A 115,343-nucleotide genomic window follows, 5' to 3' on the forward strand; every position below is an offset into this window, starting at 1 on the left:
GCGCCTGCCGCTGACGGCCAATGGCAAGATTGATCGTGACGGATTGCTGGCCCAAGGGTTGAGTCCGTGGCATCCAGCGATGGATGTCGTTGACGATGGCGCTCTTTCGCCTGCGTTGAGCTGGCTACTGAACGAAGCCCGCTCGCTGCTCGGCCAACCGGCCCTGAGTGCGCAGGATGACTGGCTCGGCAGCGGCGGCGATTCGCTCAAGGCCATGCGCCTGCGCTCGGCGATTCGTGTTCGTTGGCAGCGCGAGATCGCGCTCGACACGTTGCTCAACGAGCCTTTCTCGTCACTGGCCGAACAACTGACCGGTGAAACGAACGGCGATTCGATCTACCCACCTGCGCCCCCGATCAGCAGCGCCAAACGCCTGCCGGCCACCGCAGAGCAGCGCCGTTTGTGGCTGTTGCAACAACGCTCGCCGACCTCAACGGCTTATAGCGTGCCGCTGATTCTGCAACTGGCGGCGGGTGTCGAAGTCGCCGCACTTTCCGAAGCCGTCGGGCGACTGGTACAGCGTCATCCTGGATTGCGCACGGCTTTTGCACCCGGTAGCGACGGACTCGATCAAGTAATTGCCGAGCAGGGGCCGACCTGTCGAACCTTCGCGGTCGGGCATTTCACCGAGGACAACTGGCAGGCCTTCGCAGAACTGGTGTTCGCCGCGCCGTTCGACCTGACCACGCCCAACCTGTTTCAGGCCTGGCTGTTGCCGTTCGCCGATGGCAGCTGCCGGTTGTTGCTGAACTTGCATCACATCATCGTCGATGGCTGGTCGGTGAACCTGCTGTTCGACGACCTGGCGCAGCTTTACGCCGATGTCCTGCAAGGCCGCGACAGCCCGCAACCGGCCGCCCGGTTGACAACGCTGGAGTTTGGCCAGTGGCAGCGCCAGTGGAGCGTCGATCCGCATTATCGCGACCAGCGCCGCGCCCTCGCCGAATTGCACCGCCGTCAGGAAGAACCATCGTCTGCATTGATGCCAATGCGCGAAATCAGCCCGGACGCCCGGTTGCACCGCGAACCCTTGGGCACTCTCCGTAGCGCTGCCCTCGAACGCTTTTGCACCCAACAACGGTTGACCCGTTTCGAAGTGCTGTTCAGTGTTTTCGCCTGGAGCCTGTACGCCCTGACCGGGTGCGAGCGGCCACGGATCGCCAGCCCGGTGTCCAACCGGCCGCTGGCGGAGTTCGAAGACACCGTCGGCATGTTTGCCAACACCGTGCTGATCCCCACCGCCGTTGAAAATGCATTGCCCCTGAGCGAGCAGTTGCGCAAACAGACTGCCACCGTGCGTGAAGTGCTGGCGTTGCAGGACGTGGCGCTGGCGGATCTGGTGGAAGACCTGCGGTTGTCGTCGAGCCCGTTGCTGTTCGATTTCATGTTCGTGCTGGAAAACACCGATTACGCCGCACTGGCTGACTCGAACCTGCACGCCACGCTGGAATTCAACGAGCAGTTGCACGCCAAGTGCCCGCTGACGTTGTTGATGGTGGGCAGCGGGTCGCAGCTGGAATGCTGGTGGGAATATCAGTGCAGCTATTTCGATGCCGAACAGATGCGGGCGGTGAACGCGTTGTTCCGCCGTGGTCTGGATTTGTTGCTGGAAACTCCGGCGGCCAATCTCAACGATTTGCTCAGTCCGTATCGACGCAACCTGCCACCGGCCAGCGAGGGCCCGCAGATTGAGCTGCCGTTCAACACATTGGCGGACGGATTCGAGCATCAAGTGCATTTCACACCGGAGGCGGTTGCGCTGGTTCAAGGCCAGCACCGTCTCACCTACAGCGAGCTGAATGCGCTGGCTGATGCTCTGGCGGCCACCCTGATCGAGCGCCATCCGTTGCCGGCCGGGAACGCGCCGTTGCATGTCGTGCTGTTTCTCGATGCCTCGGTGGAGCACATCGTCGCCTTGCTGGCGCTGGCCAAACTCAACCTGACGGCCGTGCCGCTGGACCCTGCTTACCCGGTGGCGATCCAGCGTCAGGTGGTGGAGCAGGCGCAGCCGCTTTGTGTGCTGTTCAGCGACGCGACCAAGGCTGCACTGGATGACCTGAACGCCGGACGATTCGCCACCCATCGGGTTGATCTGCGCGCCGATGCCGGAACATTCGAGCGTCCACGCCACGCTGGCGAACGGCCGTTGTACACGCTGTTCACTTCCGGATCGACCGGCACACCGAAAGGCGTGCAAGTGTCGGAACGCACCCTGTGCAACCTGCTGCAATGGCAGCGCACCGAAGGGCAGTTGCCGGCGAAAGCGATAACGCTGCAGTTCTCGATGCTGTCGTTCGATGTGTCGTTCCAGGAGATTTTCAGCACCCTGTGCGGCGGCGGTTGTTATCACCTGATCACGCCGCGATGGCGGCAGGATGCCGAGGCGTTGCTGGATTACATGGTCGAGGCGCGGATCGAGCGGCTGTTCCTGCCTTACGTGGCCTTGCAGCATCTGGCGCAAACCGCCGTGGCCAGGGGCGTTTACCCGTCGGCGTTGCGTGAGGTGATCACGGCCGGGGAGCAATTGCTCTGCACCGACGCGCTGCGCAACTGGTTCGGCGGCATGCCGCAGGCCTCGCTGTTCAACCACTACGGCCCGACTGAAACCCACGTGGTCAGCGCCATGCGCCTGCCGCCCGTGGCGCGGGACTGGCCGTTGCGCGCGCCGATCGGTCATGCCGTTGGTAATGCGCGGCTGTTGCTGGTCGATGAGCACGATCGCCCGGTGCCTGCGGGCAGTCGCGGTTATCTGCTGGTGGCCGGGCCGATGGTTGCCCGTTGCTATCTGGCTGATCCTGCGCTGAACACCGCGCGGTTTGTCGAGCTGGCAGACGGCTGTTTGTACTATCGCACCGGCGATCTGGCGTGGGCCGATGCCCAGGGCTGCCTGCTTTACCTGGGACGTGACGATCAACAGATCAAACTCAGCGGCCATCGTCTGGAACTGGGGCAGATCGAGGCGGCGCTGATGCAGGTGCCGGAAGTGGTCAACGCGGTGGTGGCGGTGCAGGCCGATCCACCACGGCTGATCGCCTGGTTGCAACTCGATGGCCAACCTGCGACCTCGCAACAATTGGATCGTCAGGTCGCGCGGCTGCTGCCGGCCCATGTACGGATCGATGAATACCGACGGATCGACCGCTGGCCACGCACCCCCAGCGGCAAGATCGACCGCAAGGCCTTGCCGGATTTGGGCGAGGCTTTGGAGCGGCGCAGCACGCCAGCACCGGCTGTTCAATTGACCGCGCTGGAACGGCAACTGAGCGAGTTGTTCCAGGCCGTGATCGGCCGGGACATCGAGCCGGAGCAGACCTTCTTCGAGGCCGGCGCCACCAGCCTCGGCTTGATGCGTTTGCATGGCCGTTATGCCGAAGAGCTGCCGCACAAGGTGACGATGGCCGATCTGTTCGAACACGTCACGGTGCGGCGGCTGGCGGCGCATCTGTCGACCGCGCCTGTGGACGTGGCGGAGCGTGTACGGCAGACCGATGATGGTCATCAGCCGATGGCGATCATCGGCATGTCGGTCAATGTGGCCGGGGCGCAGAACCTGTCCGAGTTCTGGGCGATGGTGCAAGGCAATGGGCTGGGCATCGAGCACTTTGCTGCCGATGACGGGCTGGTCGGCGCCCGCAGTCAGCTGGCGGGCATGCTCGATTTCGATCCCGAGTACTTCGGCATCAGCCGCCAGGAAGCTCGGCTGATGGACCCGCAACAGCGGCATCTGCTGATGGCGTGCGTGCAGGCCCTGCAACACGCGGCCATCGTTCCTTCGACCGGCGGCCCGCGCATCGGCCTGATCGCCAGTTGCGGCGAAACCACCTACTTCCAGCAGATGCTGCGCGAAACCGCCGAAGACGATCTGCCGGACGGTTTTCAACTGGCGCTGCATCACGACAAGGATTTTCTGGCGACCAAAGCCGCGTATCACCTGGACCTCAACGGCCCGGCCCTCAGCGTGCAGGCCGCTTGCGGCAGTTCGCTGATCGCCGTGCACCTGGCCAGTTCGATGCTGCGTCAGGGCGACAGTGACGTGATGCTCGCGGCCGGGGTGCTGATCGACCCGACCCTGACCGAGGGCTACCGGCATCGCTCGCAGCACATCTTTTCCGCCGACGGTCTGTGCCGTCCGTTCAGCGACGATGCCAGCGGCACCCTCGGCGCCAGTGGTTACGGCGTGGTGGTGCTCAAACCGTTGGCCAAGGCGCGGGCCGATGGTGACCGGATCTATGCGTTGGTCGAGGGCTCGGCGTTGAACAACGATGGCCGGGCCAAGATGAGTTACACCGCACCGTCGGTGGCCGGGCAGAGCGCGGTCATCCGCGATGCCCTGAGTCGGGCCGGGTTGACCGGTGCCGACATCGGCTACATCGAGGCCCATGGCACCGGCACCTTGCTGGGCGATCCGATCGAGGTTGCGGCGTTGACCAAGGCTTTCGGCGATGCGCCGGTCGGTCATTGCGCGCTGGCTTCGGTGAAAAGCCAGATCGGTCATTTGGGCGCGGCGGCGGGGGTGGTCGGGCTGATTCGCGCCAGCCTTGCGGTGTTCCATGGCGTGCTGCCGCCGAACCTCGGTTTTGGCCGGATCAACCCGCAGATCGATCTGGAACATTCGCCGTTCTACGTGCCGACCACGTCCCGGCCATGGCCGCAAGGGCGGCGGCGACTGGCCGGTGTCAGCAGTTTCGGGATTGGCGGGACCAATGCGCATGTCATCGTCGGTGCTGCGCCCACGGCGCAGGAAAGTGTCGAGGAAACGTTGCCGCTGCTGATGATTTCGGCTCACAGCCGGGCGGAGTTGCTGCGCGATATCGCGGTGATTCGCGAATATCTGCATGCGAACCCGGAACAGCAGACTGCGTTGCTGCGGCACTTGCAGTCAGGTCGCCGGCAGTTGCGCTGGCGCTTCGCAATGGTTTGTGGGACGGGTGAGGCCATTCCATTGCAGCCGACAGCGATCAAGGAAGTCACGGTCTCAAGCGCGCAGGTGATCGCCCGAGATCAATCGCCGCAGGAACTGCTGGACGCTTGGTACGAAGGCGCGAATATCCAGTGGTCGCAGCGCTCGGCACCGCCGCCCTGGGATTTGCCGCCGTCGTCGTTCGATCTTCAGCCGTATCGTTTCCAGACGCCTGTAGCTGCTGAACCTGAAGCGCCAGCCCTTGCGCGGCAACCGCTGGCGGACTGGTTCCACCAGCGGCAGTGGGTGCGCACCCGACGCCTGAGCGCGACAGCGACGGCCGGATCCCGTGAGGTGCTGATTCTGTGCAGCCATGAGGCGCCGGAATCGACCTTGCTGGCGAGCCTGAACACTGTCTATCGACGCGTGATTCAAGTGCGCGCCGGCAACGGCTTCAAACGCTTGAGCCCGGACCGTTTCGAGCTTGATCCGCTGGACACCGAAGCCCTGAACCGGTTGCTCGCCGAGATCGCAGAACCTGACCTTGGCGAACTCGAATGGCTGCATGCCTTACCGCTGGCGGTGTCGGGCGCGGTCAACGAGCAATCGCTGGATCTGGCGCAGTGGGCCTGTCTGGACACGGTCAGTGCGCTGATGCAGGCCTGGGGGCAAACCCCGCGCACGACACGTCTGCGCTTGTGGTTGATGTCATGGCAGGCGTGTCCGGTGGACGGCGAGGTTCAGCGTCCCGAATTGGCAGCGCTGGCCGGCATCACCGAAGTGGTGCCGCAGGAATACCCGGTGCGTTGCCACTGGCTGGACTGGCCGTCGCCACGTCTCGAAGCGCAGGCCGGCGAGTTGGCAGCGTTGCTTGCCGATCCGGTTTCGTTGCCTCGGCGAATGGCGGTGCGCGACGGTTACCTCTGGCAGCCACGCTTGATGCCTCAGCCATTGACCGGCCCGGCAACGACGTCACTTTTACCGGAAGATGGAACATTCCTCGTGCTGGGCGGCAGCGGTGGCATCGGCCGGACCTTGTGCGAACACCTGCTACGGGCACCCGCGCGCCGTGTGGTGCTGATCTCGCGCCAAGGGCAATTGCCTGAGTCGCTGGCGGCGTACGCTTCGCGGATCGACTGCATCAAAGCGGACATCGCCGACCTGCCACGCTGGCCGCAGATCCTCGATCAACTGGCCGTTCGTTACGGTCGCCTGAGCGGGGTGATTCACGCGGCGGGCGTCGGTGCGGGCAGTCTGATTCGCCACCGCGATGCCCGGCAAATGGCCGAGGCCATGGCCGCCAAGACTCGCGGCATGCTGGCGGTCGAGGCGTTGATCGAGCACCTGAAGCCGGGTTTTGTCCTGTACTGCTCGTCGATGTCGGCGCTGTTCGGCGGCGCGGGGCATCTGGATTACGCGTCGGCCAGCGGGGTGCTCGACGGCTTCACTCACTATCGCCCGAACCCGGCCGACGCTTGCCTGCGTCTGGGGATCAACTGGGACATCTGGCGCGACATCGGCATGGCCACCACCAGCAACGGTGGAGACGCCGTGCATCTGGAGCATCTGACGGTCGGTTTGTCGGCCGAAGAAGGCTGTCGGGTGTTCGATCTGGCGATGGCGACGCAGTTGCCGCAGCTGCTGATCTCCACCACCGGCATCGACACGGCACGGCGGTTTTATCCGGTTCGTCACGGTGCTGTGGCCACCCCGGTTGAGGCGCCGAAGGGCGTGGATCTTTCGACGCGCTTGCGTGAGTGCCTGTGCAAGTGGCTCGGTGTGGCCGAGCTGGAAGATGACGATTCGCTGTACGACCTGGGCGCGGATTCGCTGACGCTGCTCGACCTGATCGACGAACTGCAAGCAGCCACCGGCGAGGTTTTCCAGCTGTCGCAATTCAGCCACAAGGTCAGCCTGAGCGAGGTGCTGGGGCTGGTCTCGACCGCTACGGTTGAAGAGGCTCCCGGCGTAACACTGCAGGGCTGGCACGACGCAGTGCGGATCGATCAATGGCATGCCGGTGCCGGCCGCGACTGGCTGTACCTGATCCACCCGGTGGGCGGCGATGTTCAGGCTTATCGGGAACTGGTGTCGGCGCTGCCGGCGGAACTGGGCGTGTGCGTGATCGCCGACCCGGCGCTGCGCCTGCCGCAGTTGCCGAACATCAGCGTGGAGGAGCGTGCACGCTGGTATCTGGAGGCGATCAAAATCCACCTTCCGCACGGCTGCACTTGGCGTCTTGCAGGCTGGTCGTTTGGTGCATGGGTGGCGCAGGCGCTGTGTCATCAGGCCCGGGCTGACGGGTTCAGGCAGCCGTTGTTGTACCTGATCGACCCACCCGCGCCCGATGCCGGTGTGGAACTGGCCGGCATCGACGAGCAGACCATCGAGCAGGTGTTCCAGCGCGAATTTGCCCAGCGCTGGCCGGCGGTCGAAGGGCAGGGCATGGTCGAGGAACGTCAGGCCTATCTGCAACGGTTGACGGTGTGCTGCCGCAACAACATGACCAGCATGATCGACTTCCAGCCACCGGCGCTGGCGACCACGGCGGTGCGGCTGTTCATCGCCGGGCACGCCAATCCTTACGGGCTGGGTAACGACTGGAACCCGGACGACCTGCAACGCAACTGGCAGGCCTTGCTGCCGCAGTTGCGCAGCTGGCAAACCCTGGACACTGATCATTACGGCATCGTGGCGGGCCGCTGGGCGCGGTTGCTGGCCGAGGTGATCGGTACGGATGAGCCGGCGCCATGAATGAACCGATCTCGATGCCGCGATGGCTACTGAATTTAGTGCAAGTACTGTGCGAGACCGGACAGGCCGACGACCTGCGCAAGCGGATAGACAATGGCGAGGGTGCCGTGCCGTTGCGGCTGTTTCATTTCTGGCAGGCCGACGTGGTCATGCCGATGCTCGGCGAAGCCGTGCCGGAACATCAGCAGGCGCTGCTCGCGTTGCAAAGCCTGCATCAGCGGGCGGCGCTCGGCGTGATCGGGCGTCAGGGCGAATGGCGAGCCACGCTCAAACCGGTGTTGCTGGCGCTGTATCGCAAGGCCTACGCCTACGACGCTGCTTACGCCAAGGCCCACGCCAGTGCGCTGACCTACGGCCTCGCGCCGGCCAACAGCGCCATGATTGCCGAGCACTTCGGCGATGCCGAGGCGTTCGCCGAGTACTACGCGCAACTGAATACCGAGGCCGCCGCCACCGCGTTTGCCCACGCGCATGCCAGCGCCAACGCCGAAGTGTCGGCCCGGGCCTTCGCGGACGACGACGCAGACACCTGCGCGCAGATTTGCGCGGCATCCGTACGGGTTTACGTCGGGGCCTGCACGCAGAACGACGAACAGCGACATGCCGTATTCAACCATCTCGCCACCGGGCTCGAGCGAAGTCTGGCCACACTGCAATCCCGTTCAACAGGAGAACGACATGAATGACGCACACCTGCAATTCGATGTGGTGATCAACGCTCAGGGCCAGTATTCCCTGTGGCCGGCGGGCAAGCCGATGGCCAGCGGCTGGAGCGAGGCGGGGATGCGCGGCGAACGCCAGGTCTGTCTGGATTACATCAACGAGCACTGGATCGACATGCGCCCGCGTTCGCTGCGCGAGCAGTCATCGGTGTCGTTCCAATAAAAAAGGTGAGGGAACATGGATCAGTTGGCACTCAAGGCAATCGAGCGCATCGCCGCAGAACGGCGCGCGCCGTATCAGCACATCACGGTCGAGCGGATCACGCCGATCATCGGGGCCGAGATCGGCGGCGTCGATCTTTCGCAGCCGCTGAGCGACGAGCAGCTCGCGGAAATCCGCCAGGCCTTTCTGGAGAATCACGTGGTGGTGTTCCGCGATCAACATCTGACGGTGGACGAGCACAAGGCGTTTGGCCGGTTGTTCGGTGAGCTGCGGGCGCTGCCGGTGGAAGACATCGACGGCGATGACCCGGAACTGGTGGTGATCCGCGCCAACGCGCAATCGCGCTACGTGGCCGGCGAAACCTGGCACACCGACGGCACCGCCGACCTGGCGCCGTCCATGGGCTCGATGCTGTACGTCAAGGAAACCCCGGCCATCGGCACGGGCGGCGATACGCTGTTCGCCAACATGCACCTGGCGCTGGAAATGCTGTCGCCGACGATGCAGCAGTTTCTCGGAGAACTGACAGCGATCCACGACGGCGCGATTCCGTGGAAGGGCTATGAGGCGCCGGCCAACCTGCCGAAAACCGAGCACCCGGTGGTGGTTCGCCACCCGGAAACCGGTCGCAAAACGCTGTTCGTCAATTCCGGGTTTACGTCGCACATCGTCCAGTTATCCGGCGGGGAAAGCCAGGTGCTGTTGAACATGCTGTTCGATCTGGTGGCTCGCGAACCAGTTCTGAGTTGTCGCGTGCGCTGGGCGCCGAATACCTTGGTGTTCTGGGACAACCGTTGCACCCAGCACCATGCGGTCTGGGATTATTTTCCGCACTCGCGGTATGGCGAGCGGGTGACGATTCTGGGGACGCAGCCGAAAGCTTGAATCTAAAAAAACGGCGGGAGCGGCGGTGCCGTTCCCACCGGTCATTCACAGGCCTTGTTTGAGCAGTTGCTCGACGATCAACTCGCCGAACGCCAGATTCCCGTGCAGCGGGTCATCCACTTCGCAGTACGCCGAACGCTGAAAGCCCTGCTCATCATTCGCCGCCGTGCGCACGTCGATCAGCTCGATGCCAAGTCCTTGCAGACGCTCGATCAGCAGCGCCTGCGCGGCCATGAACACTCGTGAGTCGGACAACTCCGGAACCCGCTGCGGCGGCAATACGGCGAACACCTTGAGGTTCATCGCCCGGGCCTGTTCATAGAACGCCAGCGCAGGCCGGGACAGGGTGTCGACAATGGATTCGAACAGCGGCCCGGCGAGAAAACCTTCATCGAACTCGGCGTCCGGCGTCTGGTAGCACGTCCAGTTCGGCGCGGTGGCGAGATAGTGCAGGCTCAAGCCGATCGTACTCACCAGCGGCACCCCGACCTTCGCCAGTTGCGGCACTTCGAACGGCTCAAGGGCCTGGCGATACAGGCGCTCCATCTCGGCTTCCCGAAACACCACGTCATGGCGGGTCAGGCTGAAAAAGTCGACCGCAAAATCCCGGCCGGTGCCCAGCGGGCCGCCGCTGAACGGCAAGCCGCGGGCCTGCGCCGCCTTGCCGATGACCCCGGCATGGGAGTCGCCCAGCAGCAGAAACCTAGGCGTAGTAATCGAGCACGGCGTCTTCACAGACAAGCTCCTCGCTGGACACGCAGGTGGAAGGAACGCTGGCCGGCTTCTGCACCGGTTGAACCGCATCGAGCCCGGCGAAAAACTGCTGCATGACGAACGCCACGCCGTCGGGCGTAACTTCCCGCTGGTTGGGCTGATAGAACGCGCCCTTGAACGGTGTGCCGGTGATGATTTCGTAAGAAGGGAAATAGTCGACGTCGTGCAGGTCTTCACACAGCTGCCCGGCGACGGCGCGCAGGACCGATTTGGAATAGGTGGTGGCGCTCAGCACATGCTCGCCCGTGGCGGTCGCCGTCAGGGGCACCGGTGACACGGTGAGCAGCAGGCGCAGTTGCGGGTTGATCGAACGCATCAACTCCAGCGCCCGGACCATATCGCCATAGGTGTCCATGAAGCCGAAATTGCAGAACTTGTGAAGCAGCGGATCGAAGGTGCCGCGCACGGTGCCAGGGCACACGGGGTACACCAGTCCGGTCTGGCGGTTTTGCCAGGCTTCGGTCAGGCCGAGGGTAAACACGAACACTTTGGCCTGGCGCAGGGCGGTGCGGATGGCGTCGAGGGTGGCTTCGCGCGATGCGAACAGCGCGTCCTCGCTGGCAAAACCGTCGGGCTCCACGGCGGGGCGGAACGGGTCGAAGAAACGCCCGTCATGGGCCCAGGTTTCGTCGGGGGGCAGGCTCACGCCCAAGGCCCATTCGAGCCATTGGCACAGCATCGCCGGGGTGTACAGGTTGCCGGTGCGGAACGAGAACACCCCGTAGTTGTGGGATTTCCAGTCGGCTGCGGGCAGTTCGGCCGGGGCCGGTTCCGCGTCCAGCCAGTTCATGCCGCGCTCCACCAGCGCGCGGCCGATGTGCTGGGCGAAACAGGAGCCAGCGGTGACGATGGCGTCCTTGTTGCCGATCTCGAACTGCGGCGTCCACAGTTGATCGATGGTCAGCGCGGGCTTGTCAGCCACGGCGGTGCGCCAGAAAGCGCGGGGTGGCAGGCATTGATAAGGATTCACGACGAGGGCCTCCTTGGCGGTCGCTGATAAAACGGGGTCAGCTGATTTGATAGCGGTAGATCAGGTCGTCAAACCACCGATCTCCAATCTGATAGGCCTGTGGCACGCGGCGCTCGAATACAAAACCGCATTTCTCCAACACCTTGCAGGAGGCGATATTACCGTCGGTCACGGTCGACTCCAACGAGTCCAGGCCGATGACGGCGGCATAGTCGATGATCGCCTGCCGCGACTCGGTGCCAAAGCCTTTGCCCTGATGCTCGGGCAACAGCAGGCAACCCACCTCGGCATGCCCCGGCGACAGGATACGAAATCCGGTCACGCCCAGTTCCTGTCCGCTGGCCCTGTCGGTCACCACCAGACACAACCAGTGATCCGACTGCGGCCCCCAGGCCGGAAGCCGATGCTCGAAGCCTTTGCGCACCTGATCCTCGGCGATTTCACCGAACACGTACTGCATGGTTTGCGGCTCGGAGTGCAGCCTGAGGAACAGCGGCCAGTCGGATTCGACCATCGTGCGCAGGTCAAGGCGTTGCGTGGCGAGTTCGAGCATCCGCTGCTCCTTGCAAGGGCGGAAAGGGAAGACGGTTTTTTACTGGGTGTGGGGCGAAAGATCAATGCTTTGATCGGGCATGTTTTGCAACGCCGACCTTGATCGCGCCCCGTAGCGGTACTCTCCGGCAGCCACGCTGCCGGAGGTGGATTGGCGTAAGGATCGGTTACGGCTTGACGGGTTTGACCAGGTCGGTCTCGCTGCTGTCGAGCACGAACACCGCCAGCAGACGGGACGGCTCAGTGGTGCTGGCATTGGCGCTCACCGCGTGGAAGTCACCCGGTAGCTCGACGAAGTTTTCCCCGGCCTTGTAGACCTTCTCCGGCCCGTCACCGACCTTGCTGCGCACGGCGCCCTCAAGCACCGTGGCGTAGATGAACGCGGACTTCGGATGAAAGTGCGCCGGCGAAGATCCACCGGGCGCGTATTCCACCAGCACGCCCCGCATGGATTTGCCCGGAACGTTGGGCAGGGCGCGGTCGAACACCACGGTGACCTTGCCCGCCTGCGGTTCGGCGGCCGAGGCAGATGAAATCGAAACGGCCGCAAACGTGGCGGCCAGCAGGATTCGGCTGAACATGGCGATACTCCTTCAAATCAGGTGGGGTGTTTCAGCGCTGGGTCGATTTCGCCAGCCAGTCTTCAAAGCGCGTCGGGCCCAGGCGCGGGTTGCTGCTGCCGGGGGTGAGCGACTGGTCGTCGAGCTCGCCGCCGAAGTAGCGGGCGTGCACGTCCGGGATCACTTTGCGGGTGTCGTGAGTGGCGCGGAAAAAACGCCGCACCAGCTCGTCGAGGGGCATGGCTTCGGGGCCGGCGATTTCCTGCGTGCCGTTGATCGGCGCTGCCAAGGCAACGTCGGTGAGGGCAGCGGCGACATCGTCGGAGGCCATGGGCTGGATCAGTGCCGGCGACAGGCGCACTTCCTCGCCGACGGTGGCGGATTGGGCGATGCCGCCGACAAATTCGAAGAATTGCGTGGCCCGCACTAGGGTGTACGGAATGCTCGAGGCCTTGATCAGGTTCTCCTGGGCGACCTTGGCGCGGAAGTAGCCGTTGGCAGGCGAGCGCTCACTGGCGACGATCGACAGCGCCACGTGATGGCGAACCCCAGCGGCGGCTTCGGCGGCGAGGAGGTTGCGAGTGGAGGTCTCGAAGAAGTCGAGTACGGCCTGGTCTTCCCACGAAGGGGCGTTGGAAACGTCGACCACCACCTGGGCGCCGTCCATCGCTTCGGCAAGGCCTTCGCGGGTGATGCTGTTGACGCCGGTGTTAGGGGAGGCGGCGCGGGCGTCGTGGCCGCGTTCGCGCAGATTGTTCACAAGTTTCGATCCGATGAGGCCGGTGCCTCCGATAACGACGATCTTCATGGCAACTCTCCACTTGCCGACGGCAACCATTGCTGTCGATGTGGGTTGAGCATGCTTGCGGCGCTCGGGCAAATCCTTGTGGTGACCTTGGATTTGTCTTGGTTTTTTGTCCAGACAGGCCAATCCGTCGGCAGATGCGTAGACCAGTGTGCAGACCGGTGCGGCGGCCCGAGGTCTGCCGTATGATCGAGCGCAAAACAATCGCCTGCCCGGACACGGCGTCGCGGGCGCCAGACCAGAGAACAGCCACCGTGCAATTTGTGTTTGAAGACTACCTGCTCGACCAGCAGCGCCGGGAACTGACCTGTCACGGGCAAGTCGTGACGGTCGGGCCGCAGGTCTTCGATCTGCTGTTGCTGCTGGTCAGCAACCGCGAGCGGGTGGTGAGCAAGGACGAACTGTTGAGCGCCGTATGGAGCGGCCGGATCGTTTCCGAATCGACCATCACCAGCCACATCAACGCCGTGCGCAAGGCCATCGGCGACACCGGCGAGCAGCAGCGCCTGGTGCGCACGGTGCCGCGCAAGGGCTATCGCTTTGTCGGTGAAATCACCTCGAGCGACAGCCCCGTCAATGCGCCCGAAGCGCCTGCGATACCCGAAGTGGCCACGACACTTGTCCTGCCGGAAAAACCTTCGATCACCGTCCTGCCCTTCCAGAATCTCAGTGGAGACGCCGAGCAGGACTATTTCGCCGACGGCATCGTCGAAGACATCATCACCGCGTTGTCGCGCCTGCGCTGGCTGTTCGTCATCGCCCGCAACTCCAGTTTCACCTACAAGGGCAGGGCGGTGGATGCGCGAGGCGTCGGTCAGGAACTGGGTGTGCGTTACGTGCTGGAAGGCAGCGTGCGCAAGAGCGGCAACAAGATCCGCATCACCGGCCAGTTGATTGATGCGTGCAGCGGCACGCACCTGTGGGCCGAGCGCTTCGAAGGCCTGCTCGACGATATTTTCGAACTCCAGGATCAAGTGGCCGAGAGCGTAGTGGGCGCCATTGCGCCGCAGCTTGAACGCGCGGAAATCGAGCGGGCCAAACGCAAGCCCACCGACAGCCTCGATGCCTATGATTACTACCTGCGGGGCACGGCCAAACTGCACATCGGCACCCAAGAGGCGATCGAGCAGGCACTGGCGTTGTTCTCCCGGGCGATTGAACTGGATCCGGAATTCGCCTCGGCGTATGGCATGGCCGCGTGGTGCCACTTCTGGCGCAAGCTCAACGGCTGGATGACCGACCGGCCCCGGGAAATCGCCGAAGGTGCGCGGCTGGCGCGCATGGGCGTGGAGCTGGGGCGTGACGACGCGGTGGCGCTGACCCGTTGCGGTCATGCCCTGGCCCATCTGACCGGGGATGTCGATTGTGGCATTGCTTTGCTGGATCGGGCTCGAGTGCTCAACCCCAATCTGGCCCCAGCGTGGTTTCTCGGCGGTATCCTGCGCGCCTTGGGTGGCGAAACCGAAGCCGCCATTGCCAACCTCGAGCATGCCGTGCGCCTGAGCCCTGTGGACCCGGAAATGTTCCGCATGCAGGTCGGGATGGCGCTGGCGCACTTCTTCGCCGGTCGCTTCGAATGTTCGGTTTCCTGGGCCGAGAAAGCGCAGGGAAATCTGCCCAGTCTGCTGGTAGCGGCGGCCCTGATCGCCGCCAGCCACGCGCTCAATGGGCGAGCCGACAAAGCCGGGCAGGCCATGGAACGGGTGCGTCAGCTGGACCCGACGTTGCGGGTGTCCAGCCTCTGCGCGTGGCTGCCCATTCAACGGCCTGAAGACGTCGCCCGGTTTGCCGAAGGTTTGCGGTTGGCAGGGTTGCCGGAGTAACGGCTCAGCCGGCCAGCGTCGCGTTATCGATCACAAAACGATATTTCACATCACCCTGCAGCATCCGCTCGTAGGACGCGTTGATTTGGTCCGCGCGAATCAGCTCGATGTCGGAAACGATGCCGTGTTCGGCACAGAAATCCAGCATCTCCTGGGTCTCGGCAATGCCACCGATCATTGAACCGGCAATGGTCCGGCGCTTCATGATCAGGTTGAACACGTTCGGTGACGTATGCGGTGAGGCGGGCGCACCGACCAGCGTCAGGGCGCCGTCACGCTTGAGCAGCACCAGAAACGCGTCGAGATCGTGAGGCGCGGCGACGGTGTTGAGGATCAAGTCGAAGCTCTTGGTGTGCGCGGCCATTTCTTCGGCATTGCGCGATACCACGACCTCATCGGCGCCCAGTGCTTTTGCGGCTTCGCGCTTGGACTCGGAGGTGGTGAACGCCACGACGTGCGCGCCCATCGCATGGGCCAGTTTGATGCCCATGTGGCCCAGGCCACCGATACCGACCACACCGACCTTTTTGCCCGGCCCGGCGTTCCAGTGACGCAGCGGCGAGTACGTAGTGATGCCCGCACACAGCAGCGGCGCGACGGCGGCCAACTGCGCCTCAGGGTGACGGATACGCAGGACATAACGCTCATGCACCACGATGTTTTGCGAGTAGCCGCCGAGGGTCCAGCCCGGTGCGTCCGGGGTCGGGAAGTTGTAGGTGCCGATCATGCCGTCGCAGTAGTTTTCCAGACCGGTCTCGCAATCCTCGCAGTGTTTGCAGCTGTCGACGATGCAGCCGACACCCACCAGATCACCGACTTTGTAGTCGGACACATGGGCGCCGACCGCCGAAACGCGGCCGACAATCTCGTGCCCCGGCACGCAGGGGAATTGCGTCCCGGCCCATTCGGCGCGCACCTGGTGCAGGTCGGAGTGGCAGATGCCGCAGAAGGCGATGTCGATCTGCACATCATGGGCCGCCGGCGCGCGGCGATTGATCTGCATCGGCTCAAGGGGTTTATCGCCGGCGTGGGCACCGTAGGCGTGTACAAGCATGGGAACGTCCTCGAAGGATCAGTCGGACAGCCATCTTCACGTTCCGTGTCCCCATTCTGTTAGCGCATTTCTCCGGATTGCTTGCCTGATTCTGTTCGCAGTCGTGCGCATTTGCCCGACCTGCTGCACGAGCAGATCGGGCATGAGCAGGCTAGCGCAGCGGCACGTAGATATCCGTTTGCCACTGATCTTTCGGGGTCTCGGGGCTGATGCTCAAGTATTCGAAAAACAGTGGGTGATCACGCAATTCTTCGCCGCTGGCCGGTAACCAGTCACGGTAGATCGGGTAGATGGTTTCGCCGATGTGATCGGTGGAGCCCACATGACGGACGACGGCGCAGCGACCGGCGGGAATGATCAGTTCGCCGACATTGAATGCATTGGGCGCCACGGTGTCGTGAATCTCACCGCAAATCGCGAAATGAAAGTCTTGCGCTGGTGTCGTGTCGGGATTGCCATAGGGAATCCCGAACGTGCGGCTCAACGCCACGGGTGACTGGCCACTCTGCTGGCGCCACCGGATGAACGTTTGCACGCTTTGATTGAGAAGCCCTGGCGGGCCGCGGTGTTCGAGTGCGGCGACGCGAACTTCGGGGAAGTCGACAATTCGTACCTGCATGGCAATGCTCCTTGAGAAATGCGGAATGGCAAAGACCGAATGCCAGACCTTCCAGTCCGGTGCCTTGCGAAAGGCCCCGGGCGAGAGGCCGAGGGCTCGCTTGAATGCCCTCGAAAACGCCTCGGGACTCTCGAAGCCCGTATCCAGCGCGGCGTCCATCACCGAGAGGTGAGGCAGGGCGATCAAGCGGTGCGCCGCACGACGCAGGCGCATCAACTGCACATAACGAGAAACGGGCACGCCGACGAATACCGTAAATTGCCTGTGAAAGTGGAACTCGGAAAAGTTCGCAACCTGACTTAACGCCTTCACCGACAGGTCGCCTTCAAGGTTGGCGTCGATGTAGGCGAGTACCGCCGTGAAGCGTCTCGCGTAGGCCATTTGAGTCGGAGTGTCGGGCACGGTGTGGAAGTCCTGGAAATTCGGTCGGCCTTAGCATCGACGATCGCGGCCTAAATGCGCCTAGCCGTATTTGCTCAAGGCAGAAAGTCGGTGCTGACACACTGCACCGACTGGCCGAATCATTACACTCGCACGGTGCGTTGTGAATCAGTCGCGCGCCCGCGCAACAATCGCAAAATTCCCCGGCGCCTTTTCCAGCAGCCCCAGGAATCTCACGAGATCGACATTGCTGCCATCCACCTTCAGATCATCGGAGGTGAGCGTTTCCTTCAGCCCGGCGGTGCCGCTCAGCAGTTGGACGAACAGGTCCTTGGTGACGGTCAGCGTTGCGTTGGCGTTCGCCGCGGTCGGGCCTTTTCGATAGTGCAGCACGGCGTTCTCGATCCACAGCACGAACGATTCATTCGTATCGGTCAGCACCAGATTGAACGTCCAGTTCTTGCCATCCGCCGCCGGCCCGTCGAGGCTTGCGGCCATGGCTTCGAGGAAGCGCTCAGTGGGCGTCTGCTTCATCAGTTCGATCAGGTCGGAGCGTTTGACGCCCTTGGCTGGCGGGCCGTTGCGCAGCTCCATGGCCGCGGTCAGGTAGCTGTTGCGCCAGGTCGCCGATTCCGCCTGATAGCCCATCTGTTCGTACGCGCGGGCCAGCAGTTCTTTGGCGGCCGTGTCGTCGGGGTTGGCGAGCACGGCCTGATCCAGCAGCTCGGCGACCCAGCGATATTCGCCCTTGTCATAGGCCTCGCGCGCGGCCTCGACCACCTTGGCATTGCCTCCCATCAATTCGACGTAGCGCTTTGCCGATTCCTTGGGCACCAGCGGATTCAAGTGCGCGGGGTTGCCATCGTAGGCGCCCAGGTACAGCTGGTAGATCGCCTTGACGTTGTGGCGCAGGTCGCCGTAATAACCACGGGTGCCGAAGTACGACGCCAGCGAATCCGGCAGCTGGATCTTGTCGGCGATCTCGTTGGGGGTGTAGCCGGCGTTCATCAGGCGCACGGTCTGGTCGTGCAGGTATTTGTAGACGTCGCGGTGCTTGGTGATGAATTCGCGGATCCGCTCGTTGCCCCAGATCGGCCAGTTGTGCTGACCGAAATAGACCTCGGTGTCGCCCAACTCGTCGAGGGCGATTTGCGTGTAGTCAGACCAGCGCAGCGCATCGCGCACCTTGGCGCCACGGATCGGCAAGAGGTTGTGCATGGTCTGCGCCAGCAGCTCCGCACCGCCATACGCCTTCAGCGCGGGGATCGAAAAGGTCAGCTCGGCCGGGGCTTCCGCGCCGGGCATGTTGTGGAACACGAAGCTGACGCCGTCGAGCACCAGCGGCTGGATCGGCTGGTCGATGATCTGCGTCGGCGGCAGGATGCCCATGCTGCCGTAGGCGACGTTTTTGCCCAGACCGGTGTCGACGATGCCGGTGGCGCCCGGCGTCAGGTTCTTGCCGAACTGATACATCGAACGCCGCGCCATCGCCGGGCCCGCCAGGATGTTTTCGCTGGTGGCTTCCTCCATGAACCCGGCAGGCGCGACGATGGGAATATTGCGCTGGGCGACTTCGCTGCTTGAGGTGATGCCCAGCACACCGCCGAAATGGTCGGCATGGTCGTGGGTGAAAATGATCGCGGTGACGGGCTTGTTGCCCAGATGCTCGCGGGCGAATGCCAGCGCTGCGGCGGCGGATTCCCGGGAGGTCAGCGGGTCGACCACGATCCAGCCGGTTTGCCCGTCGATCAGCGTCATGTTGGCGATGTCGAATCCGCGCAACTGGTAAATCCCATCGCGAACCTTGAACAGACCGATCTGCGCGTTGAGCATCGCGTGCCGCCACAGGCTAGGGTTGACGGTGGCTGGCGCCTGGCCTTCGACGAAGCGGTACGCATCGAAATCGATCAGCACATTGCCGTCGGAGCCAAGGATCTTGCCGGTGGGGCGGGCGATGAAACCGCGCTGGGCATCTTCCATGTCCCGGTTGTCGCTGAGATCCAGGCCCTTGATCGACGCCTGGATCACCGCTGCCGTGGCGGGCGTGGCGTCGCCGGCTGCGACGCCGGGCTTGTTGTCACAGCCGCCGAGTGACACCAGCGTCAGGGCGAGGATCGTGTAGAGGGTCGGTTTCATTCTTGTTGTTCTCCGAGGGTCGAATTCGCTCCAGCCTAGGGGCAGGGCGGCGATGTATCCAATGCATTGTTTACATCCGGATAATGCGTCGCTAGCATCGGGTGAATGGACCTCAAACGACTGTCACACCTTCTCGCGCTGGCCGATGAACGCCATTTCGGCCGCGCCGCCGAACGCGTTCACCTCAGCCAGCCGGCCCTGAGCCGCAGCATTCAGGCGCTGGAGAGCGAAACCGGGCAGCGCCTGTTCGATCGCGACACCGGCGACGTCCGCCCGACGCCGGCGGGGGCGTTTCTGATCGAGCGGGCGCGGCGGTTGCTGTTCGATGCCCGTTCGCTGGAGCGGGACATGGCGCTCTACAGCGATCGCCAACTGGGTAGCCTCGCTTTTGGCGTCGGGCCGTTCCCGGCGGCCATGTTGATGCATCAAGTCGTGCCGCGACTGCGCCTGGATCACCCGGCAGTCACCCTGCGTGTCGAGGTGAACAACTGGCAGATTCTCGAAGCGCGGCTGCGCGCCGAAGCGATCGAATTCTTCGTTGCCGATATCCGTAACTTCACCGCGGAATCCGATCTTTTGATCCGCTCGCTGGGCCAGGTTTCGGCAGGCTTCTTCGTGCGTCCGGAGCATCCGCTGGCCGGGCGTAAAGTGGCGATGGGCGAGCTGGAAGGCTATGGCATCGCCACGACGCGCTTGCCCGAAGTCGTGAAACTCGAGACCGCCCGAACCCTCGGCATCTCCACCCGCCAGACGCTGCCCATCGTGTTGGAGTGCGATGATGTGGCGTTGCTCAAAACCGTCGCTGGTTCGACTGACACCATCCTCGGCGTCATCCATGGCGCCGTGGCTGAAGATATTCGGGTGGGGCGTTTGATCGAGCTTCATGTTGTCGACCGGCCGGGATTTCATTCTGAAATCGGTGTGGTGAGTTTGCAGGGCAGGAGCCTGTCGCCGACGGCTTTGTGTGTGATTGAGGCGGTCGTTGCCGAGATGCAATCCGTTCACGTCGAACAATCCCCACGTCTTTAGAGATACGTCCTACAGCCATGATTTTCCTGGTTCGTTAACGTCGTGCGGCCTCTTGGAGGGGTTGCCGATGCATGAACGAAAGGACAATCAGTGGCTGGTCAAAAGGACATTCCCCGGGTTCCCAACCCACCGGCAGGCGACGGGCATCACGTCACTTACCGCTACATGACGGCCACCGAACTGGCCGATCAGCAAGACCGACAAGACAAGTACGACGCCATGCTGGCGAGACAGGACGCCTTTGAGCGCAGCCGTGAGGTGGCGGCGAACAAGTCTGAGCCGGTGCGTGCGGGTTGCGTGTTTGCCAAGTCGTGCAAGCTGCCGGACGCGATCATCGATTACTCGAATCCTTCGGGGATGGTGCCGACTGATAGCCTGAAGGATTACGGCGAGCTGATTTTGCTCGGTGGCCGGGAAGCCGATAGCAGCGGCGGGGTTGAGCTCAAGAAAATCAGCGGCACTGCCATTCCTGCGGGGCTGGGCACTTTTAGGCGAGCCGACATCTACAAAAAAGAATAAAAAATCTAAAAAAGGCAAGAAAAGGAGCATTGAACCTTGAGATTTTTAGTAGAAGCTTTTGACATTGAGACAGACTTCCAGGCCTTCGTTATCGAGTTGCCACAGGGATGTGATGAGCAAATCAAAGCCATCATGGTTTGGAAAGAAGAACCGCAGGGGTGGGAGGGCTATGATTTGAGCCAGCCACAAATGCAAGCAATCGAAGAGCTTGCCGGTAGGTCGATTGAGGATCGAAATTTCTATTTCCAACTGACATGCAATGTATAGACAGAAAAACTAAAGGGGGCGGATCTATTCACGAGAATATATCCGGCCCTTTTTTCATGAAGGAACAAGCGATGCTCTTCCTTTCAATAACCGGCTTTTACCCCGATGACGTCCAAGACGACACGCTGCAGTTCGAGCTGGATATCGACGGTAGCGAAATGAATGAAAAAGTTGCACAGCTCATTGAATCCAAGCCCCTGAGCGAACTGAATCCTGGTGAGTTGTTACTGAGTGAGGATCAGGTAGCGGCACTGGGAGCCCTGCTGAATGTCAGCTTCCCGAGCGGACTGGAGTATTTCATGGGTACCTGTGCGAAATCCTGATACTGCGGAGAGCAAAGGGCACGGGGCCACCGTCCCTTTTTTCGTCAAAAAAATATCTGTGAGGAATAGATGGGACTGGAGCTGAGGCTGGAGTGGTACGACACAGCAAACCTGGAATTCCAAGGCGAGGAGACGTCAAAAAATCTGGGGGATGATGAATCAGTATTGAATGCCTTAAGCATTCCAGTAGAGGGCAACATCAATAATGGCAGCTTCAACGTCGTCGAAAAGTGGGTCGCGACTATTCAGCCGTATTTTCAGCACCAGATTGCTCTGAGTACCAACGACTATCAAATTTCGTTTGACTACAGCCAGCACCGACAGACGGCTGATTGACAGTAAATGGGACGCCCATTAGCTCGCTTCCCGCATTTTTGCCTAGGCGCGGCTTTCAGCGGATTGTTTTCCATCGCCTGATCCGCTTCACTGTGGCTCTTTTGCCTGAGCGGAAATCAATCATGGAACGATGCGAAGCACTGGTCATCGGCCTCGGCGCCATGGGCGCGGCCACGGTGTATCAACTGGCGAAGGCCGGGGTCAACGTGGTCGGCATCGACCGCCACCATCCGCCGCACACATTCGGCTCCAGCCATGGCGACACCCGCATCACCCGGCTGTCCGTGGGCGAGGGCGCGCAATACGTGCCCATCGTGCGCAACTCCCACCGCATCTGGCGCGAACTGGAAGCGCTGTCGGGCGAGGCCCTGTTCGAACAGACCGGCCTGCTGGTGCTGACCTCCAGCCCCGACTTCGATCCCGCCGACGAAACCGACTTCACCCTGCGCACCATCGCCCTGGCACAGACCTACGGCATCGAACACGAAGTCCTCGACGCTGCCCAGATCCGCCAGCGCTTCCCGCAGTTTGCCCAGGTGCGCGACGACGCCATTGGCTACTTTGAACCCGAAGGTGGTTTCGTAAGGCCCGAACGCTGCATTGACGTGCAACTCAGACTGGCCGAACAACACGGCGCCAAGCTGTACAAGGGCGAGACCGTGACCCACATCAGCTCGGACGAACAGGGCGTCACCGTCACCACCGACCAGCGCACCGTGCGGGCGAACAAACTGGTGGTCACCGCCGGCAACTGGGCGGGCGGCTTGCTCGGCGCGCCGTTCGACAGGCTGCTAAGCGTCTATCGGCAAAAACTGTTCTGGTTCGAAACCGAGCCTGACGCGGAACTGGTCGGCAATTCAACCACGTTCATCTTCACTCACGGCCAGGACGACGATTTCTACGGCTTTCCCGCGTTGCCGGGGGAGGGCAGTTTGAAGGTGGCGACGGCGCAGTATCACAGCACGTCCACGCCTGAAACTCTGGATCGCACAGTCTCGGCCGAGGAAGAACGCGAGATGTACGAGCAGCAGGTGCAGGGGCGGATCGCCGGGCTGACGGATCGGGTGGTGAAGTCAGCGGTCTGCGCCTACACCGTCACGCCGGATCGACATTTCATCATTGATGAGCATCCACGGTTGCAGCACACGTTGGTGGTGTCGGCATGCTCCGGGCATGGGTTCAAACACTCGGCGGCGCTGGGGGAGGCGTTTGCGCAGTGGTGTTTGCGGGGGGAGAGTGAGCTGGATCTTTCGTTGTTTGCGGTGGGGCGGTTTTAGCGGGAGTGCCAATCTCTATGAATCATGAGCTTTGGCAGGAATCCGATGGCTGTCAGACTTTTTGTCTGGCCGGTGCTCGTGGAGATGGTGCACGTGCACTAATGGATCCGGGAGCAACACTGGCGTGGGAGGTCGAGGCGCAAAGTCATTTTGAAGCGATGACAAAATACTATGCGCACATGCAGTGGGTGAGTATGTGACGGACTTTCCCGAACAGGACAAGATGTCCTACAGAGAGTTGGGGTGGGAATGATCCGCCAATCAAAGGTATCGAGCACGCCCTTCGGACGTCACATGTTTATGAATGCACGGATTGTGGACGTCTTTGGATGCAAAAGGCCGCATGTTCCCGAAGAGGGCGGATATCAGGCGATTCCGGGAGCCTTGATTGCGAATAAATAGGGAACTGCCCAATGCTTAACCGCTATACCGTCTCCCGAGAGAGGATGGCGAATGACTTGAAAAATGCGCAGCTGCTGCAGGGGCAGCGACTTGCTGAGTTATTGCATGACCAATATTACTTCAACGAGGAAAAATGCCTGTCTGACGTAGGGTCGTTGCTCTGGCGGTGTGGCGAACGTCAGAAAGTTGCGATGTACCTGCTGAGCGATGGGGAAAGTGTGGGAGCTGATGAGTCCGATCTGGAACCTCCCACATCCTTTGCGCTTGATGCCGCGAGCTTCTGCTCGTGGCGCAGGGAAAATCTGCTTCGCAACAGGTCAGCTCTCTTCCTCGAAGGAAAAATCATCACAGCAGTTCAAGGCGTTGTCGATAAAGTGGCGGGCGGAGATGTTTGGCTTGTCGGCTTTCAAGTTTCCTTCGAGACAGGCGACTACCTGTTCTACCTGAATCAGGGTGACGATGCAGTCGTTCTGGTTAATGAATGGCTCAAGAGGTTGGAGGGCATCGAAACCTGCTTGGTGACCTCGCTGGAATGAGCATTTAGTTCAATAGCGGCTTGGACGAAAATAAATGCGTCCCCATTCTTTCCCCCATTCTTTCTCCAGTTTTCCTGATCTATGAATGAGGGGCGCTCCTGGACACCGATCCACTCATTGGTCAATCGCGCTCTCCAATACACCACAACTGAGCTTCGACTAAGTCTCAGCTCCCACGGATCACAAATTGGGTTTCTCTAACAGAAGGGCGCAAATCGATAAACGGTGTGAGTCGACTCCCACGTACGATGGCCGTACCGAGCTGATAGCCAAAGCCCTGATTGACATCGAGGTATCTGTGGTGGCAAAACAGAACTATAGCTAACTGGCGAGAGTCGACCATTCCGACTTCGAAAAAAATGACCTACCGAGACGTCACCATGCAAGCGCAGGCAGCGAAACCAATTCTATATCAAGGACATCCAATTCCTTTTCAGGCCCTTACTTCAGATGCATTTGAAGACTTCACCTATCAAGCCTTGACTCTTTTGGGGAAAAAACAAGGCTTCGAAATGAAGAGCGGCCGACAGCCTTCAGGTGACCAAGGCTATGACTGCACTGCCCGCACCGAAAGAGATCAGCACTTAGTATGTATTCAATGTAAAAGATATGAATCAGCCTTGAGTGTTAACAAGGTCGCAGAAGAAATAATCAAAGTTTCTTTTGATAAGGCTCTTAACGGATCCAATCCTAGGAAGCATTACATAATTACCTGTGGCGATGTTTCTGGCTCTTTACGTAAAGCAGAGCGCCAAAGTAACTACGACGTGCTAAAGCAAGAATGTAATAAAATCATAGTCAAGGGGAAATTTCAGCCCGCGCTGCTAGAAAAAGCTAAGAAGCAAAATCTTGATCCCGTAAAGATAGTTGAAGACTATTTTGATACTTTGGATAATCTTACGATATGGTCTGGCACTGATTTTAGAAATGAACTAATCACAATATGGAGTGAGCTGTCAGATATCATAGATTCCCATTTCACGATTGAAAAAATCTTGAGAGACTGCCCCACGCCAGACTTCAACCTCAGTGCATACCTTAAAAAGACCACCCTGACCGAAGAAAACCTAACATCTCTCAGCTACACTTCAGCGCGCCTACCTTCAAAGTTAACAAGCAGTAGTGATCTGATAGATTTTGGCAATGGAATTTTAAGTTCGGGCGCCGTGGCAGAACTTCTAAAGCAGGGGAGGAATATAGCAATATCATCCCCTGGGGGGAGCGGCAAGTCCTCTACGCTTTCGTTAATTAAAAACAAATTAAATCCTTCTGAGTCCGATGCAGAATACTTGCCTATCAAGATAAAGTTGAGAGGTTATTCTAGGAATTCGCTAAATCATATGATTGAAAGTGAGCTTGATATAAAATTCGGCTCATGGAAAAGTCTGCCATTTAAAATTGTCTTTCTCCTCGATGGGCTTGATGAAATGCTGCAATGCGACACGCAAGCATTTTTCGATGATCTTGAAAGTACATTAAGTGGTTATAATTATATTATAACCCTGAGAGACAAAGGTTTAAGTGTAGACACAAAATCCACATCAATTGATTGCTGTCTATCAATTCAGCCCCTCTCCTATAGAGCGGTTCTGAATATTGCCAGATCAACTTTTGAGGAAAATGAGCTTGATATGTTCTATGAACAATATAGAAGCAGATTGGGTTCCGTAAATTTTGACTTCTTCTCTTCACCATTTGTGCTGTCACGCTCAATTGATTATTACAAGAAAAATAAAAAGCTACCAACAAGCACCGAGGAGATACTAGAAGATTGGATTTCAGGAAAGCTAGATAACGACCAGACCCGGGTAACAGCTAGCGACCTAAAATCTAATCAACTACCAAAAGCGAAAGTAATCGATGCCTTTTCAATGGTTCTATACAATGCAAACTTCGAGCATGGAGTTTCCTCCATTCCTGAAGATAGCTATGTTGATTTAATGTTGAAATGTCATGAAGAGTTGGCCGCAATAAATCCTTACATATTCAAGGCTCTCAGCTTTACAGAGTTTCTCGGGCTAATTTCAGAGTGTGAGGTTTTATACAAGGGTACAGACAATCATTATTCAACGCCTCATCTAATTATTTCTGATTACTTGGCCTCCAAAACGCTAGCTAAAAAGTGGCGCAATCATCAAGTATCTGAATTTAATAACGCTCATTACGATATATGGCTTTACAGCAGCAATTTTATCTTGGACTCTGAAAAGAATGAATTCTTGGAGACGATTTTTAAATTTGACATCAACCTAGCTGCGAAAGTCGCGAGAAAATTTCAAGGTGTTTATTTAAGTAGCGTAGAGCAAGACATTCTCGATCTTGAAAAAAGTGACAAGGTGCTCACCCGCAGCAGCGCGATATACGCACTTGGCATATTGGGGACAGAGAACAGCTTAAAAAGGCTCAGATCTCGGCAAGGATATGTTGATTCGGAGCACCCTCACCAGCGGAAAAGGGCCTTAGCACTGAGCGGTGATGAAACAACCCTCTTAAACATTCTTGCTGAAAATGAAATGTATGCTCAGGGACTTGGTAGAGTTTCAGGGGGAAGTTATGAACTATGGTTTCGCTCCCCACCAACCGTGATTACAAATATAGCGAGAGAATGCATAAATAAATGGAAGGATAGCGGCCAACCAGGAATATGCATGAGCTTAAGAACTTTAGCTCTGTTTGGTGATACTTCTGATCGAGAAGCACTATCATTCGTATTGGAACGCACAGATCATAGCAATGAGTTCTATGACGCTGCGCATGCACTATTCGAAATTGATAGAGAACTTGCTGGAAAACTTCTTATTAAAATTAGCGAGGAAGACGCAAGGCACTCCTATAATTCAAAAAAAATCCTGGCGAGTTACGGGATTGAGTTTAATGCTGATAGAGAGTTCAATCATTTTATTGATGCCAGTAACGAATCAGAAGAGTATCTCGCACAAGACAATGTAGCGTACAGTCTAGACAAACTAGTTAGCCTTTTAAGAAATGTGCACCTTGATACCAGTAAGATTGACGCTCTAATTGCAGTTTATAATCGGCAGAGCTTCAAAAGAGATTTTTACTTTTATCGCTTGATCTGGAGTTTAGGTCGAAGTGGCAATCCTGGCGCTTTGATGCCGCTGGTAGAGCTAGCATATTCACGTAAAGATCCTGAGGAGATCAACCTTGCCATCGGATACGTTTCGAATTTTCCAGATATGGATGTAAGCGAAGAATTAATGCTGGAGATAGACCAGTATTTCGAGAATCTGAATGGTGAGTCTGATGGGATTTTTCTCCAGTATGTTGAGTTTTACTACAAGACTAGACCAAGGAGCATGGTCATAGATCTTGTCAAGGAAAAGCTGTCACAACTTCTGAGGGATTTGGCACCTGAAACCATCTCAATTGAAGATTACAACTATGGCAGCTTCTTAAAATACAATCTTCTATTCCAGCTTCTGAGCATTTGTTCCAGCGATGACATCTGCTTGGGGGAGGACGACTCCTATAAGTTTCTCCTTGTCAACACTGACCATTTAGAGGTGAAGAGTAAAAATGCGAAGCTGATAGTGCTTGGTCGCCTGAAAAAGAATAGCCTTGATCAGTATCTTAATAGGGTTTCTGACAGTGAAGTGCGAGCGCGCATAGTTAGCTACATGCTTTCAAATGACTTGGCAAGTGATCCGATTTCATTAATTGAAGAATATTTCTCCGCCTACTTATCGCACCATTTTTTCTACACGACAATAGCTTCTGTCTGCTCTAGGCATTGGAATGATAGGCTTGCGAGGATCTTCCTTAGCCATTTCTGTCACTTCAACTGGCAACCTTTTCTTGCAGGGATTTTTACTCAGAATACTGACCTGTATTTGGAGTTGTTCACCAAAGAACAACTGGAAAGCTTTGAGGATGCGCGTGCAGCGCCAATCAATGATTTCGTTGAGAGAACCTATAGGATTTTCCTTGAAAGTAAAGGGCTAGATATGAAGTAGGCATATATTTAGTTGGGGGCTCTGTTGCAGATCTTAAAAGTCTGCAACATCGTCTAGCTCGATGCAAAAAGGGGGCTGCAAAAAAGGGAACTGATTTATTTTCGTGATGCAGAGCAGTCTCCTTTTCTGGATCAAGCCATTGATCAAGCACGCTCCCCAATACACCACCACTGAACTTCGACTTCATCATCGTCCTGAGTTACATCATGTCCATGCTCAATGAATTGTTCGGGCAAATCCAAGGCGAGCCTGTCACTCAAGTGTATCGGAGCAAGCGAATTATGCTGCCCCAGAAAGCTCAAGTAGTACTCACGGTCATAGAACACTGTCACTTCACTATGGTGTAACCAGGGCCAAGTCAATAAGCAGGCGACGCGGTAGTAGCCTTGGCTGCGATCCGCTGCGCGGGAAAGGTGGGCCGCTGCTTCGAGCAACTGCTGGACACAGAAGGCCTGCACTTCGATACGTGCTTGCGGACCTTCAACGAGGGTATTGATTACCGGGATTTTCCAGTTTGAGTAGCGCTCGTGCTCATCGAAGCGAGGATGGAACTCGCCGCTGAAACTCGCGGCCCAGTATTCCAATGCACGGAGATGTCGGGGTATGTTTCGGAGCTTTTTGTTACTGAGGCGCAATCTTCGCAAGGGCATGTCCTTATGGGGTTGATGAAGCTAACGGCTCGGGCACTCATCGTAGGAAGCGAAATGGTCAGCGTTATAGCTGGTTTTGCAAGAGCGGGTTGGAGATTTCCTGAAATCCATCAATCCTCGATTTTTACGAGTGTTGCCAGCTTCTTAGTCAGGACCGATTGCAATCTGGATATTTTCCCCACGTGCACACGTACTCCCAGAGCAGCTTTCGCTCTAAGTGTTTGATGTAGGCAGTGGTGTAAGGCTGGCCCATGTCGACAGGGCAGGCTGAAACCCAAAGATGCTCAAGTGGCGTGGTTTCGAGAAGTGTCAACCTAAAGGTGTTGCCTCCAGAATGTCCGGGGCGTTCGCTGAATGCTGACGTGTTGAATTGACGCAACCGGTCTGCCAATGTCTGGCCTGTTGTCTCGCCAATGTAGATGATGAAATCGTTGTTTACCCGATAGTTGTCAGGTTTCTTTTTACTGCGCGCGATGAAGTACACACCCGGGAGATTCTTTCCTTCGAGTTCTGTCCGTTCAGACCAAGGACGCCAATCACAAAACCCAACCTCGCCCACCATAATTTGGCCCTATCCGAAAAAAGTGTCTTTTTAACATCATCTGTGCAGCCAACGGCGATCGTTTTTTGCGCAAATGTTTGCTTTTTGGCCGTAGCTGCCATTCATCGTGGCAGCTACGGCCAACGCTCATGCCTTCTTTAGCCGCGTACTATCGGGTCGCAGACGGCTAGCGTTTAGCTCTTAACCTCAACATGATCCAACGCCTGATTCACCGCCAACTCACTCAACATCACCAACTGCGCAATCCCGATCGCAGTCTTGCGGTGGGCAGGCTCCAGCGTGGCAGCGAAGTTGTTGAGCATCTCGCTGGCCGAGCCCAATGATTCGCTGGCATTGGCCAAGAGTGATTCGGTGTCGTACGCCGGATTGGCCAGGTACATGGGGTCGTGTTTGTGATGGCTACCCATGATCCGTTGCTGCGGAGTGAGGTAGTGATCGAGCGCGCGTTCGGCCGCTTCGTTGAGGGTTCGGGAATCGGGGAATTTGTAGGGAGAAACTGGATCGGTTTCCGGTGGGTTCGGTGTTGGCTTGAACATAGATGTAACTCCAGGGTGAGAAAGTGGAGCCATCAGCCTCGCTACCAAACGAGGGTGGTGGCCATACGGAGGTTGGTAGACCGGTCACCTGGATACCCGGCGCGTCCGAAGACGCCCTACGCATGGCCACCATAAAACAGAGGGCGAAAGAGTCCCTGCAATCTGGTGTTGCGATGCGACAGGTAATCCGGGCTACCAAACCCGATCACTGTTTTTCAGTGACCCGGAAACGATAAAACCCGCACCCCAGACGCACAAGCCGGCGGATTCTGGCGTAGTCGTAGGCAATGACGCAAGACGCTGTAGCCGTGGGGAAGTAATGCCGGGCGTTTCTAAACACAAATCAAAAAAGGCTTTAAACACGGCGGCTTTCTGCCCGGTTTACTCGTTTCTGGAAACCAGCCGTAATCTGTTGTGTGAAGCATCGGCTGCGCTGCAGAGGTCTGATCGCGGCTCGCGATGTCGAAATCCGACACACCTCTGAGCGCTGAGGCAGGCAAAAAAGGCGCCGAATTGGCGCCTTGAGGTTATCAAGCGATTTTGATCACAACCTTCCCAAATGCTCCCCTTGCGAGATGCTCATAAGCCTCACGTGCTTTCTCGAACGGATACACCTGATCGATCACGGGGCGGATCTTGTGTTGGTTGAGGAATGTGTTCATTCGATCGAATGATGAGCGCGGCGCCACGGCGATTCCGCGAATGGTCGTCTGGCGGAAAATGAGTGGCATCAGATTGAGTTCCACGGTTTGCCCCGTTAAAAATCCGATCTGCGCAATGCGCCCGGATGCCTTGGTTGCTGCGACCGATTGATTGATACCACTGCCGCCGGCTACGTCGAGTAGTAAATCCACGCCTTTGCCTTCGGTCAGCTTCAGCACTTCGTCCGCCCAGTTCGGCGTCGTTCTGTAGTTGATGCCTGCCACGGCCCCCAGCCCCTTGACGGTATGCAGATTCTTATCGCTACTCGACGTTGCGATGACCTTCGCGCCAAGCGCAGTTGCGATCTGCACGGCAAATATCGACACACCTCCCGTGCCTTGAACCAATACGGTCTGGCCTGGTTGGATCTGCCCAAAGTCCACCAGCGAATACCAGGCTGTGAGCGCAGCAATCGGAAGTGTGGCCGCCTCTTCGTCGCTCATGTTGTCCGGGGCACCGACGGCGCTGTCTTCATGGATGATCATGTATTCGGCCAAGCCGCCGGGTAGCGGTGAACCGAAGCAGTAATCGGGTTCGTTCGGGCCTGGCTCGCCATCCAGCCACCGTGAGTAAAGATGTGAGTTGACCCGATCACCGACTTTGAAGCGCGTGACGTTGTCACCGATCGCTACCACCGTGCCGGCGGCATCGCTCACCGGGATCAGTGGTTTGGGCACCATGTGCGGTTCATAAATGCCGTCGACGATTGCCTTGTCGCGAAAGTTGAGCGAGACAGCACCGACCTTGACCAGCAATTCGCCCGCCTTGGGTTGCGGCGTCGCGACCTCTTCCAATTGCAGGTTGTCGAGTCCGAAATCTTTCAATAACCACGCTTTCATCGTGAATCTCCAAATACACGTTAATGGCCTTGAACCAGAGCAGGTTCTGCCTTGGATGCATTTTTCGCTTTTGACGATGCGCAATAAATGCGTGGCAAAAGACATGATTGTTCTATCCTTGAGCAACAATCATGTTCAACTCGCGGTCAAGCGGGGTTCATAGGGTAGCGACATGGAACTGCTTCAATCGATGCGACTGTTTGCCAGGCTTACGGAACTCGGCAGTTTTACCAAAGCCGCCGAATCGCTGGACATCGGGCGGCCCCAGGTCACCCGATATATTCAGGAGCTGGAAACGTCATTGGGCGTGCGCCTGTTTCAGCGCACCACGAGAAAGGTGGCCCTTACCGCCGAGGGCGAGAGGTTCTATGAGCGGGTACAGGAGATTTTGGCGGATATTTCTGCTGCGACCTCAATGTTCGACCGATCCGGAGCAACGCTCACGGGCCGACTTCGTGTCGATATCCCGACCGCTTTCGCGCAGTTGGAATTCATCAAAAGCCTTAAAGAATTCACCGCCTCCTACCCAGGTATCAACATGGTTCTGGGCGTGACTGACCGGGCTGTCGACCTGATCGGTGAGGGCGTCGACTGTGCGTTGCGTATTGGCGATCTACCGGATTCGACCTTGATCGCTCGCCCAATCGCAATGGCGACCATGGTGACCTGTGCCGCGCCCGAGTATCTGCACCAGTACGGGGAACCCGCGACACTCGACGATCTGGCCTCCCATCGAGGCGTCAACTTCTTGTCCGGTCAGAACAACAGGACATTGCCTTGGCATTTCACGTTAAAAGGTCAGGATCGATCCTTTGTGAGTAACGCCGGCATCACCGTCACCGAGTCGAATGCGTATGTCCAGTGTGGTGTGTCGGGTTTCGGAATAATCCAGGCGCCTGGGATTACCGTGGCCGAGCATTTGGCCAGTCGCGGTTTGGTGGAAGTTCTAAAGCCCTATCGGCCAGCCCCTCGCCCTGTTTCGTTGCTCTACCCGAGTCGGACGCATTTGGCACCTCAGGTTCAGGTTTTTATCGAGTGGCTGCAAAAGCGTTTTCCGCAGCTTCATTCTGACTGGCTGGAAACATAGCTTGATGAAACGTTTCAGCAGGTTTATAAAAACCGCACAACTCCAAGAAAAGGCTGCTTCCATGACCCCGCTCAAACTCGTTGTTGCCCTCAGCGCACTGTCCGCTGCCTCTCACGCCATGGCCTGGGATTACGTTCTTCTCGACACCGACAAAGCCGCTCAGAACTGGCAGATCACCAGCCAGCAATTCGGCGTGAAAACCGACAAACCCTTCAGCGTCAGCCTGCGCACCTTGCATGGTGGTCGGCAGGAAGGCGTCAGCATTGTCGACATCGATAACGGCACGATGAAACTCTCGGTGGTGCCGACGCGGGGAATGAACGTCTTGCAGGCCTCGGTCGGCAATGTGCGTATGGGCTGGGATTCGCCGGTCAAGGAAGTGGTCAATCCGTCCTTCATCGAACTCAATGGCCGTGGTGGTCTGGGCTGGCTCGAAGGTTTCAATGAGCTGGTGACCCGCTGCGGATACGAATGGGTCGGCCACCCCGGCGTCGACAACGGCGAACTGCTGACCCTGCACGGCCGGGCCGCCAACATTCCGGCGAACAAAGTCACCCTGCACATCGATGAAACGCCACCGTACGCCATCACCCTGCGCGGTGAGCTGAAAGAGCAGGCGTTCAAGAAAGTCGACTTCTCCGTCGCCACCGAACTGGTCACGGAACCCGGCAGCGTAGTGTTCGCCCTCAACGACACCCTGACCAACAACGGTGACTATCCGAAGGAATACCAGGCGCTGTACCACAGTAATTTCAGCACCCCGTTCCTGGAGCAGGGCGCTCGTTTCGCCGCGCCGGTGAAACAAGTGTCGCCGTTCAACGACAAGGCCAAGGGCGATTTGGCTGAATGGCAAACCTACCGCGCACCGACCAAGGACTACGACGAAACGGTTTACAACGTGGTGCCGTATGCCGATGCCAAGGGCGATACGTTGACCGTGTTGCATAACAAGGCCGGCAGCCTGGGCGTTTCGGTTGGCTTCAATACGCAGACATTGCCGGTGTTTTCCCTGTGGAAGAACACCGATACCCAAGGCCAGGGTTATGTCACCGGGCTGGAGCCGGGGACGAGTTTTTCCTACAACCGCCGTTATCAGCGACCACTGAACCTGGTACCCACCATCGGGCCGAAGGAACACAAACAGTTCCGCATCAGTTACAGCTTGTTGGCGGATAAGGCGGCAGTGGACAAGGCCTTGAAGCAGGTGAGCGACATTCAGGGCGGGCGGGAGACTGAGGTGCGGCAGACACCGTTGGTTGATCTGACCAAGGGCTGACACCGGCCAGAAAAAGGGGGACTGATCTATTTTTCCTGAATAAATCAGCGCCCCTTTTTTATTCTGTGATGGCGCTCTCGAACGGGCCCGAATGCCATTCACCATGTCGAAATCAGACACCGTCGTGCCGCTCCCAGGCTATTTGCGATCAACTCCAGGCACGTAAGGTGACGCATCATTTCATCGCCCTGCGTCGTCGTCCGACCGATTTGTAACGCTGCAGCGCTTGAGGTGCGCCGCTCTGGAGCAGGGCAACAGGAAGAAATGATGATCGCCTGACATGTCGTCAGTACGCCCAAACGTCGATCACCAGAGAACAACAAAAACAATGAATAGTCTGAACTCGAAGGACTCGAACGGTCAGTTGGCGCAGGGCTTCAAGCCGCGTCATGTCACCATGCTTTCCATTGCCGGCATCATCGGTGCGGGGCTGTTTGTCGGCTCCGGCCACGCCATTGCCGCCGCCGGCCCGGCAGTCTTGCTTGCTTATCTCTTCTCCGGTCTGCTGGTCGTGCTGGTCATGCGCATGCTCGGTGAAATGGCCGTGGCCCATCCGGACACGGGATCGTTTTCCACCTATGCCGATCAGGCCATCGGCCGTTGGGCGGGGTTCACCATTGGTTGGTTGTATTGGTGGTTCTGGGTGCTGGTCATTCCGATCGAAGCGCTGGCCGCCGGGCATGTCTTGAATCAGTGGTTTCCGCAGATCGATGCGTGGTTGTTCGCGTTGCTGTCGATCATTTTGCTGGTGGTGACCAACCTGTTCAGCGTGTCCAAGTACGGCGAGTTCGAGTTCTGGTTTGCGATGGCCAAAGTGGTGGCGATCATCGGGTTCATCGGGCTGGGTTTTGCGGTGTTGATGGGCTGGATTCCGGAGCGTGAGGCCAGCGGTTTGAGCCGCTTGATGGAGGAACACGGCGGGTTTGCGCCCAATGGTTTGTCGGCGGTGGTCGGGGCTTTCATCACCATCATGTTCAGTTTTATCGGGACGGAAGCGGTGACCATCGCGGCCGCCGAATCGAGCAACCCGGCGCAGAACATCGCCAAGGCCACGCGCTCGGTGATCTGGCGCATCGGCGTGTTTTATCTGCTGTCGATTTTCGTGGTGATTTCCGTGGTGCCCTGGAACGATCCGCTGCTGGCGTCGGTCGGCTCTTACCAGCGCGCGCTGGAGCTGATGAACGTTCCCAATGCCAAATTCCTGGTCGATGTGGTCGTGCTGATCGCGGTGGCCAGTTGCATGAATTCCTCGATCTACATTTCCTCGCGGATGCTGTTCTCGCTGGGTCGTCGCGGCGATGCTCCGCAACCGTTAAAGGTTACCTCTGCAGCGGGCGTGCCGAGGGCAGCGGTGATTGCCAGCACCGTGATCGGCGCCGGGGTGACGCTGTTCAGCTATTTCATGCCGGCGGGGCTGTTCCAGTTTCTGCTCGCCAGCTCCGGCGCGATTGCGTTGCTGGTGTATCTGGTGATCGCGGTTTCGCAATTGCGCATGCGCCGGATGTTGCGTCGGCAAAACGTCGAGCTGACGTTTCGCATGTGGCTGTTTCCATGGCTGACGTGGCTGGTGATCGCGTTCATCTGCGCTGCGCTGGCGGTGATGATGGTGACGCCCGAGCATCGTCTGGAAGTGACGTCGACCATTGGGCTGGCGCTGGCGATTTCGTTTATCGGGCTGGTGACCACGCGGCAACATGGGCAGGCGAGGGCGGCGGTTTCGGCGGGCGAGGCCTAGGGTTTTTCTGGTGCTTGAACGGTGGGGTTGGCCCCGGCATGGACGCAGGGGATGTCCGATCATCGGGCTTCGGCTCGCAGCCAACGTCTGACCTCGCTCTGTATCGCATACGCCGGAGCCTCGACCGCATTGAAATCCTGCGAATACCGCTGCGCAAACCCTTCGACTCCCCATTCCTGAAACTGCTGCACATGCTTCAGTTCGTGCGCCCAGAGAGTGACGTTGTGTTCTGCGGTTTCAGCGTCGCGGAACAGGATGATGTCGATCAGCGTCACTGCACCGACATCCGGATTTTGCAGGATGGCCGTGGCGGCGTTGTATTGGCCGTCGTTGGTGACTTTGTAGTGCACGGCATCGAGGACGCCGGGTTCATACCAGCGCAGCAGTTGCTCCCGGATGTGCGGGGGAATCGGTTTGATGTCGGTACTGGCGGCTTCGGCGCGGGCCTGAGTCAAGCCCTGCGCCAGGACCGGTGCCGCCATCCGGAAAAGGTCTTCAGACAGACGTTCCGGGTCCGGCAGGCAAATGCAGCTGTCGAGGCATACTTGTTTTTCGCCGGCAGGGCAGGTGTCAGCCTGGGCTGGTGCTGCAAGCGTCAAGCAAAGGACCAAGGACAAAAAGGAGGACGCGCCAAAGGCCCCTCGGTGTACGACCCTTTCATTTTGCGTTGCCCCATACATAGTCATTCCATCTACGGGTTGTCAGCGCGAGTGGCTCGGGGAGGGGCATGCTGGTTTTCTCCCGCGTGGTTTCACCTAAGGCTAGATCAAGCCCGGCAGTTTCACCGACCTGTTTCGCCCCAAGGCCTTGGCACTGTACAGCGCCTGATCGGCGGCTTCGATCAAACCTTGCACGGGGGTGAGTCGGGAACCGGCGGCAGTGGCAATCCCGATGCTGACACTCACTCGTCCCAACGGGCTGGATTCGTGGGAAATGTTCGCTTGCTGCAACCGGTCAAGGATCAGTTGCGCCACGATCTGCGCACCTTCGCTGTCGGTATTGGGCATGATGACGCCCATCTCTTCACCGCCATACCGCGCCACAAGATCCGAGGGACGGCGCACGCACGTCTCCACGACGTTGCCAACGCGTTGCAGACAATCGTCGCCGGCAACATGCCCGTAGGAATCGTTGAACAGTTTGAAGTAGTCGATATCAATCATCAGCAGTGCCAAGGACGTGCCGTCGCGCTGCGCTCGTCGCGCCTCCAGGTCCAGTGTGACATCGAAGCAGCGTCGATTGGCCAGACCGGTCAAGGCGTCCTTCATCGCCAACAACTCGAGTTGCCTGTTTGACGAAAGCAACTGCTGCTGAGTGCCCATCAACTCTGCTTCTACTTGGGTTCTGCGTCGGATATCCAGTATCAAAAACCAACCGATGAGACCGGTAAGCGCAAGCAGGCCCGTCACCACCACGGCCGATAGCAGCGCCTCCGTTCGCCACGCGGCGAGGGCTTCGCGTTTCCCGAGTGCGACGGTCGTGATCAGCGGCAGCCGGTCACTTTTGCGAAAGGCGTAGAGCCTTTCCACACCGTCCAGGCTGGAGGTGAACGAGGCGGTGCCGACAGAGCGATCCACCAGATACTTGGCGTAGATCGGTGATTTTGAAAAATTGCGCCCCATGTCCTGCTCGCGGAAGGGGTAGCGAACCAACAACGTACCATCGGTATAAGACAACCCGATGGCACCCTCCTGGCCGACATCGATCTTTCCAAACAGCCGCAGAAAGTTTTCGATGCCCAAGGTCACCGCGACCACTCCGGCAAACTCACCGCGAGCATCATTGAAGCGTCGACTGACGGTGATGACCCATTCCTGATTGGAGCGGCTCTGAATGGGCGGACCGATAAAGGTCTCGGGGGAGGGATCATCGCGGTGATGAATGAAATAGGCCCGATCACTGCTATTTGCCCCGGCCGGAATCGGCCGGTTGGACGACATCAGCCAGCGTCCCTGACTGTCGTAGATGGTGATGCCGCTGAGCTGTGGCATCAGCGGTTCCTGCCGGTCGATCAGCGATCTGATCCGCTGGATCTGAACGGGGCCACTGCCTTCGGTTTCCAGGCGTTCGACGAGCCCGAGCAAAAGCGCCGAACTTTGGCGGACAATGCCTTCGGAATAGGTGACAAGCGCCTGGGTCAGGTTCAACCCGTGAACGTCTACTTCCTCCAGCGCTCGCTCTCGAGAGGCCAGCACCTTCCAGACAGTCAGTGAGGCCAGGGAACAGCCGATAACCAACAGCAAAAGCACAACCAGGTGCGTATCTCGCTTCACGTCACTACCTTATGGAAAGTCCGTTTTTCCGTTCCAGAGGCTATTGGATCAAGGCAATAACGGCAGCCGTTCGTCCTCATCGCGCGCAAGGATACAAGCAGTCAGGTGTCGCTGCAGCAATAGATGTACGGGTTACTGCACCGACCCCCTCTAGACCTCAACCGCGTTTCGGCAGCTTCCAGTTCGGGCGAATGAAGTGGCAGGTGTAGCCATTCGGAATGCGCTCGAGGTAATCCTGATGCTCCGGCTCCGCTTCCCAGAACGGCCCCGCCGGTTCGATTTCGGTAACCACCCGGCCTGGCCACAGACCTGATGCGTCGACATCAGCCGCAGTGTCTTCGGCGATATCGCGTTGCTGCTCGTTCAGGTAATAGATCGCCGAACGATAGCTCGGACCGAGGTCGTTGCCCTGACGGTTGGGTGTGCTCGGGTCGTGGATCTGAAAGAAAAACTCAAGGATCTGCCGATAGCTGATCACGGCGGGGTCGAAGACGATTTCGATGGCTTCGGCGTGGTTACCATGATTGCGGTAGGTGGCGTTCGGCACATCGCCGCCGGTGTAACCGACCCGCGTCTGCAGCACGCCGGGGTAGCGGCGCAACAGATCCTGCATGCCCCAGAAGCAGCCGCCGGCAAGAATGGCAGTTTCGGTTTGAGTGGTCATGGCATGTCCTTCCTCTCGAGTGGGTCGCAGATGTTTCTTGATATGAGGGAGTGTGGGCTGATTCCAAGGTTGAGTCGGTAAATAAACCATGAAGTGCGGGCTTTCGGAATTCTCCTGCTTTTGCTTCACGTCACTGTCTTTGGAGCGCCCGGCGCGGGGCACGCCAATATTGAAGCGAAAAAAAACCGCCAATCAGGCGGTTTTTTCAAAGCGGGATTCAGGTTCTGCCACCGGCGAGCCAACCATCAGGCTCCATTTCTTTGCCACAGGCTGCGGCTACTTTCAAAAAATGCCGCTGACTGGCGGAGACCCTGTTGGGCAAACAGGGTTCTTCGGCACGAAGTCTGGAAGCAGGCGCTGATTGGGCTTTTGGCTTCTTGTGTTTCATGGACACCTCTCGTGCCGGGTTGCTTGAGTCGATCTTATGGGTGGACCAGTGGAAAGACAAGGCGGTCAGTCGTGTCAAAATAAAATCCAAGCGTTTGGTAGTAGGAGATAGCACCTGAGTCAGGTTCTTGTACTTCAATTTCGGTACATCCCAGCTTTCGGGCATAGAACTCTGTTGTCAGTAGTGCCATTGGTGCGATCCAGCCTCGCAGGGTATGGGCCTTGTAGGTGTGACCCTGCAAAAGAACGATTTTTATGCAGATTGTGCTTTTTCGTGGCGTTGCATAGCACAAACCGCACAGCTCATCTTCGTACCAGAAAGCCAAGTCCAGACCTTTTGCATCTTTTGTTTTCCACTCAAGTACATCATCCCATGGGTATCCAATGGGCCCGCTCCACTGATGGTATGCGTTGATTGCCAAGGGCGTGATCGGGTCGATCCTGAGCAACTGAGCATCAATCCCGGCTGCCAGAGCTCCTGGATCCATGGAAAGCGTTTCGTGCGCAAGTTTGCGGGCTTCTGATTTGAGCGTTTGGTTTCGGAGTTCGGTACCTTTGCCTTTTCTTCGCATCGTCTGTGTTCTGTCCGGTTCAGGCAGAAGACGGTATCGAAGGCGAGGGTGCCCACGTAATCAGGCGTGAGGGACGGCTGCCGTAGGACGCTGCTTATGTGCGTGAAGGACGCAGGAATTGTCTGGTTTTAGTCACATTCAGCGATCCGTCCGCGGCATCGCCGCAATCGGCTGGATTTGCCGGGATGCCTGCGCCGAACACCAGCGATTCCGCCCTTGCTGCTTGGCCTGATACAGACAGGTATCGGCGGACTTGAGCAAAGTGGCCGGGGTCACCGCATCGTCAACCGGATAGCGCGTGGTAATCCCCGCACTCGCAGTGACATACCCCAGCGGATGCCCGGCATGTTCGAGCTCCAGCGAGCGAATGGTCTGCAAAATATCTTCAGCCACCTGAATTGCCCCGGCGCTGTCGGTGTTGGGCAATAGCACGGTGAATTCCTCGCCGCCGTAGCGTACGGCGAGGTCCGAAGGCCGCTTGACTGCTTTGCGGATGCCGTCGCCGACCGCGATCAGGCAGTCATCGCCGGCGGCGTGGCCGTACTGGTCGTTGTAGCGCTTGAAGTAGTCGACATCGAGCATGATCAATGACAGCGGCGAACCCTGACGTCGGGCCAGGCGAATCTCATCCGTCAGCGCCGCGTCCAGGCGCCGACGGTTGCCGAGGCCGGTGAGGCTGTCAGTCAGCGCCATGTCGCGCATCGTTTTGTGCGCCGAGCGAATCTCCCGTTCCATCGCCATCCGCTGGCGCAACTGGCTCAGGACGATGAGCCCGAAACAGGCCAGCACCAGAATCAGGAACACCAGCACGAAGCCGTTTTTCAGCAGGTCCTGGCGCCACGGCGCAACGATGGAATCCCGGGACAAACCAGCCTCGACCACCAGTGGGTAGGTGGTCAGGGCGCGATAGCCGTAAAGGCGTTCGGTGTCGTCGACCACCGCCCGGATCTGGACAATGCCCTGATTGGCGTTGGGCAGGTAGGTCTTGAAGATCTCGCTGTTCGCCAGGCTTTTGCCAACCACGGAGGCAATGAACGGCCGGCGCACGAGGATCGTGCCGTCGCGCATCGCCAGCACCAGTGCGCCTTTGTCATCGATGCGGAAGTCACCGTAATAATCGACGAAATAACTGACCTTGACCGTCCCCAGCAGCACGCCGGCGAACGATCCGTCGGGGTTATTCAAACGCCGCGAGATCGGAATGATCAGGTCATGGGTGGAACGGCTTTCCACCACTTGGCCGATACGCACGCGCCGGTCTTCATGGGTGCGGTGATACTGGAAATAATCGCGGTCGGCATTGTTGGCCGTCTCAGGCGTGACCTCCTTGTCGGTCACGATCCACTGGCCGTCCGGGCCGTAGATGAACAGGCCATGCAGCTGCGGCATGATTTTCGATTGCTGGATGAGCAGCTTGTGAATCCGCGCCACATCCAGGTTCTGCAAACCATCGCCTTCGACCCGCTCGGCCAGCCCCGCAGTCAGCACATCGACCTGACGGATGGTGTCCTCGGCGTGTTGCGCCGTGGCGCGGGCGAGGTTGGTCACCGAATCGCGTGCGGAAGCAAACACCGAACGGTAATCGCGCCACGTCCTCCAGCTCTCGACGGTCAGAAAAGCCACGACCACCATCAGCATGAAACTGACGGTCAGGCGAAAGGTCGAGCCGGCCTTCACGCCTTGGCGAGGCGCGCGCGGTGTTTCATCTGGGGTGGGCGCTTGCGTCTTGCGTCCGGGCATCAACATTCCCTGGCTGTCGTTGTGAGCGAGTGAACAGTATGACAAGGATCGGAGGGAAGGTCGGGCTGGCTGTGTGATCTGCTCGGCAGTTAGAGCGAATTGTCCGTTTTGAGTTGACGGTGAAACGCTTTTCAGACGATTTATCGCTTTCAGGCGAGTCAGTAATCTGTGCCCATCTTGAACGCAAACGCACTTCCACAACTAAAAAGGGATTCACACATGAGCACTCCAACCTACAACCGCCTGAACAAAGACGACGCCGTGGTTCTGCTGGTCGACCACCAGACCGGTCTGATTTCTCTGGTTCAGGACTTCTCGCCAAACGAGTTCAAGAACAACGTGCTGGCGCTGGCCGATCTGGCCAAATTCTTCGAATTGCCGACCATCCTCACCACCAGCTTCGAACAAGGCCCGAACGGCCCGCTGGTGCCGGAACTCAAGGAAATGTTCCCGGACGCGCCGTACATCGCTCGCCCAGGCCAGATCAACGCCTGGGACAACGAAGACTTCGTCAAGGCGATCAAGGCCACCGGCCGCAAGCAGATCATCATTGCCGGGGTCGTGACCGATGTGTGTGTAGCGTTCCCGACCCTGTCGGCGCTGGCGGAAGGGTTTGACGTGTTCGTGGTGACCGACGCTTCCGGCACCTTCAACACCACCGTGCAGCAAGCCGCATGGAACCGCATGACCCAGGCCGGCGCACAGATGATGAACTGGTTCTCGGTAGCCTGCGAACTGCACCGCGACTGGCGCAACGACATCGAAGGCCTGGGCAACCTGCTGTCCCAGCGCATCCCGAACTACCGCAACTTGATGAACGGCTATGCCGCGCTGACGGCGCATCAGAAATAACCGGATGCCGGATAGACGAAAGCCTGCTTTGAAAAAAGCAGGCTTTCGTCGTTTCTACCGCAAACAGCAGAGCAGGGGACTCGTCACCTCAAACCGTGACGACAATCTTCCCGACCTGCTGATTGGCCTCAAGAAAACGATGCGCTTCCTGAATGTCATCCAGGGCAAATGTCCTGGCAATGATCGGTTGCAGCGCACCCGAAGCCAGCCCGTCGCCGATGAAAGTTTTGGCGCGTGCCAGGATGGCCGGGTCGGAGACGATCTCCGTGTAGAGGTAACCCTTGAGCGTCAGGCATTTGCCGAGCACGGTGAACAGCGGGAACGGCGTTGGCTCCGGGCTCAGGGCACCGTACTCCAGCAGGATGCCGCCGCGCGCCATGCTTTGGGTCAGCGGTTCGAACGACGGGCCGCCCACCGGATCGAACACCACCCGCGCGCCTTTGCCGTCGGTCAGCGCCATGACGGCTGCAACCATGTCTTCTTCGTCGCTGACGATCACGTGTGCGGCGCCAGCGTCGAGCAAAGCTTGTTTCTTGGCGCGGGTGCGGGTGACGGCAATCGAGGTGGCGCCGACCATTTTCGCGATCTGGAAGGCTGCCAGGCCGACGCTGCTGGAGGCGGCGGTGACGATCACGAAATCGTCCTTTTGCAGTTTGGCCTGTTCGACCAGCGCACCCCACGCGGTGACGTATTGCATCCAGGACGCCGCCGCTTGTTCAAACGACAGGTTCTGCGGGTGTTTGACGGTGAGGTGGGCGGGTACGTTGGCCAGTTCGCCGTAAGTGCCCCAGCGCGCGATGTCCAGCGGCGGAATCAGGCTGACGGCATCACCGATCTTGAACTCGCTGACGTTGGCGCCGACCGCCACCACCACACCGGCCGCTTCGTAGCCGAGACGGCTGGGAAACTCCGCTTCCTGCAGATAGGCGTGATTACGGAACATCACTTCGGCGCGATTCAGGCCAAAGGCTTTGACCTCGATCTGCACTTCGTCCGCAGCGGGCGCCGGGACGTCGACGTTTTCCAGTTTGAGGACGCTCGCGTCACCGTATTCATGAATCCTGACAATGCGTGCCATCTGTACTTCCTCGGTTATCGATGAAATTGCACCGACGTGAGCCGGTGCCATGGACGCCAATTTAGGCTTTGGCCTGCTCCGGATAAAGGCCTAGGATGGCGCAACACTAGAAACAACGAGTTTCCAATGGATCGCCTCACACTCATGGCCACCTTCGTCAAAGCGGTGGAGCTGGGCTCCTTCAGCGCGGTGGCGGACGAACTCAACCTGTCCCCGCAAATGGTCGGCAAGCAAGTGAAGATGCTCGAGCAGCATCTGGGCGTTTCGCTGCTCAACCGCACCACCCGCAAGCAAAGCCTCACGGATTTCGGCCGCACGTTCTATCAGCGGGCCAAGCTGATTCTGGCCGACATGGACGCCGCTGAAGAAATGGCCGCCGTGACCCGTGGCGTGCCCAGCGGCCGGTTGCGGATCAATGCGCCCGTCACGTTCGGCGTCAGTTCGCTGTCGCCGAAGCTGCTGGAGTACATGGTTCGTTATCCGCAAGTGTCGGTGGACCTGACGCTGTCGAACGAACTGGTCGACCTGGTGGACGGCGGATACGACGCTGTATTTCGCATCGGCGAACTCGCCGACAGCGGCCTGAAGGCACTGCCGCTGATGCCCTATCAAATGGTGCTGTGCGCGGCACCGTCCTACCTCGCACGCCGCCCAACCATCACCACGCCTTGGGACCTTCAGGAGCATGAATGTCTGGCGTTCGCCTATTCGGACGGCCGCTCACACCTGCGATTCGAAGGCCCGGAAGGCTGTATCGATGTACCGATTAAAAGCCGATTGACGATTAATCAGGGCGATCCGTTACTGTCCGGGGCCGTCGCGGGGCTGGGGGTGGTGATGCTGCCGCTGGAGCTGGTCAAGGATTCGCTGAGAAGCGGGACGCTGGTAAGTCTGCTGCCGCAGTACAAGGTGCCGGTTTCGCCGATGAATCTTCTGTATGCGCCGGATCCGAGGCTGACGCCGAAGTTGAGGAGTTTTATTGATTTTGTGCGCGTAGCGTTTGGATAAGCGCTGCATTGAGTGATGAAGGCTTAACGATCAGAGATTTGTCGCAACAAAATCCCTGAATCCGAGCTTCACATACTTTCGCGACTCATCGACAATGCGCGCTCTGTTCCGGGGTAGTTCAGCGGTAGAACACTCGGCTCTTAACCGGGTGGGCGCTGGTTCGAATCCAGCCCCCGGACCCACTACATAGTAGGTCACAAGGAAGTATGTCCAGGCCTGAGGGTGAATCGGGTGCGTTCGGCGAAATAAACGCCGGTTATGCGCACTTTCAACTGTCTCGCGCGCTTACTGCACGCGACAATGACGCCAGTCCGAAAGCACTTGCCAGGATCGAACGCTGGCAAAAGGTTCTCGAAAACCTGATGCATGGCCGTACACTGTATGGCTCGCGGACGCCGTTTGCCGACCTGCCAGAATGGATCACGCTGGAAGTGGCCACTGGCGGCTTTGCAACGGGCAACCTTCTGGCCGGTGGCGAGTTGACCGCTCATGAGCGCCTGTTGGCGTCATCGATTCCCGGCATTCGAGCGGGTTACGAACGGCTCGATTTGAATAGGTGGCATCTTTCAGACGAAGGCGTAAGAACGCTGCAAGAGCGATTGACGAACGAAGACTATCGGATCGATGTACCGGAAGAGGCCGCGTTGCTGACAGTGGCCTGGTTTCTGGGGCAACAACGCGTCGAAGAAGCCAGGACGTTGATCGAGCAGATCGCGCCTTTCTTCGAACGAGTGCGTTTCTTTCCCGCGGCAGCCAACGAGCGCCCACTCTCGATGACTGAAGTTGAAGTTTTCAATGCTGGTCAAATCAGCCTGCGGCTGTCCGACCTCTTACCCCAGCCTCGTCTTACCGTCCAAAAGCATGTTGTTGAACGCAGGTTGCCCCTCTACGACACGGCGGTCTCGCTGTTCCTGCTGACGTACAACGATGGTTGGCCTTGCAGGCATTACCCTGAAGGCTGGTTCGAGCGCGCTTCGGTGCTCGGTAAAGAATTTGATATCGCCACTGAGGCTGATCCCCGCCGCGCGGGTAACTCCAGTGATCGGGCGGCGGAGTTGCTGGCATTGCTCAAGCAATGCTCTATCGATCCTGCATCGCTAACGGGGCGCCAGGTTGGGCGCATTCGCAGAATCGTCGACGACTTTGTAGCCAAGCATGGACACCCTGAGTCCGAAGAACATTCCAGCAAGCGCGCACAGCAGCGCCATCACGTATCAGCCTCGGCACACCATCTGATTGCCAAGGCTGCTTCCGCGCGACTGGCGAGATATCCAGTCTCGGAAGGCATCTCTGATTTCGCGCCGTTACTGACGCCCATCACCAACGAAGAGGCGAAGGCTTATTCATTGAAGGAGGGGGAGACCATTCCTCCTTCGATTCGTCGACGCCTCGAACGCTGCCGAAAGGGAACGGTTGCAGAGTTGATTGAACATGGGGTCATTACATCCGCAGATACCGTGGCGAAAGTGCTGCCAGCGATGACGGCGCAAATCTGTAGCGCCGGATATCGAGACGTAGCGCTGCGGGCACTGTCTGTCGCTACCTATCGTGCTTTCAGGCGTCGACGCTCTCTATTGCTGCTGAACATGCAGCGTCAGGTGAGAGTCGATGATTTACCTTGGGTGAAAGCCCTGGAGACCGAGTACGAGGCTGGCGCTCTCGCGATTGAAGGTGCCAGACAGGCTTTGGTCGAGGCGTCCGCATTGACCCTTGTTGCATTTCCTCAGGCCATTCTGCCAAACAAGTTGCTTCAGGAATTTTCCTCGCTTGCCGAATCGGCCAAGCTGGATCTTCCCTTCGTAGAGGAGATCGCGGCTGACATTTTCATGGGCGCTTTCTCCGGCAAGTTCGTGAAGGCTGCCAAGCGTTCAGTCCGGCTGATGGCCGGATCTCTTTACGCACGCTATTACGATATCGATATGGATCAGTTGGCTGCACTACCCAAGCAGCGGAATTCACGAAGCAACAGTGGTGTGCTGGCAGGTTTGTGCGCGCGGCGAGCGAATGCCGATATCGGTAGATGGAGTCCAGCGAACAACGGCACGATCATCGAACAGCAACAGATATTGACCACGCAAAATCTGGCAATCCTGTTTGATGATCTGGACCTGAAGACGCTGTTACATGATCGCTTGGGTTCAATGGCCGAGGCATGTTTCAAATGGATATGCAGTCGGCAGCAGATGCAGATCAAGTTCTACCATGCACGTCTGGTCATGTTGAAAAACACCGCGTATGCGTGGCGCCAGATGATGTTTTATCTGTCGATGCTGGATCAGTCTCGATTGGAGAGCGTGCTTGGAAACATTGAAGTGCACTTCGCCGCTCAATCCGGCGCATTTCAGGGACGATTTCTTCCCGCCATGATCGGGTTGCGCATGGCGGTATCTGGATGTCGGTTGACTTCGGCTCACCAAGAGCGGGAGGGTTGTAAGGTTTTTCTCGGGTGGACCACTGAGCGGCACTGGCTGATGCCTTCCTAGATATCGAAAAGCTCCAGGCGTAACGAAAAGCCTGCCTTCAAAAGCAGGCTTTTCGCATTTTCAGAGATGCCTTCATTTCAACGCCGCCCGGTCCGCGTACTCACATCCACCCAAACCGCCAACACCAGAATGCTGCCCTTGACGATCATCTGCCAGTAACTGTCGACGTCGAGCATGGACATGCCGTTGTCCAGGCTGGTGATGACCAACGCGCCGAGGAGGGCGCCGTAGACCGTGCCGGAACCGCCGCGCATCGAGGTGCCACCGATGAAGCAGGCGGCGATGGCGTCGAGTTCGCCCATGCTGCCGGCCGAGGGGGAGCCGGCGGCCAGGCGCGCAGTGTTGACCACGCCGGCGAGGGCGCACATCACGCCCATGATCCCGAAAATCCAGAGTTTCACGGCCTGCACATTGATACCGGACAGGCGCGTCGCTTCCATGTTGCTGCCCACGGAATAGACGCGTCGGCCGAACACGGTCTGGCTGGTCACGTAGCTGAATCCGCCCAATAGAATCAACAGAAGCAGGACCGGCACGGGAATGCCGTCATAGCTGTTGAGGGTCTGGACAAACCCGGCCAGCACCGCGCCGATCAACAACACGCGTGCCACGTCACGCACCAGTGAGTGTGCCGCGAGGCCGTGAAGGGCGCGATTGCGCCGTTGTTTCCAGGTCAGGAACAACGTCAGTGCGAACAGCAGGACGCCCAGGCCGGCGCCGATTGCATGTGGCAAATAACCTTGGCCAATGTAAACAAGCTCCGGAGACACCGGCGCAATGGTAGTGCCTCCGGTGATTCCCAGCAAAATCCCCCGGAACGCCAGCATCCCGCCCAGCCCCACGATAAATGACGGAATGCGCAGGTACGCCGCCATGTAACCGTTGGCGAGGCCGATCAGCAATCCGCACACCACCACAAGGCTCAGGTTCGCCAGCAGCGGTATGTGATAGACAACGTCGAGAATGGCTGCCACGCCACCGAGCAGGCCCAGCAATGAGCCGACCGACAGATCGATCTCGCCGCTGATGATGACCAGCACCATGCCGCAGGCGAGGATCCCGGTGATGGACATCTGGCGCAGCAGGTTGGAGAGGTTGCGCGGTGTCAGGAATCCGCCCTCGGTCTGCCAGCTGAAGAACAGCCAGATCAGCGCCACGGCAAACACCAGTGCGAGCATCTTGTAGCGGGTGAAAAGTTGTTTGACCTGATTCATTTACGCGGATTTCCGATCTTTATTGTTATGGCTGTCAGGCTGGCTGAGTGCTGCGGCGAGCACCTGTTCCTGAGTGAGTTCGCGGTTGATGAAATCGCCCTGCAACCGGCCTTCGCCGATCACCAGTACGCGGTCGGAAACGCCGAGCACCTCGGCCAGTTCCGAAGACACCATGATGATCGACACGCCTTCGGCGGCCAGCATCCCCATCAACTTGTAGATCTCGTACTTCGCGCCGACATCCACCCCTCGGGTCGGCTCGTCGAGGATCAGCACCCGGGGCCTGGTCAGCAGCATCTTCGCCAACACGGCTTTTTGTTGATTGCCTCCGGACAGGCTGGTGATCGGCAGGAACGGGCTCGCGGTCTTCAGGTGCAGGCGCGAAATTTCCCGATCGATGCTGCCCAGTTCGGCTTCGGCGTCGATGCGGGTCAGTTTCGAGAAACTGTCCAGCACGGCCAGGGTGATGTTCTGGCCGACACCCAGGTCGGGAATGATCCCCTGACGCTTGCGGTCTTCGGGCACCAGGCACACGCCGGCGCGAATTGATTTGAGCGGCGTGCGGGTGTCAATGGGCTGACCGTCCAGCCAGACTTCGCCTTCGTGGCGACCGGGGTAGGCGCCAAACAGCGCGGTCACAAGCTCCGTGCGGCCGGCACCGACCAGCCCGGCGATGCCGAGGATTTCCCCGCGTTTGAGGCTGAACGAAACGTCGTCGACCCGTTTGCGTTTGGGGTTGTCGACGTCGTAGCAGGTGATGTGGCGCGCCTCGAAAATCACCTCGCCGATGTCGTGGGGTTCGGTGGGGTAGAGGCTGCTCATTTCCCGGCCGACCATCTGGGTGATGATCTGTGGAATATCCATGTTTTCCATGGCGGTCGTGGCGATGTGTTTACCGTCCCGGATGACCGAAATGGTGTCACACACTGCGGCCACTTCATCGAGCTTGTGGGAGATGTAGACGCAGGCGACACCCTTGGCCTTGAGGTCGCGGATGATGTCCAGCAACACCTCGATTTCCGAACGGGTCAGGGCGGAAGAAGGCTCGTCGAGGATCAGCAGGCGCGCCTGTTTGTTCAGGGCCTTGGCGATTTCCACCAGTTGCTGATAACCGCCGCCGTACTGCGAAACCGGCAGCGACACGTTCATGTCCGGCACTTTCAGTTCACGCATCAGGGCTTCGGCGCGGTGGATCATCGCCGGGTAATTCATCCGCCCACCCGGCAGCGTCAGCTCATGGCCCATGAAAATGTTTTCGGCCACCGAGAGGTCGGGAACCAGCGTCAGCTCCTGATGAATGATGACGATGCCAGCGGCTTCCGTTTCGCTGATCGATTGCGCCTTGAGCGGTTGACCGTCCCAGAGGATTTCACCGTCCCAGGTGCCATGGGGATAGACCGCAGACAGGATTTTCATCAGCGTCGACTTGCCGGCGCCATTCTCGCCGCACAGCCCGACGCACTCGCCCGGCCGGACCTTGAGGTCGATGCCGTTGAGCGCTTTGACACCGCCGAAGGTTTTGACGATGCCGTTCATTTGCAGCAGAAAGTCGGACATGGCAGAGACTCATAAGCGACAGATACTGGACTGATCCCGCAGGCGCAAAACGCCTGCGGGGGCATCACTCACTGAGTGTCACTTTCCGGCGAGCTGCGCCTTGGTATAGAAGCCGTCCTGTTCCAGCAGGTCGATGTTGTCCTTGGTCAACGGAGTCGGGGTGAGCAAGATGGTGTCGACTTTTTTGCTGCCGTTGTCGTACTGCGAGCTGTAGGCGGGCTTCTCGTTGCGCGCCAGTTGCACCGAGAGTCTGGCGGCTTCGGAGGCAATCAGTTTCAGCGGTTTGTAAACGGTCATGGTTTGAGTGCCGGAGATCACCCGCTTGACCGCTGCCAGGTCCGCGTCCTGTCCGGAGATCGGCACCTTGCCGGCCAGTTGCTGAGCGGCCAGGGCCTGAATGGCGCCACCGGCCGTGGCGTCGTTGGAGGCGACGATGCCGTCGATTTTGTTGTCGTTGCGGGTCAAGGCGTTTTCAACAATGCTCAGCGCCTCGGTCGGGTTCCATTCCTTCACCCATTGCTGGCCGACGATCTTGATATCGCCCTTGTCGATGGCCGGTTGCAGCACTTTCATCTGACCTTCGCGCAGGACTTTCGCGTTGTTGTCGGTGGGCGCACCGCCCAGCAGGAAGTAATTGCCCTTGGGCGCTGCGTGCAGCACGCCGCTGGCCTGCATTTCGCCGACCTTTTCGTTATCGAAGGAGATGTAGGCGTCGATATCGGCGTTGAGTATCAGACGGTCATAGGACACGACCTTGATCCCGGCCTTCTTCGCTTCGGCCACCGCATTGGTCAGCACGGTAGCGTTGAACGGCACGATGACGATGACATCGACGCCGCGGGAAATGAGGTTTTCGATTTGCGAAATTTGCTTTTGCTCGTTGGCATCGGCCGACTGCACGAAGACCTTGGCGTCCATTTTCTCTGCTGCCGCAACGAAGTAATCCCGGTCACGGGACCAGCGTTCCAGCCGCAGGTCATCAATGGAGAAACCGATTTTCGGATGGGCCGCGTCGGCCATCACCGGCAGCGACAACAGGGCCAGGGCGCTGGCCAGCAGCGTGCGTTTTACATTCTTCATGGTGGTGCGTCCTTTTATTTTTGTTTGAAAGACACGGCCTGACGATGAATATCGGGCTGATGGAACTGTAGAGAATCAGCTGACGCAACGGACTACAGATTTGTCGCGCAAATGTCACAGCGCCCGCAGTCCCCTTTGGCGATCAGCGATAGATGAAACGGTTGACGACGTTTTCGAGCATTTCCTGCCGGCCGCTGACGGCCTGCGGGTTCAGTTCGTTGGCGAAGGCGTGCTCGGCCAGTGACTGGAGATTGAAGTCGCCTGCCAGAACCGCCTGGCCGAACGGCTGCTGCCAGCCGGCGTAGCGTTGGTCCTTGAGCCGCTGAAGCTGATCGTTCTGGACCATGGCGGCGGCCCGCTCGAGCGACAGGGCGAGGACGTCCATGGCACCGACGTGACCGTGAAAAAGATCGACCTCGTCGAGGCTCTGGCGGCGCACCTTGGAGTCGAAGTTGAACCCGCCATTGCCGAACCCGCCGGCCTTGAGGATTTCATAAGTGACGAGGGTCATTTCCTCGACGCTGTTGGGGAATTGATCGGTGTCCCAGCCGTTTTGCGGGTCGCCGCGGTTGGCGTCGATGCTGCCGAAAATCCCCAGCGAGACGGCCGTCGCCACTTCGTGATGAAAACTATGACCGGCCAGGGTCGCGTGGTTCGCCTCGATGTTGACCTTGATTTCCTTTTCCAGACCGAACTGCTGGAGAAAACCGAACACCGTGGCGCTGTCGTAATCGTACTGGTGCTTGGTCGGCTCCTGCGGTTTGGGCTCGATCAGCAGATCACCTTTGAAGCCGATCTTGTACTTGTGCTCGACCACCATGCGCATGAAGCGACCCAGTTGTTCGCGCTCGCGTTTCAAGTCGGTGTTGAGCAGGGTTTCGTAACCTTCGCGACCGCCCCACAACACATAGTTGGAGCCCTTGAGGCGTTGAGTCGCGTTCATGGCGCTGAAGACCTGGGCGGCGGCGCAGGCGAACACTTCAGGATCCGGGTTGCTGGCGGCGCCGGCGGCAAAGCGCGGATTGCTGAAGCAGTTGGCGGTGCCCCACAGCAGCTTGATTCCGCTTTCTTCCTGATGGCGTTCCAGGTGATCGACCATTTGGGCGAAGTGGTTGCGGTACTCCTTCAGCGAGTGGCCTTCGGGGGCGACATCCGTGTCGTGAAAGCAGTAGTAGTCGATACCCAGCTTGGAGAAAAACTCGAACGCGGCCTGCGCCTTGCCAATGGCCAGTTCCATCGGGTCGCCGGCGTGTTGCCATGGGCGCTTGAACGTCCCTGCGCCGAACACGTCGGAGCCCGGCCAGACAAAGGTGTGCCAATAACAGGCGGCCATGCGCAGGTGTTCGCGCATCGGCTTGCCGAGGATGATCTTGTCGGCGTCGTAGTGACGGAAGGCAAGGGGAGAATCGCTGGCAGGACCTTCGTAGCGAATCCGGTCGACATCGGGGAAGTACGGCATTGGCAATGTCCTTGTTGTTCTTGGTTGTTGTTCTTGGGCGTGTCCCGATACTAGCAACGGCCCTGTGCCTGCCGATTACGAAAATCACCAACACGGAGTGCGATTTTGCGTATTGAGATTCGCCCTCTGCGCGCCTAGTCTGTGCAGACCGCCTCTACGGCAAGGGGCCCGGAACAAGCCTGAAAACAATGAAAACCGTACCGCCTGTTCACCGCATCGCCCTGTTGTTCAACGGGAGCAAGATCTATGACCGCGGCATCATCAGCGGCATCGGCAACTACCTGAGCAGCACGCGCGCGTCTTGGGATCTGTTTCTGGAGGAGGATTTTCTCTGCCGCTTGAAGGGCATCGAGCGCTGGCAAGGTGACGGAATCATTGCCGACTTTGACGACCCGCTGATTGGCGAGGCGCTGGCCGACATCAAGTTGCCCGTGGTGGCGGTGGGTGGTTCTTACCAGGATGAGCGCGCCTATCCCAAAGGCATCCCGTACGTCGCGACCGACAATAACGCGCTGATCACCATGGCTTACGAGCACTTGATCGAGGCCGGGCTGCAACGGTTCGCCTGCTTCAGCCTGCCCGAAGCGCAGACGAACCGATGGGCCCAGGAGCGCGAAAAGGCTTTTCTAAAATTGATGCAGCGGGACGGCTTGCACGCCGAGGTCTATCGCGGCATGGGGACCAGCGCGCCGCTGTGGGACAGCGCCGTCGAACAACTGATCGCCTGGCTGCAAAGCCTGCCAAAGCCGATTGGCATCATTGCAGTCAGTGATGCCCGCGCCCGGCAGTTGCTGCAAGCCTGCCTGACCGCCGGCATCGCCGTGCCGGAGCAGGTGGCGCTGATCGGCATCGACAATGACCCGTTGACCCGCAGCCTGACCCGGGTCCCCCTGAGTTCAGTGATCCAGGGCACCGAAACCATGGGCCGCACCGCCGCGCAACTGCTGCACCAGATGCTCCACGGCAAGCCGTCAACGGGCGAGCATTTCCTGATCCCGCCTGAAGCGATCAACGTGCAGGTGTCGAGCTTGCATCAGCCATTGGGCAACCCCTACGTCATGCAGGCGCTGCTGTTCATTCGCCAATATGCCTGCCAGGGCATCAAGACCGCGCAGGTGGCGGCTTATGTCGGCGTGTCGCGTTCCTCGCTGGAGTCGCACTTTCGCGCGGTGCGTGGTTGCAGCGTGCATGACGAGATTCTGCGTTTCAAACTGGCGGCGGCCACTCGCGGACTGGAAAAAACCGACACGGCGATTGCGGACGTTGCCCGCACGTGCGGTTTCAAATCCGCACAGTACCTGCACACGGTGTTCCGTCGAGAGTTCGGGTGTACGCCCCGTGAATATCAGCAGGGCGCCAGATAGACGGCCACTCAAAAGCGATCCAGCCGATAGGGCTCGCTCGAAGGAAGAACACGAGCTGTGTTCTGCGCCGACGGCGAAACCATCCCCCCAACCATCTCCGCCGTCACCGCCGCCTGCGTCAGCCCCAGATGCTGATGCCCGAACGCAAGCAACACCTTCCCGTCACACACCCGATCGATCAACGGCAACGAGTCAGGCAGCGACGGCCGAAACCCCATCCACGGTGTGGCTGCCTCGGTGTTCAGATCCTCACGAAACAACCCTTTGCTCAACCGATGCAACTGCCAGGCGCGGGCCATGGTCGGTGGGGCTTCGAGGCCGGCGAATTCGACGGTGCCGGCCAGGCGCAGCCCTTCGGACATCGGGGTCATGATGAATTTACGTTCCAGCGAGGTGACGGGAAAGGGCAGTCGGTTGTGTTCGTGAGGCAGCATCAGGTGATAGCCGCGCTCGGTGTCCAGCGGGACGTTTTTGCCGGTCAGTGCGGCGGTGAGTTTTGCCGAATGGGCGCCGCAGGCGATCAGTACCTGGCGAGCGGACAGGGCGCCGGTTCCGGTCATCAGATTGACGCCATGCTCATGCAGTTGCCCGCCCTGAACCGCCTGTTTCACAAACTGCACGCCGCTGGCTTTCGCCGCGTCCACCAACTCACGCACGACGCGGTAGGGATCGATGAAGTGCCCGGTGTTCGGGAAAAACAGTCCGCCTTGAATCTGTTCGCTCAGTTGCGGCGCGGTCTCGCGTACCGCACCGGCCTGCCACCAATCGACCGGCACCTGCTGCTGTTGCATGCGTCGCTGTAATGCTTCGAGGGCCGGACGCGAGTCGGGGCGTTCGAACACCAGCAGCGAACCTTCCATCTTCAGCAGGTCGGGACGCTGGATGTCATTGAGCAAGCGCTGCCAGGCGTCGAGCGAGCTTTCATTCAGCGCCCTCAACCCGGCGACGGTACGCTGGAACGGCGCCGAGCGCAGGTTCAGCAAAAGCCGCGCAAACCAGGGCAAGGCGCGGGGCAGGTATTTCCAGTCCAGGCGCAGCGGCCCCATCGGGTCCATGAGCATGGCGGGCAGGCGTTTGAGGATCGAGCTGTCGGCAATCGGAAATACTTGCTCGGTCGCCAGGTGCCCGGCGTTGCCGAACGAGGCGCCGTGCCCCGGTTCCTGCGGATCGATCACCACCACCCGCAAACCCTGACGGGCCAGGCGCAGGGCGCTCGCGACGCCGATGATGCCGGCGCCGACCACGGCGATGTCGTGCGGGTTATTCGGCATTTTTCGCGGTTTCCCTTTGGCCATCGAGCAAGCGACGCAGCGACAGTGGATTGGCGTGTTTGAGCGCGGTCGGCAGCAGGCTGTCGGGGAAATCCTGATAGCAGACCGGACGCAGGAAACGCAGGATCGCCGCGGTGCCCACTGAGGTGGTGCGCGAATCGGAAGTCGCCGGGAACGGCCCGCCATGCACCATCGCATCGCAGACTTCAACGCCGGTCGGCCAGCCGTTGACCAGCAGGCGTCCGGCCTTGCGCTCCAGGGTTGGCAGCAATGCGCGGGCCTGTTGCAGATCCTCGTCATCGAGATGCAGCGTGGCGGTCAGTTGGCCTTCCAGCTGCTCGAGCACCTGACGGATTTCAGCGTCGCTGGCGCATTGCACGATTACGGACGCGGCGCCGAAGGCTTCGGCCTGCAACGAATGATCAGCAAGGAAATCGGCGGCGTTGGTGACGAACACATGAGCCTGGCCCTGATTCGGTTCCGTCGCGCGCTGGCCGACGGCGGCAATGTGCGCCCGGGTATTTTCCGCGAGAGCATTCACGCTGGACTCATAGGCATTGAAAATCCCCGGCGTCAGCATGGTCTGCGCGGGGCTGCGTTGAACGAATTCAGTGGTGGCGCCAATGAAGGCGTCCAGCGCCGGCCCCTTGTGGGCGATGACCAGACCGGGATTGGTGCAGAACTGACCGGCGCCCAAGGTCAGCGAAGCAACAAAACCCTGGGCCAATGTTTCGGGGCGATTCTGCAACGCTGCCGGAAACAGCAACACCGGGTTGATCGAACTCATTTCCGCGTACACCGGAATTGGCTCGGGCCGTGCCTGAGCTGCTTTGATCAGCGCGAGCCCGCCACTGCGCGAACCGGTGAAGCCAACTGCCTTGATCCGTGGATCGCTGACCAGCGCGATCCCCACCTCGCGGCCGGAGCCGTACAACAACGAGAACACACCTTCCGGCAAACCACAGGCCTTGACCGCCCGCGCTACGGCGCGACCAACCAGTTCGCTGGTGCCGGGATGGGCGCCGTGGGCCTTGACGATCACCGGGCAACCGGCGACCAGCGCTGAAGCGGTATCGCCGCCCGCCACCGAGAACGCCAGTGGAAAGTTGCTTGCACCAAACACCGCCACCGGGCCCAGTGGAATCTGCCGCTGACGCAGATCCGAACGCGGCAGCGGCTGGCGCTGCGGTTGCGCGCTGTCGACTCGCACATCCAGCCATTCACCGGCCCGCACGGTGCGGGCAAACAAACGCAGTTGCTGGCAGGTGCGGCCCCGTTCACCCAACAGGCGCGGGCGCGGCAGGCCGGTTTCGGCCATGGCGCGGTCGATCAGTTCGTCGCCGAGCGATTCGATTTCGCCCGCGATGGTTTCAATGAATTCGGCCCGTGCCTCAAGCGATGTCTCGCGATAACGGTCGAGCGCCGCCCAGGCCAGTGCGCAGGCCTGCTCGACATGCTCGGCAGAACCGCCGGCGTAGGCCGGTTGCAAAGGCGAGTTTGTAGCGGGGTTGATTCCGTGGATGACGTCGCGGTCGCCGGTGAGGGTTTGCTGACCGATCAGCAGTTGGCCCGTCAGAGTCATGGCGCATTCCTTATCAATAAAACAGGTCACGAATAGAGCCCGCCACCGTGGGGGGCGGCGGGCTTGAGCGCAGCGGCAGGTCAGGCTAAGTTCTGTTCCGCCGACCAGTTTTCGTACCAGTGACGGAACAGCGTGTACTGGGCTTCCGCGTAACGGCGTTGCGAGTCGCTCAAGGCATCGGTTTCGTTGAAATGCAGGGTGTATTCCTTGTCGCCGTTGAGCACCATCAGGTGTTTGTAATACAGCACCAGATCCGTGCCTTCGTCGAAGGACGACAGCACCGCCAGCGCCGATTCCAGCTCACGGGCCTGACGTCGGGCCTTGGCGTCACCCTTGGCCGCTTGCTTGCTCAGGGCCACCAGTTGCAGCACTTCGCTGGGCAGGGCGTTGCCGATGCCGGTGATGGCGCCGGTGGCGTTGCAGTTGACGAAGCCGTGCACGACCTGGGTGTCGACACCCACCATCAAGGTCACGTCATCATCCTTGGAGGTGATGTTTTCAGCGGCGTAGCGCAGATCGGCGCCACCGCCGAATTCCTTGAAGCCGATCAGGTTCGGGTATTCACGGCGCAGTTCGAAGAACAGGTCGGCGCGGGTGGCGAAGCCGTAGTAAGGGCTGTTGTAGATCACCGCCGGCAGGTTCGGCGCGGCTTGCAGAATCGCTGCGAAGTGGGCTTTTTGCGCCGCCGCCGAAGCGCCACGGGACAGCACCCGAGGGATCACCATCAAGCCCTGCGCGCCGACTTTCGCCGCATGGGCCGCGTGGGACACCGCTTCACGGGTGTTGACCGCGCCAGTGCCGACGATGGTCGGAATCCCGGCGGCCACCAGCCGCGCCACGCCTTCCTGACGCTCGGCTTCGGTGAGCAACGGCCAGTCGCCCATGGAACCGCAGTACACGACCGCACTCATGCCGATGTCGATCAGCTCGCGACCCTTGGCCACCAGCGCGTCGAAGTCCGGTTTGCGCGCGGCGGTGCACGGGGTCATCAGGGCGGGCATGCAGCCAGTGAAGATGTTGTCGCTCATTATTGTTCTCCTTGGAACGGTCATTCAGAGGGGTTTGAAAAAAAGCGCAGCGGCTCAGATGCCCCACGCGAACGGATCTGTTTCGTCGATCAGCAGCGTGCTGTCGGCGGTCATGTGGGCGCGGCCGGTGATATAGGGGCGAACGCGATCGCCTTCCCATTCGAAGCAGCCTTCGAACTGGCTGCCGGTGATGCTCGCCTGCACCCAGCGCTCGCCCGGCGCGAGTTTTTCGTCGGCGGCCAGGCAAGCGAGTTTGGCGCTGGTGCCGGTGCCGCAAGGGGAGCGGTCGTAGGCTTTGCCGGGGCACATCACGAAGTTGCGGCTGTCGGCCTCGGCGTCATCGGCGAACAGTTCGATGTGGTCGATGATTGCGCCGTCCTCGCCATGGATGCCTTGGTCTTCGAGGGCCCTGAGCATTTTCCAGGTGAGGTCGGTCAGGGTTTCGACGTTGTCCATCGTCAGCGTCTGGCCGTGTTCGGAGACCAGGAAAAACCAGTTGCCGCCGTAGGCGACGTCACCGAGGAAGCGGCCGTACCCCGGCACTTCCACCGCCACCTGTTTACGGAATCGATAAGCCGGCACATTGCCGAGCGTCACGGCGCCGTCTTCATGCAGCGTTGCGCTGACCGGGCCGACCGGCGTGTCTATCTTGTGCACGCCCGGCGCGATCAGCCCCAGGTGTTGCAGCGATGCGACAAGGCCGATGGTGCCGTGGCCGCACATGCCGAGGTAACCGGCGTTGTTGAAGAAGATCACGCCGCAGGTGGCGTCCGGCGACACCGGCTCGCAATACAGCGCGCCCACCAGCACATCGTTGCCGCGCGGTTCCAGCAGACAGGCGCGGCGCCACTGGTCATGCTGGTTGCGCAGGGCATCGCGCTTCTCGGCCATGGTGCGGCCCGGAAGATCTGGAAAACCTTTCATCACCAGACGCGTGGGTTCGCCGCCGGTGTGGGAATCAATGACGTGTACTCGTTTCATGGACAGGTCCCGTTGAGTGATTTCAGTAAGCGCCGGCAGCGCGCGGGTTGGCGGCGGAGGCAGGGGACGGCGAAGCGACTTCGCTTTCATCCTCTTCCGATTCCAGGCGCAGCAGATGCGCCGGTACGCCAGTAGCGGCGCCCCAGTAATAAATGCCCATCGCACAGACTGCGACGACCAGGGTGTCGAACGGATGGGTGAGGATGCCCAGACCGCCGAAGGTGCCGAGTTTCGACAGGACGATGGTCACCGCGTAGAAGGCGATCAGCCACGCCGACGAGCGCACTTGGCGGGACAGGCTGAGGTGGGCGGTCGGCACGAAACGGCCGCAGAGCAGGTAGACGACGAACATCAGGATTTGCAGGCCGAGCAGCCAGGACACGGTGTTCCAGCCCGACCAGTAAACGATCAGCGCAGCGATGATGAACGACACCGGCCCCAGCACGCCCATGCACTTGACCCGGAACGGGCGCGGCATGTCGGGGGCATTGCGACGCAGCGCGGCGACGGTCACTGGAGCCACTGCGTAACTCAGCACCAATGCGGCGGACACCACGTTGATCAGCGCTTCCCACGACGGGAACGGCAGGGTCCAGAACACCGACAGGGCGAAGGTCAGCCACAGCGCCGGACGCGGAATGCCGGACTTCGCGTCGATGTGGGTGAAGACCTTGAAAAACGTGCCGGTCTGCGCCCAGCCGTAGATCACCCGAGGCGTGGCGTTCATGTAGATGTTGCCGCAGCCGCTGGGCGAGATCACCGCGTCCGCCACCACCAGATACGCCAGCCAGCCCACGCCCAGCGCCAGGGCGATGTCGCGATACGGCAGGGCGAATTCCTTGGAAACCCCGGCCCAGCCATTGGCGAGCAATTCGGTCGGGATGCCGCCGAGGAAAGCCGTTTGCAGCAACACGTAAATCGCGGTGGACAGCAGCACCGACAGGATCAGCGCAATCGGAATGGTGCGCTGGGGATTTTTCACTTCGCTGGCCACCGAAATGATCGGGGTCAGGCCGAGGTAGGCGAAGATCACGCCGCCGGCGGAGACGGCCATCTCGATGCCCGAGAGTCCGAAAGGCGCGAAGCCTTGAACCTGGAAGTTTTCCGGTTTGAAGAAGGTTAACAGCACGCCGATCACCAGCAGCGGCACGATGAACTTGAAAACGCTGACCAGATTATTGGCCTTGGCGAAGGTCTTCACGCTGCGGTAGTTGAGCAGGAAGAACACACAGAGCAGGCCGAACTGCACCAGCCAGCCGAGCAGGGTCGGATCACCGCTGCCGGCCTTGGTCAGGCTCGGAAACCATGCCGCTGCGTATTGGCGAGAGGCAACCACCTCGATCGCCACCAGACTGGAAAACGCGATCAGAGTGATGAAACCCATCAGGTAACCGAGCAGCGGCCCGTGGCTGTAAACCGGGTAACGCACCACGCCGCCGGCCCTTGGCAATGCCGCGCCCAGTTCGCAGTAGACGATGCCCAGCAGCAACACGGCGAACCCGCCCAGCAACCAGGAAAAAATCCCCGCCGGCCCGGCAATCGCCGACACGTGACTGGCCGCGAACAACCAGCCGGAACCGAAGATCGCCCCCAGCCCGATAAAGGTGAGGTCGATCAATGAAAGTTGTTTTTTGAACTTGCCTTGGCCTGACATGGCATCGCCTTCTTGTGAGTTATTGGATAGGCAGGTGTGAGTCACTGGAACGGCTAAACAGTGAACTCATCAGGCGTCGGGCGATTGATGTTTTGCGCAGCTGCGGATGACGAAATCGGCACAGTTGCGAAGAAAGACAGCGGCGCTCGACACGCCGTAAACGTTGCTGCAATCTGCACGCGCACGCCTCAGGGCGGACTTGTTTTCAGGCCGATCCACTCACCGGGGAAGACCTTCACATGCAGAACGCGTTTGCGATCCTCTGTCAGGGCGATGAGCGCCATCGGCCGCATACTCTCGATGCACTGCTGGGCGGCGTTGCACCGCTGTTGCCGATGCTGGATGCGATTCCGAACGCGGCGATCTTCATCAAGGATGTGCAGGCGCGGTACGTCCTGGCCAATCGCACGCTGGTGCAGCGCTGCGGCTTGAAAGACCTGAAACCGCTACTCGGCAAAACCAGTGCGCAGGTGTTTCCGGCGCAACTCGGGCCGGGTTATACCGAGCAGGATCGGCGGGTGCTGGAAGAAGGTTTCGTGCTGGAAGATCAGCTGGAACTGCACCTGTACGGCAGTCGTGAACCGGGCTGGTGCCTGACGCACAAGCGTCCGCTGTACAACCGTGACGGCGAGATCATCGGCCTCGCGGGGATTTCGGTGGACCTGCAATCGGCCAGCGAAAAACATCCAGCGTTCCAGCGCCTGGCGGCGGTCGACGAACACATCCGCGCGCATTTCAATCGGCGTGTCACCTTGGGCGAATTGACCCGGATCGCCGGTATCTCGGTGGCGCAACTGGAGCGCTACTGCAAACGGGTCTTCCACCTGACGCCGAGGCAGATGATCCAGAAAGTGCGGCTGGAACATGCCCATCGCTTGCTTCACACCGAGCTGCCGATCACCGAGGTGGCACTGCAATGCGGCTACACCGATCACAGCGCTTTCACTCGCCAGTTCAAGGCATCGACCGGGTTCACCCCGCGTCAGTACCGGCAGGCGACCACCCAGTGAATGTCCGGCGGTAGCGACTAGACTCCATGGATCACGGTTGTCTTTCGAGGGGTGAAACGGGATGAGCAGACCAGTCGCGCTTCACTGCTCGTCGTGGCTCTTGATCGCCTTCAGCGTGATGCTGGCTTCGGGATGCTCAAACAGAACGCATTACCCGCCATCAGGCGTTGGCGACAGCTGTTACGCCAAGGCCTTGCCGACGGTTGGGGAGGGCGGTCTGGCCTGGGGCTCCAGCCTGAACATGGCCCGGCAAAAATCCATGGCCAACTGCATGCGTTACGCCGGGCGCTCCGGAGGAACGCCGGACACCTGCCAGGTGGTGTTGGCCAAGTGCAAGAATTGACGGGGTGATCCAGGCGCCACCTCAACGACCGGTGGCGCTGTTGTCTTGCGACAAAACTACCGCGAGCGTCTCAATGATTGCGAAAGGGCCTGTTTGGCGATCAGTGAGGCAATGTCCTTGGCACCATAGCAACGGAATTTGACACTGTACGCATCGGTATCGAGCCGGACGATCTTCGTCACGAAACCGCCTTCGACGGTGACCTTGCGGATCGCCGGCATTGGTATCTCGACATCCAGTGTCCCGTCCTGAACCATGCGGTTCATGGCATTGGCATTCAAGAAAACGGCGTTTTCGGTGACGGTGACTCTGCCGCCCACCCACAATCCGCCATAGTGATTTCTGAATCCCTCGAGCACCCCGGCGAGTACGCCGACATTGCCGTTCCCCACGACCTCGTAGAACTCGCCCACATCTTCGTAGTTCAGTTCAGCATCGGTCACCAGAAAGTTGACCATCTTCGACTTCAGAACTTCTTCGGCCATCCCTGCATCTCCCTTGTTCAAATCAATGTCCCGAATTTCAGCCGCCTGTTTACCTGACAAAAAACAAAATCGCCATGTGTTTCCTTCGTTCTTTCCTGCGTCGCAGTTGTCACTGTCCGTTCCCGCCTGTCTGGAGTTCACCCGATGCCTTCGCTCAAAACCCTGCCCGCTGCCTTGCTGGGACTGGCCCTTGTCTGTCCGCTCAAGGCGCAATCCCAGGGGCTGGAACTGGGGCAAGTGCTGATCGGGGCCGAGGATCAGAGCGGTGAAGATGCGTCGGTGGAAGAGGCGAAGGCTCGTCTGGCCGAGGTGCCGGGTGGCAGCAACGTGGTGGATATGCGCCAGCCTTTGCAGGGCCGGGTCGCCAGCAATCAGGACGTGCTGGCGTATCAGCCCGGCGTCTATGCCCAGTCGGCGGGCAACGAAGGGACGAAAATCTCGATCCGTGGCTCGGGCATCAACCGCGCTCCCGGCGCCCACGCCTCGGGGCTGTACACGATGCTCGACGGCCTGCCGCTGACCGGCCCCGGCGGCACGCCTTATGAACTGCTGGAGCCGCTGTGGCTCGACCATGTTGAAGTGCTGCGCGGCGCCAACGGTTTTGATCGCGGTGCGCTGGCCCTCGGCGGCGCCGTCGATTACGTCAGCCACACGGGGTATAACGCGCCACTGCTGAATGTGCGCTATGTCATGGGCAGCCATGGTTATGCCCAGCGACAAGTCAGCTCCGGTCAGGTGCTGGGCGATTTCGATTACTACCTGTCGATGACCGACGCGCATTCCGACGGTTATCAGGATCACACCGCCAGCAAGAGCCAGGGCGTGATCGCCAACTTCGGTTATCGCTTCAATCCGAATCTGGAAACCCGCTTCTACATCCGTCACCGCGAGACCGACAACGACCTCGCCGGCCGGGTGACCAAACATTCCATCGAGCACGATCCGCGCGCGGCCAACCCGGCCTACGTGACGCGCAACGACAGCCGCGATCAGCCCGGCAGCACCTTCATCGGCAACAAGACCACGTACTACATCGATGACGATTCGAGCATCCAGACCGGTCTGGTCTATCACGATTACCCGATGGACCTGCGCGAAGGCCCCAATCGCCTGAAGGTCGCCTACACCGATGTCAGCGGCACGTTCGACTACAAGCGCCGCGACACGCTCTGGGGGATGGAGAGCAACAGCACCGTGGGCCTGCGAGTGACCAAACACCTGCCCAACGACGGTGCCAGCGAACGGGTGCGGATTCCCACCGGCAATACCGCCGGTTATGCGCCGGGCACTCACATGCGCAACTTCACTTATCAGGGTTCGGATTCTGTCCTGCATGTGGGCAACGACCTGGAAATCGCCGACGACCTGTGGCTGACCACCGGCCTCGCCGCGATCTACACCCGACGCGAAAGCGCGGTCACCTACCCGGAAGGTGGCGGCAAGACCAGCCTTGGCGACTGGGATTACGCGCCACGTCTGGGTCTGCGCTATCAGGTGACGCCGGATCTGCAACTGTTCGGCAACCTCAGCCGCTCGGTCGAAGCGCCGCATCCGTGGTCGCTGATCTACAGCTCCAACGTACGCTTCCCGGCCGGCAACGGCGCCGCCACCGGCACCCAGCGCGATCCGGTCAAGCTGCAAAACCAGACCGCGACCACCCTGGAACTCGGCGGCCGCGGCGACAGCGCGCTCGGCGAATGGAGCCTGGCGTGGTACTACGCTCAGGTGCGCCACGAATTGCTCTCGGTATTGCCGGACGCCAACGCCACCACGCCTTACGAACTCAACGCCAGCCCGACCGTGCACCAAGGTGTCGAAGCCAGCCTGAACAGCAACCTGTGGTCAGCGAGCGATGGCGGCAAGTTGAGCCTGCGTCAGGCCTACACCTTCAGCGACTTCCACTACCGCGACGACGATCGCTTCGGCGACAACCGCCTGCCGGGCTTGCCGATGCATTACTACCAGGGCGAACTGCGCTACGACTTCCCGCAGGGTTTCTTCGCGGCGGTCAACACGCAACTGGTCTCGAAAACCGCAGTGGACTACGCCAACAGCTATTACGCCGATCCTTACGCCACCTTCGGCGCCACGTTGGGCTACAACGCACCGAAAGGCGACTGGCAGACCTGGCTGGACATGCGCAACCTGACCGACAAGCACTACGCCGCTACCGTTACGCCGGGCTATGACGATAAAGGCCTGGACGCGGCACGCTCCACACCGGGTGAGGGCATGGCGATGTATGTCGGGGTGTCGTGGAGTTTGCTCTGAGGGGCAGGCAGTTCCCTATTCAAACGTCTCAAGGAATGGTTGATGGTCGGTAAATACAAGTTTGGTTGGTGTGCACTGTTGGCCGGGTCGTTTGCGCTCAGTGGCTGCGCGTCACTGCTCATGGGCAAACAGTACGAGTTTCCCCGCCCGGATGAGCCTTCTGCGACCGTTCGCCTTAAATATGATCGTGGCACGACACTGGACGCGATGACGTTCAACGAAAAAAGCTGTTATGCCGGCTATACACCGCTTTCCTATAACGGCGATTTCATCGAGTCCAAAGTCGCTGTCGGTAAAGAACTGGTGCTGACTTACCGCGATGTAGTCGGCAGTACTCAGTGCCAGATTCCCTTTTCCTTCACACCAGAGGAAGGTGCTGTTTACACCATAAAGACCGGCCTCTGGAGCGAGACCAAGCCCGGCATTATTCCGGTGTTCAAGTACGACCAGTATCACTGTGGGATCGGTGTAGTGAAAAAGGTCGGCGATCAGGAAAGTGTCCAGCCTATCCAGCAATTGCGTATCAAGACCGGTTTCGCCTGCCTGAAGTTTTTACCCGTCACAAAATAGCTTTCGGCACCTTTGCAGTTCGACGGGCGGCCCTGCTGGAGCAGCAGCCAACTTCTGAGTGAGCGCGTTTGTCGTCTGGATCAAAACCACCTGTTCGCAGGTGGTTTTTTCGGCCGCCTACAAGGCCACGAATTGTTGATCCTTGCATGCACAGCCGTATAACCAAGCCGGTTGAGTAAAAAAGAAAAGTTTGCTCGCTGATCCGCCAGTCGATCACAGAAGGCCAATTTCAGGTCAATGGAGTGACGTAATGAAAGATGCAATCCGCCTCGGCGACTCCACCACCCACGCCATCTGCCCGAAAGGCGCGGTAGTCACCTGAGCCCTGTAGCCAGACAGACCTAAGCTAATGCAAAAAAGATATTTGTTCGGTGTTTTTAATATCGTTTAGTTTTGTTTCATAGACGAATCAAAAGCATCAAACCGATAGACCTCCCGATTGCCATGACGGCACACGCTGAATCGATCACGGACTCTTCAGGTTTGATTCACACGGGAGTGAATCATGCCGCACACCTCAGACATCACCGCATTACCCATCCTCGACCTGTCCCAGTTCGACGGTACGCCGTCGCAACGCCAGGCATTTCTTGATGACTTGCGCCATGCCGCCCGCGATGTGGGTTTTTTCTACCTGACCGGCCATGGCATCGACGCCAACCTGCTTGAGCAAGTGCAGGACTACGCGCGCCAGTTCTTCGCCTTGCCTGACAGCGAGAAAACCGCCGTCGGCATGATCAATTCGCCGCACTTTCGCGGTTATAACCGCGCCGCGTCCGAGATCACTCGAGGCCAGCCCGATCAACGTGAGCAATTCGATCTGGGCGCCGAGCGCGACGTCTTGCCATTGAACGCCGACAGTCCGTTGTGGGCGCGGCTGCAAGGGCCGAATCAATGGCCCGAAGCGTTGCCGCAACTCAAGCCGCTGCTGCTCGACTGGCAGCAGGCGATGACCCAAATGTCGCTGCGTCTGCTGCGCGCATTCGCTCAGGCGCTGTCCTTGCCGGAAGACGCTTTTGACCGGTTGTACGGCGACAAACCCAACGAACACATCAAGCTGATGCGCTATCCGGGGCAAGCCTCGACGGCGAGCAATCAGGGCGTCGGCGCGCACAAGGATTCGGGTTTTCTCAGCTTCCTGCTGCAAGACCGGCAGGCCGGTCTGCAAGTGGAGATCGAAGAGGGGCGCTGGATCGATGCGCTGCCTCGGGACAATACCTTGGTGGTAAACATCGGCGAGTTGCTGGAGCTGGCCACCAACGGTTATCTGCGTGCCACGGTGCATCGGGTGGTGTCGCCACCGGTGGGCAGCGAGCGCTTGTCCATCGCGTTTTTCCTCGGCGCGCAACTGGATGCAGTGATGCCGCTTTATCCCTTGCCGACGGCGTTGCTGCGTGAGGCTCGCGGCCCGGCCAGCGATCCGCTCAACCCGCTGTTTCGCGATGTCGGCTGGAATTATCTGAAGGGCCGACTGCGCTCCCATCCCGATGTCGCGCAGCGCTTCTACGCCGATGCGTCGAATACCCAGACACCGCTTCGCAAGACCGCCAACGCCTGATCCATCACTCGCTTAAGGACTCTTCCCATGTTGAAAAAAGCAGGTTTGACCCTGGCCGTCCTCGGCGCGCTGGTGACTTCGTTCAGTGCTCGAGCGCTGGAACCATTGCGCGTTGCCGCCGACCCGGTGCCCCATGCGCAGATTCTGGCGTACATCCAGAAGCTCGATCCGCAGCTCAACCTCAAGGTGATCGAAATCCCGCAGGGCGTGAACTCCAACGAGCTGCTGGTGCACGGCGATGTGGACGCCAACTACTTTCAGCATCTGCCGTACCTGCAATCCCAGGAAAAAGCCCTCGGCGAAAAACTCGCAGTGGCGGCCACGGTGCACATCGAACCGCTGGGGATTTATTCCCATCGCCACAAAACCTTCGCCCAGGTGCCGGACAAAGGCACGGTCGCCGTGCCGAACAACGTCACCAACCTGAGCCGTGCGCTGTACCTGTTGCAGGACAACGGCCTGATCAAGCTCAAAGCCGGCTTCAATGACCCGGCGGCCGATCAGGCGACGCCCAAGGACATCGCCGAAAACCCTAAACACCTGAAGATCCTCGAAATCGAATCGCCGCAACTGCCCCGTGCGCTGGATGACGTGGACCTGGCGGTAATCAACGGCAACTACGCGCTGGAAGCCGGGCTGGTGCCGGCCAAGGATGCGCTGGGGCTGGAGAAGGCCGAGCACAACCCCTACGCCAACATTCTGGTGACCACGCCGAAACTGGAAAACGATCCGCGCATCCAGCAATTGGCTAAGGACCTGACCTCGCCGCAAGTCGCCAAATATATCGCCGAGAACTTCAAGGGCTCGGTGATCCCGGTGGCGGATGCCAAGCCATGATCGTCGTCGAGCAGTTGAGCAAGACCTATCCGTCAGCGTCGACCCCGGCGCTGGATCAGGTGTCGCTGAGCATTCCCGATGGCGCGATCTACGGGATTCTCGGGCGCAGCGGCGCGGGTAAATCGACGCTGCTGCGTTGCCTCAATCTGCTCGAACGCCCGGATGCCGGGCGGATTCTGCTGGACGGCGAAGACCTCACGGCGCTATCCGACCGTGAGTTGCGCCGCCAGCGTCAGCGCATCGGCATGATCTTTCAGGGCTTCAACCTGCTGCATTCGCGCAACGTGTTCGACAACGTCGCGGTGCCGCTGGAAATCGCCAAGGTTACCAAGCCACAGCGTCATGAGCGGGTTCGCGAGCTGCTGGATCTGGTGGGCCTGGGCGACAAGGCCGAAGCCTTTCCATCGCAACTGTCCGGCGGGCAGAAGCAGCGGGTGGGCATCGCTCGGGCCTTGGCGGCGCGCCCGGCGTATCTGCTTTCGGACGAAGCCACCAGCGCCCTCGACCCGGAAACCACCGCGTCGATTCTGGAGCTGTTGCGCGACATCAACCGCCAGCTCGGTTTGACCATCGTGCTGATCACCCACGAGCTGGACGTGGTCAAGTCGATCTGCGATCACGCCGCGTCCATGGCCAATGGAAAACTGGTGGAGGCGGGGCCGGTGGCCCGATTGCTCGCCGATCCGCAGTCCGCCCTCGGTGCTTCACTGCGCCCCAGTTGCGGCTTGCCGCTGGGGCATGACGCGCCCGGTTTGAGTTTTCTGCGGCAATACGGCGTACGGGCGGCCCACTCATGAACCGCGTGATCGACTGGAATGAAATCCTGCAACTGGTGCTCAACGCCACTGGCGAAACCCTGTACATGGTGCTGCTCGCCGGGCTGTTCACGTTACTGATCGGTTTGCCGCTGGGGGTGTTGCTGTTCATCAGCCGCCGTCAGGGTCTGTACCCGTTGCCGAGGCTCAATCAGGCCTTGGGCGCGGTGATCAACCTCGGTCGTTCGCTGCCGTTCGTGGTGATGCTGATTGCCCTGATCCCGCTGACCCGGCTGGTGGTCGGCACCACGCTGGGCAGCACCGCCGCCGTGGTGCCGATTACCATCGGCGCCTTTCCGTTTTTTGCGCGGATCGTCGAGAACGCTTTGGACGAAGTCGAAAAGGGCCGGATCGAAGCGATCCTCGCCATGGGCGGTGACATCCGCCACGTGATTTTCAAAGTGTTGTTGCCCGAAGCGCTGCCGGCCTTGCTGGCGGGCATCACCCTGACGCTGGTGATGCTGATCGGTTTTTCTTCCATGGCCGGGGTCATCGGCGGTGGCGGACTGGGCGATCTGGCGATCCGCTACGGCTATCAACGGTTCAACAATGAAGTGATGGTCGCCACCGTCGTGGTGTTGGTCATCCTCGTCCAGGGCGTGCAAAGCCTGGGCGATCGACTGGTGCGTTCGCTGGCTCATCGACGTTAAGGAATTTTATGGGTGCGCCTGTCGCCGTGGTCTCCGAACCACTGATTCGTGTACGTGAACTGAGCAAGACCTTTGGCTCGAACCGGGCGCTGGACCGGGTCAACCTGGATATTTTTCCCGCCGAAGTGGTGGCGCTGCTCGGCGCCAACGGTGCGGGCAAATCGACGCTGGTGAAGATCCTCGCCGGCAGCCAGCCCCATGAGGGTGGCGAGATCCGGATCGATGGCCAGCCCCGGCATTTCAGTTCGCCGCTGTCGGCGCGCCGCTTCGGCATCGTCGCGGTTCATCAGCAGATCAACGAGGGCATCGCGCCCGGATTGAGCGTGGCGGAAAACCTGTTGCTCGATGAACTGTGCCGCCCCGACGCCGACTTCTGGCTCAATCGCAAACGTCTGCTGGAGCGCGCCGCGAGTATCGCCGCCGGGCTCGGTCTGGTGCTGCCGCTGGAGCAACCGATCGAACACCTCGGCCAGGCCGAGCGGCAACTGGTGGTGCTGGCCCGCGCCTTCGCCCTGCAACCGAGATTGCTGATTCTCGACGAGCCCACGGCGGCCCTGTCGGATGCCGAAGCGCAGCGCCTGTTCGGGCTGATCGACACCTTGCGCAGTCGTGGTGTGGCGATTCTGTACATCTCCCATCGGCTGTCCGATCTGCAACGGGTGGCCGACCGCGCCGTGGTGTTGCGTGACGGGCAACTGGCGGGTGAGTTCAGTGCCAAGCAACTGCCCGAAGCGTTGGAAGCGATGCTTGGTCAGGCGCTGAAAGCTCACGTCTACGTTCCGCGAGCGGCGGGGCGTGAAGTGCTGAAACTGCGCGACATAAAAGTCCTGCCGCGCACCCGTGCCTTTGATTTGTCCTTGCACGAAAACGAAGTGGTGGTGCTGACCGGATTGCTTGGCGCCGGCAAAAGCGAGATCGCCGAAGTGCTGTTCGGGCTGCGCAAACCGGTGTCCGGCTCATTGCAACTGGACGGCGCTGACTGGCAGCCGGGCTCGCCACGGCAGGCGATCCAGAGTGGTGTGTTCTTCGCCGCCGAGGATCGCGCCAGCCAATCGTTGGTGCCGGATTTTTCATTGCGTCGAACCCTGACCTTGCCGTTCCTCGAACGATTCACCCGTGGCGGTTTCATCCGCAACCGTGCCGAAGCTGCAGCGGTCGAGGCGCAAGTCTCGGCGTTGGGGATCAAGACCGCCGGCATCGATGTGCCGATGAGCGCGTTGTCCGGCGGCAATCAGCAGAAAGTCGTGCTCGGTCGCTGGCTGCTTGGCGAGGGCCGGGTGCTGATCCTCGACGAGCCATTTCAGGGTGTCGACGTGCGTGCCCGACGCGAGATCGGCCAGTTGCTGCGCGACAGCGCTGCTGGTCGCGCCACGCTGGTGATCTGCTCGGACGTCGATGAAGCGCTGGAGATCGCCGACCGGATCCTTCTGGTGCGCGATCACTCGGTGGTGGCCGAGTACCCGCGTGCCGGGCTGGATCGCGCCACCCTGGTCGCTGCGCTGGCCGGCAGCGATCCGCAAAATTCTATTGTTCACGCCGCGCCAAGGAGTAGAGCGAGTGCCTGATTCGAGTTCCCTGTTGTCATCCGCCCCGGCCACGTCCGAGCGCTTCGTGCAAGCGCTGATCCGCTACGGCCTGCTGTGGGTGCTGGCGTTGATCGTGGTGTTTTTCAGTGTCGCGGAACCGGCGTTTCTGCGGGTCGGCAATCTGTTCAGCATTCTGCAGTCAGTGTCGATTGTCGCGCTGCTGGCGTTGGGCGTGACGCTGACCATGGCCGTGGGCGGGCTGGATCTGTCCATCGGCGCGGTGGCGGCCATGAGCCTGATGATCGCCAGTTACGTGATGGTGGTGCTCGGTTGGGGCGCGGTGCCGGCGGTGCTGATCAGCCTGGCGGGTGGCGCACTGGTCGGGCTGCTCAACGGCTGGCTGATCGTGAAGATGCGCGTGCCGGACATTCTCGCCACGCTCGGCAGCATGTTCCTGGTGATCGGCGTGCAACTGATTCCCACGGGCGGGCGCTCGATTGCGGTGGGCATGACCCTGCCCAATGGCGACGAAGCAGAAGGCTCGTTCAGTGCGGTGTTTCTGGCGTTGGGCCGAGGACGGCTTTGGGACGTCGTACCGGTTCCGGTGTTGATCACGGCGGTGGTCGCGGTGGCGGTGTGGCTGTTTCTCGAACGCACGCGCATCGGCCGGTTGTTCTATGCGATTGGCGGCAACGAGCAGGCGGCGCGTCTGGCCGGTGCGCCGGTGCAGCGCTTCAAGTTGCTGGCTTACGTGCTCTCGGCGCTGTTGGCATCGCTGGGCGGGTTGTTGTTGGCGGCGCGGTTGGGGCGCGGGGATGTCAGCTCCGGCAACGGGCTGGTGCTCGATGCGCTGGGCGCGGCGCTGATCGGTTTTGCGGTGCTCGGGGCGAAGAAGCCCAACGCGTTCGGCACGCTGGTCGGCGCGTTGCTGGTGGCTTCGCTGCTCAACGGCCTGACCATGCTCAACGCGCCGTATTACGCGCAGGATTTCGTCAAGGGACTGGTGCTGGTGCTGGCCCTGATGTTCACCTTCGGCCTCGCGCATCGGGCGCGCTGAGCCGTTTTATCGATGCTTCAAGGAAAGATCCATGCACGGTTCAATCAAGCAGTTCGCACGTCATTGCCTCGCCGGGGCGTTGCTCTCGGCGCTGGCGCTCAATGCGCAGGCCAAGGCTTTGCCCGGCGCGCCGGCGCCGTTCGATAAAGGTCAGGTACAGATCGCGCTGGTCGGCTATCTGTTCTCTGGGGATTTCCCTGAAGCCTATCTGCGCGGCGTCGAGAAACAGACCGAAGCGCTGGGCGCCAACCTGCGGGTGTTCGACGCGCGGCAACAGGCGGCGAGCCAGGGCGAGATGATCGATCAGGCCGCCGACCTCGGTGTCGACGGGATCATCGTGCAACTGGGGTTGGCGGAAACCCTCAAAGGGCCGATTGATCGGGCGCTCGCCAAAGGCATCAAGGTCGTCGCGTTCGACGTCGACCTGAACACGCCGCAAGTGACTCAGGTCGAGCAGGACCACCACGCGCTGGCGCGGCTGGCACTCGATCAAGCGGTGAAGGACAACGGCACCCGCTTCGACGCCGGGTACGTTTACATCAGTGGCTTCACGCCGATGGAGCGCCGCGACGAGATCTGGAGCCAGGTCAAGGCGAGCAATCCGGGGATCGTCGAGAAGGCGCGTTTCGGCACGCTCATTCCGCCGATTGCCAACTCGGTGGCCGATCAGGCCAGCGCCGTGTTGCGGGCCAATCCGGGGATCAGCGTGATCTTCGCGCCGTTCGACGAGTTCGCCAAAGGCGCGAAGATCGCCGTCGATGAGGCGGGTCTGAGCCGCAAGGTGAAGATCTACAGCGCCGACATTTCCACTGCCGACATCCAGATCATGAAAGAACCGGACAGCGCCTGGGCCGCCACCGCTGCGGTCAATCCGCAAGTGGCCGGGGCGATCAGCGTGCGCAGTCTAGCGATGCTGATTGCCGGGGAAAATCCGGGGCACAAGGTGCTGGTGCCGCCGACCCTGATCACCCGTCAGCAACTGCTGGATCTGGACGTGAAAAACGTACGGGACCTGGGGCAGAAACTGCCGGCCTTCGGTGACACCGCCAATGTCGCGCGGGCACCGTGGATTCCCGTGGCGAACTGAGGAGCCGACATGCACGACAAGGCTGCGCGCCTGCGCAAGAGCCGTTCGCCGAAAGCCGATGTGGCGCTGGGTGAACGGCTGCCACCGGGGCAGGTGCTGACGGAGCGTTTTCCGATCCTGCACGAAGGTGAGGTGCCGGCCTATGACCTGGCGACGTGGTCGCTGCGCCTGTTTGGCAGCTTGGCCAACCCGGTCGAGCTGACCTACGCCGATCTGCAAGCGCTGCCGCAACGCTCGTTGCAATGCGACATTCATTGCGTGACACGCTGGTCGAAATTCGACACCCGCTGGAGCGGCGCGCACCTGCAAGATCTGTTGCAGGCCCTGGACATCCGGCCGACGTCGTCCTTCGTCATGGCCCACGCCGATCACGATTACCAGACCAACCTGCATCTCGATGACCTGCTGCACCCGGACAGCCTGCTGGCCACCCATTACGACGGTCAGCCGCTGACCGCGCAGCATGGCTGGCCGCTGCGGCTGGTGGTGGCGGGGCGGTACTTCTGGAAGAGCGCGAAATGGCTGCGCGGGCTCGAATTCACCGATCAGGAACAACCGGGCTTCTGGGAGCGCAACGGCTTTCATTTGCACGCCGATCCGTTCATTGAGCAGCGCTTCAGCGGCGATGCGCTGGACATTGCTGAAGATGCCTGGCGGGAAAAGGACTTCGACTGACGGCATCTAACTTCGCACCGAAAAAACACTGATTAATAACGCTCTCTACAACAACGTGGATTGCGTTTTTGTGCGTGATTAGTTGTTGGTTAGTTGGGTGTTCATGTTGTTGCGCAAACACAAGTGTTGCTCAGGCAACACTCCGTTCGTCGGGCATAACCTAAGCGTTATTGGTTCTTTTGCGGCGTGCGACCGCTCATCTAGGATCGGTAAACAGGGGGTTCTACTAACTTTGGGGTTCTTGCGCTCTAACAGCCGATAGTTGCTCAACACACTTGGCTGCCTTTCTGAATATCAAAACTACAGCAGAAATTGCCGTGCACCGATGCCGACACTTCATGATTCGGCAGCGGCCGGTTATTAACTGCGATTCAAGGAGCTGTCGCATGATTCACCGTTCGCGTTCATTACTCGCCATCGCTGTTGTCAGTGCAATCTGGCAACTTCCTGCGCAAGCCGAAGAGACTTCCGCGCGCGTCGACGATGACACACGGCTGGGTACCGTGCTGGTCACCGGCACCCGGGGCACCGCTCGCACGGTGCTGGATTCGCCGGTGCCGGTGGATGTGCTGACCGCCGAGGACCTGAAGACCGCCGGCGCCAGTGGCGGCGAGCTGGGCCAGGCGTTGCAGACGCTGTTGCCGTCGTTCAGTTTTCCGCGCCAGTCCAACTCCGGTGGCGCCGACCACGTGCGCGCCGCGCAGCTTCGCGGCATGAGCCCGGATCAGGTGCTGGTGCTGGTCAACGGCAAGCGCCGTCACACCTCGGCGGTGGTCAACGACTCGTCGAAAATCGGTCGCGGCACGGCGCCGGTGGACTTCAACTCGATCCCGATCAGCGCGATCAAACGCATCGAAGTGCTGCGCGACGGCGCGGGCGCGCAGTACGGCTCGGACGCGATTGCCGGGGTGATCAACATCATCCTCGACGATGCCCCCGAAGGCGGCGAAGTGTCCACCAGCTACGGCGCCTACCATACCCATCAGGACGCGATCGGCAAAACCACCACCGACGGCCAGAACAGCGTGACCACCGCCAAGATCGGCACGCGGCTGGGCGAGGAGGGCGGCTTCATTCGCGGCGGTACCGAGTACAAGGATCGCAACCCGACCAACCGCGCCGGCTACGACGGTTTTGCCGACACCCCGGGCCAGCGCAACTACGTGATGGGCGACGGCGTGGCGCGGGACGTCAACGCCTGGTTCAACGGCGAATTGCCGCTGGCCGGCGGCAAGGCCTACAGCTTCGGCACCTACAACGAACGCCACACCACGGGCGCCGAGTTCTATCGCTACCCGTCCGAGCAGCCGCAGTTCTACCCTAACGGCTACTTGCCGCAATCGCTGGGCGACAACACCGACATCTCCGCTACCGCCGGCTACAAGGGCCTGATCGGCGACGACTGGGATTTCGACAGCAGCGTCACCCACGGTCGCAACCGCTTTGAATCGGCGACCCGTCGCACCCTCAACGTCAGTCTCGGCGCGGACTCGCCGACCCGCTTCGACACTGGCGACTATGAGTTGCGCCAGACCACCACCAACCTCGATTTCAGCCGCGAATTGCGCCTCGGTGGCCGCTCGTTCGTGCTGGCGGTGGGCGGTGAATATCGCTACGAAAACTACCTGACCTTTGCCGGAGACGAAGCCTCTTACATCGGTTCCGGGGCCGATGGCGCCAACGGCCTGCGCCCGAGTGAAGAGTCGGATCTGGATCGCAATGTGTTCGGCACCTACGCCGAATTGTCCGGTGATCTCACCGACCGCTTCTTCGTCGACGCCGCCACGCGCTGGGAACATTACGACGACGCCGGGAGCAAACTCACCGGCAAGCTCAGCGGTCGCTACAAGCTGACCGATCAATGGGCGTTGCGCGGTGCGGTGTCGAACAACTTCCGCGCGCCATCGCTGGCCCAAAGCGGCTTCCAGAACACCACCAGCAACTTCGGCGACGGCGGCACGCTCACCGATATCCGCGTGCTGTCGGTCAACGATCCGATTGCCCGTGCCCTGGGCGCGGAAAAACTCGATCCGGAAACCTCGAAGAACTTCAGCCTCGGCCTGACGTTCCAGTTGAACGAACGCTTCGATGCGTCGCTCGACGTGTTCCGCATCGACGTCAAAGACCGCATCACCCTGTCGCAGCGAATCGGCAGCGACGCGCTGGAAAGCTACATCAACGACAACTTCGGCGTGGCGGGCGTGCACGATGTCAACTTCTTCACCAACGCCGCCGACACCAGCACCGACGGCGCCGAACTGGTGCTCAACTACCATCAGCCGTTCTACGACGGGCAACTGGGGCTGACCACCGCGTACACCTACAACCACACCAAGGTCACCAGCACCAAGGGCACGCCGTCGCAGCTGACCGCCTTAGGGATCGGCAATGACGCGCTGGTCGGCGTCGAGGAACGCAACACCCTGACCGACGCCGCGCCCAAGGATCGCTTCGTGTTTTCCGCCAACTGGACCAGCGAACACTGGGGCCTGCTCGGGCGTCTGACTCGCCAGGGCGAGACCACTCGGGTGTTCGATTTCGGCGACTCGCAGCCTGAGCAAACCTACGGCGCGGTATGGCAACTGGACGCCGAGGTGACCTACAAATTCACCCCGAAATTCAGCATCGCCCTGGGTGGCAACAACCTGACCGACAATTACCCGGAACGCTCCGGCTCGGCCATCAACTACGGCGGTAACCTGCCGTACGACGTGCTCTCGCCGATCGGCACCAACGGCGCGTATTACTACGCCACCGCCACCTACGGCTTCTGAGTCTTTTCCGCCATGGATGGCGGATCATCAGCGGGAACCTTCATGACTCAATCCAATGGCCCCAAGCGGCACCTGCCGGTGTTCCAGGCATTGCTGATCACGCTGGGCATGGTCATCACCACCGACATTCTCAAAACCGCGCCGACCGTTGCCTTGAACGTCGGGCCGGAACATTTCTATTGGGTCTGGGTGCTCGGCGCACTGGCGTCAATGGCCGGGGCCTTGTGCTTTGCCGAGATGGCCACCGCGTTCCCGCATCCGGGCGGTGACTATCATTTCCTGCGCACCGCTTACGGCGAGCGTATGGGTTTCCTGTTTGCCTGGTCGCGGTTCTCGGTGATGCACACCGGGTGGATCGCGTTGTCGGCGTTCATGTTTGCCGACTACTTCAATGCCGTCGTGCCGTTGGGACATTACGGGTCTGGGGTGTTTGCCGGCGCGATCATTGGCGCGTTGGTGCTGTTGAATCTGACGGGCAAGCACATTGGTTTTATTACTCAGACGGTGCTGGTCGGGCTGCTTGCTCTCGGGTTCCTGAGCATTGCCAGCGCCGGAGTCTGGCTGGCGTGGCAAGGGATCGAACCCGCGCTGCCCAGCGATCCGGTCGTGCCCGAACACACCGGCGCGGCAGGGTTTTCTGCGGCGATGATCTTCGTGTTTCTGGCCTTCGGCGGCTGGAGCGATGCAGCGACATTGTCCGCCGAAGTGCGCGACGGTCGACGCGGGATCTTCATCGCCATGCTCGGTGCGCTGACAGTGCTGATGACGATCTATCTGGCACTGAACTGGGCGTTCGTCCAGGGGCTGGGATTCGAAGGCCTGGCAGCGAGCAATGCACCGGCGGTGGAATTGTTGAACCGCGCCTTCGGTGCTCCGGGCGTGCTGCTGATCCTGCTGATGGTTGGCATCGCGGCCATCGCCACTATCAACTCAACCTTGCTGGTCGGCGCCCGCACGACCTACGCCGCCGCCCGCGATGTGCCGCAACTGCGACGATTTGGCGAATGGGACGAGCGTGACGGTGTACCGCGCAAGGCGTTGCTGGCGGAGGGGGCGGTGGCGTTGGTGTTGGTGGTGTTTGGCAGTTTTACCCAGAGCGGTTTCAACACCATGGTTGAGTATCTGACGCCGGTGTACTGGCTGTTTCTGAGTTTGAGCAGTCTCGCGTTGATCATTCTGCGCAGGCGCTTTCCCGAGGTGCCCCGGCCGGTTAGGGTGCCGCTTTATCCGGTTTTGCCGCTGTTGTTCTTCGGGCTATGCGTGTACATGCTGTATTCCAGCGTGACGGTGGTTGGTTTCGGCGCTTTTCTGGGGATTGTGGTGTTGCTGGTGGGGGCTCTGCTTTTGGCAGTGGTGGGGCGACTGACGCCAGGCCCTCACCCCAGCCCTCCCGAAACGTCGGACCGCCCGGAGGGAGAGGGGGCCGACCGGGTTGTCTGACGCTATCCATCGACCTGAAACACTGAGTCGATTATGGATTCAGAAGGGCAGGTTCAGGTCGGCGTAGTTCTGAAGCATCCCACGGTCAGTTCCCTCTCCCTCCGGGAGAGGGCTAGGGTGAGGGCAGGCGATCAGAAGGACACCGCGGCGGGCTGCGACAACCGCAACACCGATAAATCCCCCGTAATCCGCTTGTACGCCAAACGAATCGCCTCGATGTCACTCTCACGTTTCGCGCTGCTTTCGTGCAGGATCACAATCACCTTGGTCGCCAGCCGCTCGGGCACTTTCGCGTCGTGGTCCTTCCACTGCCCATACGCATCGAACACGCTGAACCCGTCCGGGAACCGCGTCGTCACTTCCTGATCGAGAAACTCGCGCCAGCGCGCAGGGCTCACCACACCTTCCTGGCCTTCCAGCGGCCCCACCGAGAAGTACAACTCGGTGCGCACCCATTGCGCCTGCGCGGGTCGTGTGGCATCGCCTTGCAGGGTCGAACTGGCGGGATCCTTGGTATGCACGGAAACCGGAGGAGAGCTGGCACATCCGGTGACTGCCAGGAACAGTGCTGCCAGTAGTAAACGTTGCGGCATGGAACTTCCTTATTGTTAAGAACTGTCCCGAATTATAGAGGGGAGGGTTAATAGCAATAAAAGATTGAAAAGTGGATCGTTGCTGAACTAATGGAATAAGCAAACACAGTGAAAATAATGCCCGCTGGTTAGAACGATTATTTCTTTAAGTTATTTACTTGGTGTTGGATCGCATATCCATGACATTTAAAAACCTGCTCCCGCATTTGCCGGATCTGTCATGGCGTCTACTCTGCTGCTGCAACGGTTCAAGTCGCATGGAACGCGGCACTTGAAGCGTTTGAACAGCAGTTTTTGCTGCTCGATGGACAGCTTGTTGCGTATTTCCCAATCCTTAGAATCCGCTCCATCAACTTCTCATCCAGTTCTTAATCCTCAGGGAGCTACACCATGATGAACGCCATGCAGATGCAAATGCCGATGAACGCCAACATGCCGATGATGCCGATGACGGGCATGCCGATGATGATGGCGACCATGAGCTGCGACATGATGGACGACGGCATGATGTGCAAGATGATGCCGGCCGCTGGCATGGACATGGCCATGTTCAAGAACAGCGCTGAAATGATGCAGATGATGATGGACTGCGGCATGCCGATGATGATGCATTGCGGCAACATGAGCATGATGTGCATGTCTCCGGCGGCCATGGCCATGCCGATGATGAACATGATGATGCCAATGCCGATGATGGGCATGCCGATGCCATCGATGAAGTGCGTGATGGAATGCACCATGATGGCCGACTGCATGATGTGCAAAATCATGCCGATGCCGGGCATGAACATGGACATGATGAAGAACTGCTGCGCCCTGATGATGAAAATGATGAACGACTGCAGCATGCCGATGATGATGAGCTGCAACGGCATGCCGATGATGTGCTGCACCTGCTGATTTGCGGCAACGCATGAAAAAGCCCGACCGGGAAATTCCCGGTCGGGCTTTTTGTTGTCTGTCAGTCAGTCCAGGCGTTCGGGGTAGGTCACCACCAGGTACGCCACGGCTTCGCTGTCGGCGGGGTTGCGGTATCGATGGGGCTGGTCGGCGTAAAACAGAATCGAGTCGCCCGTCGACAGCAGATAGCGCTCGTCGTTGACGCTGATCTCCAGCACGCCCTGAGCCACCACCAGGTTTTCCTGCACGCCCGGGCCATGACCCTCGGATTGATCTTCGCCCAGCGGGCTCAGGCGCAGTTCGTAGAATTCCGACTGGCGCGCCACATCAAAGGGAAACAGCGCGCGGCTGACAAAGGCACCGCTGGCGCTGACCAGCCGCTTGCTCTGGCTCGCCGACAACACGGCCACGCCTTCAAACGCGCGATGTTCGAGAAACGCCGCCACCGACACCTTCAAACCCTTGGCGATTTTGCACAGCACCTTGATCGACGGCACGCTGCGCCCGGATTCGATCTGCGCCAGCATCGCCCGGCTCACGCCACACTGGCGGGCGAGGGCATCGAGCGACAGATGCCGCTTGCCGCGCAGACGTTGCAGGTTCTGCGCGACACGTTCACAGATCGGGTCTTCTTCCAGGGAATCGAGGTTGTTCAGGTCCACCACAGGTTCATCGGCGCTCGCCAGAAAGCGCGAGGGTTCACGGGCGTTCACGCTTGACGCGTCTCGCCGGAACGAGCGGCCTGCACCCACTGGTAAGCCTGATAACCGGCATTGCGCGCATACATTTCCCACATCAGCCGGGCCTGTTGCTGGGCGTGACGGCGTTTGCGGTAGACGGCGAAGTCGATCAGGTTGTCAGTCGGTTTCATGGCGCACTTCACTGTGTTCAATGACGGGATGAGGTGAGAGTACGCCGAGACTTTTATAACGATAAATACTGATTTTTTATTTGTTAATTCTTTCTGGTTATTTGCTGGTTTGTCACATCGGGGAGAATGCATTCAACAGAAAGTCCCGCACATACACCCGGCTCGGACTCTGCAACGCGCTCTTGCGCCACACCAGGTACAGCACGTTGACCGGCGCTTCAGCCGGTACGGTCGGGGAAATCAGGCGGCCATCGGCAATCGCATCGGCACATTGATAATCCGGCAGGACCGTCCAGCCGTGGCCACCGATGGCGAGGTCTTTGATGATCCGCAGATCCGGAATGGTCAGCGACGCTTGCAGTTGCGGGGCGATCTGGAACATCGACGACCACAGCGGGCGCACCAGGGCGAGGTCTTCGTCGAAGGCAATCAACGGCACCTGGGTCAGTTGCTCCTGAGTCGGGTGTTGGCCCAAGCGATCCAGCAGGCTCGGCGCGTAGACCAGCAGCATGCGTTCGGTCAGCAGATGGGCGAACCCATGGGTCTGTTCGTCGGGCAGGGAAGCGGTGATTGCGAAATCGATCTGTTTTGATTCGAGCATTTCGTAGATGCGCTTTTTCGTGCCGGTGTGAAAACGCAGCAGGAATCCTTCATCCATCAACGGTGCGAGGCGGGCGGCGACTTGCGAGTGAATGAAATCCGAAGGGCCGACCAGATGAATCGTGCCGCCCTTGAGCAGGCCGGGGCGCAGCGAGGCGATCTTGTTTTCCAGACCGTCCAGGTAAGGCGCGACCGAGCGGGCCAGCTCATCGGCGGCTTCGGTCGGCTCGACACCTCGTGGCAGTCGATGGAACAGCGGTTTGCCCACCAGCGCTTCCACAGCCTGGACGTGCATCGAAGCCGCCGGCTGGGTGATGCCCAGATGCTCGGCAGCTTTGGAAAACGACCTGGCGCGGTAGGCTTCGAGGAAGGTTCGCAGGTGCGTGAGATGGCTCATGGGTTGGCGATGTCCGGGGGCTGAATCTGGTTTTTACCATGGCGGGCGGCAGGCGTGCTCGCCTCGGGAAAACGCCGTTGCAGCGTTTCCCGAAGCAAGGTTCGTCAGGCGTTGTCAGCCGGACGATAACGCGGCGCGGAGCTCGCGGACATCTGCCCGAGAATCAGCAGCAGGCCCAGTGCCGAAACCACGGCGCCGGTGAGGCCGACATAGCTCAGGCCTATCTGGCTGATTGTCACGCCACCGGCCACCGAACCGAGGGCAATGCCGGAGTTGAACCCGGCAATGTTCAGGCCGGCAGCGACGCCGTGGGCGTGAGGCGCATGCTGTTCGGCAATCCCGATCAGTCTCGCCTGCAAGGCCGGTACGGCCGCGAAGCTGAACATTCCGAGCAACGCCACCAGCACACCCATCAACACCGACGATCCGGAAAACGCCCACATGCCCGCGGTGACCAGCGCAATGCCGGCAATCAGCGTGGCGCTCGCGCGGTCGACGCCCCAGGCGTCGGTGAGTTTGCCGCCGAGCACGTTGCCGATCGCAGCCATCACGCCGTACAGCAACATGAACACGCCGACGGTGGCGGCGGTGGTGCCGGTGACATCCGTCAGCACCGGAGCGATGTAGGTGTAGGCCACAAACGAGCCGGCGTAACCGAGCACCGTGACCAGCGCACCGGCCAGCAGCTTGCGATTGAACAATGCCTTGAGACTGTCGAGGGCCGAACCGCTGTCGGCGGCGGTCGGCAGTGGATCGCGCATGCCGAACAGCAAGCCGAAAAAGCCGATCGCACCGAACAGCGCAATGGCGGCCAACACCAGACGCCACGACATCACGCCGCCCAGATAGGTGCTGATCGGCACGCCGATGGCCATGGCCAGCGTAAAACCACCAAACACCACGGCGACCGCGCTGCCTGCTCGGCCGGGACCCGCCAGGCGCGCGGCGGTGCTCGACGCCACGGCGAGGAACAAACCGTGGCCCATACCGGCGATAAAACGGGCGATCAGCATCAGCGTCAGGGTGCTGGAAAACGCCGCCGCCAGACTGCCGGCGCTGAACACCAATGCGGTGGCGAGCATTACGTTCTTGCGTGACCAACTGGCAGTCAGTGCGCTGAAGATCGGTGCGGCAACGGTAGCGCCCAAGGCATAGGCAGTGATGGTCGCGCCGGTGGCCTCGACGTTAACGCCGAGACTTTGCGCCATGACCTCGGTCAGGCCGATCGGCACGAATTCAGCGAGCCCGAGGGCGAAGGCGCTGAGGGTGAAGATGTAAATGACAAATGGCATGGGAGCCTCTCGCAAGTGGACGATGGCGAGAGGCTAGGGATTGCGTATCTATAAATGAAATTCTGTTTTTGGTGTGCAGGTATAAAAATATTGATGGGTCTTCAGCAAGCGCAAAAAAAGGCGCGTGAGTTTTTGACTCACGCGCCTTTGGGTTCATTTGCTGGCGTTCAACACAATCCGGTACCGCGCCTTGCCGCTGCGCAGATGATCAACCGCTTCATTGACCTTGCTCATCGGAAATTCCTCAACCTGCGGCAGGATCTGATGCCGCGCGCAGAACTCCAGCATGGTCGCCGCCGTGGCAGGCGAGCCGACCGGGGAGGCTGACAGGGATTTCTGTTGCGGGATCAGGTTGAACACGTGCACCGGAATCGCGTCGGGCACGATGCCGACGAAGTGCAGCCGGCCCTTGCCGCGCAGGGTGGCGAGCATGGCCGTCCAGTCGAGGTTGGCGTTGGCGGTGATCAGCAGAAAGTCCAGGGTGCCGGCAATCGCTTTCAGCGCTTCGCTGTCGGTGGATGCGACGACTTTGTGGGCGCCCAGGCGTTTGGCTTCGTCCTGTTTGCTCAGGGAGGAGGTGAAGGCCGTGACTTCGCAACCCCAGGCATTGAGAAAGCGCAGCGCCAGGTGACCGAGCCCGCCGATGCCCACCACGCCGACCCGGTCGGTCGGCTTGATGTCGAATTCCACCAGCGGATTGAAGACCGTGGAGCCGGCGCAGAACAGCGGGCCGGCGAGGGCCGGGTCGAGGTTGTCCGGGAGTTTCAGCGCCCACGCCCAGTGAGTGCGCAGCCGATCGGCGAATCCGCCATGGCTGCCGATGATCGTCGGTTTGGCGGTGGCGCAAAGGTGATGGGAGCCACCGATGCAGGACGAGCAATGCATGCAGCTGCCCTTGTACCAGCCGATCCCCACGCGCTGGCCGACTTCCAGACCGCGTACCTGCGGGCCTGTGCGCACGATGCGGCCGACCACTTCGTGACCGGGAATGAACGGGTATTGGCTGATGCCCCAGTCGTTGTCGATCAGCGACTGGTCGGAGTGACAGACGCCGCAGTACTCCACGGCGACTTCGACTTCTTCATCCCCCAGCGGGCCGGGGTCGTAACTGAAGCGCTCCAGCGGCGCGCCGGCCGAGGTGGCGGCCCAGCCGGTGAATGTCGTGGGTTCGGTGTTATTGCTCATGGGACACCTCCAGGTCTGGCGCTGCGGGCGCAGCCTGAAGAGTCTAGCGTGTCATCGAGCGGGCGCTAGCCAGGTGTTCAGCACGCGCCGGTCGAGCTCTTCCCAATCCGCCATGCCCAGCACTCGGGTGGTATTGAGGCCGCGCAGATAACCGCGCAACTGATTGGCCACGGCCCGCACCGACTCTGAATCGTTCGCTGACTGGCCCAGCACGGTTTCGTATTCGACCAGGTATTCGGCCACCCGGTCGCGGAATTCGGGCAGGACGGCATCGCGGATCAGATCAAAGGTTCGCACGGGTAATCCTCATCTGTTTTCGTTGTGATTGAGTGTGCAGCAGTCTGCACGCCGCGCAACTATTGGTTCAAGTAATAGTGACCATCAAGAAACGCAAGTTCTGCTTTGGCGCCGATGGGCGGAAAATCGCCTCCATCGAACACGCTGCTGAAGGAATTGCGCGATGAAGACTTTGACCCGACTGGCTGTAGTCGCCCTGCTGATGGGCGGGGTGGCCGCCACCGTAGCCCCGGCTTACGCAGACGACGCCAAATCGTGCCATTTTCTGCCCGTCGCCGGCAGCAGCGCCGCGCTGCAGCACTCGCAAACCGTCGGTGTGCTGTACAGCGAAAACACCCTGGACAACCTGCAATACCTCGAGCGTTACCACGATGTGGCGGTGAACGGTGCCAAGGATGCGCTCGATGCGCGGATCCGTGACGCCTTCGTCGACAGCTCCGATCCGGAACTGGCCATCGACTGGCTGATGAGTTCGCTGCAACAACAGTTTCTCTCGGTGACCGTCTACGACAGCCTCGATGCGCTGGTGCAGGCTCATCCGGACGTGGTGGTGATGCTCGACACTCACAACCGTCTGCTGACCCAACGCAACAGTCAGGTCGAAGCGCGGTTCGCCGCACGCTTCTACGACGCCAACCTGCAATACATCGGCAAGGCCGAAGGCGCGGTGGAGAAGCAACTGCCGTCAGTGTGGGTACACAACAAGGCAGCGCCCGAAATCGCTGCCGGGATCGAACAGCAGCGCGACCTGCAACTGAGTGCCTTGAAGCAGTTCGATGACTCGCTCAAAGCCTTGGTAAGTGCAGGCTGAACACCTAAAGCAAAACGGCAACGGCAGTGCCCGTGACACTGAACGTTGCCGAAGAACCGAACTTTTTATTTTCAGGATTTTATCCATGCGTGCCTTTTTTATCCCTGCCATGGCTTCTGCCAGTTTGTTGCTGACCGCCTGCGCTTCTGCGCCAAACGACCCGACGCTGACCCTGCAGACGCACAAGACGCCCGCCCAGTACGCCGAATGCGTGGTGCCGAAACTGCAGGGCAGTGCGCTGAACCCGACGGTTTCGCAGACCCAGCGCAGCTACCGGATCGTGGTGCCGAGCAAGGTGGCGGCGGACAACGTCCTGGAAGCCTACAAGGCACAGGACGGCGGCAAGGTGTTTTTATATGAGCGCCACTTGCTGGCGTCGAGTTTCCTGCCGTCGAGTTTTGAACGGGCTGCCCAGGAGTGCCTGTAACGCCTGACGGTTAACGCTTTTGACGATGCTCCTTTGGTTGGCCGCAACCAACCAATTCTTTGCCCCGCACCTTGCGGGGCTTTTTTTGCCCGGCGTTTGGCGCAGTCGGCGCTACGCTGGATAGCGGAAAAGGTTTTCGGGAGAACAAGGATATGAAGAAGGACTGCAGCGGCGCGGCGACTGAGAATCCCTCTGCGCTGATCGATGCAAGAATCAAGGAACTGAATGACTGGCGTGGCCAGAAGCTGGCCGAGATCCGCGCGATCATTCATGAGGCTGACCCGGAGGTCGTCGAGGAGTGGAAGTGGCGCGGCGTTCCGGTCTGGTCACACAACGGCATCATCTGCACCGGGGAAACCTACAAGGCGGTGGTGAAAATGACTTTTGCCAAAGGCGCGGCGATGGAGGATCCGTCAGGACTGTTCAATGCCAGTCTGGAAGGCAATACCCGGCGGGCGATAGATGTTCACGAAGACGACACGATCAATGCCAAGGCTCTGAAAGCGCTGGTGCGTTCGGCGATTACGTTGAATTCAAAGAACTGATTTGCCGTTGAGGCGGAGGTGACGCGGAGGAGGGTGAAACGAGGAAAAAATGGCAGGGGCGGCTGGATTCGAACCAACGCATGGCAGGATCAAAACCTGCTGCCTTACCGCTTGGCGACGCCCCTGTAGCTATTGGTTTCAGTCCCGGGAGGACCTCTGCAACAGTGGGCGGCACTTTACCAGCGCTCTTGCGATCTGTGAACCCCTGAAGCCAATAAATTTCAGGCAAAACAGCTACTTATTTCCCGGACGGTATCGCCGGTCAGGTTTTTCGGGCTTTTCAGCGATCGTCATGAAAACCGGCGCGACTGCTGTAGCCCGAAAACCTGGCAAAGACCTGCGTTTGACGAACCGATCAATTACCGTCCGCAACCTTGCGTTCGATTTCGTCGACCTTGCGTTGCAACTCCTCAGCGTCCTGCTCCTTGGTGCGGGTCGACGAGGGCGTGATGACCTCATCCACGCCGCGCGTGTCGTCGTCCGGGTCTTCAAGATCGCGTTTCACCACATTGACCGGTTTGCCGGACGTATCGGTAGGTGGGGCTTTACTGTCGTTGTTCATGGCGCTGACCTCCGTTGGCTTAAACGTTGGATGCAGCGCTTTGGCGCGAGTTCTAGTTTTTTAGCGGCAACCGTGCGGAAAACTGCGGAGCCGGGTTGATGAACCGCCGGAAGCTCACCGGCAACAAGCCGATTTTGTTCAGGCAACGAACCCCAGCAACAGCGTCGCCAGGATCACCGTCGAAGCGCCGCCGATACGGGTAGAGATCTGGGCAAAGGGCATCAGTGACATCCGGTTCGACGCCGACAGGATCGCGACGTCGCCGGTGCCGCCCAGGCCGCTGTGGCAGCAGGTCACGATGGCCGATTCGATGGGGTACATCTTCATCAGGTTGCCAATGAAAAAACCGGCGACGGTCATCGACACCACCACGCTGAGGCACACCAGCACATAGCCGATCGAAAACACCTTCACCACGCTGTCGAGCGGCACATACAACATTCCAAGGCCAATCATCACCGGCCAGATGAAGGCGGCGGAAACCAGTTTGTAGAAAGACTGCGCGCCTTTTTCCAGTTTCTCCGGCAGCACACGCACGTATTTGAACAGCACCGCCGCGAGAATCATCATCACCGGCCCCGGAATCCCGACGACCTTTTCCAGCAGGCCACCGAGGACGAAGAACGCACAGATGACCAGCACGCCAGCGCCCATGAGTCGCAGGTCGATGGCGGTGGCGGACTCATCCTTGACCTTGAATTTATCGTTTTCGGCTTTCGCCCGGATCAGCGCCCCTTCACCGTTGATGGCCGGGCGTTTCAGCGCCAGCCGTGCCAGGTAACCCGCGCAGATGATCGCTGCAATGTTGCCGACAACGGCCGCCGGAACCAGCTGCGCGACGTAGATGTCCGGCGTGCCGCCGAGGATCGCCGAGTAGGCCAGCGACAGCGGCAGGATGCCTTCGCCGATGCCGCCGCCGATGATCGGCACGATGATGAAAAAGAACGTGTGGTAGACGCTATAGCCGGCAAGCTTGCCGACGATCAGCCCGCTCGCGACGGCGGCCAGGGTGCCGGCCAGCAAGGGGATGAACATGCGGATCATGCCCTGGACCAGAATGAACCGGCTCATGCCGAGGATGCTGCCGACCACCAGACTGGCGATCACGAAGTACAGGAAGTTGGCTTCCTTCATCAGCATTTTGGTCGCGTCGATCGTCGGCGCGCCGAAGAAGCCGTAGAACACCAGCACCGACGGCAACATCAGGCACAGAATCGCGCCGCCACCGATTTCCCGCAGGATCGGCAGACGCGAGCCCATCTGGCCGAAGAACACGCCCATGGTCATGATCACGGCCAGTCCGCCGATCATGTTCTTCGGCAGAAAACCGAGGTGGGCCGACAGAAACACGATCACGGCGATGCCGAGGAAGATCGGCAGCGGAATCACGCCGATCTCGTAGGCACGCAGGCGCTGGATGAAGCCGCCGGCGTGTGGGCCGTCGACGTTCAGGGATTGCTCAAGGGAGTCGCTCATGACGCATGTCCTCATGTTTGTTTTTATCGAGGATTGACGGGAAACCACGGTGCACCGGGCTCGGGTGGCGAGGCGGTGATTCGATGGTATCCTTCGCAAAATGCGTGATAAACAGCGGAAGCATGCGGCCTATGAACACGAATCGTGACCAATTTCCCTTGCCCGAAGACCTCAAGGTGTTCCTCACCGTCATCCGCAAGAACAGCTTTGCCAGCGCCGCCGACGAGTTGGGCTTTTCACCGGCCTACGTCAGCAAGCGCATCTCGGTGCTGGAAACCACGCTGGCCACCAAGCTGCTGCACCGCACGACCCGGCGCATCGCGCTGACTGACGATGGCGAGCGGGTGCGGATCTGGGCCGAGAAACTGCTGGGGGATTTCGATCAGTTTCTCGGCGAGATTTCCCAGGCCCGGCACCAGCCGGCGGGATCGCTGCACATTTGCAGCAGCTTCGGTTTCGGTCGCAATCATGTGGCGCCGGCGATCAGTCAGTTGTCGCGGGCGTGTCCGAAACTCGATATCCGGCTTGATGTATTCGACCGGGTGGTCGATCTGGTGGGCGAGGGCTTCGACCTGGAGATCCTCGTCGGCGATGACCTGCCGGGCCAGCATCTGGCGCGCAAACTGGTGAGCAACCGGCGCGTGCTGTGCGCCACGCCGGAATACCTCGAACGCCGAGGCACGCCGCAGTCTCTTGAAGACCTGAAAGACCACGATTGTCTGGTGCTCAAGGAACGCAACAACGCATTCGGCATCTGGACCCTGAGCAAGGACGGGCAAGAGGAGACGGTGCGAGTGAATGGCCCGTTGTCCTCCAACAGCGGCGAGATCGTGCTGGAGTGGGCCTTGAGCGGCGGCGGAATCCTGTTGCGCTCGATGTGGGACGTCAAACCGATGCTTGAGCAGGGCAGGCTGGTGCAGGTGCTGGACGGCTACACCCAGAGCGCCAACGTCTGGGCGGTCTATCCGACCCGGCTCAGCGAGTCGGCGAAATTGCGGGTGTGCGTGGAGTTTCTGGAAGAGTACTTCCGCGATTTGTCTGTGGAATGAAAACGGGCGGTTCAATGAACCGCCCGTTTTTTTTGCCATCAACCCAGCCAGGGATTGTCCGCCAGATGCCGCGCTTCAAAGGCGCGGATCTGCTCGGTGCGTTGCAGCGTGGTGCCGATGGCATCCAGCCCCAGCAGCAGCGACTGTTTGCGCAACTGATCGATCTCGAACTCGATCTGCGTGCCGTCTGCCAGCTCGAGGGTCTGCTGCGCCAGGTTCACGCTGATCCGCGCGGTTTCCGGGACGCTGATCGCCTCGGCCACGCGCTTGAATTGCGCGTCATCCAGTTGAATCGCCAGCACGCCATTACGCTGGCAGTTGTCGTAGAAAATCCCGGCGAACGTGGTGCCGATCAAGGCCCGGATCCCCACTTGCTTCAAGCCCCACACCGCGTGTTCGCGGCTGGAACCGCAGCCGAAGTTCGGGCCGGTCACCAGAAACGCCGCGTCCTGCCAGGCCGGCTGATTGAGCACGAATTCAGGGTTGGGTTCGCCGGACGCGAGAAAGCGCAGATCGAAGAACAGCCCGCGATCCAGCCCCTGACGATCGATGCCCTTGAGAAACTGCTTGGGCATGATCACGTCGGTGTCGATGTTGGATGCAAGAAACGGCGCGGCGCTGCCGCTGACGGTGTCGAAAGGTTGCATGGTTCAAGCCTCCAGCGCGACGGTGCGCACGTCAGTCAAATGGCCGCTGATGGCCGCCGCTGCGACCATCGCCGGGCTCATCAGGTGGGTGCGCGCACCGGCGCCCTGACGGCCTTCGAAGTTGCGATTGGTGCTCGACGCACAGCGATCGCCCGGTGCGAGCACGTCGTCGTTCATCGCCAGGCACATCGAGCAACCCGATTGCCGCCACTCGAAACCGGCGTCGAGAAAAATCTGTGCCAGGCCTTCGTCCTCGGCCTGATTGCGCACCAACGTCGAGCCGGGAACGATCATCGCCCGCACATGGGCCGCCACACGCTTGCCGCGCACCACGCGGGCAACGTCGCGCAAATCTTCGATCCGCGCATTAGTGCAGGAACCGATGAAGGCATGGCTGATCGTCACTTCGTTTAGCGGCATGCCGGGTGTCAGGCCCATGTAGTCGAGGGCGCGCTGCAGGCCCTGACGCAGGATCGGATCGGGCTGGGCGGCCGGGTCCGGCACGTGCCCTTTGATCGGCGCGGCCTGATCGGGGCTGGTGCCCCAGGTCACCATCGGCTCCAGCGCGGCGACATCGAGGATGACTTCGCGATCGAACACCGCGCCCTCGTCGCTGTGCAGGGTTTTCCAGCGCTCGATTGCCTGCTCCCAGACCTTGCCCTTGGGCGCACGCGGCTTGCGTTGCAGGTAAGCGAACACCTTGTCGTCCGGCGCCATGAACGCACCCCGGGCGCCGGCCTCGACGGCCATGTTGCAGATGGTCATGCGCGCCTCGACGCTGAGGGCGCTGATGGCCGGGCCGGCGAACTCGATGGCGTAACCGGTGGCGCCGGAAGCGCCGATCTTCTCGATCAGCGCCATGATGATGTCCTTGGAGGTGACGCCTGCGCCGAGCTCACCGTTGACCGTCACCCGCAGGGTTTTCAGACGTTTGTAGACCAGCGTCTGGGTTGCCAGCAGGTGCTCGATTTCCGAAGTGCCGATGCCGAAACCGAACGCGCCCAGTGCGCCGTAAGTGGTGGTGTGGCTGTCACCGGCCGCCACCACCATGCCCGGCAAAATGAAACCCTGTTCCGGCGCCACGACGTGTTCGATACCTTGGCGCTTGTCCAGCACATCGAACAGCTCGATGCCGAAGTCGCGGCAGTTTTCTTCGAAGTACGACACCTGACGCGCGCCCCCGGCGTCAGGCATGGTCGCGATGCGTTTCGGTGCGGTGGGGTTCACATGATCGACCACCGCCAGCGTCGCCGCAGGCCGCCACACCGTGCGCCCGGCCTCGCGCAGGCCGCTGAAGGCTTGCGGGCTGGTGTATTCGTTGGCGACCTGGCGGTCGATGTAAAGCAGCACGTGGCCCTGATCGTCGAGGGTGCAGACGGTGTGACTGTCGATGTGCTTCTGGTACAGCGTTCTCGGGCTGGGCATGGCTTGCGCTCTTTTCTGTCCGGGGCAAAAACAACATGAGGACAGAATATTGATCGCAGAAATGGCATCAAGAGCGCTTCGGTGAAGCCGTTGAACACGGATTGTGAGCAATTGCCGCAAGCCTACGCCCGTGTCTCCTCCGGCAACCTGGCAATCACCTTGATCTCGAACTGAAACCCATACAGCCACGTCACGCCGACTGCGGTAATCGTCGGATGCGGCGCCTCGCCCCAGAACTCCGGCACTACTTCCCAGATGGTTTCGAAGGTCGATTGCGGGTCGACCATGAACACCGTCACGTCCACCACGTCATCGAAACTGGCGCCGGCCGCGCCGAGAATGGCATTGAGGTTGGTGAAAGCCAGTCGCACCTGTTGTTTCAGATCCGGCTCCGGCGAGCCGTCCTCAAGGCTGCCGACCTGGCCTGAGACAAACAGAAAGCCGTTGGAACGAACCGCCGGGGAATAACGGTTGCGCTCGTAAAGTGCATGGCGTCCGGGCGGGAAAACCACGTCGCGTTTTGGTTGGGCACGGGTCATGGGGTGTCTCCTTCAATGGGTTGAAAACCGGTGATGGAGCAACTCTAGGGACTTGCCTCGGCGCGATAAACGCGCAACCTTGGCGATCACTGTTTGCAAATCCCGAACAATCGAGCCGCTATCAGAGGTGGGATATGGACCGTTTTGACGCGATGCAAGCCTTCGCCCGGGTGGTGGAGGCGGGCAGTTTCACCAAGGCTGCCGAAACCCTGCACATGAGCAAGACCACCGTGACCCAGCTCGTCCAGCAACTGGAGGCGCGGCTGCGGGTCAAGTTGCTCAACCGCACCACGCGCAAGGTCAATGCCACGGCGGACGGCGCGGCCTATTACGAGCGGGTGATCAAGTTGCTGGCGGACATGGACGACGCCGAGACCAGTCTTCCCGGTGCGGCGGCGCAGCCCAAGGGACGCTTGCGGGTCGATGTGCCCAGCCCCTTGGCCAATCTGATTCTGGTGCCGGCGCTGCCCGAGTTTTACGCGCGCTACCCGGAGATTCAGATCGACATGGGCGTCAGTGACCGGATCGTCGACATCATCGATGAAAACGTCGATTGCGTTATCCGTGGCGGGGAGCTGCGCGATCAGTCACTGATGGCCCGGAAGGTGGCGGATCTTCAGCTTGGCGTGTACGCCGCGCCGAGTTATCTGGCCCGCGCCGGCACCCCGATGCATCCCCGTGAGCTGGAAAACAGCCATCACCGGGTGGTCGGTTTTCTTTGGGCGCGCACCGGCAGACCGGTGCCTTACGCCTTGCGCAATGCCACGGAGAACCTGCTGATCAAGGGCCGGCATGTTCTGGCGGTCGATGATGGCAACGCCTATCTGGCGGCAGGCCTTGCCGGTCTGGGTGTGCTCTGGCTGCCGAGTTACATGTCGGCGGAGCATGAGGCCCGAGGTGAGTTGGTTGCACTGTTCGAGGGCTGGGCGCTTGACCCGATGCCGCTGTACGTTGCGTACCCGCCGAACAGGCATATCAGCCAAAAGCTACGGGTATTTATCGATTGGATCGTGGAATTGATGGCCACGCGTGCCAATGGCGCGGAACTTGCTGACCGCGCTCACGGACTGTCAAAAAAATAGCGAATATCGGCGATCAATAAAGTCGGCAAGTCTGGATGCACCGCTATTCAATCAAGGAGCTTCACTCGCAATGAATATGTACATCGATATTGTCGGCGCGTGCAATTTGAGCTGCCCCTCGTGTCCGATGGGCAACTCGGAAAACGTCAACTTCAAGAAAGCCATGCAAGTTGACATGTTCAGGAAGATCGTCGAGAAGGCCCGAAGCGAAGGGGTCGAGTCGATTTTTCTGTATAACTGGACCGAGCCGTTGATCCACCCGCGCATCGGCGAGTTTGTCGAGATCATCAATGCCGCCGGTTTGCAGAGCGGTATCAGTTCCAATTTGAATCTGGCGAAAAACATGGAGACGGCGATGCTCGCCAATCCATGGTTCTTCCGTATCTCGCTGTCCGGGTTTTATCAGCAGACGTACGAGCAAGGGCACGTAGGCGGCGACATTGAAGTCGTCAAGGCCAACATGATCAAACTGCATGAGCTCAAGCAGCAACATGGCTTGAACACGCGGATCGAGGTCTACTACCACCGCTACCTCGACAACATGGAAGAAGAAGGGCTGATGCGCGAATTCAGCCAGCGTCTGGGCTTCGAGTTCTCGACCGGGTATTCAGTGATGATGCCGCTGGAGAAGACGCTGGCGCTGATCGAGCGCGACCCGTCGGTGACCGACACTGATCGCGAGACCCTGCAGCGACTCGCGTTGCCACCCTTCGACGACCTGGTCAATCTGGTTCGCCATTATCCGAAGCAGGCATGCGGGCTCAAGGATGACTGGCTCGTGCTCGACTGCAATGGCAACACCATCCTGTGTTGTTCCATTTTCAATCAGACCGAATATCAGGTGGGCAAGTACCTTGATATGCCGCTGGCACAACTGACCAGGCTCAAGTCCACCCAGCCGAACTGCGTCGACATGTGCAATCGCTGTGCGAACAACGGATTGCACATCTACTCGGGGCACTCCAATCAGGGACCGCTGCAGAGCCACGCCGTCAACCGGATTATCGACTTCCAGCGACGCACGATCATGGGCTTGCCGATCGAGAGTGACAGGCTCGGGCGCAGTGGTGAAGTCAGTGCCGAACACTTTGACGAAGCGCAATATCTGGAGCTGAACCAGGACGTCAGAAATGCGATTTCCGCCGGGGCGTTCACCAGCGGTTATCAGCATTACGTACTGTTCGGGCGGCTGGAAGGCCGGCCGGGCGCAGGTCATTTGACGGCCGTCTGAGCCGGCGGCTCGGGTTCTGCCATTTGAGTTGAAAGCCATTGACTGAAGCATCGCGCCATCGGGTCGTTCTCGCTGTCGCGGTGCGTCAGCATCGCCCAGTTCGGGCCGCGAATGGTTTGCTCCACCAGTGGCTGCAACAGCCCGTTTTGCTGCGCCTGACGGCTGAGCAGCTGACTGACCAGCGCAATCCCCAGACCTGAACACGCCGCGTCCAACAACAGGCCCGGATCAGAGAAATTCAGGCCCTGATCCTGCTGGCCGACATCGATCCCCGATTCCACCGCCCAATGGCTCCAGTCCATTTCCCGCTCGCCGTGCAGCGTCGTCCGCTGGGCGCTCGGCACGCTTAACAAGCTTGGATGACACGCGGGGTAGAGGCGGTCGGCATGCAGCACCTTGAAGCTGCATTCAGCCTGCGAACTGATGTCGTCGCGCACCGCCAGATCGATGGTCTGGGTCGCCATGTCCGGCACTTCATCGGTGCTGAAAATCCACAGGTCCACATTCGGATGCTGACGGCGGAAATCCCCCAGTCGCGGCAGCAACCAGTGCCGGGCAAACGCCGGCGTGGTGTTGAGCACCAGTTGATTGGGTTTCTGATATTGCCCCAGCCGCCGGATGCCCACCGACAGTTGCTGCAACATCGCCTGAGTGGTGCTGAGCAGATCGTGGCCGGCGTCGGTCAGGCTGACGCTGCGCCCGCTGCGGAAAAACAGCGGCTGTTCCAGATACGCCTCAAGGCTGCGGATCTGCTGGCTGATGGCCGATTGCGTGAGGCTCAGTTCCTCGGCGGCCTTGTGAAAGCTGCCCAGCCTTGCGGCGGCTTCGAAGCCGCGCAACGAGCTGAGGGGTGGCCAGTGTTTCAGCATGATCGATAAGTTCCTCTAATCAGTTTTCCGCTAAATCCATCGTTTGTTTGCCCTTAAGGCCGCCATTAGCATGCACGTCAACGCCGCCAAGGCTGTTTTCATTGAACACAATCGCTTAACTCAAAGGGCTTTTTACCATGCAGCAGAACAAAAACAACAACAGCGGTTGGATGATGCCGGCAGAGTGGGTGAAGCACGCGGCGACCTGGATGGTCTGGCCACACAATCAGGCCCTGTGGGAGTCGGGCTGGGGCGTCACCTTGCCGTTGGTGCAGGAAGATTTCGCCCGCGTCGCCAATGCCATCGCCCGTTTCGAACCGGTGAAAATGGTTGTCGATCCGTCGGCCATCGCCCGTGCCAAAGCCTTGTGCGGACCGAACATCGAACTGATTCCACTGGCCGTCAACGACAGCTGGTGCCGCGACTCCGGCCCAAGCTTCGTGGTTCACCCGGAGCAAGGTCTGGCCGGGGTGAGCTGGCGCTTCAACGCCTGGGGCGGCAAGTCGGCCCATGATCTGGACGAAAGTCTGGCCCGCCGAGTGCTCAATCATTTGGGCGGCGAATGCTTCGGCACCGCGCTGAGTAACGAAGGAGGCGCGATCCACGTTGACGGCGAGGGCACGTTGATCACCACCGAATCGGTTCTGCTCAATCCCAATCGCAACCCCGGCGTGAGCAAGGCCGAGATGGAAGAAATCTTCAGCCGCCTGCTTGGCGTGAAGAAAACCATCTGGCTGCCGGGCGATCCGGATTACGTCACGGGTGACATGACCGACGGCCACGTCGATGGCGTCTGCGCCTTCGCCCGACCTGGCGTGTTGCTGGTGGACGCGACTCACGATCGCAGCTCGGTGTACGCCGAAGTCGTGCGGGAAAACCGCCGCGCACTGGAGCTGGCCACCGACGCCCGGGGCCGCAAATTCGAGCTGATCGAGCTGTACGAAGCCACCGATGCGGTGGACACCGAAGCCGAAGTGTTCTGCGCCTCTTACACCAACTTCTACATCGCCAACGGCGCGATCATCATGCCGGCGTACGGCATCGAGGCCGACCATGTCGCGGCAGAAACCCTGGCCAAGGCGTTCCCGGGCCGCGAAGTAGTGCCGGTGCAGATCAATCATCTGGCTCACGGTGGCGGCGGTGTGCACTGCATCACCCAGCAACAGCCAGCCTGGCCGGTGGAGGGTTGATCGATGACGTTGCTCAAAGTCGCCACCACCCAGATGCCGTGCACCTGGGACCTGAAAAGCAACCTCGACCGCGCCGAGCAGTTGGTGCGTGAAGCGGCCGCGCAGGGCGCGCAAGTGATCCTGTTGCAGGAGCTGTTCGCCACGCCGTATTTCTGCATCGAGCAGAGTCACCATCACATGGCGCTGGCCGAGGAGTACCGCGACAGTCAGGTGCTGTCGCGTTTCGCCGCGCTGGCCCGCGAACTGGGCGTGGTGCTGCCGCTGAGCTGGTACGAGAAGGCCGGCAACGCCTACTTCAATTCCCTGAGCGTGGCGGATGCCGACGGGCGCCTGTTAGGCGTGTACCGCAAGACCCACATCCCCAACGCCATCGGCTATCAGGAGAAGGAATATTTCAGCCCCGGCGACACTGGTTTCAAAGTCTGGGACACCGCGTTCGGTCGCCTCGGCGTGGGCATCTGCTGGGATCAGTGGTTCCCGGAAACCGCACGTTGCCTGGCCTTGATGGGCGCCGAAGTGCTGCTGTTCCCGACCGCCATCGGCTCGGAACCGGGCTGCGCGGATCTGGATTCGAGGGACCACTGGCAGATGACCATGCGCGGCCACGCGGCTGCCAACCTGCTGCCGGTGATCGCTTCCAACCGGGTTGGCCGCGAAGTGGCCGGCACCGATGCGGCACTGCAAATGAATTTCTACGGCTCGTCGTTCATCTGCAACCACAAGGGAAAAATGCTCGCCGAAGCCGATCGCGCCAGCACCGGTGTTTTGGTGCAAAGCCTGGATCTGGCAGCCATGCGTGAAGATCGCCTGAGCTGGGGCATCTACCGCGACCGCCGCCCGGAAATGTACGGCGCATTGTTGAGCCAGGACGGCCGTCACCTTAACGCCCGCTGGAATCCTCAAGGAGTCTGATATGCATACCCCGAACAAGTGGTTGCTGGGCGCTCTGGGCCTGGCGCTGGCTGGTCTGATGCCGGCCGTACACGCCGAAGACAAGACCCTGCGGCTGTACAACTGGGCGGATTATTTCGCTGAAGACACGTTGAGCAAATTCACCGCCGAAACCGGGATCAAGGTCATCTACGACGTGATGGACGGCAGCGAAACCCTGGAAGCCAAGATGCTTTCCGGTGGCAGCGGCTACGACCTGATCTTCCCCGGCGACACTGTGGCCGAACGGCTGATGCGCGCCGGCAGCCTGTTGCCGCTGGATCCTTCGAAGATCACCGCGATGAACGATATCGAATCGGGCCTGCAAAAACTGCGCAGCCATTACGAGCATTCGAACAAGGCCACCGTGCCGTACACCTGGGGCACCATCGGCCTGACCTATAACGCCGAGCAGATCAAACAGCGCATGGCCGACGCCCCGGTCAACAGCCTCGACATGCTGTTCAAACCGGAACTGGCGGCCAAATTTGCCGATTGCGGGATTTCGATGATCGACTCGCCGGACGAAGTGCTGGCCGTGGTGCTCAATTATCTGGGCCGCGACCCGCGCAGCGCCAAGCCTGCGGATCTGGCGGCGGCCAGTGACTTGCTGATGAAGCTGCGGCCGTACATCCGCAAGTTCCAGTCGCAACCGGTGACCGATCTGGTCAACGGCAACCTGTGCCTGTCCCTCGGCTATAGCGGCGACATGACCCAGGCTCAGCGCACCTCGGACAGCGCCGGCAAGCAGACCCGCTTCCAGTACCGCGTGCCGCGCGAAGGCACCACGGTGTGGATGGACACCATGGCCATTCCGGTCGATGCCAAACATCCGGAATACGCCTACGAATTCATCAACTTCGTGATGCGCCCGGAGAACATGGCCGCGATCAGCAATTTCACCGGTTACCCGACCTCCAACGCCAAGGCCCGGCCAAACGTGGATGAGGCGATGCGCAACAACCCGGACATCTACCTCGACGAAGCGACCTATGCTCGTCTGATACCGGGCAAGGATATTCCCCAGGCCGACATGCGCGCCCGCATGCGCACCTGGACCAAGTTCAAGACCGCCACTGCACAGTGATTTTTCCGGGCCGCCCCGGCGGCCCCTTACACATCAGGAACGTACACATGCCGACTCGTCGCGAGTTCATCAAACAGGTTTCAGTCGCCGCCGGTGTAGGCGCTGCCGTCATGGGCCTCGGCCTGTCACCGGCGCGCGTGCTGGCGGCCAGTGAAGGTCGCTGGTTCATGCCCGACGAGGGCGATAAGCACGAGCGCGCCTACATGGCCTTTGGTGCGCAGGACGCGATCTGGGAAGACTTCACCGAAGACGTCCAGGAAGCGCTGGGCCGGATCGCCCGCGCCATCGCCCGTTACGAACCGCTGACCATCTATTGCCGCAGCGGCGAACGCAGCCTGGCCGAAGAGATCTGCGGCACCTCCAACATCACCTACCAGATCGCCAACCTCGACGACATCTGGATGCGTGACATCAGCGCCAACTTCGTCATCGACGACAAAAACGGACTCGGCGCCGTGGACTTCAACTTCAGCGGCTGGGGCAACAAGCAGCAGCACTCTAAAGACGCGAAGATCGCCAAGCGCGTGGCGGCCGATGCGCAGGCGACCTACCAGCGCAGTGAACTGGTGGGCGAGGGCGGCGGCATCGAAGTCGACGGCCACGGCACCGCGATCATGACCGAAAGCTGCTGGATCAACGAAAACCGCAACCCCGGCTGGAGCAAGGCTGACGTCGAGGCGGAACTGAAAGCACGCCTCGGTCTGCGCAAGATCATCTGGCTGCCGGGCATCAAGAGCAAGGACATCACCGATGCCCACGTCGATTTCTATGCGCGCTTCGTCACGCCCGGCGTGGTGATCGCCAACCTCGACACCGATCCGCGCTCCTACGACAACAAGGTCACCCTGGCGCACCTGGAAATCCTGAAGAAAGCCACCGACGCCGACGGTCGTCCGTTGCAGATCCACACCGTTTCGCCACCGCTGAAGCCGCGCAACACCAAATTCAACAAGGACAACGACGATTTCGCGGCCGGTTACATCAACTATTTCGTGATCAACGGCGCGGTGATCGCTCCGGAGTTCGGCGACAAGGACGCCGACAAGAAGGCCTTCGACCTGCTGAAAAAGCTCTACCCGAACCGCGACGTGGTGCAGATCAACATCGACGCCATCGCGGCCGGTGGTGGCGGGATTCACTGCGTGACCAGTCACCAGCCGGCGTGAGGCCGAGCCTCAGCGGAAACGTTGGGGCAGGGCCTCGGCAAAGGGATAGAAGTCGAACCACGGTTTAGCTTCTTCGATGACCCGACTGAACGACGGGCGCTGCACCAGCCGTTCGAAATAGGCGCTCAGCCGCGGTTGTTCGGCGGCGAACGGCACCAGCGTGCTGGCATAGAACAGGGCCGGTGCGGCGGAGCAATCGGCCAGGCTGAAATCCGCGCTGGCGATCCATTCGCGGTCGGCCAGTTGCTGTTCGAGCATGCCGTACGCCGTGGCCAGCAGCGCTCGCTGACTGCTCAGGTCGCCATTGGCGGACTGGATGCGGTCGGCGACGATCTGCTGCATCGGCGTCATCACGTAATGGTCGAAAAACCGGTCCCATAGACGCACGTCCAGTGCGGTCTCCCAGTCTTCGGGAATCAGTCGTTGCGACTGCCCCGGTTGATGATCCAGGTACTCGATGATCACGCTCGATTCCGGCACCGTGCGCTGGCGCGCGTGATCGCGCAGCACCGGGAATTTGACCAGCGGCCACAATGCTTGAAGCTCGGCCCGTTCGGCTTCGCTGGACAGGTCGATCAAGCGTTTTTCGAACGCGACGCTGTGTTCGTAGAGGGCGATCAGCGCCTTGTGGCAGTAGGACGACAATGGGTGGTAATAGAGGGTCAAGTTCATGGTTTAACACCTCGATGTGGGGCAATGGCGTTACTCAGGTATAGCGCGCCTGCGCACGGCCACGCATTTGATTTCCACCAGCAGCCCCGGATGGGCCAGTTCGCTGACGCCGATGCAAGTCCAGGCGCAGAAGCCCTTGGGGAACACGCGGTTTTTCACTTCGCGAAACACCGGCATGTGTTGGCTCATGTCGACGTGATAGGTGGTCATCTCCACCACATCGTCGAAGGTGCAGCCACCGGCCTTCAGCACTTCGTCGAGGTTTTCCCAGGCACGAATGAACTGTTGCTCGGGGTCTTCGATGACCTTCAAGTCAGCCGTCCGGCCCACCTGGCCGGCGCAGTAAAGCGTGTCGCCGACCAGAACCGCCGGCGCGTAACCGGCGCGTTCGACGATGGTTTTCATGGAGTCGGGGATGATGATTTTGCGATCGGGCATGGCCGGGGCTCCAGGTAAACGGTAAGTCGGGTCACTTCGCGCGAAAGTACCGGATCAGGTTGATCGATTGCGTGAATACCGCATATACCACTGCTGCGATCATTAGCCCGGCGATGACCAGGGCAATAGTATTGACACCTGTGATGAGCAGAATGTAGATCGACAACGCGAGTATCAACACGACATAACTGGCAAGCGTCTGTTTGAAGTACGCCAGCAGCAGCGGCACGACGATCACTACCAGAGAGTGAAAGGCCACCCCAAACCAGATGTCGATAATCATCTGATCAAAATCACCGCCCGCTTGTGCCAGGGCCAGCAAATACGAATTCGTCAGCCACTCCAGCTTGCCAACCACCATCACGCTGATCGCGATAATCACCACAATGTTTATTGCTCGGTTACTCATTGATCTTCATTCCGTCCATGCGCCGCCGCTGCCAACTGCTCGGTATCCACTCGCACAAACACCGAATCGCCCACTGCCGTGAGCACATCCCCGGCGTAGACCTCGCAGATCACTCGGGTCTTACGCCCGACTTCACCTTCGACTTTAGCCTTCAGCGTCAGCGGCACGCCCATCGGCGTCGGTTTGATGAACTTGATGCCGAGGTTGCCGGTGACGCAGTTGATGCGCGGCAGGCTTTCGGGTTCGCGTTGCTCGGTCCGATAGTGATAAGCCATCGCCGTCCAGTTGGAATGGCAGTCCACCAGCATCGCGATCAAACCGCCGTAGACCAGCTCCGGCCAGCCGCAGTATTTGGCCTCGGGCACGTGCTCGGCCATGACGTGCACGCCGTCTTCGTGCCAGAAGCTCTTGATGTGCAAACCGTGTGGGTTGCTGCTGCCGCAGCCGAAGCAGACGCCCTCGGGGGCGGCGGTGTCTTGCAGGGAGGTGTCGTGGGTGGACATGCGGGGTCATCCTTAAACTGTTAGCCGAACCGCGCGGATTCTAACCTTGATTCAAGGACAAAAAGTTGCTTCGAGTGGGGCGCACTGCTGTTTGCGTCGATCCCGGTGCAGGGCTAATTACGCTGCGCCAGATTGCGTTGAAACTCTTCGAAGCTGCACGGCAGGGTCAAGGCCTTGCGCTTTTTCGACTTTTCGCGCTCGTCCGGCAGTTGATCGCTCAATTCCCAGACCTCAAGCATCTTCGCGTATTCGAAGGCGTGGCGCGGGCTGATCTGAATCCACTGCTGAAATGCCTGACGCTCGTCAGGGGTGCAGCTGTCGTCTTGCAGACGCAGGCACCAGTGCGCCGCTTGATTGAGGATTTCATCATCGGCGTCTTGAGGGCTTTGGAGGTTCATTGACTGCTTCCAGGATGGCCGGAGAGGGCACTTTACCCTGCCTCTTGCAAAAAAAACGTCAAATATCGGCAGGGATTTAGCCCGTTTGACGGACAGAACGCGCAGCCGAAGGACAGATCGCGCCGGGATTGGCTGTCTTCGACGTTTTGTCATATTCAGTCACATTACCTTGCAGATAGTGGGCAGCCCAACCGGTTTTCAATGAGGCTGCATCGTGTTTCCACGTTTTCTGTGTTCGCTGTCCGTGTTGAGTCTGTCCATCGCCGCCGTCCACGCGGCCGACCTTGATACCCCGCGCCTGCAAGGCATCGACAACTTCCGCGATATCGCCGGTATTACCACGGCTTACTCCACGACCCATGACGGCACCATGCGCGCCGGTGTGTTCTACCGCTCCAACGCGCTGACGCCGACAGCGTCGGACCTGGCGACCCTCAACGGTCTGGGGATCAAGTCGGTGTACGACCTGCGCACGCCCAGCGAAATTGCCAGCACGCCGGACACGATGCCAAGCGGTGCGACCTACCAGAACATCGACATCATCGGCAGCACCACCTCCGGCGCGAACATCACCACCGTGTCGTTCAAAAGCGCGGCCGAAGCGACTGCGATGATGCAAGAGACCAACCGTGCGTTTGTCAGCGACGCCGGCATGCGCGGGCAGTTGGGCGTGCTGTTCAACGAACTGGCCGGCGTCGACGGCGCCGTGCTGTTCCATTGCACCGCCGGCAAGGATCGCACCGGCTGGACGGCCGCTGTGCTGCAAAGCATCGCCGGGGTCGACAACGCGACGATCATGAGCAACTACCTGGCGACCAACGACTACACCGCCGACCGCGTTGCCAAGACCCTGGCGATGATGCCGCCGAGCATGGCCGCGATCTACGCGCCGCTGCTGGGTGTCGAGGCGAGTTATCTGCAAGCGGGCCTCGATCAGGTGGCCGCGCAGTACGGCAGCATGGACAACTACCTCAAGCAGGGGCTGGGTCTGTCCCAGGAAACCATCTATGTGCTGCGCGGCAAAATGGTCGAGTACAACAGCCTGCCCGGTCAGGCATTGCTGATCGGCAACGCCGCCGCTGGTGCGCAACTGCTGCAGGAATTGCAGAACAGCAAACTCTCGGGCACTTACAGCGCCTACAACTACTACCTGCAATCGGCCATCGACGCCGGCACTCTGGGCGGTGTCGAGTCCACGGTCGGCGGTCAGGTGCACGCCGATGCGGCCAGTTACCTGCTGCGTCAGAACGCAATGATCGAGCAGGCCGCCGCGCCGTTCGCCAGCGGCACTGACCTCAAGGTCGGCCATTACCGCTTGTGGAGCACCGCGCTCGCCGGTTACCTGGGCACCGACGGTTCGGCCCATGCGCAAAGCAGCAACGAACACAGTCAGGGCCTGATGGTTGGCGTCACTCAGCGCTTCTCCGAACAATTCAGCGCTCGCGGCGGCATCGGTTACAGCAAAGGTTCGGTGGGCGGCGCAGGTGGCGAGGCAGATACCGATTTCACCTTCCTCGACCTTGGCGCCCGTTATGGATTCACCAGCCTGCAACGTGGGCTGTTTGTCGATGCCAACCTCAGCGCCGGTTACGTCGACTACGACAGTAAGCGCGACCTCGGCGGCGGCTTGGGTTCGGCGAAGGGCGACACCAACGGTAATCTCAGCGGCGCCACGTTGGCACTCGGTTATCGGATGCCGCTGAACACTGTGATTCTGGAGCCGAGCCTCGGCGTGCGCGTCAGCCGTCTGGACCTGTCGGGCTTCCAGGAGAAGGGCAGCGAATTGGCGCTCAATGTGGACGACATTCAAGAAACCCGCCGCAGTGCGGTGGCCAATCTCGACGTCTCGTTCGCCCCGATGCCGATGGGCGCGTGGCAACTGGTGCCGGGCGTGCGGGTCGGTTACGAGCATGTGCTGGGCGATCATCAGGTCGACAGCGAGGGCCATCTGCTGGGGCTGGATATCGAGCAGCGCGCGGCGTTCGACAACCGCGATCAGTTCAGCGGCGGCGTCAACCTGATGGCCAATCTCGGTGCTCTGAGCCTGGGCGCCGAAGTCGGTGCCAGCGGTGGCGGCGACAGCCACGGTTTCAGTGGCGGGCTCAAGGCCAGTTATCAGTTCTGACCAACTGACGTTTAAGACAAAGGACTGCCTCAGCGCAGTCCTTTTCGCATTTCTGCAGGGCTCACGCCATAGGCATCCTGAAAGTACTGGCAGAACCGGCCGACGTTGCTGAACCCGAATTGCAGGGCCACGTCGGTCACCGATGAAGATGGGCCTTGCTTCAACGCATCACAGGCACGCTCCAGGCGTACTTGGCGCTGATACGCGACAATCGAGGTGCCGACGAACCGCCGGAAACCTTCCTGCAACGCCCGCAAACTGACGTTCACCAACCCCGCCAGATCCGTCCCGCTGACCATCTGCTCGGGATGCGCCTGAATATACTCGATGGCCCGCTTCACATGCCGTGGTGCAATCAACGCCTCGGGGCGGCGCAAGGCCTCGCTGAAGTTGTGCGGCCAGGCTTCCAGCACCGCGTCCACCAGCATTTCCCGCAGGCGCGACGGCATCAGCGAACCGGCGTTCAACAGTAGGTCGAACTCGGTGCCGGTCGCCAGATCGATCAGCGCACGAATGCCCTGAAACGCCGGGCTGTTCAGATCCACCCTCGGCTCGAAATGCAGCTTGTGCACGATCGGTTTGCCCAGCAGGGTCGACAGCCGTTCGGTGAGCGCCGCACGGCTGATCGACATGCCGTGCTGGGCATGATTGTCGATAAAACGCATCGAACGCAGGTCAGCCTTGTCGATGGCCAACCCCACATCGCTCAGCCCCACGGATTCATGGTTGAACACGATCTTGCCGGCAGTGGGAATGACGAAAGTGATTTCATCGAACGGCTCGGGGAAGGCGACGGTGAAATCGCCCCGGTAATGCATGCGCCGGAAACTCACGCCTTCATACCGTCCGTAAACGCCGCCAATGATGATGTCTTTGGGCGGCGGTGGTGTGTCGCCATAACGGTTGCCGAACATTCGCGAGAACAGGGCGCCGAAGTCGTCACTGGCCATGTTGTCGGATCGCAGGATGAGGGTCTGGCGCGTCGGGCTTGAGTACACCGGGAGGGTCACCTTGGTGGTCGGGGCATCGGGGCGCGAGGACGTTACCAAGGGAGAATGACGCCGATGTGACAACGTTCGATGCTGTGCGTGAACGCCACGCACAGCATCGAGCGAAGTCATTTCAGGTGTGATGAATGTCCCGATCCTTGGTCTCCGGCATGAAGAAGATCCCGAGAATCGCCGTCATCACCGCAATCACGATCGGGTACCACAAGCCGTAGTAGATGTCCCCGGTGGCCGCAACCATCGCAAACGCCACGGTCGGCAGGAACCCGCCAAACCAGCCGTTGCCGATGTGGTACGGCAGCGACATCGAGGTGTAGCGGATGCGCGCCGGGAACAGCTCCACCAGCCATGCGGCAATCGGGCCGTAGACCATGGTCACGTAGATCACGAGGATGGTCAGCAGCAGCAAGACCATCGGGTAATTGGTTTTGGCCGGGTCGGCTTTTTCCGGGTAACCGGCTTCTTTCAGCGCGGCGCCGAGGCTGGCAGTGAACGCGTCGTTACGGGTCTTGAAGTCGGCGGCCGGCAGGGTCGTGCCTTCGAAGCTTTCGATGACCTTGTCGCCGATGCGCACCTGAGCCACGGTGCCCGGTTCCGCCACCACGTTTTCATACGGGATCGCCCGTTTGGCGAGGATGGTTTTCGCCAGATCGCACGAGCTGGTGAATTTGGCCTTGCCCACCGGATCGAACTGGAACGAGCACTGGTCGGGGTTGGCGATCACTTTGACCGGGTTCTTCTCCTGGGCGACGAACACGTCGGGGTTACCGTACTGAGTCAGCGCATGGAAGATCGGGAAGTAGGTCACCGCCGCCAAAATGCACCCGGCCATGATGATGCCCTTGCGCCCGATGCGGTCGGACAGGCTGCCGAAGATCACGAAGAACGGGGTACCGATCAGTAGTGAACCGGCGATCAGCAGGTTGGCGGTCTGCGGGTCGATCTTCAGGGTTTGCAGCAGGAAAAACAGCGCGTAGAACTGCCCGGTGTACCAGACCACCGCTTGGCCGGCGGTGCCGCCAAGCAAGGCCATGATCACGATTTTCAGATTGTCCCAACGGGCGAAGGACTCGGTCAGCGGGGCTTTCGACGACTTGCCTTCTTCCTTCATTTTCTTGAACACCGGCGACTCGTTCAGTTGCAACCGGATGTACACCGAGACCGCCAGCAGCAGGATCGACAGCAGGAACGGAATCCGCCATCCCCAGGCCTCGAACGCTTCGGTACCCAGCGCCGTGCGGCAAGCCAGAATCACCAGCAACGACATAAACAGGCCCAGGGTCGCGGTGGTCTGAATCCATGACGTGAAATAACCGCGTTTGCCCTTCGGCGCATGCTCGGCCACATACGTTGCCGCGCCGCCGTATTCACCGCCCAGCGCCAGGCCTTGCAGCAGGCGGAGGGTAATCAGAATGATCGGCGCCGCGACCCCGATGGTCGCGTAACCGGGCAAGAACCCGACAATCGCCGTCGATACACCCATGATCACGATCGTGATCAGAAACGTGTGCTTGCGCCCGATCATGTCACCCAGTCGCCCAAACACAATCGCCCCGAACGGGCGCACCGCAAAACCGGCGGCAAAGGCGAGCAGGGCGAAGATAAACGCCGTGGTCTCGTTCACCCCGGCAAAGAAGTGCTTGGCGATGATCGCCGCCAGGGAGCCGTAGAGGTAAAAGTCGTACCACTCGAACACCGTGCCGAGCGACGACGCAAAAATGACCTTGCGTTCCTCCCGGCTGACACTGTGGTGCGGGGCACTGCCTGTGGACATGCTGTCGAGTACTGCCATGGGTGTTCTCCGTCGTGCTTGTTTTTGTAGGCCGGAGCACTTCATCAACGTCGCGTACCCGAGGCCTGTGGCGGATGCCGGTTCAGGTATTTCGTGGAGCGTGCACAGAATCACCGCCCCGCGCGGGAGGGCGGGGTTTCATTGAGCATAATTGGGATTGGGGGGATATCCAGTGGCGGGGATTGATCGACTGATGCAGGGGCGGCAGGAGAGACCTGCCGCCAAGGGTTTTATTCCGTCGGCACAACGTTATCCAGTACCTGATTCACCGCCAGTTCCGCCAGCATCACGATTTGCGCGATGCCCTGCGCGGTTTTGCGGTGGGGGCCTTGGAGGAGGTCGACGAAGTTGTTGAGCATGACGTTGGCCGAGCCCAGGGTTTCGACGGCATCGGCGAGCAGGGATTCGTTGTTGCTGGCCGGGTTGGCCTGGTAGAGGCGGTTGGGGTAGTAGGGCGCGGCCATCATGTGGGCTGATATCGGGCCGAGGTGGTAGTCGAGGGCGCGGTTGGCGGCTTCGTTGAATCTCTTGGAGTCAGGGCATTCGTAGGGGGAAGTTGGGTCGGTGATGCTGGACGGTTCGGTGACCGGAGGATTTGGCGTGACTTTGAACATGTTCATTCTTTTCCTGTTTTGACGCCGCCAGACCCGAGCTACTAAACAGGGGTGGTGGCAGCTGTGCGCAGGTTAGTAGACCGGGGAAAAGAAGAAAGCCGGCGTGCCCGGGGGCACCCTACGCACAGCCACCATCAAATACAGGTATGGGAATACCTGACTGACAGACACTTGTGCACTCTTCAAATACCAACGGGCTACTAAACCCGATCACTGCAAATCAGTGACCCGATCCAAGTTACCGGCCGACCCCAAGGCGCACAAGCCGGCGGATTCTGGCGCAGCGGTAGGCTCTGGCGCAAGGATTTGTAGGCATCCGGACGCATTCCGACATGTCTTTAAACGGCGTGATTCAAACCTGTTTATCGATCATCGCCCGACGAGGAGAAACCTGACGCTTTAAGCTCCAAAACCATTCGTCGCCAGCCCCGCACTCATCACGCCGCCCCTCGCTCAAAAGCTGCATGACCAAAACCATCAACGCCCAAGACTTGCACATCGACCTGCATCCGCTGAACGAATCAGCCTTGTTCAAATGGCTGCTCGCCAGTTTCCTGATGGGCAAACGAATCCAGGCCGAGATTGCCGCCGAAGCCTATCGAGTGATCGTTGAACGACACCAGCGGGATACGCCGCGCAAACTCGGCCATTGCACTCACCGCGAACTGGTGCGGATGCTCGGCGAGGCGCATTACGTGCGTTACGACGAAACCACCGCCGAGCGCCTGCTCGCGCTGGCTGCCAAACTGAATAAAGAATATGCCGGGCGGGTAATGAACATGGTCGAGGCGAGCGCCGGCCGCCAGGACTTCGAAAAACGTTTGCAAGCCTTCGAAGGGATCGGCCCGAAAACCGTGGAAATCTTTATGCGCGAAGCGGGCAAGGTGCTGTTTTGAGTGTGCCGTCGATCTTCATCGGTTGCGCCGGCTGGAGCTTGCCCCGGCAGCACTGGCCGGCCTTCCCGGAGCAGGGCACTCATCTGCAACGTTATGCCGCGCTGCTCAATGGCGTGGAAATCAACAGCTCCTTCTACCGTCCGCACAAACTGCAAACCTATGCCCGTTGGGCCGAGTCGGTGCCGGACGGGTTTCGTTTTTGCGTGAAGATGCCGAAGTCGATCAGCCATGAGCAACGTCTGCGGGACTGCGAGCGTGAGCTCGATGCATTTCTTGAACAGTGCTCAGGGCTAAGCGATCGCCTGGGTTGTCTGCTGCTGCAGTTGCCGCCGTCGCTGGCGTTCGACGAAGCGCTTGCTGAGGCCTTTTTGGTCGAGTTGCGCCAGCGTTATTCCGGGGCTGTGGTGCTTGAACCGCGTCACGAGTCCTGGGCCGCCGCCGAACTGCTGTTGATGGCATATCGCATCGCGCAAGCGGTGGTCGATCCCTCGCGAATCAGCACCGATGCGGGTCCGAGCGGCTGGCCCAACGTGCGTTATTGGCGCCTGCACGGTTCGCCGCGCATTTATTACAGCCCCTATGACTCGGCGTATCTGAAAACGCTCGCCGGTGATTTGCGGGTGGCGGCTGTCGATGGCGTCGAAACGTGGTGCATTTTCGACAACACCGCCAGCGGCGCGGCACTCGGCAATGCGCTGGAACTGCGGCGGATACTGGCGCAGGGCTGACACACCGCGTCGGGACTTCCAACCGGCGACCGGGTCTGTAAACTGGCCGCCCGAAACGGCGCGCGATGGCGCCGTCCTCACTGCCAGCGAAGGACTTTCCCATGGCCAACCAAGACATCACCTACACCCCGGACCCGGATGCAGACTCGATCTCTTCGGACGTGACCGAATTCAACGGCATCCTGATGTCGACCCAGATTCCGACCCGTGCCGATGGCAGCCTGGAACTGGGCGACGTCACCGCGCAAAGCGAATGCACATTGCAGGCGTTGAAAGTCGCGCTGGAAAAGGCCGGCAGCTCGATGGACCGCGTGCTGCACCTGACCATTTACCTGACCGACATGGCTGATCGTGCTGCGTTCAACGAGGTGTACAAGCGCTTCTTCGCCAAGCCTTGGCCTGTTCGCGCGGCGGTTGGCGTGGCGGCGCTGGCGGTTGAAGGGATGAAGGTGGAAGTGACTGCAATGGCCGCGAAGGCCTAAGTTTGCGGTTCGGTAGGGCAGCTCTGCACTGAGCAGGGCTGCCACCCGGCAGCACAGGCGTGCCGCCCACGCGTTTCGCGGCTACAATGCGCGCCTCGACCGTGACAGCCTGACTAAAAAAACATATGTCCTTGCCCAAACATCACCTGGAACTGCTCAGCCCCGCCCGCGACGTGGCCATCGCCCGCGAGGCCATCCTGCATGGCGCCGACGCGGTGTACATCGGCGGCCCGAGCTTCGGTGCGCGCCATAACGCCTGCAACGAGGTGAGCGAAATTGCCGAACTGGTGGAATTTGCCCGTCGCTATCACGCGCGCATCTTCACCACCATCAACACCATCCTGCACGACAACGAACTGGAGCCGGCGCGCAAGCTGATCCATCAGTTGTACGACGCCGGCGTCGATGCGCTGATCGTCCAGGACCTGGGCGTGATGGAACTGGACATTCCACCCATCGAGCTGCACGCCAGCACCCAGACCGACATCCGCACTCTTGAGCGGGCGAAGTTCCTCGATCAGGCCGGTTTTTCGCAACTGGTACTGGCCCGTGAACTGAACCTCAAGGAAATCCGCGCGATCGCCGATGAAACCGATGCCGCCATCGAGTTCTTCATTCACGGCGCGTTGTGCGTGGCGTTCTCCGGTCAGTGCAACATTTCCCACGCGCAGACCGGGCGCAGCGCCAACCGGGGCGACTGCTCCCAGGCCTGCCGTCTGCCGTACACCCTGAAAGACGAAAAGGGTGGCGTGATCGCCTACGAAAAACACCTGCTGTCGATGAAGGACAACAACCAGAGCGCCAACATCCGCGCACTGGTCGAGGCCGGTGTGCGTTCGTTCAAGATCGAAGGTCGCTACAAGGACATGGGCTATGTGAAGAACATCACCGCCTATTACCGCCAGCGCCTCGACGACGTGCTCAACGACCGTCCGGATCTGGCCCGCGCTTCCAGCGGCCGCACCGCGCATTTCTTCATGCCGGACCCGGAAAAGACCTTCCACCGTGGCAGCACCGACTACTTCGTCAGCGAGCGCAAGATCGACATCGGCGCGTTCGATTCGCCGACCTTCACCGGTCTGGCGGTGGGCACGGTCGAGAAAGTCGGCAAGCGTGACATGCAGGTCATCACCCACGAGCCGCTGTCGAACGGCGACGGCCTCAACGTGCTGGTCAAGCGCGAAGTGGTGGGGTTCCGCGCCAACATCGCCGAAGCCAAGGGCGAGTTCGAGGAAGAGGGCGAGAAGCGCTATCGCTACCGCGTCGAGCCGAACGAAATGCCGGAAGGCCTGTACAAGCTGCGCCCGAACCATCCGCTGAACCGCAACCTCGACCACAACTGGCAACAGGCATTGCTCAAGACTTCCGCCGAGCGTCGTATCGGCGTGAGCTGGCTGGCGAAGCTGCGTGAAGAGCGTCTGGAACTGACCGTGACCAGCGAAGAGGGCATCAGTGCCAGCGTCGCGCTGGAAGGCCCGTTCGGCGTCGCCAACAAACCGGAACAGGCGCTGGAAACCTTGCACGACCTGCTCGGCCAACTCGGCACCACCGAGTACCACGCGACCTCGATCAAACTGGATGCGCCGCAAGCGTTCTTCATCCCGAACTCGCAGCTCAAGTCGTTGCGCCGTGAAGTGATCGAAGCGCTGACCGCCGCCCGTGTTGCCGCCCACCCGCGCGGCTCGCGCAAGGCCGAGACCACGCCACCGCCGGTGTACCCGGAAGCGCATCTGTCGTTCCTGGCCAACGTCTACAACCAGAAGGCTCGCGACTTCTACCACCGTCACGGCGTGAAGCTGATCGACGCCGCGTACGAGGCCCACGAAGAGGCGGGCGAAGTGCCGGTGATGATCACCAAGCACTGCCTGCGGTTCTCCTTCAACCTGTGCCCGAAACAGGCCAAAGGCGTGACCGGCGTGAAAACCAAAGTCGCGCCGATGCAGCTGATTCACGGCGATGAAGTGCTGACCCTGAAGTTCGACTGCAAACCGTGCGAAATGCACGTGATCGGCAAGATGAAGGGCCACATCCTGAATCTGCCGCAGCCGGGCAGTGTGGTGGGGCATATCAGCCCTGAAGACCTGATGAAAACGATCCCGCGCGCGCCGCACTGATTAGCAGGCAATAAAAAACCGGTGACGAAAGTCACCGGTTTTTTTATGCCCGCCAGAAACTCAGCTGGCTTCGTAGCGCGATCCTGATTGCGGCGCCGCTTCGCCGCTCAACGCATCGACCATCGGCGGATGGTCCTGTGCTGCCTGACGCAAATCCTCGGTCACCCGCAGCTCGGCGCCGGTGGGCGAGAACGTCGCTGCCGCCGCAAACGGGGCCGGGTTGGCCGGCACCGGACGCTTGCCGCGACGCCAGAAGAAGAACGTCACCATGGCCAGGTTGACCAGCGCGAAGGCCCAGAACAGGCCGGTTTCGCCATGGGCGTTCATCGCCGGGGAGATCAGCAGCGGGCTCATCGCCGAGCCCAGCGAATTGATCAGCAGCATGCCCTGAATCATCGGCACCAACGTTTCGACCGGCGCACGGTCGGCCGCATGGCTGACCGCAACCGGGTACAGCGCGAACACGCCGCCACCCAACAGGAACAGCATCGCCGCGAGCATGGCCGAGGACAGCGGCACCAGCACGATCACCAGCGACAGCACGGTGCATGCGGCGCACAGCACCGTCAGCACTTGCAGGCGATCCTTGCGGTCGGACCAGCGCCCGACCGGGTATTGCAGCAGCATCGCGCCGAGGATCGTCCAGGCCATCATGCTGCCGACTTCGCCGACGTTCAGGCCGATGCGTTGCAGGTACAGCGGCAGCAGGGTGTAGATCGCCGCGATGGTCACGCCGGAGCCGAAGCAGCCGACCAGTCCGGTGGGCGATACGCCCAGCAAGGCCCGTGGTTTGAGCGGTTCGACCTGTTCCAGCAATGGCGACACACGCGGCAGGATCACGATCGGTAGCACCGACAAGGTCGCGAGCATGCCGGCGACCATGAACGGCGCGGTGTCGCCCAGCCCGGTGATTTTCCCCAAAAACGCCTGACCCAGCACGCCGGCGCCGTAGAGGACGATCATGTACAGCGCCAGCAGACGGCCGCGAATTTTCGCGTCACCGGCCAGCAGCAGCCAGCTCTCGATCACCAGAAATACGCCGACCGTGGCCCAGCCGTTGATCAGGCGCAGGACGACCCAGCCCCAGGTGTCATAAAACAGACCCTGCAGCAGGATGGTCGCGGCGATCAGCGAGGCGAAGCTGCTGTAGGCGCGGATGTGGCCGATGCGCAGGATCAGCCGGTCGTTGAAGATCGCGCCCAGGGTCAGGCCGATGAAATAGGCCGAGGACACGATGCCGATCATCGTCGCCGATTCGCCGGCAGCACCCAGGCGCAGGGTGGTCAAAGAAGACAGAAAGCCGTTGCCCAGGGCAACAATGAATAGCCCGAGCAGGGGCGCCAGCGCCATGGCCAGCAAACGCGGTGTCATAAAAACCTCAAGTGATCGAACAGCGGAACGTGCGCCTCTGCGCATGCGAGTGCCAAGCCGAAGTGTGTTGAAGACAAACGACCGCCGAACGGGCAGGACGATTGAGCCAGGCGCGCTTCGTGGAAGTGGCCGGCTGTTCAAACCTGAGGGTTGTCATGGCTGCGGGCAGGCGCCGTTCGGGCGACTGCAAGAGGAGGCGCGATTTTAAGCCTTGTGCAGCGTTTGCCAAGGTGCCGGACCTGCGACGTTGGGACGCAGGCTCGCTCGTTTCAGCACTGATCGCGCTGATCGTTCCCACGCTCCGCGTGGGAATGCAGCCCGGGACGCTCCGCGTCCCTCCCAACGCCGGACGCAGAGCGTCCATGGAGGCATTCCCACGCAGAGCGTGGGAACGATCAAGGTCAACGGCGTGGGAGCGATCTCTGGATGGGTACTTGCGTCGTTTGCGAGTAATTTGCTGCGGCGCCAGTTAGCATGGCGCCATAACAACGAAACGATGGACCCCACCTTGATCGAACGACGCCAATTCAGCGGTGGCATGAAGGGCAAGAACCTTCGCTACCTGAACGAGCCCGCCAGCGGGCCGGGACGCATGACCCGCAGCGGGTTCGTGCTGCTGGAGCATTTTTCCCTGCCGGCCTTCACCCAGGCGCTGGACACCCTTGTCACCGCCAATCTGCTGCGCCCCGGACTGTTTTCCACGCGAACTTTCGGCCTCAGCGACGGCGAAGTGATTAGCGATCTGGGGCTGGTGATCCGCCCGGACGCGCGTCTGGAAACGAACGTGTTGCAGGAGCTGGATCTGCTGGTGATCTGCGGCGGTTACCGCACGGAATTGAAGGCAAGCGACGAGTTTATCAACCTGCTGAAAATGGCCGCCGAGGCCGGCGTGATCCTGGCCGGGTTGTGGAACGGCGCGTGGTTCCTGGGTCGGGCAGGGGTGCTGGAAGGCTATCGCTGTGCGATTCACCCGGAGCATCGGCCGGCGCTGGCGGAAATTTCCAAGGCGACTCAGGTCAGCAGCGAACCCTACGTGATCGACCGCGACCGGTTGACCGCGTCCAGTCCGTCCGGCGCGTTCCACATGGCGCTGGACTGGATCAAGGGCCTGCACGACAAGGCGCTGGTCGAAGGCATCGAAGACATTCTGGCGTTCGAGGAATCGCGTTACCGGCGGATCAAGCCGACCGAGAACCTCTGCGTCAGCGCGCCGTTGCGTGAGGTGGTGAAGCTGATGGACGCCAATCTCGAAGAACCGCTGGAGCTGGAGCAACTGGCGGTGTATGCCGGGCGTTCCCGGCGTCAGCTGGAACGGCTGTTCAAAGAACAACTGGGCACCACGCCGCAGCGTTATTACATGGAGCTGCGCATCACCGAGGCCCGGCGTTTGTTGCAACACACGGAGTTGTCCCAGGTGGATGTGCTGGTGGCCTGCGGATTCGTCTCGCCGAGCCATTTCAGCAAGTGCTACAGCGCCTATTTCGGTTATCGCCCATCCAAAGAAAAACGGCTCGTCAAATGACGAGCCGTTTGGCGTGCCGCTTCAGAGGTGATCGGCGTCGATGATCGCCTGAGCGAAGGCTTTTGGATCTTCCTGCGGCAGGTTGTGCCCGATGCCGCCGTTGATCAGGCGGAACTGGTACTTGCCGGTAAAACGTTTGGCGTAGTCCTCGGGCGCCGGGTGCGGCGCGCCGTTGGCATCGCCTTCCAGGGTGATGGTCGGCACGCTGATCGACGGTGCGGTGGCGAGTTTCTGTTCCAGTGCCTCGTACTGGCTTTCACCTTGCACCAGGCCCAGACGCCAGCGGTAGTTGAACACGGTGATCGCGACGTGATCCGGGTTCTGCAACGCCTTGGCGCTGCGGTCGAAGGTGGCATCGTCGAAGGCCCATTTCGGTGACGCCAGTTGCCAGATCAGCTTGGCGAAGTCATGGGTGTTCTTGGTGTAGCCCGCCTCACCACGGTCGGTGGCGAAGTAGAACTGATACCACCATTGCAGTTCGGCCTTGGGCGGCAGCGGGTTCTTGCCGGCGGCCTGATTGCCGATCAGGTAACCGCTGACCGAGACCAGCGCCTTGACCCGCTCCGGCCACAGCGCCGACACGATGTCCGCCGAACGCGCGCCCCAGTCGTAGCCGCCGAGCACGGCTTGTTTGATCTTCAGCGCATCCATGAAATCGATCACGTCACTGGCCAGCGCCGCCGGTTGACCGTTGCGCACGGTCTTGTCGGACAGGAAGTGCGTGTCGCCATAACCCCGGGCATACGGCATCAGCACCCGATAACCCTTGGCCGCCAGCAGCGGCGCGACGTCGTCGTAGCTGTGAATGTCGTACGGCCAGCCGTGCAGCAGAATCACCACCGGGCCATTGGCCGGGCCGGTTTCGGCGTAGGCCACGTCCAGCAGGCCAGCCTTCACGTGTTTCAGCGGGCCGAAGGGTAGATCGGCCTTGACGCTGGCGGCTTCGGTCTTGACCGGATCGGGCGTTGCGGTTTGTGCTTGGGCGAAGGCGCCGAATTGCAGCAGCGCGGTGGCTAGAATCGACAGGCCCAGCAGGCGGCGACGGTTTTTTCCAGTGTGGACGGCGGTGTGCAGTGCAGGCTTCATGGCAAGTCTCCTTGGTAATCGGTGAGGGCAGGGCGTTGGCTGAACCCTTCGAATCTGGAGCCCATTAAAGACTGGCCACGTATCTGCGCTGTTTCCGTTTTCGTTGGCTGATGCGCGGGCATGTATCCGGGAGGCGTTCGTACACACTGCGATACAAACCAGCGGCCAACAAAAAGCCCCGAATGTTCGGGGCTCCTGCTTGCCTTGGGCTTCAGGCCTGCGTGACGTGCTTGGGCCCGGCCAGCGCCCAGGCGATCAGCCCGAACAGCGGCACAAACACGATCAATACGATCCAGACGCCTTTGTTACTGGCTTTCCCCTCACTCTTGCGCACCCGGTTGATCGCCCACAATTCAATGAGCAAAAGAACGACGGCCAGTACGATCCACGTGGTTTCAATTTGCATGAGCTACCTCCTGATGGTCTTTGGCTTAGGCGGGCCGTGACACTCAGGGTTCATTAAATTTGCTGGATGGCCTGCCTGGCTCACGTGCACAAATGTTCTAAACCCATCGGCAAAGTCGCGGTAACGTAGACGTCCTTGACGAACAACCACTGCCTTCGGAGCCTTGCGTGGACAAACGCAACTGGATCGACTTGTCTCAGGATGCCGACACCGGGATCGAGTCGATTCGTGCCCATTTCCAGGGCCATGCCTACGATCCGCACTGGCACGACAGTTTTCTGGTGGGCGTCACCGAGCAGGGCGTGCAGCAGTTTCATTGCCGGCGCGTGCGCCATCTGAGTACGCCGGGCAAGATTTTCATGCTGGAGCCGGGGGAGATCCACGACGGGCACGCGCCGACGGAGGAGGGCTTCACCTATTCCATGCTCTACCTCGACCCGCACTGGCTGGAGCGCGAACTGCGCGTGCTGTTCGAGCATGCGCCGGACAACAGCCAGCTCGGGTTCACCGATACCCTGAGCCAGGATTCGCGCCTGTCCACGGCCATAAATCAGGCCTTCAACGCCCTGCATCAAGGCGACTTGCGCATCGTGCGCCAGACCGCCATCGACACCTTGCTCGGTTCGCTGACATCGCATCTCGACTGGCGCAAGCGCCAACCGTTCGATCCGCGCCTGCCACGGGTAGCGCAAGTGGCGCGGGACTATCTGCATGCGCACGCCTTCGAGGACATCGGGCTGGACGACGTGGCTCAGGCCTGCGGGGTCGATCGCTTTCGTCTGACCCGTGCATTCAAGGCCGCTTTCGGGCTGGCGCCACACGCCTACCTGATTCAGTTGCGCCTGGCCCGCGCCCGGCAGTTGCTGGCGCGTGGCGAAACACCCGCCACCGTCGCCAGCGCCCTCGGTTTCGCCGATCAAAGCCATCTCGGGCGCTGGTTCCGCCGTGCCTATCACCTGACGCCGGCGGATTACCGCAAGCGCTGCTCAAACCTTCCAGACTGAACCCCGCGCAACCGCGACCATGGTCTCCTGTTTTGATTCGGGAGTCCTGTCATGGAATCGTTGCTGCCTTTTCTGCTGTTTTCCTTCGTTGCCTCGATCACTCCGGGGCCGA

At 60.2% G+C, this 115,343-nt stretch carries 104 protein-coding genes, 2 tRNA genes and 1 pseudogene (2 of these 107 cut by a window edge); 54 read left to right on the top strand and 53 right to left on the bottom strand.

Annotated elements, in window-relative coordinates; all coding sequences use genetic code 11:
- The 4 genes in view from GQX66_RS00230 to GQX66_RS00245 are tightly spaced (at most 15 nt apart) and all read left to right on the top strand, a layout consistent with a single transcriptional unit that may run on beyond the window.
- A protein-coding gene (locus tag GQX66_RS00230) for a non-ribosomal peptide synthetase (RefSeq protein ID WP_240864905.1) crosses the window boundary here: on the top strand, positions 1 to 7,654 show its 3' portion. The gene continues 1,442 nt to the left of window position 1, outside the view; the window shows 7,654 of its 9,096 coding nt (coding positions 1,443–9,096); its start codon lies off the left edge, out of view; it ends in the stop codon at positions 7,652 to 7,654.
- Positions 7,651 to 8,340: a hypothetical protein gene (locus tag GQX66_RS00235; RefSeq protein ID WP_240864907.1), complete on the top strand. Its 690-nt coding sequence runs from the start codon at positions 7,651 to 7,653 to the stop codon at positions 8,338 to 8,340. The genes GQX66_RS00230 and GQX66_RS00235 overlap by 4 nt, the downstream gene beginning before the upstream one ends.
- A complete protein-coding gene (locus GQX66_RS00240; RefSeq protein WP_064595662.1) occupies positions 8,333 to 8,539 on the top strand; it encodes an MbtH family NRPS accessory protein in 207 nt (68 codons plus the stop codon). The genes GQX66_RS00235 and GQX66_RS00240 overlap by 8 nt, the downstream gene beginning before the upstream one ends.
- A 15-nt stretch (positions 8,540 to 8,554) precedes the next feature.
- On the top strand, positions 8,555 to 9,424 hold the full coding sequence (locus tag GQX66_RS00245; RefSeq protein WP_240864916.1) for a TauD/TfdA family dioxygenase: 870 nt from the start codon (positions 8,555 to 8,557) through the stop codon (positions 9,422 to 9,424).
- Positions 9,425 to 9,469: 45 nt separating this feature from the next.
- On the opposite strand, the gene GQX66_RS00250 is transcribed toward GQX66_RS00245, so the two are convergent.
- From GQX66_RS00250 to GQX66_RS00270, 5 genes are all read right to left on the bottom strand, one after another.
- Positions 9,470 to 10,159 (bottom strand): hypothetical protein, encoded by a 690-nt coding sequence (locus GQX66_RS00250; RefSeq protein WP_240864918.1) that lies wholly within the window; start codon positions 10,157 to 10,159, stop codon positions 9,470 to 9,472.
- Positions 10,128 to 11,168 (bottom strand): GSCFA domain-containing protein, encoded by a 1,041-nt coding sequence (locus GQX66_RS00255; RefSeq protein ID WP_240864921.1) that lies wholly within the window; start codon positions 11,166 to 11,168, stop codon positions 10,128 to 10,130. The genes GQX66_RS00250 and GQX66_RS00255 overlap by 32 nt, the downstream gene beginning before the upstream one ends.
- 37 nt (positions 11,169 to 11,205) lie before the next feature.
- Entirely contained in the window at positions 11,206 to 11,721 is a 516-nt protein-coding gene (locus tag GQX66_RS00260; protein WP_129972663.1) for a GNAT family N-acetyltransferase, read from the bottom strand.
- Between the two features lie 166 nt (positions 11,722 to 11,887).
- Positions 11,888 to 12,301 carry a cupin domain-containing protein gene (locus tag GQX66_RS00265; RefSeq protein ID WP_102717388.1) on the bottom strand — a complete coding sequence of 138 codons (414 nt, stop codon included), beginning with the start codon at positions 12,299 to 12,301 and terminating at the stop codon, positions 11,888 to 11,890.
- A 31-nt stretch (positions 12,302 to 12,332) separates the two neighbouring features.
- The gene (locus tag GQX66_RS00270; RefSeq protein WP_102717389.1) at positions 12,333 to 13,088 is read right to left on the bottom strand and encodes an SDR family oxidoreductase; all 756 of its coding nucleotides are present in this window, start codon (positions 13,086 to 13,088) and stop codon (positions 12,333 to 12,335) included.
- Positions 13,089 to 13,339: 251 nt separating this feature from the next.
- Between GQX66_RS00270 and GQX66_RS00275 the strand changes: the two genes are divergently transcribed.
- On the top strand, positions 13,340 to 14,908 hold the full coding sequence (locus GQX66_RS00275; protein WP_240864956.1) for a winged helix-turn-helix domain-containing protein: 1,569 nt from the start codon (positions 13,340 to 13,342) through the stop codon (positions 14,906 to 14,908).
- A gap of 4 nt (positions 14,909 to 14,912) precedes the next feature.
- Here the strand turns inward: GQX66_RS00275 and GQX66_RS00280 are convergent, their stop codons facing one another.
- The 3 genes from GQX66_RS00280 to GQX66_RS00290 form a co-directional block, all read right to left on the bottom strand.
- Positions 14,913 to 15,962 (bottom strand): NAD(P)-dependent alcohol dehydrogenase, encoded by a 1,050-nt coding sequence (locus tag GQX66_RS00280; RefSeq protein WP_085747528.1) that lies wholly within the window; start codon positions 15,960 to 15,962, stop codon positions 14,913 to 14,915.
- A 151-nt stretch (positions 15,963 to 16,113) separates the two neighbouring features.
- On the bottom strand, positions 16,114 to 16,962 hold the full coding sequence (locus GQX66_RS00285; RefSeq protein WP_240865416.1) for an AraC family transcriptional regulator: 849 nt from the start codon (positions 16,960 to 16,962) through the stop codon (positions 16,114 to 16,116).
- Positions 16,963 to 17,130: 168 nt separating this feature from the next.
- A complete protein-coding gene (locus tag GQX66_RS00290; RefSeq protein WP_240864971.1) occupies positions 17,131 to 19,098 on the bottom strand; it encodes an alkyl sulfatase dimerization domain-containing protein in 1,968 nt (655 codons plus the stop codon).
- A 105-nt stretch (positions 19,099 to 19,203) separates the two neighbouring features.
- On the opposite strand from GQX66_RS00290, the gene GQX66_RS00295 reads away from it, so the two are divergent.
- The 8 genes and pseudogenes from GQX66_RS00295 (at position 19,204) to GQX66_RS00330 (ending at position 27,761) form a co-directional block, all read left to right on the top strand.
- The gene (locus GQX66_RS00295) at positions 19,204 to 20,127 is read left to right on the top strand and encodes a LysR family transcriptional regulator (protein ID WP_240864973.1); all 924 of its coding nucleotides are present in this window, start codon (positions 19,204 to 19,206) and stop codon (positions 20,125 to 20,127) included.
- A 90-nt stretch (positions 20,128 to 20,217) separates the two neighbouring features.
- Positions 20,218 to 20,616, top strand: a pseudogene (locus tag GQX66_RS00300) (toxin); the annotation flags it as partial.
- 66 nt (positions 20,617 to 20,682) lie between these two features.
- Positions 20,683 to 20,913, top strand: a complete 231-nt coding sequence (locus GQX66_RS00305) for a hypothetical protein (RefSeq protein ID WP_240864983.1) — start codon at positions 20,683 to 20,685, stop codon at positions 20,911 to 20,913.
- 71 nt (positions 20,914 to 20,984) lie between these two features.
- Positions 20,985 to 21,236, top strand: a complete 252-nt coding sequence (locus tag GQX66_RS00310; protein WP_240865418.1) for a pyocin S6 family toxin immunity protein — start codon at positions 20,985 to 20,987, stop codon at positions 21,234 to 21,236.
- Between the two features lie 69 nt (positions 21,237 to 21,305).
- Complete coding sequence (locus GQX66_RS00315) at positions 21,306 to 21,572, top strand: colicin E3-like toxin immunity protein (protein ID WP_240864991.1); 267 nt, start codon at positions 21,306 to 21,308, stop codon at positions 21,570 to 21,572.
- A gap of 122 nt (positions 21,573 to 21,694) precedes the next feature.
- A complete protein-coding gene (gene solA, locus GQX66_RS00320) occupies positions 21,695 to 22,849 on the top strand; it encodes an N-methyl-L-tryptophan oxidase (RefSeq protein ID WP_240864998.1) in 1,155 nt (384 codons plus the stop codon).
- A gap of 413 nt (positions 22,850 to 23,262) precedes the next feature.
- Positions 23,263 to 23,787, top strand: a complete 525-nt coding sequence (locus GQX66_RS00325) for a hypothetical protein (protein ID WP_240865006.1) — start codon at positions 23,263 to 23,265, stop codon at positions 23,785 to 23,787.
- 380 nt (positions 23,788 to 24,167) lie between these two features.
- Entirely contained in the window at positions 24,168 to 27,761 is a 3,594-nt protein-coding gene (locus GQX66_RS00330; RefSeq protein WP_240865008.1) for a restriction endonuclease, read from the top strand.
- Positions 27,762 to 27,904: 143 nt separating this feature from the next.
- On the opposite strand, the gene GQX66_RS00335 is transcribed toward GQX66_RS00330, so the two are convergent.
- The 4 genes from GQX66_RS00335 to GQX66_RS00350 form a co-directional block, all read right to left on the bottom strand.
- The gene (locus tag GQX66_RS00335) at positions 27,905 to 28,405 is read right to left on the bottom strand and encodes a DUF3916 domain-containing protein (RefSeq protein ID WP_240865011.1); all 501 of its coding nucleotides are present in this window, start codon (positions 28,403 to 28,405) and stop codon (positions 27,905 to 27,907) included.
- A 154-nt stretch (positions 28,406 to 28,559) separates the two neighbouring features.
- The gene (locus GQX66_RS00340; protein ID WP_240865012.1) at positions 28,560 to 28,895 is read right to left on the bottom strand and encodes a hypothetical protein; all 336 of its coding nucleotides are present in this window, start codon (positions 28,893 to 28,895) and stop codon (positions 28,560 to 28,562) included.
- Positions 28,896 to 29,146: 251 nt separating this feature from the next.
- The gene (locus tag GQX66_RS00345; RefSeq protein ID WP_240865021.1) at positions 29,147 to 29,509 is read right to left on the bottom strand and encodes a DUF6124 family protein; all 363 of its coding nucleotides are present in this window, start codon (positions 29,507 to 29,509) and stop codon (positions 29,147 to 29,149) included.
- Between the two features lie 530 nt (positions 29,510 to 30,039).
- Positions 30,040 to 31,050 carry an NAD(P)-dependent alcohol dehydrogenase gene (locus tag GQX66_RS00350; protein WP_240865421.1) on the bottom strand — a complete coding sequence of 337 codons (1,011 nt, stop codon included), beginning with the start codon at positions 31,048 to 31,050 and terminating at the stop codon, positions 30,040 to 30,042.
- Between the two features lie 172 nt (positions 31,051 to 31,222).
- On the opposite strand from GQX66_RS00350, the gene GQX66_RS00355 reads away from it, so the two are divergent.
- From GQX66_RS00355 to gabP, 3 genes are all read left to right on the top strand, one after another.
- Positions 31,223 to 32,137 (top strand): LysR family transcriptional regulator, encoded by a 915-nt coding sequence (locus GQX66_RS00355; protein WP_240865023.1) that lies wholly within the window; start codon positions 31,223 to 31,225, stop codon positions 32,135 to 32,137.
- A 61-nt stretch (positions 32,138 to 32,198) separates the two neighbouring features.
- Positions 32,199 to 33,413, top strand: coding sequence for an aldose 1-epimerase family protein (locus tag GQX66_RS00360; protein WP_240865025.1), 1,215 nt, complete (start codon positions 32,199 to 32,201; stop codon positions 33,411 to 33,413).
- 328 nt (positions 33,414 to 33,741) lie between these two features.
- Positions 33,742 to 35,148, top strand: coding sequence for a GABA permease (gabP, locus tag GQX66_RS00365; protein ID WP_240865027.1), 1,407 nt, complete (start codon positions 33,742 to 33,744; stop codon positions 35,146 to 35,148).
- A 59-nt stretch (positions 35,149 to 35,207) separates the two neighbouring features.
- On the opposite strand, the gene GQX66_RS00370 is transcribed toward gabP, so the two are convergent.
- From GQX66_RS00370 to GQX66_RS00390, 5 genes are all read right to left on the bottom strand, one after another.
- Positions 35,208 to 35,834, bottom strand: coding sequence for a DUF4157 domain-containing protein (locus GQX66_RS00370; RefSeq protein WP_102717395.1), 627 nt, complete (start codon positions 35,832 to 35,834; stop codon positions 35,208 to 35,210).
- Positions 35,835 to 35,909: 75 nt separating this feature from the next.
- On the bottom strand, positions 35,910 to 37,421 hold the full coding sequence (locus GQX66_RS00375) for a diguanylate cyclase (RefSeq protein ID WP_085747517.1): 1,512 nt from the start codon (positions 37,419 to 37,421) through the stop codon (positions 35,910 to 35,912).
- Between the two features lie 157 nt (positions 37,422 to 37,578).
- The gene (gene msrA / locus GQX66_RS00380; protein ID WP_011333723.1) at positions 37,579 to 38,085 is read right to left on the bottom strand and encodes a peptide-methionine (S)-S-oxide reductase MsrA; all 507 of its coding nucleotides are present in this window, start codon (positions 38,083 to 38,085) and stop codon (positions 37,579 to 37,581) included.
- Positions 38,086 to 38,507: 422 nt separating this feature from the next.
- Positions 38,508 to 39,044, bottom strand: coding sequence for an N-acetyltransferase (locus GQX66_RS00385; protein ID WP_085747516.1), 537 nt, complete (start codon positions 39,042 to 39,044; stop codon positions 38,508 to 38,510).
- A 138-nt stretch (positions 39,045 to 39,182) separates the two neighbouring features.
- Positions 39,183 to 40,784 (bottom strand): sensor domain-containing diguanylate cyclase, encoded by a 1,602-nt coding sequence (locus GQX66_RS00390; RefSeq protein ID WP_240865029.1) that lies wholly within the window; start codon positions 40,782 to 40,784, stop codon positions 39,183 to 39,185.
- 219 nt (positions 40,785 to 41,003) lie between these two features.
- Here GQX66_RS00390 and ycaC point away from each other — a divergent pair, with 219 nt between their 5' ends.
- Positions 41,004 to 41,636, top strand: a complete 633-nt coding sequence (ycaC, locus tag GQX66_RS00395; RefSeq protein WP_007958138.1) for an isochorismate family cysteine hydrolase YcaC — start codon at positions 41,004 to 41,006, stop codon at positions 41,634 to 41,636.
- Between the two features lie 88 nt (positions 41,637 to 41,724).
- Here ycaC and GQX66_RS00400 read toward each other — a convergent pair whose 3' ends face one another.
- On the bottom strand, positions 41,725 to 42,714 hold the full coding sequence (locus GQX66_RS00400) for a zinc-dependent alcohol dehydrogenase family protein (RefSeq protein ID WP_240865037.1): 990 nt from the start codon (positions 42,712 to 42,714) through the stop codon (positions 41,725 to 41,727).
- Positions 42,715 to 42,840: 126 nt separating this feature from the next.
- Here GQX66_RS00400 and GQX66_RS00405 point away from each other — a divergent pair, with 126 nt between their 5' ends.
- The 3 genes from GQX66_RS00405 (at position 42,841) to GQX66_RS00415 (ending at position 46,205) form a co-directional block, all read left to right on the top strand.
- Positions 42,841 to 43,722, top strand: a complete 882-nt coding sequence (locus GQX66_RS00405; RefSeq protein ID WP_085747514.1) for a LysR family transcriptional regulator — start codon at positions 42,841 to 42,843, stop codon at positions 43,720 to 43,722.
- A 107-nt stretch (positions 43,723 to 43,829) separates the two neighbouring features.
- Positions 43,830 to 43,904, top strand: a tRNA-Lys gene (locus GQX66_RS00410).
- 24 nt (positions 43,905 to 43,928) lie between these two features.
- On the top strand, positions 43,929 to 46,205 hold the full coding sequence (locus GQX66_RS00415) for a hypothetical protein (protein WP_240865040.1): 2,277 nt from the start codon (positions 43,929 to 43,931) through the stop codon (positions 46,203 to 46,205).
- Between the two features lie 77 nt (positions 46,206 to 46,282).
- On the opposite strand, the gene GQX66_RS00420 is transcribed toward GQX66_RS00415, so the two are convergent.
- The 4 genes from GQX66_RS00420 to xylA all read right to left on the bottom strand — a co-directional run bounded on the left by GQX66_RS00420 (position 46,283) and on the right by xylA (position 51,515).
- Positions 46,283 to 47,419 carry a sugar ABC transporter permease gene (locus GQX66_RS00420; RefSeq protein WP_007958133.1) on the bottom strand — a complete coding sequence of 379 codons (1,137 nt, stop codon included), beginning with the start codon at positions 47,417 to 47,419 and terminating at the stop codon, positions 46,283 to 46,285.
- Positions 47,420 to 48,976 carry a D-xylose ABC transporter ATP-binding protein gene (xylG, locus tag GQX66_RS00425; RefSeq protein WP_102717402.1) on the bottom strand — a complete coding sequence of 519 codons (1,557 nt, stop codon included), beginning with the start codon at positions 48,974 to 48,976 and terminating at the stop codon, positions 47,420 to 47,422.
- 78 nt (positions 48,977 to 49,054) lie between these two features.
- The gene (gene xylF, locus GQX66_RS00430; protein ID WP_085747510.1) at positions 49,055 to 50,056 is read right to left on the bottom strand and encodes a D-xylose ABC transporter substrate-binding protein; all 1,002 of its coding nucleotides are present in this window, start codon (positions 50,054 to 50,056) and stop codon (positions 49,055 to 49,057) included.
- A 142-nt stretch (positions 50,057 to 50,198) separates the two neighbouring features.
- The gene (gene xylA, locus GQX66_RS00435) at positions 50,199 to 51,515 is read right to left on the bottom strand and encodes a xylose isomerase (protein WP_129972644.1); all 1,317 of its coding nucleotides are present in this window, start codon (positions 51,513 to 51,515) and stop codon (positions 50,199 to 50,201) included.
- A gap of 188 nt (positions 51,516 to 51,703) precedes the next feature.
- On the opposite strand from xylA, the gene GQX66_RS00440 reads away from it, so the two are divergent.
- Positions 51,704 to 52,879 (top strand): XylR family transcriptional regulator, encoded by a 1,176-nt coding sequence (locus GQX66_RS00440; protein ID WP_240865043.1) that lies wholly within the window; start codon positions 51,704 to 51,706, stop codon positions 52,877 to 52,879.
- Between the two features lie 8 nt (positions 52,880 to 52,887).
- Here the strand turns inward: GQX66_RS00440 and GQX66_RS00445 are convergent, their stop codons facing one another.
- The 5 genes from GQX66_RS00445 to GQX66_RS00465 form a co-directional block, all read right to left on the bottom strand.
- Positions 52,888 to 54,150 (bottom strand): FAD-dependent oxidoreductase, encoded by a 1,263-nt coding sequence (locus GQX66_RS00445; protein ID WP_240865045.1) that lies wholly within the window; start codon positions 54,148 to 54,150, stop codon positions 52,888 to 52,890.
- On the bottom strand, positions 54,140 to 55,732 hold the full coding sequence (locus tag GQX66_RS00450; protein ID WP_240865047.1) for an aldehyde dehydrogenase (NADP(+)): 1,593 nt from the start codon (positions 55,730 to 55,732) through the stop codon (positions 54,140 to 54,142). The genes GQX66_RS00445 and GQX66_RS00450 overlap by 11 nt, the downstream gene beginning before the upstream one ends.
- A gap of 80 nt (positions 55,733 to 55,812) precedes the next feature.
- Positions 55,813 to 56,760 (bottom strand): dihydrodipicolinate synthase family protein, encoded by a 948-nt coding sequence (locus GQX66_RS00455; RefSeq protein WP_240865049.1) that lies wholly within the window; start codon positions 56,758 to 56,760, stop codon positions 55,813 to 55,815.
- Positions 56,761 to 56,814: 54 nt separating this feature from the next.
- The gene (locus GQX66_RS00460; protein WP_240865050.1) at positions 56,815 to 57,741 is read right to left on the bottom strand and encodes a 4-hydroxyproline epimerase; all 927 of its coding nucleotides are present in this window, start codon (positions 57,739 to 57,741) and stop codon (positions 56,815 to 56,817) included.
- A 22-nt stretch (positions 57,742 to 57,763) separates the two neighbouring features.
- Positions 57,764 to 59,395, bottom strand: a complete 1,632-nt coding sequence (locus GQX66_RS00465) for an APC family permease (protein WP_240865052.1) — start codon at positions 59,393 to 59,395, stop codon at positions 57,764 to 57,766.
- Between the two features lie 239 nt (positions 59,396 to 59,634).
- Here GQX66_RS00465 and GQX66_RS00470 point away from each other — a divergent pair, with 239 nt between their 5' ends.
- Both GQX66_RS00470 and GQX66_RS00475 read left to right on the top strand, forming a co-directional pair.
- On the top strand, positions 59,635 to 60,405 hold the full coding sequence (locus GQX66_RS00470; RefSeq protein ID WP_085747504.1) for an AraC family transcriptional regulator: 771 nt from the start codon (positions 59,635 to 59,637) through the stop codon (positions 60,403 to 60,405).
- A 61-nt stretch (positions 60,406 to 60,466) separates the two neighbouring features.
- The gene (locus GQX66_RS00475) at positions 60,467 to 60,748 is read left to right on the top strand and encodes a hypothetical protein (protein WP_085747503.1); all 282 of its coding nucleotides are present in this window, start codon (positions 60,467 to 60,469) and stop codon (positions 60,746 to 60,748) included.
- Positions 60,749 to 60,804: 56 nt separating this feature from the next.
- Here the strand turns inward: GQX66_RS00475 and GQX66_RS00480 are convergent, their stop codons facing one another.
- Positions 60,805 to 61,233 (bottom strand): hypothetical protein, encoded by a 429-nt coding sequence (locus GQX66_RS00480; protein ID WP_085747502.1) that lies wholly within the window; start codon positions 61,231 to 61,233, stop codon positions 60,805 to 60,807.
- A gap of 144 nt (positions 61,234 to 61,377) precedes the next feature.
- On the opposite strand from GQX66_RS00480, the gene GQX66_RS00485 reads away from it, so the two are divergent.
- From GQX66_RS00485 to GQX66_RS00540, 12 genes are all read left to right on the top strand, one after another.
- Positions 61,378 to 63,504 (top strand): TonB-dependent receptor, encoded by a 2,127-nt coding sequence (locus GQX66_RS00485; protein WP_240865054.1) that lies wholly within the window; start codon positions 61,378 to 61,380, stop codon positions 63,502 to 63,504.
- Between the two features lie 42 nt (positions 63,505 to 63,546).
- Entirely contained in the window at positions 63,547 to 64,074 is a 528-nt protein-coding gene (locus tag GQX66_RS00490) for a hypothetical protein (protein WP_236191220.1), read from the top strand.
- Between the two features lie 505 nt (positions 64,075 to 64,579).
- Positions 64,580 to 65,632 carry an isopenicillin N synthase family oxygenase gene (locus GQX66_RS00495; protein ID WP_240865056.1) on the top strand — a complete coding sequence of 351 codons (1,053 nt, stop codon included), beginning with the start codon at positions 64,580 to 64,582 and terminating at the stop codon, positions 65,630 to 65,632.
- 27 nt (positions 65,633 to 65,659) lie between these two features.
- The gene (locus tag GQX66_RS00500; RefSeq protein WP_102717411.1) at positions 65,660 to 66,469 is read left to right on the top strand and encodes a MetQ/NlpA family ABC transporter substrate-binding protein; all 810 of its coding nucleotides are present in this window, start codon (positions 65,660 to 65,662) and stop codon (positions 66,467 to 66,469) included.
- A complete protein-coding gene (locus GQX66_RS00505; protein WP_102717412.1) occupies positions 66,466 to 67,266 on the top strand; it encodes an ATP-binding cassette domain-containing protein in 801 nt (266 codons plus the stop codon). The genes GQX66_RS00500 and GQX66_RS00505 overlap by 4 nt, the downstream gene beginning before the upstream one ends.
- Positions 67,263 to 67,934, top strand: coding sequence for a methionine ABC transporter permease (locus GQX66_RS00510; RefSeq protein WP_074690781.1), 672 nt, complete (start codon positions 67,263 to 67,265; stop codon positions 67,932 to 67,934). The genes GQX66_RS00505 and GQX66_RS00510 overlap by 4 nt, the downstream gene beginning before the upstream one ends.
- Positions 67,935 to 67,942: 8 nt before the next feature.
- On the top strand, positions 67,943 to 69,499 hold the full coding sequence (locus GQX66_RS00515) for a sugar ABC transporter ATP-binding protein (protein WP_240865064.1): 1,557 nt from the start codon (positions 67,943 to 67,945) through the stop codon (positions 69,497 to 69,499).
- Positions 69,492 to 70,517 (top strand): ABC transporter permease, encoded by a 1,026-nt coding sequence (locus GQX66_RS00520; protein WP_240865066.1) that lies wholly within the window; start codon positions 69,492 to 69,494, stop codon positions 70,515 to 70,517. Before GQX66_RS00515 ends, GQX66_RS00520 begins: the two co-directional genes overlap by 8 nt.
- A gap of 31 nt (positions 70,518 to 70,548) precedes the next feature.
- Positions 70,549 to 71,604: a substrate-binding domain-containing protein gene (locus GQX66_RS00525; protein WP_240865068.1), complete on the top strand. Its 1,056-nt coding sequence runs from the start codon at positions 70,549 to 70,551 to the stop codon at positions 71,602 to 71,604.
- A 9-nt stretch (positions 71,605 to 71,613) separates the two neighbouring features.
- The gene (locus GQX66_RS00530) at positions 71,614 to 72,279 is read left to right on the top strand and encodes a sulfite oxidase-like oxidoreductase (protein WP_240865069.1); all 666 of its coding nucleotides are present in this window, start codon (positions 71,614 to 71,616) and stop codon (positions 72,277 to 72,279) included.
- 386 nt (positions 72,280 to 72,665) lie between these two features.
- The gene (locus tag GQX66_RS00535; protein WP_207985929.1) at positions 72,666 to 75,053 is read left to right on the top strand and encodes a TonB-dependent receptor; all 2,388 of its coding nucleotides are present in this window, start codon (positions 72,666 to 72,668) and stop codon (positions 75,051 to 75,053) included.
- A 42-nt stretch (positions 75,054 to 75,095) separates the two neighbouring features.
- Positions 75,096 to 76,493 (top strand): APC family permease, encoded by a 1,398-nt coding sequence (locus tag GQX66_RS00540; protein ID WP_240865071.1) that lies wholly within the window; start codon positions 75,096 to 75,098, stop codon positions 76,491 to 76,493.
- Positions 76,494 to 76,624: 131 nt separating this feature from the next.
- Here GQX66_RS00540 and GQX66_RS00545 read toward each other — a convergent pair whose 3' ends face one another.
- A complete protein-coding gene (locus GQX66_RS00545) occupies positions 76,625 to 77,086 on the bottom strand; it encodes a DUF3574 domain-containing protein (RefSeq protein WP_240865073.1) in 462 nt (153 codons plus the stop codon).
- A gap of 390 nt (positions 77,087 to 77,476) precedes the next feature.
- Here GQX66_RS00545 and GQX66_RS00550 point away from each other — a divergent pair, with 390 nt between their 5' ends.
- Entirely contained in the window at positions 77,477 to 77,986 is a 510-nt protein-coding gene (locus GQX66_RS00550) for a hypothetical protein (protein ID WP_007955499.1), read from the top strand.
- Between the two features lie 65 nt (positions 77,987 to 78,051).
- Here the strand turns inward: GQX66_RS00550 and GQX66_RS00555 are convergent, their stop codons facing one another.
- The 6 genes from GQX66_RS00555 to GQX66_RS00580 form a co-directional block, all read right to left on the bottom strand.
- On the bottom strand, positions 78,052 to 78,642 hold the full coding sequence (locus GQX66_RS00555) for an XRE family transcriptional regulator (RefSeq protein ID WP_162130482.1): 591 nt from the start codon (positions 78,640 to 78,642) through the stop codon (positions 78,052 to 78,054).
- Between the two features lie 53 nt (positions 78,643 to 78,695).
- Positions 78,696 to 78,857 (bottom strand): hypothetical protein, encoded by a 162-nt coding sequence (locus tag GQX66_RS00560; RefSeq protein WP_166673434.1) that lies wholly within the window; start codon positions 78,855 to 78,857, stop codon positions 78,696 to 78,698.
- Between the two features lie 112 nt (positions 78,858 to 78,969).
- On the bottom strand, positions 78,970 to 79,854 hold the full coding sequence (locus tag GQX66_RS00565) for a LysR family transcriptional regulator (protein ID WP_085747482.1): 885 nt from the start codon (positions 79,852 to 79,854) through the stop codon (positions 78,970 to 78,972).
- Between the two features lie 104 nt (positions 79,855 to 79,958).
- Complete coding sequence (locus tag GQX66_RS00570; RefSeq protein ID WP_085747481.1) at positions 79,959 to 81,146, bottom strand: MFS transporter; 1,188 nt, start codon at positions 81,144 to 81,146, stop codon at positions 79,959 to 79,961.
- Between the two features lie 153 nt (positions 81,147 to 81,299).
- Positions 81,300 to 82,331 (bottom strand): NAD(P)-dependent alcohol dehydrogenase, encoded by a 1,032-nt coding sequence (locus tag GQX66_RS00575; RefSeq protein WP_240865076.1) that lies wholly within the window; start codon positions 82,329 to 82,331, stop codon positions 81,300 to 81,302.
- A 51-nt stretch (positions 82,332 to 82,382) separates the two neighbouring features.
- Entirely contained in the window at positions 82,383 to 82,628 is a 246-nt protein-coding gene (locus GQX66_RS00580; protein WP_085655376.1) for a hypothetical protein, read from the bottom strand.
- Positions 82,629 to 82,791: 163 nt separating this feature from the next.
- Between GQX66_RS00580 and GQX66_RS00585 the strand changes: the two genes are divergently transcribed.
- The 3 genes from GQX66_RS00585 (at position 82,792) to GQX66_RS00595 (ending at position 84,411) form a co-directional block, all read left to right on the top strand.
- The gene (locus tag GQX66_RS00585) at positions 82,792 to 83,439 is read left to right on the top strand and encodes an ATPase (RefSeq protein ID WP_085747479.1); all 648 of its coding nucleotides are present in this window, start codon (positions 82,792 to 82,794) and stop codon (positions 83,437 to 83,439) included.
- Between the two features lie 85 nt (positions 83,440 to 83,524).
- Entirely contained in the window at positions 83,525 to 83,866 is a 342-nt protein-coding gene (locus GQX66_RS00590) for a hypothetical protein (protein ID WP_085747478.1), read from the top strand.
- A gap of 152 nt (positions 83,867 to 84,018) precedes the next feature.
- Complete coding sequence (locus GQX66_RS00595) at positions 84,019 to 84,411, top strand: DUF1801 domain-containing protein (protein WP_240865423.1); 393 nt, start codon at positions 84,019 to 84,021, stop codon at positions 84,409 to 84,411.
- Between the two features lie 50 nt (positions 84,412 to 84,461).
- Here GQX66_RS00595 and GQX66_RS00600 read toward each other — a convergent pair.
- From GQX66_RS00600 to GQX66_RS00610, 3 genes are all read right to left on the bottom strand, one after another.
- A tRNA-Gln gene (locus GQX66_RS00600) sits at positions 84,462 to 84,536 on the bottom strand.
- Between the two features lie 230 nt (positions 84,537 to 84,766).
- Positions 84,767 to 84,973 carry a hypothetical protein gene (locus tag GQX66_RS00605; protein WP_007955480.1) on the bottom strand — a complete coding sequence of 69 codons (207 nt, stop codon included), beginning with the start codon at positions 84,971 to 84,973 and terminating at the stop codon, positions 84,767 to 84,769.
- 138 nt (positions 84,974 to 85,111) lie between these two features.
- A complete protein-coding gene (locus GQX66_RS00610; RefSeq protein WP_240865083.1) occupies positions 85,112 to 86,449 on the bottom strand; it encodes a 2-hydroxycarboxylate transporter family protein in 1,338 nt (445 codons plus the stop codon).
- 131 nt (positions 86,450 to 86,580) lie between these two features.
- On the opposite strand from GQX66_RS00610, the gene GQX66_RS00615 reads away from it, so the two are divergent.
- Positions 86,581 to 87,498, top strand: coding sequence for a LysR substrate-binding domain-containing protein (locus GQX66_RS00615; protein ID WP_039773187.1), 918 nt, complete (start codon positions 86,581 to 86,583; stop codon positions 87,496 to 87,498).
- 38 nt (positions 87,499 to 87,536) lie between these two features.
- On the opposite strand, the gene leuD is transcribed toward GQX66_RS00615, so the two are convergent.
- The 3 genes from leuD to GQX66_RS00630 all read right to left on the bottom strand — a co-directional run bounded on the left by leuD (position 87,537) and on the right by GQX66_RS00630 (position 90,109).
- Positions 87,537 to 88,145, bottom strand: coding sequence for a 3-isopropylmalate dehydratase small subunit (gene leuD / locus GQX66_RS00620; protein ID WP_085747473.1), 609 nt, complete (start codon positions 88,143 to 88,145; stop codon positions 87,537 to 87,539).
- Between the two features lie 3 nt (positions 88,146 to 88,148).
- Positions 88,149 to 89,570, bottom strand: a complete 1,422-nt coding sequence (gene leuC, locus GQX66_RS00625) for a 3-isopropylmalate dehydratase large subunit (protein WP_102686721.1) — start codon at positions 89,568 to 89,570, stop codon at positions 88,149 to 88,151.
- A gap of 122 nt (positions 89,571 to 89,692) precedes the next feature.
- Positions 89,693 to 90,109, bottom strand: coding sequence for a RidA family protein (locus tag GQX66_RS00630; protein WP_240865085.1), 417 nt, complete (start codon positions 90,107 to 90,109; stop codon positions 89,693 to 89,695).
- Positions 90,110 to 90,243: 134 nt separating this feature from the next.
- Between GQX66_RS00630 and GQX66_RS00635 the strand changes: the two genes are divergently transcribed.
- Complete coding sequence (locus GQX66_RS00635) at positions 90,244 to 91,191, top strand: LysR family transcriptional regulator (protein WP_240865087.1); 948 nt, start codon at positions 90,244 to 90,246, stop codon at positions 91,189 to 91,191.
- 70 nt (positions 91,192 to 91,261) lie between these two features.
- The gene (locus tag GQX66_RS00640; protein WP_085747469.1) at positions 91,262 to 92,422 is read left to right on the top strand and encodes a radical SAM protein; all 1,161 of its coding nucleotides are present in this window, start codon (positions 91,262 to 91,264) and stop codon (positions 92,420 to 92,422) included.
- On the opposite strand, the gene GQX66_RS00645 is transcribed toward GQX66_RS00640, so the two are convergent.
- Positions 92,404 to 93,291, bottom strand: coding sequence for a LysR substrate-binding domain-containing protein (locus GQX66_RS00645; protein WP_240865095.1), 888 nt, complete (start codon positions 93,289 to 93,291; stop codon positions 92,404 to 92,406). The genes GQX66_RS00640 and GQX66_RS00645 overlap by 19 nt on opposite strands.
- A gap of 137 nt (positions 93,292 to 93,428) precedes the next feature.
- Here GQX66_RS00645 and GQX66_RS00650 point away from each other — a divergent pair, with 137 nt between their 5' ends.
- From GQX66_RS00650 to GQX66_RS00665, 4 genes are read left to right on the top strand one after another with little or no spacing between them, the layout of a single operon-like run.
- A complete protein-coding gene (locus GQX66_RS00650) occupies positions 93,429 to 94,481 on the top strand; it encodes an agmatine deiminase family protein (protein ID WP_240865096.1) in 1,053 nt (350 codons plus the stop codon).
- Positions 94,482 to 94,484: 3 nt separating this feature from the next.
- A complete protein-coding gene (gene aguB / locus GQX66_RS00655; protein WP_085667193.1) occupies positions 94,485 to 95,393 on the top strand; it encodes an N-carbamoylputrescine amidase in 909 nt (302 codons plus the stop codon).
- 1 nt (position 95,394) lies between these two features.
- Complete coding sequence (locus tag GQX66_RS00660) at positions 95,395 to 96,498, top strand: extracellular solute-binding protein (protein ID WP_240865098.1); 1,104 nt, start codon at positions 95,395 to 95,397, stop codon at positions 96,496 to 96,498.
- Between the two features lie 47 nt (positions 96,499 to 96,545).
- Positions 96,546 to 97,664, top strand: coding sequence for an agmatine deiminase family protein (locus tag GQX66_RS00665; RefSeq protein ID WP_240865101.1), 1,119 nt, complete (start codon positions 96,546 to 96,548; stop codon positions 97,662 to 97,664).
- 9 nt (positions 97,665 to 97,673) lie between these two features.
- On the opposite strand, the gene GQX66_RS00670 is transcribed toward GQX66_RS00665, so the two are convergent.
- The 5 genes from GQX66_RS00670 to GQX66_RS00690 form a co-directional block, all read right to left on the bottom strand.
- Positions 97,674 to 98,336: a glutathione S-transferase family protein gene (locus GQX66_RS00670; RefSeq protein WP_102717432.1), complete on the bottom strand. Its 663-nt coding sequence runs from the start codon at positions 98,334 to 98,336 to the stop codon at positions 97,674 to 97,676.
- Positions 98,337 to 98,366: 30 nt separating this feature from the next.
- Positions 98,367 to 98,774, bottom strand: a complete 408-nt coding sequence (locus GQX66_RS00675; protein ID WP_102686728.1) for a RidA family protein — start codon at positions 98,772 to 98,774, stop codon at positions 98,367 to 98,369.
- A 31-nt stretch (positions 98,775 to 98,805) separates the two neighbouring features.
- Positions 98,806 to 99,183 carry a hypothetical protein gene (locus tag GQX66_RS00680; protein WP_127797871.1) on the bottom strand — a complete coding sequence of 126 codons (378 nt, stop codon included), beginning with the start codon at positions 99,181 to 99,183 and terminating at the stop codon, positions 98,806 to 98,808.
- Positions 99,180 to 99,686: a PaaI family thioesterase gene (locus GQX66_RS00685; RefSeq protein ID WP_240865102.1), complete on the bottom strand. Its 507-nt coding sequence runs from the start codon at positions 99,684 to 99,686 to the stop codon at positions 99,180 to 99,182. The genes GQX66_RS00680 and GQX66_RS00685 overlap by 4 nt, the downstream gene beginning before the upstream one ends.
- A gap of 113 nt (positions 99,687 to 99,799) precedes the next feature.
- Positions 99,800 to 100,084, bottom strand: coding sequence for a DUF4880 domain-containing protein (locus tag GQX66_RS00690; RefSeq protein WP_085747460.1), 285 nt, complete (start codon positions 100,082 to 100,084; stop codon positions 99,800 to 99,802).
- Positions 100,085 to 100,298: 214 nt separating this feature from the next.
- On the opposite strand from GQX66_RS00690, the gene GQX66_RS00695 reads away from it, so the two are divergent.
- A complete protein-coding gene (locus GQX66_RS00695) occupies positions 100,299 to 102,209 on the top strand; it encodes a tyrosine-protein phosphatase (RefSeq protein ID WP_240865108.1) in 1,911 nt (636 codons plus the stop codon).
- 29 nt (positions 102,210 to 102,238) lie between these two features.
- Here the strand turns inward: GQX66_RS00695 and GQX66_RS00700 are convergent, their stop codons facing one another.
- The 3 genes from GQX66_RS00700 to GQX66_RS00710 all read right to left on the bottom strand — a co-directional run bounded on the left by GQX66_RS00700 (position 102,239) and on the right by GQX66_RS00710 (position 105,622).
- The gene (locus tag GQX66_RS00700; RefSeq protein WP_240865110.1) at positions 102,239 to 103,207 is read right to left on the bottom strand and encodes an AraC family transcriptional regulator; all 969 of its coding nucleotides are present in this window, start codon (positions 103,205 to 103,207) and stop codon (positions 102,239 to 102,241) included.
- 124 nt (positions 103,208 to 103,331) lie between these two features.
- Entirely contained in the window at positions 103,332 to 105,008 is a 1,677-nt protein-coding gene (locus tag GQX66_RS00705) for an MFS transporter (protein ID WP_085611854.1), read from the bottom strand.
- Positions 105,009 to 105,238: 230 nt separating this feature from the next.
- Positions 105,239 to 105,622: a DUF6124 family protein gene (locus GQX66_RS00710; RefSeq protein WP_011333803.1), complete on the bottom strand. Its 384-nt coding sequence runs from the start codon at positions 105,620 to 105,622 to the stop codon at positions 105,239 to 105,241.
- A 464-nt stretch (positions 105,623 to 106,086) separates the two neighbouring features.
- On the opposite strand from GQX66_RS00710, the gene GQX66_RS00715 reads away from it, so the two are divergent.
- The 4 genes from GQX66_RS00715 (at position 106,087) to GQX66_RS00730 (ending at position 109,842) form a co-directional block, all read left to right on the top strand.
- Positions 106,087 to 106,518: a DNA methylase gene (locus GQX66_RS00715; RefSeq protein ID WP_240865112.1), complete on the top strand. Its 432-nt coding sequence runs from the start codon at positions 106,087 to 106,089 to the stop codon at positions 106,516 to 106,518.
- The gene (locus GQX66_RS00720) at positions 106,515 to 107,246 is read left to right on the top strand and encodes a DUF72 domain-containing protein (protein WP_240865113.1); all 732 of its coding nucleotides are present in this window, start codon (positions 106,515 to 106,517) and stop codon (positions 107,244 to 107,246) included. The genes GQX66_RS00715 and GQX66_RS00720 overlap by 4 nt, the downstream gene beginning before the upstream one ends.
- A gap of 101 nt (positions 107,247 to 107,347) precedes the next feature.
- Positions 107,348 to 107,728, top strand: coding sequence for a RidA family protein (locus tag GQX66_RS00725; protein ID WP_065261325.1), 381 nt, complete (start codon positions 107,348 to 107,350; stop codon positions 107,726 to 107,728).
- A gap of 125 nt (positions 107,729 to 107,853) precedes the next feature.
- Entirely contained in the window at positions 107,854 to 109,842 is a 1,989-nt protein-coding gene (locus GQX66_RS00730) for a U32 family peptidase (protein ID WP_085747454.1), read from the top strand.
- Between the two features lie 60 nt (positions 109,843 to 109,902).
- Here GQX66_RS00730 and GQX66_RS00735 read toward each other — a convergent pair whose 3' ends face one another.
- Positions 109,903 to 111,213, bottom strand: a complete 1,311-nt coding sequence (locus GQX66_RS00735; protein WP_240865115.1) for an MFS transporter — start codon at positions 111,211 to 111,213, stop codon at positions 109,903 to 109,905.
- Positions 111,214 to 111,709: 496 nt separating this feature from the next.
- Here GQX66_RS00735 and GQX66_RS00740 point away from each other — a divergent pair, with 496 nt between their 5' ends.
- On the top strand, positions 111,710 to 112,735 hold the full coding sequence (locus tag GQX66_RS00740) for a GlxA family transcriptional regulator (protein ID WP_240865117.1): 1,026 nt from the start codon (positions 111,710 to 111,712) through the stop codon (positions 112,733 to 112,735).
- Positions 112,736 to 112,756: 21 nt separating this feature from the next.
- Here the strand turns inward: GQX66_RS00740 and GQX66_RS00745 are convergent, their stop codons facing one another.
- Entirely contained in the window at positions 112,757 to 113,821 is a 1,065-nt protein-coding gene (locus GQX66_RS00745) for an alpha/beta hydrolase (protein ID WP_129972610.1), read from the bottom strand.
- A 211-nt stretch (positions 113,822 to 114,032) separates the two neighbouring features.
- Entirely contained in the window at positions 114,033 to 114,227 is a 195-nt protein-coding gene (locus GQX66_RS00750; protein ID WP_041475233.1) for a PLDc N-terminal domain-containing protein, read from the bottom strand.
- Between the two features lie 167 nt (positions 114,228 to 114,394).
- On the opposite strand from GQX66_RS00750, the gene GQX66_RS00755 reads away from it, so the two are divergent.
- Complete coding sequence (locus GQX66_RS00755) at positions 114,395 to 115,231, top strand: AraC family transcriptional regulator (RefSeq protein WP_102718801.1); 837 nt, start codon at positions 114,395 to 114,397, stop codon at positions 115,229 to 115,231.
- Between the two features lie 51 nt (positions 115,232 to 115,282).
- A protein-coding gene (locus GQX66_RS00760) for a LysE family translocator (protein ID WP_102718800.1) crosses the window boundary here: on the top strand, positions 115,283 to 115,343 show its beginning. The gene runs 536 nt beyond the window's last position; 61 of the gene's 597 nt are visible here — the first part of the coding sequence; the start codon lies at positions 115,283 to 115,285; its stop codon lies off the right edge, out of view.

This window comes from Pseudomonas sp. B707 (assembly GCF_022496685.1).
Classification (GTDB): domain Bacteria; phylum Pseudomonadota; class Gammaproteobacteria; order Pseudomonadales; family Pseudomonadaceae; genus Aquipseudomonas; species Aquipseudomonas paraglycinae.

Coding starts and splice junctions, on each gene's coding strand:
- GQX66_RS00350 (WP_240865421.1), bottom strand. CDS start 31,050: ATGAAAGCGTGGTTATTGAAAGATTTCGGACTCGACAACCTGCAATTG.
- xylA (WP_129972644.1), bottom strand. CDS start 51,515: ATGCCGTACTTCCCCGATGTCGACCGGATTCGCTACGAAGGTCCTGCC.
- GQX66_RS00480 (WP_085747502.1), bottom strand. CDS start 61,233: ATGGCCGAAGAAGTTCTGAAGTCGAAGATGGTCAACTTTCTGGTGACC.
- leuC (WP_102686721.1), bottom strand. CDS start 89,570: ATGCCCAGCCCGAGAACGCTGTACCAGAAGCACATCGACAGTCACACC.
- GQX66_RS00245 (WP_240864916.1), top strand. CDS start 8,555: ATGGATCAGTTGGCACTCAAGGCAATCGAGCGCATCGCCGCAGAACGG.
- ycaC (WP_007958138.1), top strand. CDS start 41,004: ATGAGCACTCCAACCTACAACCGCCTGAACAAAGACGACGCCGTGGTT.
- GQX66_RS00310 (WP_240865418.1), top strand. CDS start 20,985: ATGCTCTTCCTTTCAATAACCGGCTTTTACCCCGATGACGTCCAAGAC.
- GQX66_RS00490 (WP_236191220.1), top strand. CDS start 63,547: ATGGTCGGTAAATACAAGTTTGGTTGGTGTGCACTGTTGGCCGGGTCG.
- GQX66_RS00415 (WP_240865040.1), top strand. CDS start 43,929: ATGTCCAGGCCTGAGGGTGAATCGGGTGCGTTCGGCGAAATAAACGCC.
- GQX66_RS00280 (WP_085747528.1), bottom strand. CDS start 15,962: ATGCTTGTACACGCCTACGGTGCCCACGCCGGCGATAAACCCCTTGAG.
- GQX66_RS00750 (WP_041475233.1), bottom strand. CDS start 114,227: ATGCAAATTGAAACCACGTGGATCGTACTGGCCGTCGTTCTTTTGCTC.
- GQX66_RS00510 (WP_074690781.1), top strand. CDS start 67,263: ATGAACCGCGTGATCGACTGGAATGAAATCCTGCAACTGGTGCTCAAC.
- GQX66_RS00500 (WP_102717411.1), top strand. CDS start 65,660: ATGTTGAAAAAAGCAGGTTTGACCCTGGCCGTCCTCGGCGCGCTGGTG.
- GQX66_RS00595 (WP_240865423.1), top strand. CDS start 84,019: ATGAAGAAGGACTGCAGCGGCGCGGCGACTGAGAATCCCTCTGCGCTG.
- GQX66_RS00465 (WP_240865052.1), bottom strand. CDS start 59,395: ATGTCAGGCCAAGGCAAGTTCAAAAAACAACTTTCATTGATCGACCTC.
- GQX66_RS00475 (WP_085747503.1), top strand. CDS start 60,467: ATGAGCAGACCAGTCGCGCTTCACTGCTCGTCGTGGCTCTTGATCGCC.
- GQX66_RS00745 (WP_129972610.1), bottom strand. CDS start 113,821: ATGAAGCCTGCACTGCACACCGCCGTCCACACTGGAAAAAACCGTCGC.
- GQX66_RS00360 (WP_240865025.1), top strand. CDS start 32,199: ATGACCCCGCTCAAACTCGTTGTTGCCCTCAGCGCACTGTCCGCTGCC.
- GQX66_RS00640 (WP_085747469.1), top strand. CDS start 91,262: ATGAATATGTACATCGATATTGTCGGCGCGTGCAATTTGAGCTGCCCC.
- GQX66_RS00240 (WP_064595662.1), top strand. CDS start 8,333: ATGAATGACGCACACCTGCAATTCGATGTGGTGATCAACGCTCAGGGC.
- GQX66_RS00645 (WP_240865095.1), bottom strand. CDS start 93,291: ATGCTGAAACACTGGCCACCCCTCAGCTCGTTGCGCGGCTTCGAAGCC.
- GQX66_RS00315 (WP_240864991.1), top strand. CDS start 21,306: ATGGGACTGGAGCTGAGGCTGGAGTGGTACGACACAGCAAACCTGGAA.
- GQX66_RS00530 (WP_240865069.1), top strand. CDS start 71,614: ATGCACGACAAGGCTGCGCGCCTGCGCAAGAGCCGTTCGCCGAAAGCC.
- GQX66_RS00285 (WP_240865416.1), bottom strand. CDS start 16,962: ATGGCCTACGCGAGACGCTTCACGGCGGTACTCGCCTACATCGACGCC.
- GQX66_RS00440 (WP_240865043.1), top strand. CDS start 51,704: ATGAAAACCGTACCGCCTGTTCACCGCATCGCCCTGTTGTTCAACGGG.
- GQX66_RS00560 (WP_166673434.1), bottom strand. CDS start 78,857: ATGAAACCGACTGACAACCTGATCGACTTCGCCGTCTACCGCAAACGC.
- GQX66_RS00330 (WP_240865008.1), top strand. CDS start 24,168: ATGCAAGCGCAGGCAGCGAAACCAATTCTATATCAAGGACATCCAATT.
- GQX66_RS00535 (WP_207985929.1), top strand. CDS start 72,666: ATGATTCACCGTTCGCGTTCATTACTCGCCATCGCTGTTGTCAGTGCA.
- GQX66_RS00605 (WP_007955480.1), bottom strand. CDS start 84,973: ATGAACAACGACAGTAAAGCCCCACCTACCGATACGTCCGGCAAACCG.
- GQX66_RS00470 (WP_085747504.1), top strand. CDS start 59,635: ATGCAGAACGCGTTTGCGATCCTCTGTCAGGGCGATGAGCGCCATCGG.
- GQX66_RS00725 (WP_065261325.1), top strand. CDS start 107,348: ATGGCCAACCAAGACATCACCTACACCCCGGACCCGGATGCAGACTCG.
- GQX66_RS00735 (WP_240865115.1), bottom strand. CDS start 111,213: ATGACACCGCGTTTGCTGGCCATGGCGCTGGCGCCCCTGCTCGGGCTA.
- GQX66_RS00585 (WP_085747479.1), top strand. CDS start 82,792: ATGAAGACTTTGACCCGACTGGCTGTAGTCGCCCTGCTGATGGGCGGG.
- GQX66_RS00540 (WP_240865071.1), top strand. CDS start 75,096: ATGACTCAATCCAATGGCCCCAAGCGGCACCTGCCGGTGTTCCAGGCA.
- GQX66_RS00235 (WP_240864907.1), top strand. CDS start 7,651: ATGAATGAACCGATCTCGATGCCGCGATGGCTACTGAATTTAGTGCAA.
- GQX66_RS00715 (WP_240865112.1), top strand. CDS start 106,087: ATGACCAAAACCATCAACGCCCAAGACTTGCACATCGACCTGCATCCG.
- GQX66_RS00635 (WP_240865087.1), top strand. CDS start 90,244: ATGGACCGTTTTGACGCGATGCAAGCCTTCGCCCGGGTGGTGGAGGCG.
- gabP (WP_240865027.1), top strand. CDS start 33,742: ATGAATAGTCTGAACTCGAAGGACTCGAACGGTCAGTTGGCGCAGGGC.
- GQX66_RS00665 (WP_240865101.1), top strand. CDS start 96,546: ATGCCGACTCGTCGCGAGTTCATCAAACAGGTTTCAGTCGCCGCCGGT.
- GQX66_RS00575 (WP_240865076.1), bottom strand. CDS start 82,331: ATGAGCAATAACACCGAACCCACGACATTCACCGGCTGGGCCGCCACC.
- GQX66_RS00660 (WP_240865098.1), top strand. CDS start 95,395: ATGCATACCCCGAACAAGTGGTTGCTGGGCGCTCTGGGCCTGGCGCTG.
- GQX66_RS00705 (WP_085611854.1), bottom strand. CDS start 105,008: ATGGCAGTACTCGACAGCATGTCCACAGGCAGTGCCCCGCACCACAGT.
- GQX66_RS00680 (WP_127797871.1), bottom strand. CDS start 99,183: ATGAGTAACCGAGCAATAAACATTGTGGTGATTATCGCGATCAGCGTG.
- GQX66_RS00370 (WP_102717395.1), bottom strand. CDS start 35,834: ATGACTATGTATGGGGCAACGCAAAATGAAAGGGTCGTACACCGAGGG.
- GQX66_RS00590 (WP_085747478.1), top strand. CDS start 83,525: ATGCGTGCCTTTTTTATCCCTGCCATGGCTTCTGCCAGTTTGTTGCTG.
- GQX66_RS00450 (WP_240865047.1), bottom strand. CDS start 55,732: ATGACTCTGACGGGCCAACTGCTGATCGGTCAGCAAACCCTCACCGGC.
- GQX66_RS00525 (WP_240865068.1), top strand. CDS start 70,549: ATGCACGGTTCAATCAAGCAGTTCGCACGTCATTGCCTCGCCGGGGCG.
- GQX66_RS00545 (WP_240865073.1), bottom strand. CDS start 77,086: ATGCCGCAACGTTTACTACTGGCAGCACTGTTCCTGGCAGTCACCGGA.
- msrA (WP_011333723.1), bottom strand. CDS start 38,085: ATGACCACTCAAACCGAAACTGCCATTCTTGCCGGCGGCTGCTTCTGG.
- GQX66_RS00405 (WP_085747514.1), top strand. CDS start 42,841: ATGGATCGCCTCACACTCATGGCCACCTTCGTCAAAGCGGTGGAGCTG.
- GQX66_RS00455 (WP_240865049.1), bottom strand. CDS start 56,760: ATGAGCGACAACATCTTCACTGGCTGCATGCCCGCCCTGATGACCCCG.
- GQX66_RS00610 (WP_240865083.1), bottom strand. CDS start 86,449: ATGAGCGACTCCCTTGAGCAATCCCTGAACGTCGACGGCCCACACGCC.
- GQX66_RS00270 (WP_102717389.1), bottom strand. CDS start 13,088: ATGAAGATCGTCGTTATCGGAGGCACCGGCCTCATCGGATCGAAACTT.
- GQX66_RS00420 (WP_007958133.1), bottom strand. CDS start 47,419: ATGAATCAGGTCAAACAACTTTTCACCCGCTACAAGATGCTCGCACTG.
- GQX66_RS00685 (WP_240865102.1), bottom strand. CDS start 99,686: ATGTCCACCCACGACACCTCCCTGCAAGACACCGCCGCCCCCGAGGGC.
- GQX66_RS00325 (WP_240865006.1), top strand. CDS start 23,263: ATGCTTAACCGCTATACCGTCTCCCGAGAGAGGATGGCGAATGACTTG.
- GQX66_RS00570 (WP_085747481.1), bottom strand. CDS start 81,146: ATGCCATTTGTCATTTACATCTTCACCCTCAGCGCCTTCGCCCTCGGG.
- GQX66_RS00265 (WP_102717388.1), bottom strand. CDS start 12,301: ATGTTCAGCCGAATCCTGCTGGCCGCCACGTTTGCGGCCGTTTCGATT.
- GQX66_RS00670 (WP_102717432.1), bottom strand. CDS start 98,336: ATGAACTTGACCCTCTATTACCACCCATTGTCGTCCTACTGCCACAAG.
- xylG (WP_102717402.1), bottom strand. CDS start 48,976: ATGTCCGACTTTCTGCTGCAAATGAACGGCATCGTCAAAACCTTCGGC.
- GQX66_RS00710 (WP_011333803.1), bottom strand. CDS start 105,622: ATGTTCAAAGTCACGCCAAATCCTCCGGTCACCGAACCGTCCAGCATC.
- GQX66_RS00295 (WP_240864973.1), top strand. CDS start 19,204: ATGGACCTCAAACGACTGTCACACCTTCTCGCGCTGGCCGATGAACGC.
- GQX66_RS00385 (WP_085747516.1), bottom strand. CDS start 39,044: ATGCGAAGAAAAGGCAAAGGTACCGAACTCCGAAACCAAACGCTCAAA.
- GQX66_RS00730 (WP_085747454.1), top strand. CDS start 107,854: ATGTCCTTGCCCAAACATCACCTGGAACTGCTCAGCCCCGCCCGCGAC.
- GQX66_RS00390 (WP_240865029.1), bottom strand. CDS start 40,784: ATGCCCGGACGCAAGACGCAAGCGCCCACCCCAGATGAAACACCGCGC.
- GQX66_RS00615 (WP_039773187.1), top strand. CDS start 86,581: ATGAACACGAATCGTGACCAATTTCCCTTGCCCGAAGACCTCAAGGTG.
- GQX66_RS00565 (WP_085747482.1), bottom strand. CDS start 79,854: ATGAGCCATCTCACGCACCTGCGAACCTTCCTCGAAGCCTACCGCGCC.
- solA (WP_240864998.1), top strand. CDS start 21,695: ATGGAACGATGCGAAGCACTGGTCATCGGCCTCGGCGCCATGGGCGCG.
- GQX66_RS00740 (WP_240865117.1), top strand. CDS start 111,710: ATGGACCCCACCTTGATCGAACGACGCCAATTCAGCGGTGGCATGAAG.
- GQX66_RS00505 (WP_102717412.1), top strand. CDS start 66,466: ATGATCGTCGTCGAGCAGTTGAGCAAGACCTATCCGTCAGCGTCGACC.
- GQX66_RS00550 (WP_007955499.1), top strand. CDS start 77,477: ATGATGAACGCCATGCAGATGCAAATGCCGATGAACGCCAACATGCCG.
- aguB (WP_085667193.1), top strand. CDS start 94,485: ATGACGTTGCTCAAAGTCGCCACCACCCAGATGCCGTGCACCTGGGAC.
- GQX66_RS00495 (WP_240865056.1), top strand. CDS start 64,580: ATGCCGCACACCTCAGACATCACCGCATTACCCATCCTCGACCTGTCC.
- GQX66_RS00260 (WP_129972663.1), bottom strand. CDS start 11,721: ATGCTCGAACTCGCCACGCAACGCCTTGACCTGCGCACGATGGTCGAA.
- GQX66_RS00400 (WP_240865037.1), bottom strand. CDS start 42,714: ATGGCACGCATTGTCAGGATTCATGAATACGGTGACGCGAGCGTCCTC.
- GQX66_RS00515 (WP_240865064.1), top strand. CDS start 67,943: ATGGGTGCGCCTGTCGCCGTGGTCTCCGAACCACTGATTCGTGTACGT.
- GQX66_RS00630 (WP_240865085.1), bottom strand. CDS start 90,109: ATGACCCGTGCCCAACCAAAACGCGACGTGGTTTTCCCGCCCGGACGC.
- GQX66_RS00485 (WP_240865054.1), top strand. CDS start 61,378: ATGCCTTCGCTCAAAACCCTGCCCGCTGCCTTGCTGGGACTGGCCCTT.
- GQX66_RS00290 (WP_240864971.1), bottom strand. CDS start 19,098: ATGAAACCGACCCTCTACACGATCCTCGCCCTGACGCTGGTGTCACTC.
- xylF (WP_085747510.1), bottom strand. CDS start 50,056: ATGAAGAATGTAAAACGCACGCTGCTGGCCAGCGCCCTGGCCCTGTTG.
- leuD (WP_085747473.1), bottom strand. CDS start 88,145: ATGCAACCTTTCGACACCGTCAGCGGCAGCGCCGCGCCGTTTCTTGCA.
- GQX66_RS00445 (WP_240865045.1), bottom strand. CDS start 54,150: ATGCCGAATAACCCGCACGACATCGCCGTGGTCGGCGCCGGCATCATC.
- GQX66_RS00675 (WP_102686728.1), bottom strand. CDS start 98,774: ATGCCCGATCGCAAAATCATCATCCCCGACTCCATGAAAACCATCGTC.
- GQX66_RS00650 (WP_240865096.1), top strand. CDS start 93,429: ATGCAGCAGAACAAAAACAACAACAGCGGTTGGATGATGCCGGCAGAG.
- GQX66_RS00460 (WP_240865050.1), bottom strand. CDS start 57,741: ATGAAACGAGTACACGTCATTGATTCCCACACCGGCGGCGAACCCACG.
- GQX66_RS00345 (WP_240865021.1), bottom strand. CDS start 29,509: ATGTTCAAGCCAACACCGAACCCACCGGAAACCGATCCAGTTTCTCCC.
- GQX66_RS00690 (WP_085747460.1), bottom strand. CDS start 100,084: ATGAACCTCCAAAGCCCTCAAGACGCCGATGATGAAATCCTCAATCAA.
- GQX66_RS00355 (WP_240865023.1), top strand. CDS start 31,223: ATGGAACTGCTTCAATCGATGCGACTGTTTGCCAGGCTTACGGAACTC.